This is a genomic window from Streptomyces phaeochromogenes, from assembly GCF_001418655.1.
Lineage (GTDB): Bacteria > Actinomycetota > Actinomycetes > Streptomycetales > Streptomycetaceae > Streptomyces > Streptomyces phaeochromogenes.
Window position 1 is genome coordinate 1 of sequence record NZ_LIQZ01000010.1, and the last position, 91,907, is coordinate 91,907.

Annotated in this window: 77 protein-coding genes; 50 read left to right on the forward strand and 27 right to left on the reverse strand. The window is 71.1% G+C overall.

Translation table 11 applies throughout. From position 1 onward, the window contains the following. Positions 1 to 127 precede the first annotated feature (127 nt). Positions 128 to 904, forward strand: a complete 777-nt coding sequence (locus AOK17_RS01240) for an AraC family transcriptional regulator (RefSeq protein WP_055610360.1) — start codon at positions 128 to 130, stop codon at positions 902 to 904. 53 nt (positions 905 to 957) lie between these two features. Here the strand turns inward: AOK17_RS01240 and AOK17_RS01245 are convergent, their stop codons facing one another. Beyond that, a complete protein-coding gene (locus tag AOK17_RS01245) occupies positions 958 to 2,127 on the reverse strand; it encodes a methyltransferase (protein ID WP_206190644.1) in 1,170 nt (389 codons plus the stop codon). A gap of 75 nt (positions 2,128 to 2,202) precedes the next feature. On the opposite strand from AOK17_RS01245, the gene AOK17_RS01250 reads away from it, so the two are divergent. Together AOK17_RS01250 and AOK17_RS01255 are read left to right on the forward strand one after the other, a co-directional pair. Further along, positions 2,203 to 2,853 carry an alpha-ketoglutarate-dependent dioxygenase AlkB family protein gene (locus AOK17_RS01250; protein ID WP_055610362.1) on the forward strand — a complete coding sequence of 217 codons (651 nt, stop codon included), beginning with the start codon at positions 2,203 to 2,205 and terminating at the stop codon, positions 2,851 to 2,853. 84 nt (positions 2,854 to 2,937) lie between these two features. Continuing rightward, positions 2,938 to 4,179 (forward strand): ROK family protein, encoded by a 1,242-nt coding sequence (locus AOK17_RS01255; RefSeq protein WP_055610363.1) that lies wholly within the window; start codon positions 2,938 to 2,940, stop codon positions 4,177 to 4,179. A gap of 24 nt (positions 4,180 to 4,203) precedes the next feature. Here the strand turns inward: AOK17_RS01255 and AOK17_RS01260 are convergent, their stop codons facing one another. Together AOK17_RS01260 and AOK17_RS01265 are read right to left on the reverse strand one after the other, a co-directional pair. Next, on the reverse strand, positions 4,204 to 4,788 hold the full coding sequence (locus AOK17_RS01260) for a DUF4865 family protein (RefSeq protein WP_055610364.1): 585 nt from the start codon (positions 4,786 to 4,788) through the stop codon (positions 4,204 to 4,206). Positions 4,789 to 4,859: 71 nt separating this feature from the next. Next, complete coding sequence (locus AOK17_RS01265) at positions 4,860 to 5,438, reverse strand: TetR/AcrR family transcriptional regulator (protein ID WP_245696970.1); 579 nt, start codon at positions 5,436 to 5,438, stop codon at positions 4,860 to 4,862. 235 nt (positions 5,439 to 5,673) lie between these two features. Here AOK17_RS01265 and AOK17_RS01270 point away from each other — a divergent pair, with 235 nt between their 5' ends. Genes AOK17_RS01270 through AOK17_RS01280 form a run of 3 tightly spaced genes read left to right on the forward strand, consistent with a single transcriptional unit; the run spans position 5,674 to position 9,384 of the window. Continuing rightward, a complete protein-coding gene (locus AOK17_RS01270; RefSeq protein WP_055610366.1) occupies positions 5,674 to 6,009 on the forward strand; it encodes an SHOCT domain-containing protein in 336 nt (111 codons plus the stop codon). After that, a complete protein-coding gene (locus tag AOK17_RS01275; protein ID WP_055610367.1) occupies positions 6,006 to 6,785 on the forward strand; it encodes an ABC transporter ATP-binding protein in 780 nt (259 codons plus the stop codon). Before AOK17_RS01270 ends, AOK17_RS01275 begins: the two co-directional genes overlap by 4 nt. A 37-nt stretch (positions 6,786 to 6,822) precedes the next feature. Then, positions 6,823 to 9,384: an ABC transporter permease gene (locus tag AOK17_RS01280; RefSeq protein ID WP_055610368.1), complete on the forward strand. Its 2,562-nt coding sequence runs from the start codon at positions 6,823 to 6,825 to the stop codon at positions 9,382 to 9,384. A gap of 137 nt (positions 9,385 to 9,521) precedes the next feature. Here the strand turns inward: AOK17_RS01280 and AOK17_RS01285 are convergent, their stop codons facing one another. After that, entirely contained in the window at positions 9,522 to 10,055 is a 534-nt protein-coding gene (locus AOK17_RS01285) for an ATP-binding protein (RefSeq protein ID WP_079052725.1), read from the reverse strand. Between the two features lie 227 nt (positions 10,056 to 10,282). Then, positions 10,283 to 10,606 (reverse strand): hypothetical protein, encoded by a 324-nt coding sequence (locus AOK17_RS01290; RefSeq protein ID WP_055610419.1) that lies wholly within the window; start codon positions 10,604 to 10,606, stop codon positions 10,283 to 10,285. 398 nt (positions 10,607 to 11,004) lie between these two features. On the opposite strand from AOK17_RS01290, the gene cds1 reads away from it, so the two are divergent. After that, positions 11,005 to 12,102 (forward strand): L-cysteine desulfhydrase Cds1, encoded by a 1,098-nt coding sequence (gene cds1, locus AOK17_RS01295; RefSeq protein ID WP_107102268.1) that lies wholly within the window; start codon positions 11,005 to 11,007, stop codon positions 12,100 to 12,102. A gap of 100 nt (positions 12,103 to 12,202) precedes the next feature. On the opposite strand, the gene AOK17_RS01300 is transcribed toward cds1, so the two are convergent. Together AOK17_RS01300 and AOK17_RS01305 are read right to left on the reverse strand one after the other, a co-directional pair. Continuing rightward, on the reverse strand, positions 12,203 to 12,685 hold the full coding sequence (locus tag AOK17_RS01300) for an SRPBCC family protein (protein ID WP_055610370.1): 483 nt from the start codon (positions 12,683 to 12,685) through the stop codon (positions 12,203 to 12,205). A 216-nt stretch (positions 12,686 to 12,901) separates the two neighbouring features. Further along, positions 12,902 to 13,738, reverse strand: a complete 837-nt coding sequence (locus AOK17_RS01305) for a DeoR/GlpR family DNA-binding transcription regulator (protein WP_055610371.1) — start codon at positions 13,736 to 13,738, stop codon at positions 12,902 to 12,904. Positions 13,739 to 14,029: 291 nt separating this feature from the next. Between AOK17_RS01305 and AOK17_RS01310 the strand changes: the two genes are divergently transcribed. Further along, positions 14,030 to 16,432, forward strand: coding sequence for a hypothetical protein (locus AOK17_RS01310; protein WP_425424583.1), 2,403 nt, complete (start codon positions 14,030 to 14,032; stop codon positions 16,430 to 16,432). A 53-nt stretch (positions 16,433 to 16,485) separates the two neighbouring features. Here the strand turns inward: AOK17_RS01310 and AOK17_RS01315 are convergent, their stop codons facing one another. From AOK17_RS01315 to AOK17_RS01330, 4 genes are all read right to left on the reverse strand, one after another. Beyond that, positions 16,486 to 18,921: a right-handed parallel beta-helix repeat-containing protein gene (locus AOK17_RS01315; protein ID WP_055610372.1), complete on the reverse strand. Its 2,436-nt coding sequence runs from the start codon at positions 18,919 to 18,921 to the stop codon at positions 16,486 to 16,488. A gap of 177 nt (positions 18,922 to 19,098) precedes the next feature. After that, positions 19,099 to 19,704: an Rv1733c family protein gene (locus tag AOK17_RS01320; RefSeq protein ID WP_055610373.1), complete on the reverse strand. Its 606-nt coding sequence runs from the start codon at positions 19,702 to 19,704 to the stop codon at positions 19,099 to 19,101. A 174-nt stretch (positions 19,705 to 19,878) separates the two neighbouring features. Then, a complete protein-coding gene (locus AOK17_RS01325) occupies positions 19,879 to 20,703 on the reverse strand; it encodes an MOSC domain-containing protein (protein ID WP_055610374.1) in 825 nt (274 codons plus the stop codon). A gap of 45 nt (positions 20,704 to 20,748) precedes the next feature. Then, on the reverse strand, positions 20,749 to 21,183 hold the full coding sequence (locus AOK17_RS01330) for a DUF6643 family protein (protein WP_055610375.1): 435 nt from the start codon (positions 21,181 to 21,183) through the stop codon (positions 20,749 to 20,751). Positions 21,184 to 21,477: 294 nt separating this feature from the next. On the opposite strand from AOK17_RS01330, the gene AOK17_RS01335 reads away from it, so the two are divergent. Next, the gene (locus AOK17_RS01335) at positions 21,478 to 22,785 is read left to right on the forward strand and encodes a TerD family protein (protein WP_245696971.1); all 1,308 of its coding nucleotides are present in this window, start codon (positions 21,478 to 21,480) and stop codon (positions 22,783 to 22,785) included. A gap of 33 nt (positions 22,786 to 22,818) precedes the next feature. On the opposite strand, the gene AOK17_RS01340 is transcribed toward AOK17_RS01335, so the two are convergent. Then, entirely contained in the window at positions 22,819 to 23,994 is a 1,176-nt protein-coding gene (locus AOK17_RS01340; RefSeq protein WP_206190645.1) for a glycosyltransferase, read from the reverse strand. A 58-nt stretch (positions 23,995 to 24,052) separates the two neighbouring features. On the opposite strand from AOK17_RS01340, the gene AOK17_RS01345 reads away from it, so the two are divergent. Together AOK17_RS01345 and AOK17_RS01350 are read left to right on the forward strand one after the other, a co-directional pair. Continuing rightward, positions 24,053 to 24,838, forward strand: coding sequence for a glutamate racemase (locus AOK17_RS01345; protein WP_245696972.1), 786 nt, complete (start codon positions 24,053 to 24,055; stop codon positions 24,836 to 24,838). A 96-nt stretch (positions 24,839 to 24,934) separates the two neighbouring features. After that, the gene (locus AOK17_RS01350; protein WP_055610377.1) at positions 24,935 to 25,492 is read left to right on the forward strand and encodes a hypothetical protein; all 558 of its coding nucleotides are present in this window, start codon (positions 24,935 to 24,937) and stop codon (positions 25,490 to 25,492) included. Positions 25,493 to 25,579: 87 nt separating this feature from the next. Here AOK17_RS01350 and AOK17_RS01355 read toward each other — a convergent pair whose 3' ends face one another. Further along, complete coding sequence (locus AOK17_RS01355) at positions 25,580 to 26,653, reverse strand: O-antigen ligase family protein (protein ID WP_079052726.1); 1,074 nt, start codon at positions 26,651 to 26,653, stop codon at positions 25,580 to 25,582. Between the two features lie 223 nt (positions 26,654 to 26,876). Between AOK17_RS01355 and lnt the strand changes: the two genes are divergently transcribed. From lnt to AOK17_RS01375, 4 genes are all read left to right on the forward strand, one after another. Beyond that, the gene (lnt, locus tag AOK17_RS01360) at positions 26,877 to 28,490 is read left to right on the forward strand and encodes an apolipoprotein N-acyltransferase (RefSeq protein ID WP_055610379.1); all 1,614 of its coding nucleotides are present in this window, start codon (positions 26,877 to 26,879) and stop codon (positions 28,488 to 28,490) included. Positions 28,491 to 28,567: 77 nt separating this feature from the next. After that, entirely contained in the window at positions 28,568 to 29,041 is a 474-nt protein-coding gene (locus AOK17_RS01365) for an NUDIX hydrolase (RefSeq protein WP_055610380.1), read from the forward strand. 60 nt (positions 29,042 to 29,101) lie between these two features. After that, complete coding sequence (locus AOK17_RS01370) at positions 29,102 to 29,902, forward strand: 3-hydroxybutyrate dehydrogenase (RefSeq protein ID WP_055610381.1); 801 nt, start codon at positions 29,102 to 29,104, stop codon at positions 29,900 to 29,902. 58 nt (positions 29,903 to 29,960) lie between these two features. Further along, a complete protein-coding gene (locus tag AOK17_RS01375) occupies positions 29,961 to 31,886 on the forward strand; it encodes a helix-turn-helix domain-containing protein (protein WP_055610424.1) in 1,926 nt (641 codons plus the stop codon). 64 nt (positions 31,887 to 31,950) lie between these two features. Here AOK17_RS01375 and AOK17_RS01380 read toward each other — a convergent pair whose 3' ends face one another. Beyond that, complete coding sequence (locus AOK17_RS01380; RefSeq protein WP_055610382.1) at positions 31,951 to 33,348, reverse strand: MFS transporter; 1,398 nt, start codon at positions 33,346 to 33,348, stop codon at positions 31,951 to 31,953. Positions 33,349 to 33,981: 633 nt separating this feature from the next. Between AOK17_RS01380 and AOK17_RS01385 the strand changes: the two genes are divergently transcribed. Then, the gene (locus tag AOK17_RS01385) at positions 33,982 to 34,899 is read left to right on the forward strand and encodes an NADP-dependent oxidoreductase (RefSeq protein ID WP_055610383.1); all 918 of its coding nucleotides are present in this window, start codon (positions 33,982 to 33,984) and stop codon (positions 34,897 to 34,899) included. Between the two features lie 43 nt (positions 34,900 to 34,942). Here AOK17_RS01385 and AOK17_RS53875 read toward each other — a convergent pair whose 3' ends face one another. Next, positions 34,943 to 35,347, reverse strand: coding sequence for a WD40 repeat domain-containing protein (locus AOK17_RS53875; RefSeq protein WP_107102266.1), 405 nt, complete (start codon positions 35,345 to 35,347; stop codon positions 34,943 to 34,945). Positions 35,348 to 35,802: 455 nt separating this feature from the next. Between AOK17_RS53875 and AOK17_RS01390 the strand changes: the two genes are divergently transcribed. From AOK17_RS01390 to AOK17_RS01410, 5 genes are all read left to right on the forward strand, one after another. Next, positions 35,803 to 36,306, forward strand: coding sequence for a hypothetical protein (locus tag AOK17_RS01390; RefSeq protein WP_157881261.1), 504 nt, complete (start codon positions 35,803 to 35,805; stop codon positions 36,304 to 36,306). 182 nt (positions 36,307 to 36,488) lie between these two features. Further along, positions 36,489 to 37,916 (forward strand): aromatic ring-hydroxylating oxygenase subunit alpha, encoded by a 1,428-nt coding sequence (locus AOK17_RS01395; RefSeq protein WP_245696973.1) that lies wholly within the window; start codon positions 36,489 to 36,491, stop codon positions 37,914 to 37,916. Further along, positions 37,903 to 39,486: a glutamine synthetase family protein gene (locus tag AOK17_RS01400; protein ID WP_245696974.1), complete on the forward strand. Its 1,584-nt coding sequence runs from the start codon at positions 37,903 to 37,905 to the stop codon at positions 39,484 to 39,486. Before AOK17_RS01395 ends, AOK17_RS01400 begins: the two co-directional genes overlap by 14 nt. Before the next feature lie 46 nt (positions 39,487 to 39,532). After that, positions 39,533 to 40,984, forward strand: a complete 1,452-nt coding sequence (locus tag AOK17_RS01405) for an aldehyde dehydrogenase family protein (protein ID WP_055610386.1) — start codon at positions 39,533 to 39,535, stop codon at positions 40,982 to 40,984. After that, complete coding sequence (locus AOK17_RS01410) at positions 40,981 to 43,641, forward strand: FAD-dependent oxidoreductase (protein ID WP_055610387.1); 2,661 nt, start codon at positions 40,981 to 40,983, stop codon at positions 43,639 to 43,641. The genes AOK17_RS01405 and AOK17_RS01410 overlap by 4 nt, the downstream gene beginning before the upstream one ends. Before the next feature lie 44 nt (positions 43,642 to 43,685). On the opposite strand, the gene AOK17_RS01415 is transcribed toward AOK17_RS01410, so the two are convergent. After that, positions 43,686 to 44,453, reverse strand: a complete 768-nt coding sequence (locus tag AOK17_RS01415; protein WP_055610388.1) for a GntR family transcriptional regulator — start codon at positions 44,451 to 44,453, stop codon at positions 43,686 to 43,688. Positions 44,454 to 44,610: 157 nt separating this feature from the next. Here AOK17_RS01415 and AOK17_RS01420 point away from each other — a divergent pair, with 157 nt between their 5' ends. From AOK17_RS01420 to AOK17_RS01480, 13 genes are all read left to right on the forward strand, one after another. After that, complete coding sequence (locus AOK17_RS01420) at positions 44,611 to 46,554, forward strand: primary-amine oxidase (RefSeq protein ID WP_055610426.1); 1,944 nt, start codon at positions 44,611 to 44,613, stop codon at positions 46,552 to 46,554. 183 nt (positions 46,555 to 46,737) lie between these two features. Next, positions 46,738 to 48,405 (forward strand): ABC transporter substrate-binding protein, encoded by a 1,668-nt coding sequence (locus AOK17_RS01425; RefSeq protein ID WP_055610389.1) that lies wholly within the window; start codon positions 46,738 to 46,740, stop codon positions 48,403 to 48,405. Further along, complete coding sequence (locus tag AOK17_RS01430; protein ID WP_245696975.1) at positions 48,398 to 49,369, forward strand: ABC transporter permease; 972 nt, start codon at positions 48,398 to 48,400, stop codon at positions 49,367 to 49,369. Before AOK17_RS01425 ends, AOK17_RS01430 begins: the two co-directional genes overlap by 8 nt. A gap of 71 nt (positions 49,370 to 49,440) precedes the next feature. Further along, complete coding sequence (locus tag AOK17_RS01435; protein ID WP_055610390.1) at positions 49,441 to 50,451, forward strand: ABC transporter permease; 1,011 nt, start codon at positions 49,441 to 49,443, stop codon at positions 50,449 to 50,451. A gap of 5 nt (positions 50,452 to 50,456) precedes the next feature. Further along, positions 50,457 to 51,158 (forward strand): alpha/beta hydrolase, encoded by a 702-nt coding sequence (locus tag AOK17_RS01440; protein WP_055610391.1) that lies wholly within the window; start codon positions 50,457 to 50,459, stop codon positions 51,156 to 51,158. Further along, complete coding sequence (locus tag AOK17_RS01445) at positions 51,155 to 52,315, forward strand: ABC transporter ATP-binding protein (protein WP_245696976.1); 1,161 nt, start codon at positions 51,155 to 51,157, stop codon at positions 52,313 to 52,315. Before AOK17_RS01440 ends, AOK17_RS01445 begins: the two co-directional genes overlap by 4 nt. Then, positions 52,312 to 53,364 (forward strand): ABC transporter ATP-binding protein, encoded by a 1,053-nt coding sequence (locus AOK17_RS01450; RefSeq protein ID WP_079052729.1) that lies wholly within the window; start codon positions 52,312 to 52,314, stop codon positions 53,362 to 53,364. Before AOK17_RS01445 ends, AOK17_RS01450 begins: the two co-directional genes overlap by 4 nt. 6 nt (positions 53,365 to 53,370) lie before the next feature. Continuing rightward, positions 53,371 to 54,135 (forward strand): amidohydrolase family protein, encoded by a 765-nt coding sequence (locus AOK17_RS01455; protein ID WP_055610392.1) that lies wholly within the window; start codon positions 53,371 to 53,373, stop codon positions 54,133 to 54,135. Then, the gene (locus AOK17_RS01460) at positions 54,132 to 54,614 is read left to right on the forward strand and encodes a cytidine/deoxycytidylate deaminase family protein (RefSeq protein ID WP_055610393.1); all 483 of its coding nucleotides are present in this window, start codon (positions 54,132 to 54,134) and stop codon (positions 54,612 to 54,614) included. The genes AOK17_RS01455 and AOK17_RS01460 overlap by 4 nt, the downstream gene beginning before the upstream one ends. A 67-nt stretch (positions 54,615 to 54,681) precedes the next feature. Then, the gene (locus AOK17_RS01465) at positions 54,682 to 55,533 is read left to right on the forward strand and encodes a creatininase family protein (protein ID WP_055610394.1); all 852 of its coding nucleotides are present in this window, start codon (positions 54,682 to 54,684) and stop codon (positions 55,531 to 55,533) included. Beyond that, positions 55,530 to 56,162 carry a cyclase family protein gene (locus AOK17_RS01470; protein WP_245696977.1) on the forward strand — a complete coding sequence of 211 codons (633 nt, stop codon included), beginning with the start codon at positions 55,530 to 55,532 and terminating at the stop codon, positions 56,160 to 56,162. Before AOK17_RS01465 ends, AOK17_RS01470 begins: the two co-directional genes overlap by 4 nt. A gap of 2 nt (positions 56,163 to 56,164) precedes the next feature. Then, positions 56,165 to 57,673, forward strand: a complete 1,509-nt coding sequence (locus tag AOK17_RS01475; protein WP_055610395.1) for a gamma-glutamyltransferase — start codon at positions 56,165 to 56,167, stop codon at positions 57,671 to 57,673. Positions 57,674 to 57,968: 295 nt separating this feature from the next. Further along, positions 57,969 to 58,406 carry a hypothetical protein gene (locus tag AOK17_RS01480; protein WP_157881262.1) on the forward strand — a complete coding sequence of 146 codons (438 nt, stop codon included), beginning with the start codon at positions 57,969 to 57,971 and terminating at the stop codon, positions 58,404 to 58,406. 7 nt (positions 58,407 to 58,413) lie between these two features. Here the strand turns inward: AOK17_RS01480 and AOK17_RS01485 are convergent, their stop codons facing one another. From AOK17_RS01485 to AOK17_RS01520, 8 genes are all read right to left on the reverse strand, one after another. Beyond that, positions 58,414 to 58,854: a hypothetical protein gene (locus tag AOK17_RS01485; protein ID WP_157881263.1), complete on the reverse strand. Its 441-nt coding sequence runs from the start codon at positions 58,852 to 58,854 to the stop codon at positions 58,414 to 58,416. Between the two features lie 23 nt (positions 58,855 to 58,877). Next, on the reverse strand, positions 58,878 to 59,753 hold the full coding sequence (locus AOK17_RS01490; RefSeq protein WP_055610398.1) for a hypothetical protein: 876 nt from the start codon (positions 59,751 to 59,753) through the stop codon (positions 58,878 to 58,880). A 17-nt stretch (positions 59,754 to 59,770) separates the two neighbouring features. Continuing rightward, the gene (locus AOK17_RS01495; protein WP_055610399.1) at positions 59,771 to 60,913 is read right to left on the reverse strand and encodes a hypothetical protein; all 1,143 of its coding nucleotides are present in this window, start codon (positions 60,911 to 60,913) and stop codon (positions 59,771 to 59,773) included. After that, complete coding sequence (locus tag AOK17_RS01500; RefSeq protein WP_055610400.1) at positions 60,913 to 63,231, reverse strand: hypothetical protein; 2,319 nt, start codon at positions 63,229 to 63,231, stop codon at positions 60,913 to 60,915. The genes AOK17_RS01495 and AOK17_RS01500 overlap by 1 nt, the downstream gene beginning before the upstream one ends. Before the next feature lie 149 nt (positions 63,232 to 63,380). Beyond that, a complete protein-coding gene (locus AOK17_RS01505) occupies positions 63,381 to 64,016 on the reverse strand; it encodes a class F sortase (protein WP_055610401.1) in 636 nt (211 codons plus the stop codon). A 174-nt stretch (positions 64,017 to 64,190) separates the two neighbouring features. Next, positions 64,191 to 64,556 carry a hypothetical protein gene (locus tag AOK17_RS01510; protein ID WP_055610402.1) on the reverse strand — a complete coding sequence of 122 codons (366 nt, stop codon included), beginning with the start codon at positions 64,554 to 64,556 and terminating at the stop codon, positions 64,191 to 64,193. Between the two features lie 123 nt (positions 64,557 to 64,679). Further along, positions 64,680 to 66,758: a sensor histidine kinase gene (locus AOK17_RS01515; RefSeq protein ID WP_245696978.1), complete on the reverse strand. Its 2,079-nt coding sequence runs from the start codon at positions 66,756 to 66,758 to the stop codon at positions 64,680 to 64,682. Beyond that, positions 66,745 to 67,494 carry a response regulator transcription factor gene (locus AOK17_RS01520; RefSeq protein WP_055610403.1) on the reverse strand — a complete coding sequence of 250 codons (750 nt, stop codon included), beginning with the start codon at positions 67,492 to 67,494 and terminating at the stop codon, positions 66,745 to 66,747. Before AOK17_RS01520 ends, AOK17_RS01515 begins: the two co-directional genes overlap by 14 nt. 526 nt (positions 67,495 to 68,020) lie before the next feature. On the opposite strand from AOK17_RS01520, the gene AOK17_RS01525 reads away from it, so the two are divergent. The 4 genes from AOK17_RS01525 (at position 68,021) to AOK17_RS01540 (ending at position 73,589) form a co-directional block, all read left to right on the forward strand. After that, the gene (locus AOK17_RS01525; RefSeq protein ID WP_055610430.1) at positions 68,021 to 70,735 is read left to right on the forward strand and encodes a winged helix-turn-helix domain-containing protein; all 2,715 of its coding nucleotides are present in this window, start codon (positions 68,021 to 68,023) and stop codon (positions 70,733 to 70,735) included. Between the two features lie 258 nt (positions 70,736 to 70,993). Next, the gene (locus tag AOK17_RS01530) at positions 70,994 to 72,640 is read left to right on the forward strand and encodes an MFS transporter (RefSeq protein ID WP_055610431.1); all 1,647 of its coding nucleotides are present in this window, start codon (positions 70,994 to 70,996) and stop codon (positions 72,638 to 72,640) included. Positions 72,641 to 72,689: 49 nt separating this feature from the next. Then, positions 72,690 to 73,208: a hypothetical protein gene (locus tag AOK17_RS01535; RefSeq protein ID WP_055610404.1), complete on the forward strand. Its 519-nt coding sequence runs from the start codon at positions 72,690 to 72,692 to the stop codon at positions 73,206 to 73,208. 183 nt (positions 73,209 to 73,391) lie between these two features. Further along, positions 73,392 to 73,589, forward strand: a complete 198-nt coding sequence (locus AOK17_RS01540) for a hypothetical protein (protein ID WP_055610405.1) — start codon at positions 73,392 to 73,394, stop codon at positions 73,587 to 73,589. A 122-nt stretch (positions 73,590 to 73,711) separates the two neighbouring features. Here AOK17_RS01540 and AOK17_RS01545 read toward each other — a convergent pair whose 3' ends face one another. Beyond that, on the reverse strand, positions 73,712 to 75,121 hold the full coding sequence (locus AOK17_RS01545) for a DUF2252 domain-containing protein (RefSeq protein ID WP_055610406.1): 1,410 nt from the start codon (positions 75,119 to 75,121) through the stop codon (positions 73,712 to 73,714). A gap of 51 nt (positions 75,122 to 75,172) precedes the next feature. After that, positions 75,173 to 75,670, reverse strand: a complete 498-nt coding sequence (locus AOK17_RS01550; protein ID WP_055610407.1) for an ion channel — start codon at positions 75,668 to 75,670, stop codon at positions 75,173 to 75,175. A 311-nt stretch (positions 75,671 to 75,981) separates the two neighbouring features. Here AOK17_RS01550 and AOK17_RS01555 point away from each other — a divergent pair, with 311 nt between their 5' ends. The 5 genes from AOK17_RS01555 (at position 75,982) to AOK17_RS01575 (ending at position 80,481) form a co-directional block, all read left to right on the forward strand. Then, a complete protein-coding gene (locus AOK17_RS01555; RefSeq protein ID WP_055610408.1) occupies positions 75,982 to 76,686 on the forward strand; it encodes an HdeD family acid-resistance protein in 705 nt (234 codons plus the stop codon). Between the two features lie 88 nt (positions 76,687 to 76,774). Continuing rightward, on the forward strand, positions 76,775 to 78,127 hold the full coding sequence (locus tag AOK17_RS01560; protein WP_055610409.1) for a hypothetical protein: 1,353 nt from the start codon (positions 76,775 to 76,777) through the stop codon (positions 78,125 to 78,127). Between the two features lie 105 nt (positions 78,128 to 78,232). Further along, positions 78,233 to 78,697: an SHOCT domain-containing protein gene (locus AOK17_RS01565; protein WP_055610410.1), complete on the forward strand. Its 465-nt coding sequence runs from the start codon at positions 78,233 to 78,235 to the stop codon at positions 78,695 to 78,697. 52 nt (positions 78,698 to 78,749) lie between these two features. After that, a complete protein-coding gene (locus tag AOK17_RS01570) occupies positions 78,750 to 79,184 on the forward strand; it encodes a DUF7144 family membrane protein (protein WP_055610411.1) in 435 nt (144 codons plus the stop codon). A gap of 94 nt (positions 79,185 to 79,278) precedes the next feature. Beyond that, positions 79,279 to 80,481, forward strand: coding sequence for a hypothetical protein (locus AOK17_RS01575; RefSeq protein ID WP_107102267.1), 1,203 nt, complete (start codon positions 79,279 to 79,281; stop codon positions 80,479 to 80,481). Positions 80,482 to 80,578: 97 nt separating this feature from the next. Here the strand turns inward: AOK17_RS01575 and AOK17_RS01580 are convergent, their stop codons facing one another. Beyond that, positions 80,579 to 80,998, reverse strand: a complete 420-nt coding sequence (locus tag AOK17_RS01580; protein ID WP_055610412.1) for a RidA family protein — start codon at positions 80,996 to 80,998, stop codon at positions 80,579 to 80,581. 180 nt (positions 80,999 to 81,178) lie between these two features. Here AOK17_RS01580 and AOK17_RS01585 point away from each other — a divergent pair, with 180 nt between their 5' ends. The 7 genes from AOK17_RS01585 to AOK17_RS01615 all read left to right on the forward strand — a co-directional run. Beyond that, a complete protein-coding gene (locus tag AOK17_RS01585; protein ID WP_055610413.1) occupies positions 81,179 to 81,661 on the forward strand; it encodes a cupin domain-containing protein in 483 nt (160 codons plus the stop codon). After that, entirely contained in the window at positions 81,658 to 82,572 is a 915-nt protein-coding gene (locus AOK17_RS01590; RefSeq protein ID WP_055610414.1) for an acyl-CoA thioesterase, read from the forward strand. Before AOK17_RS01585 ends, AOK17_RS01590 begins: the two co-directional genes overlap by 4 nt. 41 nt (positions 82,573 to 82,613) lie before the next feature. Then, a complete protein-coding gene (locus AOK17_RS01595; protein WP_055610415.1) occupies positions 82,614 to 84,320 on the forward strand; it encodes an AMP-binding protein in 1,707 nt (568 codons plus the stop codon). 11 nt (positions 84,321 to 84,331) lie between these two features. Continuing rightward, positions 84,332 to 86,713: a bifunctional salicylyl-CoA 5-hydroxylase/oxidoreductase gene (locus AOK17_RS01600; protein ID WP_055610416.1), complete on the forward strand. Its 2,382-nt coding sequence runs from the start codon at positions 84,332 to 84,334 to the stop codon at positions 86,711 to 86,713. 285 nt (positions 86,714 to 86,998) lie between these two features. Then, complete coding sequence (locus AOK17_RS01605) at positions 86,999 to 88,489, forward strand: hypothetical protein (RefSeq protein WP_055610417.1); 1,491 nt, start codon at positions 86,999 to 87,001, stop codon at positions 88,487 to 88,489. 121 nt (positions 88,490 to 88,610) lie between these two features. Further along, the gene (locus AOK17_RS01610) at positions 88,611 to 90,830 is read left to right on the forward strand and encodes an NADP-dependent isocitrate dehydrogenase (protein WP_055610418.1); all 2,220 of its coding nucleotides are present in this window, start codon (positions 88,611 to 88,613) and stop codon (positions 90,828 to 90,830) included. 164 nt (positions 90,831 to 90,994) lie between these two features. After that, positions 90,995 to 91,907 (forward strand): purine-cytosine permease family protein (locus AOK17_RS01615; protein ID WP_206190647.1); only part of this gene is annotated, 913 nt, incomplete at its 3' end.

Below are 91,907 nucleotides of genomic sequence, written 5' to 3' on the forward strand. Positions count from 1 at the left end.
GACCGAAGGAGGGAGGGGAGGCGGGAGAGGCGGCGGGGGATGCTCGGGATTCGTCATGGTCCGAACGTACGGAGCGGGGCCCGTCCGGCGCGTTGGCCCGTTTCACCACCGCTGGTAGTTTTTCACCATGCGGGAGACGGAGATCCACCTCGGGGAGCCGCCCGTCGTCGCCAACGCGGGCGTCGGCGTGCACGGCGTCGCGAGCCGTACGGACGTCTTCCGACTGCCGGAGCTGTGGCAACTGCACCTGTACCAGTACGAGGCCGAGCTGACCGTCGACGGAACGGCGCACGTCATCCGCCCCGGCCGAGTCAGCCTCGTACCGCCCGGCACGACGGTCCGCTACCGCTATCGGGGCCGCTCGGAGCACCTGTACGCGCATCTGCGCATCGCCCCCGCGGGGTCGCCGCGCACCGTGCCCGTGATGCAGGACGCCGGACCCGAACTCCCCATGCTGACCGGCTTGTTGCTCCAGGCGGTCGCCTCCGCACCGGGTGAGCCGGAGCGCACCCGGGCCGAGATCTGGACCGCTCTGTGGCGCATCGCCCATCTCGCCCCGGCGGCCGAACGGCCCGGACCGCACCCCGCCGTCACCGCCGCGATCGCCTATGTCGAGGCGAACCTCGCCGCCCCGCTCACCGTGCCCGCCGTGGCCCACGCCGTCGGCGTCTCGCACAACCACCTGACCCGGCTCTTCCGCGCCACCACGGGCGGCACCGTCGTCGCGTACATCCGGCGCCGCAGGCTCGACCGCGCCCACCACCTGCTACGGGCCTCGACCCTGTCGATCCCGGCGGTCGCCGCGTCGGTCGGCATCCCCGACCTGCAGGCCTTCAACAAGGCGTGCCGACGCGAACTGGGAGCGTCCCCGCGAGCCCTGCGCGGCGAGACGAGCGCCGCCTGAGCGCGAACGCCATCGGGCACCTGCGAACGCCGTCGGGCGCCTGCGAACTCCCCTCAGGACTCCGCGGACTCCTTGACGGCCTTCAGAACCACGAACTTCGCGTCGCTCGCGACCAGTTGGCTGTTGCCGAAGAGACGCCGCAGCTTCACGTGGTAGCCGAGATGACGGTTGCCGACCACCCACAGCTCGCCACCGGGCCGCAGCGCCCGGCGCGCCCCGGTGAACATCCGCCAGGCGGTGGCGTCGGACGTCGCCTGGTGCGAGTGGAAGGGCGGATTGTTCAGCACGAGGTCGACGCTCGCGTCCGGAATGCCCTCCAGCCCGTCGCCGACGCGGAACTCCGCCTTGCCGTACTCCACCGTGTCGTCGGTGTTCGCCCAGTACGTCGCCTCCGCCGAGGTCACCGCCTGGTACGACTCGTCCAGGAACAGCGTCTCGGCCCGGGGCCGCGCCAGCGCCATCGCCGTACCGACGACTCCGTTGCCGCAGCCCAGGTCCACGACGCGCTCGGCCCCGCCCTCGTACGGCAGGTGCTGGAGGAAGAACCTGGTGCCGATGTCGAGGCGCTCGGCGCAGAAGACGCCCGCGTGGTTGACGACCGTACGGCCGGAGGCGGGACCGATTCTCTCTGGCAGCGTGTAGCTGTGCGGCCACGGGTTGGCCGGTCTGGTGATCCCCGGATTCGGCGTGCAGAAGATCAGCCGGGCCTTCTTCTCGGCCAGCGAGGTCCGGGTGGGGCCGATGATCCGCTCGAACAGCTTCAGCGTCGAGGTGTGGATCTCCTTCACCATGCCCGTGCCGATGACGACCGTCCCCTCGTGCACGGCCGGCGCCAGGCGCAGCAGCTGGTCCTCCAGGAGCGCGAGGCTCTTCGGCACCCGCACCAGCAGCACGTCGACGCGCTCGACGGGCGGGTCCTGGGTGGTGAGAAGACGTACGGAATCCTGGTCCGCGCCGTTGCGCGCCAGATTCGCGCGGGTCGCCTCCCGGGTGAGGAACGAGTCGGTGATCTGCACCGGCCGGTGGGCCCGGAGAGCCGTCGTGAGGGCGCCCCACCGGTCGCCGACCACGACCACCGTGCCGTCGAGTGCCTGGTCGCTGTCCGCGAGATGCTTCAGCAGATACTCGTCGGAGGCGTCCCACGCACGGAGCTGGTCACGGGAGTCCTCGGGGAAGCGGGCCAGCTGCAGCTCGGCCGAGGGGGTCGTCATACGGTCGGTCATTGGGTCCAGGCTATCCGAGGCGCAGCTCAGGGGGTTTCCGGTGTCCATCCGGGGCCGTGCGCGAGTATGGGAGCCATGGACGCCGAGCTGTTCCCCCGGGCCCGTACGGAGATCGCGCCGGGCGCCGTACACCTGCCGGACTGGCTGACCGCCGATCGTCAGAGCGAACTTCTCGACGCCTGCCGCGCCTGGGCACGCCCGCCCGCGGGGCTGCGCACGGTCCGCACACCGGGCGGCGGCACGATGACGTCCCGCCAGGTCTGCCTGGGCCGGCACTGGTACCCGTACGGGTATGCGCGCACGGTCGTCGACGGGGACGGGGCGCCGGTGAAGGAGTTCCCCGAGTGGCTGGGGGAGCTGGGCCGCCGCGCGGTCGTCGACACGCTCGGCCCGGAAGCGGCCACGGAAGCGGCGTACGACATCGCCCTGATCAACTTCTACGACGCCGACGCCCGCATGGGCATGCACCGCGACAGCGACGAGAAGTCCGACGCCCCGGTGGTGTCGCTGAGCCTTGGCGACGCCTGCCTCTTCCGGTTCGGCAACACCGAGTCGCGCAATCGCCCGTACACGGATGTGGAACTGCGCAGCGGCGACCTGTTCGTGTTCGGCGGGGACGCCCGGCTCGCGTACCACGGGGTGCCGCGCGTGCAGGCGGGCACGGCACCACCGGAGTTGGGCCTGACCGGGCGCCTGAACGTCACGCTGCGGGTGAGCGGCCTCTAAGCCGGCGGGTTCATCCGGCTCGTCCGGTTCGTTCGGGTCGTTGCCCTGGCCACGGAACGACCGGATCATGGGAGACTCGCCCTCATGAGCGGCAATGCGGCCCCCAGCGCGGCGGGAGAAGGAAGCACCAGGACACGCCTGGACCGAGGAAGGGGTGCGCTCGGGCCCGCCCTGGAACTCGTGCACACCGGACGCGCGCCCACGCGGGCCGTACTCACCGCCGAGCTCGGTGTCACACGAGCGACGGCAGGCGCGGTCGCCGCGGAACTCGAAGCGCTCGGACTGATCCACGTCGACGCGCGCCCCGGTGCGGCAGCCGGCTCGCAGGGCCGCCCCTCGCACCGTCTCGAACTCGCCGAGGACGGGCCCGTCGCCCTCGCCGCCCAGGTGCACGCCGACGGCTTCCGTGCCGCCCTGGTCGGCCTCGGAGGCCGTCTCGTCGCGACCGCCCCCGGCTGCGAGACCGTCGATGCCGACCCGGCCAAGGTGCTCGGCTCGGTCGTCGAGGCGGGCGCCGAGCTGCTCCGGGAGACGGGACGCCGCTGCGTGGGCGCGGGCCTCGCCGTACCGTCGGCCGTCGCCGAACCCGAGGGCACCGCCCTCAACCCCCTCCACCTGGCCTGGCCCGCGGGCGCACCCGTACGGGAGATCTTCGCGGAGCGCGTCCGCGCGGCCGGGATCACCGGACCGGCGTTCGCGGCCAACGACGTCAACCTCGCCGCACTCGCCGAGCACCGGCACGGCGCGGGCCGCGGCTCCCGCGACCTGCTGTGCGTGGCGACCGGACACCGCGGAGTCGGCGGCGCGCTCGTCCTCGACGGGCGCCTGCACATGGGCAGTTCGGGGCTGGCGCTGGAAGTCGGACACCTCACCGTCAATCCTGAGGGGCGCCCCTGCCACTGCGGCAGCCGCGGCTGCCTGGACGTCGAGGCGGACCCCCTGGCGTTCCTGACGGCGGCGGGCCGTGACCCCGGCCCCGAGGTGTCGCTGCTCCAGCAGTCCAACGACCTGATCCGCAATCAGTACGCCGACCCGACCGTACGCACGGCCGTCCAGGCCCTGATCGACCGGCTGGGCCTGGGTCTCGCGGGCCTGGTCAACATCCTCAACCCGGACCGCATCATCCTCGGCGGACTGCACCGCACCCTCCTCGACGCGGACCCCGAGCGGCTGCGCGCCGTGGTGGCCGACCGGAGCCTGTGGGGCCAGAGCGGCGGCGTCCCGATCCTCGCCTGCACACTGGACCACAACAGCCTGGTGGGAGCGGCCGAGTTGGCCTGGCAGCCGGTCCTCGACGACCCGATCGCGGCGCTGGCCCAGATCTGAGAGAACGCACTTGCAGCGCCCCCCTCACCACTGGCGCCCCCGCCGGAGGCGGTCACGCTCCGGCGCCGAGAGATGCAGGACCCGGTACACCTCACCGGCCACCTTGGGCGAGTCATGCGCCCAGAGGGAGAAATGCACGACCTCCCAGTGACGCGGATCGACGGCGACAGCGGCACCAACCACCCCGTCCAGTGAGGCCAGCCGCCCGGTCACCCGCATTGCCTCCTCCGTCACCTCGGCGAGCGGTACGCCCTCCGGCATGCTCACGCGCCGACGTACCGCGACCTCGGGTGTGGCACCGGCGGCGCCCCCGTCCTCGTACGCGAGACCCGTCCAGTGCTGCACTTCAGGGCGCCCGAAATCGTTCACGAGCCCCTGGAATCCGGGCCCCCAGAGGAAGGAGTTCATGCCTTCGGGCGTGTGCCACAGGTAGAACGGCGCGTACTGGTTGACCTGTGAGCCGTCCACTCCGCGTTCGCGCAGCAAGTAGGCCTTGAGGCCGAGTCCGTCCCATTCGTCGAGGAGATGTCCGACGCGGGCCACCCGGCCGCGGATGATGTCCATGTCGTAGTCGGCGGGCAGGGTTATCTCGTACTGCATGGCGTGCATCGATGCCTCCAACGGCTGACGGTCCACGGCTGACGGCTGACGGGTTTGCGGTTCTACGGCTGTGACCGGCTCTAAGCGTCCGTACGCGCGGGGGAGTTGACGGCGAGCAGCGACAGCAGTCCGCGAACTCCCGTGTCGAAGGCGGCGGTCGAGCCGGACGCGCGGGCCAGGACGTACCCGCCCTGGACCGTGGCGACGATGGTCGCGGCGATCTCCTCGCCGTCCAGCGAGGGCGCGAACTCGCCCCGCTCCTGCCCCTCCTCGACGAGCCCCGCGAGCCGCTCGCGCAGCCAGTCCAGCGTCTCGTCGACGGGCGCGCGCAGCTCCTCGCTCGCGACGACGTTTGGGTCCATGGTCAGCCGCCCGATCGGGCAGCCGCGCAGCACATCGCGCTCGCGACGCAGATACGCCTCGACACGCTCGTACGGAGAACCCGGGCCGCCGAGTACTCCCTCGGCGGTAGCGCGCATCTCCTCCGCCGTGCGCCGGATCGCGGCGAGCGCCAGATCGGGCTTGCCCGCGAAGTGGTGGTACATGCTGCCCTGACCCGCCCCGGCCTGCTGCTGGATCGCCTTCGGGCTCGTCCCCACGTACCCCCGCTCCCACAACAGCTCGCGCGTGGCCTCGATCAACCGCTCCGGAGTGCTCATGAAATCACTGTACATACTAGTAGGTACAGAATCGAGGGAGCAAAGCGGATTAAATCGAGGGAGCAATGCAGCAAGGCAGTAAGGGAGCAGGGGAGTGGTCGAGGGAGCAGCGGAGCCCCCCGTTCCTACTCCCGCGGAGGTACGCGTACTGCCGCTGGCCGTACGACGACCCGGACCCCCTCCCGGCGCGAGTCTCGAAGCATCACCGGAACACCCACCGAGGAGATGACTTCAGATGCAGACCCTGGCGCACTGGGACGGCGGGCCCGGCCCGTGGATCCTTCTCTTCCCGCTGATCTGGGCGGCCGTCGTGATCGGCGTCGTGACCGTCCTGCGCCGTACCGTGTGGCGCGGTCGTCGTGGCCCGTGGCGCGGCATGGACCGCACCGCGGCGGACGTCCGCCCGACCGGCGACTCGCCGATCGCGATGCTCGGCCGGCGCTTCGCCTCCGGCGAGATCGACGAGGACGAGTACTGGCGTCGGCTCTCCGTCCTCGACGAGCAGTTCGGACGCACCGACTTCGGTCGTACGGGTCCGGGTACGGGTATGGGCAAGGGCGGTGCGGCATGAGCACCGCGACCGCCACGAAGGCCACGCGGACCGCGGCACGTGTCGCCGACGCCGTGAAGGTGTACGGCAGCGGCGACACCGCCGTCCGGGCCCTGGACGGGGTGAGCGTCACCTTTCGGGCCGGACGCTTCACCGCGATCATGGGGCCCTCGGGCTCCGGCAAGTCCACCCTGATGCACTGCGCGGCCGGCCTGGACACCCTCACCTCGGGCGCCGCGTTCATCGGCGACACCGAGCTGAGCAGCCTGGACGACCGCCGGCTCACACTGCTGCGCCGCGACCGCATCGGCTTCGTCTTCCAGGCCTTCAACCTGGTCCCGACGCTGACCGTCGCGGAGAACATCACGCTGCCCATGGACCTCGCGGGCGGCTGGGGCGACGCCTCGGCGCAGGAGTGGATCGACGCGCTCGTCGACGTCGTCGGACTGCGCGACCGGCTGCACCACCGGCCCTCCGAACTCTCCGGCGGCCAGCAGCAACGCGTCGCCGTGGCAAGGGCGTTCGCCGGACAGCCGGACGTCGTGTTCGCCGACGAGCCGACCGGCAACCTCGACTCGCGCTCCGGCGAGGAGGTCCTGAACCTCCTGGGCCGGGCCGTACGCCAGATGGACCGCACGGTCGTCATGGTCACCCACGACCCGGTAGCCGCCGCACACGCCGACGAAGTCGTCTTCCTCGCCGACGGGCGGCTCGTCGACCGGATGGAAGCCCCCACGGCCGACAAGGTGCTGGACCGCATGAAGGCCTTCGACAGCAAGGGAGCGCCGCCGTCATGAACGCCTTCGACAGCAACGGGAAGGGAGCGCAGTCGTCATGAACGCCTCCGTGCGCATCAGCGTCTCGTCCCTGCGCGCCCACAAGCGCCGCTTCGCCGGCACGTTCCTGGCGGTGCTCCTCGGCGTCGCCTTCCTGGCCGGCACCCTCGTCATGGGCGACACCCTGCGCGCCAGCTTCGACACGATGTTCGGCAACGCCACGAGCGGCACCGACGCCGTCGTCCGCAGCGCCGGCACCATCACCACGCCGGGCGAGAGCCAGGGCGTGCGGCAGCCCGTCGACACCGGCCTGGTGTCGGCCGTCGAAAAGGCCCCGGGTGTCGCGGCTGCCGAGCCCGACATCCAGGGCGCAGGACAGCTCGTCGGCGCCAACGGCAAGCCCATCGGCGGCCAGGGCCCGCCCACCCTCGCGGGCAACTGGATCGACGACCCGAAGCTCAACTCGTACCAACTGGCCGAAGGCCGCGCCCCGTCGAAGTCCGGCGAGGTCGTCGTCAACCGGGGCGCCGCCGAGAAGGGCGACCTGAGGATCGGCGACACGACGACCCTGCGGACCCCCGACCCGGTCAAGGTCACGATCGTCGGCCTCGCGACCTTCGGCGGCGAGGACGGCATGGCCCAGGTGACCTACACCGGCATGACCCGGTCCGACGCCGAGAAGTACCTGACCGCGAAGCCCGGTGAGGCCGCGAGCATCCTGGTGCGGGCCGGGCCCGGCACCGGTCAGCAGGAACTCGTCGACGCCCTGACTCCCGTACTGCCCAAGGGGGTTGAGGCGATCACCGGCCAGGAGCTGGCCGAGGAGAACACGGACATGATCTCCGGGCAGTTCCTGTCGCTCTTCACCACCTTCCTGCTGGTGTTCTCCGGTGTGGCGCTGCTGGTCGCGACCTTCTCCATCCACAACACCTTCGCGATCGTCGTCGCCCAACGCACCCGTGAGAACGCCCTGTTGCGCGCTCTGGGTGCCTCACGCCGGCAGGTCACCGCGTCGACCCTGGTCGAGGCGAGCGTCGTCGCCGTGGTCGCGTCCGCCGCCGGTCTCGCGGGCGGCATCGGCATCGCCGCCGGACTCCAGGCACTGTTCCCGGCCATCGGATTCCCGTTCCCCGAGGGCGACTTGGTGATCAGCGGGCTGTCCATGATCCTGCCGCTCGCGGTCGGCATCCTGGTCTGCCTCGGCTCCGCGCTGCTGCCCGCCGTACGCGCCGGACGCACCGCACCACTGGCCGCCCTGCGGGAGACGGCCGTCGACCAGTCCGGCGCGTCCCGCACCCGTGCCGTCGTGGGCACCGGTCTCGCCGCGCTGGCGGTCGCCGTCACACTGACCGGCGTCATCGTCAGCCCGTCCCTGTGGCTCGCCGGAAGCGGCGCGATCCTGGCGCTCGCCGCCTTCGTGGTCCTCGGCCCGGTCGCCTCGACCACCGCCGTACGCGTCCTCGGCAGCCCGCTCGACAAGCTGCGCGGAGTCACCGGCGGCCTGGCCAGGCGCAACGCCCTGCGGAGCCCCAAGCGGACCGCCGCCACCGCGAGCGCGCTGATGATCGGCGTCGCCGTCGTCTCGCTGTTCACCGTCTTCGGCGCCTCGCTGAAGGCGACCATGGACCAGACGGTGTCCCGGTCCTTCGCGGGCGACGTCGCGGTGAGCACCCCGTCGTTCGGCGCGGGCGGAAGCGGACTGAGCCCGCGGCTCGCCACCGCGATCTCCGAGCGGCCCGAGATCGACACGGCCGTGGGACTCGGCCGCGGTGTCGCCGAAGTCGACGGCGAGGGGCGGGCGTTGACCGTCACCGACCCGGTCGCGCTGGAGCGCACCTTCGACCTCGGCAACGTACAGGGATCGATGCGCGACCTGGGCGACGACGGCATCGCCATCACCGGGAGCGAGGCCGACAAGCTGGGCCTCAAGACCGGTGACACCGCCCAACTGGCCTTCACCGACGGCAAGAAGCAGACCTTCACGGTCCGTGCGGTCTACGGCCGGTCCGAGCTCGCCGGCGACTACGTCATCACCCGCGACGCCTGGGCCCCGCACCGCACCCAGGACTCCGACACGCTCGTGGCCGTCACCTTCAAGGACGGCGTGAGCGCGGCCGACGGCAAGGCGGCGGTCGAGAAGGTCGCGACGGCGTACGGCAATCCGGAGGTGCAGACCCGCGACGAGTACGCGCAGTCCTCGGCCGGCGGCATCGACATGATGCTCACCCTGGTCTACGCGCTCCTCGCGCTCGCGGTGCTCATCGCACTGCTCGGCATCGCCAACACGCTGACCCTCGCGGTCCACGAACGCACCCGCGAACTCGGTCTGTTGAGGGCCGTCGGGCAGACCAGGGCGCAACTGCGCGCCATGGTCCGCTGGGAGTCGGTGCTGGTCGCCGCGTTCGGCACGGTGGGCGGACTCGCACTCGGCGGATTCCTCGGCTGGGTGCTCGTCAAGGCATCCGACGGAGCGTCCGACAGCGCCTTCGCCTTCGCGATGCCGCCGTTCCAGCTCACCGTGGTGGCCCTCGTGGGGGTCGCGGCCGGAGCCCTCGCGGGCGTGCGCCCGGCCCGGCGGGCGGCGCGCCTGGACGTACTGCGCGCCATCGCCACCGAGTAGACGGCTGGGCGTGCCTCCGCCACCGAGCGGACGGACGCGTACGCCCTCGCCACTGAGTGGAACGGACAGCGGGCCTTCGCCACCGAGCGGCGGACCTTCGCCACCGATCGGCGCAGGAGGCCCCGGTCACCGCCCGGTCAGCCGGCAACGGCCGACCGGGCGGGAGCGTGTCCGGTCCTGAGCGTGCCGGCGGCGTGCTCCACCTCCGCGAAACTGCGCGCGGGCGACTCGGCGGCTGCGCCGTACGGCGGACAGGCCGGCAGACCCGCCATGGCGGAGGCGGCCGGAAGGGTGAACCACACGACCTTGCCCGACTCGCCGTCCGGCCGCACACCCCAGCTCTCGCTGAACGCGGCGACCATCGCCAGACCGCGTCCGCAGGTCGCGGAGCAGTCGGCGTCCCGCACCTCGGGAAGGCGTGGATCGTTGTCGTGCACCGAGACCGTGAGCCGGTCGAGCAGCAGCTCGATCTCCACGGTGCACAGCTTGTCGGGCACGGCGTGCCGGTGGACGTTGGTCAGGAGCTCCGTGACGCCGAGCGCGGCCCGGTCTATCAAGGGATCCAGATGCCAGTAGCGCAATTGTGCAGATACGATTCTGCGGACCTGGCCGATCCGCGACGGCAGGGCTTGGAGCTCCACCGTGCAATGCCTGCTTGGCTGGCTGATCACGGCTGCGACTCCCCGAATTGAGGTCCGGAAGAAGACGGAGTGCGGATCCAGCGGGCGGCCTGAGTGCAAACGACCGCCCGCGGTTGGTGCCCGGCGGGCTGGTTCGCAGCGTTATCGCCGGTAAACCCAGAGTGACGTGAGAACAGCGTGACGCAGGAGGTGCGGTCTCGCAACTCGCGGTGTCCGTGGCGATGTCCCTGGCAACCGGACCGGCAACGGGAGGGCTTTCAGCGCCCGCGTCCCGCCGCCTTGCGCACGGCCTCGATGAACCGGCTGGCAGCCGGTGGGCCCGGTTCCCCCGGAGCCGGGTCGTGATCCCCCAGCGTCAGCAGATAGCGCGTGCCGTTGACATCCGCCAAGGCCCGGTCGTCATGGGCGAACCAGGGCTTCGACGCCCGGACCGCCTGCACCGGTGCGCTGTCGATCTCGCTGCCGTAACTGGTCAGCAACTCCAGCCTGCCGTCGCTGATCCGGACCTGTCCGGCCCGGGTGAGCGAACGCAGCCTCTTTCCGATCCGCACGCCCGTGGCCGTGAACTCCGGCTCCGCCATGTGCCCCGCCCCCTTGTGCGCTTCGGCCCGTGTGCTTCGGTCCTGCCACACCTGCTTCGGTCTGGCCACGCCGACACCCGGGTGGATCCCGCTCCAGTGTGCGTCCCCGCCCGGACCGGCGTCCTATGCGGTGCAGTCTGCCCGCCTTCGGTGTCGAGCACCAGTGCGCATGACGACGTCACGGGTGCTCTCCGGCGCACTCGCGCGAATGCGCCCCCCTACCGCCCGAAGCGGGCCGCACCAGGGGTTCCTTTGAGGTGCTCAAAGGTGTGTTTATGCAGGTGAGAAGCGTGCGGAAGGTGCATATGATCGAGGTGTCCGGCCGCGTGAACCGGCGTCGGCACAACCGAAGGAGCCCCGCCGTGACCACCCCACAGCAGGCCCGCACCCATGAGCCGATGGCCACGCTCGATGTCGATCACAGCGACGCGGAGTACCGGCACTGGCTCAAAGAAGCCGTACGGAAGGTCCAGGCCGACTCGAACAGATCGGCCGACACCCACCTCCTGCGCTTCCCGCTGCCCGAGAAGTGGGGCATCGACCTCTATCTCAAGGACGAGTCCACCCACCCCACCGGCAGCCTCAAGCACCGCCTGGCCCGCTCGCTGTTCCTGTACGGCCTGTGCAACGGCTGGATCCGCCGCGACCGCCCCGTCATCGAGGCGTCCAGCGGCTCCACCGCCGTCTCCGAGGCGTACTTCGCGAAGCTGATCGGGGTGCCCTTCATCGCCGTCATGCCCCGCACGACCAGCCCCGAGAAGTGCCGTCTGATCGAATTCCACGGCGGACAGTGCCACTTCGTGGACGACCCGCGGACGATGTACGCGGAGTCGGCGGCCCTCGCGGCCGAGACCGGCGGGCACTACATGGACCAGTTCACCTACGCGGAGCGGGCCACGGACTGGCGCGGCAACAACAACATCGCCGAATCGATCTACCGCCAGCTGGAGTTGGAGCGCTACCCCGAACCGGCCTGGATCGTCGCCACGGCAGGCACAGGCGGTACGTCGGCGACCATCGCCCGGTACGTGCACTACATGCAGCACAACACCCGTATCTGTGTGGCCGATCCGGAGAACTCCTGTTTCTTCGAGGGCTGGACCACGGGCGACGCGAACGTCACCACCGACTGCGGGTCGCGCATCGAGGGCATCGGCCGGCCGCGCATGGAACCGAGCTTCGTGCCGGGGGCCATCGACCGCATGATGAAGGTGCCGGACGCGGCGAGCGTGGCCGCCGTGCGGGCACTGGAAGCGGCCATCGGGCGCAAGGCGGGGGGCTCGACCGGTACGGGATTGTGGAGTGCGCTGAAGATCGTGGCGGAGATGGTGGCCGCGGGGCGGACCGGGAGCGTCGTCACGCTGTTGTGCGACCCGGGGGATCGGTATCTGGACAAGTACTACTCGGACGAGTGGGTGGCTGGTCAGGGGCTGGACGTCGAGCCGTACGCCGCGGCGATCTCGTCGCTGTTGGCGACGGGGGTCTGGCCGGACTGAGGAGTTCGCCGCGCGTGCAACCGCGTCCGCGAGTGCGTCGTGGCCGGTCGCGCCCACGCGGCGGAGCCGCACGATGTAGCCGCCCTGTGCCCCTTCAGGTTCAGGGCGCGTGCGTGGAGCTCAGTTTCCGGTCCAGCTTCGTCACCGCGTCCCGGAACGCCCGGCCCAGGTCCGCGCGGCCCAGCTTTATCGCGAAGCGGAACGGTGCCGTTCCGTCTGCGGCCCAGGTCCACTGGACTCTTGTGCCCGTGCCGTCCGGGGTGAGGCGCCACTCTTCTACGAGGGCGCGGGTGCCAGGAGCGTTCGTCACGTCGACGCGGTACGTGTAGACCTCGGAGGGCTCGGCCGCAAGGATCGTCTCCTCGAAGCGTGTTCCGCCCTTCAGCCGGACCTGCCGCCCGGTCCCGTCCTCGGTCGGGCGGGCCGCTCTCACCGCCGAGAACCACTCGGACCAGCCGGTCACGTCCTCGGCGAGCGCGCGATAGACGGTCTCGGGAGGCGAGGCGATCACTCTCGCGAAGACCAGGCGCAGGGGAGCGGTCTCGACGAAGTCGAGTCCCACCGGACGAAGTCGGTGTGCCATGTACGGACCCCCTCGCGGGAACAACTCGCGGGAACATACGGGGAACGAATCCGAACGCAGCCCCACAACACGGCGGTTGACGAGGCATCGTCACCATAGCTGGCGGCCCGTCAGCTGTCTGTACCGCCCACCGATGCCCCGCCGCCGTCAGACGTCCGCCGCTGTCAGGCGTTCGCCGCCGTCAGACGCCCCCCAGCCGTCAGGCGTCCGTCTCCGTCAGGCGTCCGTCTCGTTCTCGTCCTCGGGCTCGCCCGCCACCACCAGGCGCCGCAGATGCTCGGAGATCTCCGCGCGCGCCCCGGCGGGCAGTCCGTCGTCCGTGACCAGCGTGTCGATCTGTTCCAGCGCGGCGAACGAACTCAGGCCCACCGTGCCCCACTTGGTGTGGTCCGCGACCACGACGACACGCCGCGCCGACTGGACGAGCCGCCGGTTGGTCTCGGCCTCCGCCAGGTTCGGCGTGGACAGGCCGGCCTCCACCGATATGCCGTGCACACCCAGGAACAGCACGTCGAAGTGGAGCGCCGCGATCGCCTGGTCCGCGACGGGCCCCACCAGCGAGTCCGACGGCGTGCGCACGCCACCGGTCAGTACGACCGTCGCCGCTCCCTGCCGCTGTCCCGAGGTGCGCTGCGCCGCGTGGAAGACATCGGCCACCCGCACCGAGTTGGTCACGACCGTCAGATCCGGCACGTCGAGCAGCTGATGGGCGAGCGCGTAGGTCGTCGTGCCGCCCGACAGGGCGATCGCCGTGCCCGGTGCGACCATCGCCGCGGCGGCCCGCGCGATGTCCTCCTTGGCGGACAGCTCCAGACCCGATTTGGCCTCGAAGCCCGGCTCGTGCGTGCTCGCCTCGACCACCGGGACCGCTCCGCCGTGCACCTTCTCCACCACGCCCTGACGGGCGAGCGCGTCGAGATCGCGGCGGACCGTCATGTCCGACACGCCGAGTTTCCTGGTGAGTTCGTTGACGCGGACCCCGCCGCGCCGCCGGACCTCGTCGAGGATCAGAGCGCGCCGCTGCTCCGCGAGGAGGTTCTGATTCTCACTCACGTCCGCTCCGGTTCCCTTCGCCTCGACACGTCCGGCAGGTCCCCGAACCCCCTCCGACAAGGACATTCACCCTCACCTCCGGTCCATGGGATGCCCCATCCTCGCATGGGTCACCGCAGGTCGCGCCACTGCCTGTGGCGACGCGCACACGTCACGCTGCCATCTTCCGTGCGTCACTGTCACACGGATCGGGGAGATTCCGTGACGAGTGGTGCGCAACTGTCCCGGAGGCGGGACCCTTGTACCTGAACATGACACGTGCCGTACGGGCATCACGGGGGAAGCAGAACAGTGGAGCGTTCACAGAGGCATGCCTCGCCGCATGAGGCGAACGAAATTCCCGACTCCGAGCGGCGGCCCGCGACGGCCGGCACCGCTCTCGAACTCCTGGTCCACGGCGTCGGCGGTACGACGCCCCAGGAGATGCTCAACGATCCGCGCACCGTCCGGATCACCGGCGACGACACGGCCGCGGTCTTCCGCCGCGCCGACGACGTCGAAGCGGAGAAGGAGGCGGCGAAGCGGCTCGACCAGGCCCCGGGCAAACCGGTCCCCGAGGCGTACGTCTGGTGCAACCTCACGTCCGGCAACGGCTCCCGCGCCCTGTGGCTGCTGCTCCTGCCGTTCATGGTGGTCAACCTCGCCCACTGGATGCGCCCCACGGTCAGGGACAACCGGAAGCGCACGGTACGGCTCTACGGCCTGCTGGTCCGACTCGCCGGCCTGACCCTCACCGTGCTGCTGGTCGCCGCCGCCTGCGAGGTCGCCCTCGACCTGGCCGCCTGGCAGTGCGCGGGCACCGGCGGGTGCGCCCAGGAGCACTCCTGGCTGGGCTTCCTCTCCCCGGCCGGCCCCGACGCCGGCTGGTGGAGCCTGCCGGGCCGCCGACTCGCCCTCGCCGCCCTCGTGCCCGCCGCTCTCACCGTCCTCCTCTGGTATCTCTCGCACCGCACCTGGAGCGCGTACGAGTCCCAGCCGCCGATCGAGTACGGGTCCGAGTCCGACGACGAGACCGGCCGGGCCGGACTCGGCCGCCCGGGCTTCTGGTACGGACGCCGACTGGTCGCCCGGCTCCGCGCGGCGCACACCGCCGCGGGCCTGCTGACGATCGTCGCGGCGGTCGGCACCTCCGCCGCCCGCTACGACCGCGAGCCCGGCGGACCGCCCGTCCTGGAGGCGCTCGGCCGGATCGTGGAGGCGTCGCTCGTGGTGGGCGGGGTCGTCGTGGTGTGGGTGGTCTGCCGCCGTGGCCGCAGCGAGCACCGGCTCGACCGGCACCTCGACGCCGCCCTGGTGCGCTGGCTGCCCATCGGCTCGCTCGTCCTGCTCGCCCTCACCCTTGTGTACGCCGGCTGGTCGCGCCCCCAGTGGGTGTCGGGCGGCCAACTGCCCGGTGGCGCCGCGATCTTCGGCGGCATCGCACTCGTCCAGTGCCTGCTCGTGATCGTGCTCGGCGTGGTGGCCCACCTCCTGTACCGCGCCCACCCGGACCCCCGTACCGCGATGCGCGGTCTGGCCGGGCCCGCCGTCGCGATGCTGGCCTGCGCCCTGGGCGGCGTCATGTCCGGCGGGGTGGCCCAGCGAGTCGCCGACTGGCTGGACGGCACCGGAGGAACGATCGAGGGCCCGCCCGTCCTGCTGACCTGGCAGGCCTCCGTCATCCCGTCGCTGCTCATCGTCCTGCTCGCCCTCGTCGGCTGGCTGGCCAGGCGCACCGTACAACTGCGCCGCATCGAGACGGCCGCGGTGGATCAGGACTACGAGGACGAGCCCGCCGACACCGGGCGCACCCACCGCATCGCCCGTATGCGCGCCATGGCCGCTCTCACCGACCGGGCGCCCCGGATCATCGGCATCACCTCCATCGTGACCCTGCTCCTGGGCGCGCTGGCCCTGGTGGGCGCGATGACCACCGACGAGACGCCCGGCGAGGCCGCGCACGGTACGTACGCCGTCGTGGAGGGAGCTGCGGAGGCCGCGCAGGCGCTCGGTTCCTGGCTGATCGGCGTCGGCTTCATACTGTTCGTCACCTGGGGACGCCGCGCCTACAAGGACCCCTCTGCCCGACGCACGATCGGCATCCTGTGGGACGTCGGTACGTTCTGGCCGCGCGCGGCACACCCCTTCGCGCCCCCTTGCTACGCCGAGCGCGCCGTGCCGGACCTGACCTGGCGCATGGCGACCTGGACCAGTGCCACCGAGGGCCGGCGGCTCGTCCTCTCCGGTCACTCCCAGGGCAGCGTCCTCGCGGCGGCCGCGGCCTGGCAGCTCAAGCCTTCGGTGCGCAAGCGGGTCGCGCTGCTGACCTACGGCTCGCCACTGGAGCGGCTCTACGGGCGCTGGTTCCCGGCCCACTTCGGGCCCGACGCGCTCAGCGGGCTGCACCGCGAGGTCGACTGCTGGCGCAACCTGCACCGGGCCACCGACCCCATAGGCGGACCCATGCGCCTGCCCGGCGACTGCGGCCCCCAGGTCGACCGGGAGGCCCTGAAGGACCCTCTCGCGTACGGCCGCACCAAGGACCACCCGCTCCCCGCGCCGATCCTCGGCCACTCCGACTACCAGGCGGACCCCGCTTTCGCCGAGGAGCGGGAGAAGCTGCTCGCACGGCTCAGGCCGGAGGTGCCGGGGCCACGGGAGGACAGCGGACCCGAGGAGTCCCAGGAGCCCCGGCTGGAGCCGACGCCCATGTGAGGCTCGACGCCGAGGCGCGCATCGCCCGTGCGAGCCGGGCGATGCGCAGGGCCTCAGGGCAGCTCCGGCAGGTCCTCCGCGTACAGGAGGGTGAGGTCGTCCTTGCTCGGCTCGGGGAGCTGGGCGACCCGCCCCGCGTGCCGCTCCACCATCGCCTCGAAGGTCTGCCGCGCCGTGCGGCCGTTGCCGAACGCGGGCCCCTTCGGGATCGCCGTGAAGTACTTGATCAGCGCCTCGCCCGCACCCGGCGCGATCCGGTACTCGTGCTCCTCGGCCTGCTGCTCCACGATCCGCAGCAACTCCTCGGGGTCGTAGTCGCCGAAGGTGATGGTCCGTGAGAACCGGGACGCCACACCGGGGTTGACGGTCAGGAAGCGCTCCATCTCGGCCGTGTAGCCCGCGACGATCACCACCACCGCCTCCCGGTGGTCCTCCATCAGCTTCACGAGCGTGTCGATGGCCTCGCGGCCGAAGTCGCGCCCCGAGTCCTCCGGCGAGAGCGCGTACGCCTCGTCGATGAACAGCACTCCGCCGCGGGCCCGGTCGAAGGCCTCCTGCGTACGGATGGCCGTGGAGCCGATGTGCTCGCCGACCAGGTCCACCCGGGACACCTCGACGAGATGCCCCTTCTCCAGGACCCCGAGCGAGGCGAGGATCTCGCCGTACAGTCGGCCGACCGTCGTCTTGCCGGTGCCGGGAGAGCCCGTGAAGACCAGATGGCGTCGCGCCGAGGCCGCCTTGAGACCCGCCTGCTGGCGACGGCGGCCCACCTCGATCATGTCGGTGAGGGCCCGCACCTCGCGCTTGACGCTCTCCAGGCCCACCAGCGCGTCCAGTTCACCGAGCACGGCCGTCGACGAGCGCGCGGGCTGCTCGGGTTCCTGGGGAGCGACGAGCGGCTCCGGCTCGGTGACGCGCTGTCCCGGGATCGCTCCCAGCAGGCCGGGGGACTGGCTCGTGGTCTGTACGGCGGTCTCCGGCACCGGGGGCCGCACACTCGCGCTCTCGTCGCTCGTGCAGTCCTCGACCACGGGGCCCGTGCCGGACGCCTGGTCGCCGCCCGCGTCCGCGAACTCGTAACCACCGCGCGCACACCGCTCCGTACGGCACTTCTTCAGCGTCGTACGGCAACCGTCGAGCACATGGAAGCCGTATCCCTCGCTGCCCGTGACCCGGCAGCCGTTGAAGGTGCCGCGCCCGCCCGCCGACACGTAGAAGCCGGCCTCCGCGGGCGAGGTGACCGTGCACCGCTCGATGGTGGGGTCGGCGCCCTTGGTGACGATCACGCCCGTCTGAGTGCCGTCCACGGTGCAGCCGTTCAGCGTGCCGCCGCTGCCGTGGTCACGGAACCAGGCGCCCGTCGCCGCGTCCCGGATCCGGCAGTCGTCGAGCTGCGCGGTCGCGCCGTCGCTCACCGACACGGCGGTGTTGCGGACCTGAGAGATGTCGCTGTCGACGACGTCCGCGCGCGAGCCGCGGTCCAGGACGAACAGGGCGTCCGGCACGTCGTGCACCCGGCACGAGTCGAGTACGACCGTCGCGCCGTCGCTGACCCACACCGCGGGGTAGTCGCCCGTACTGTCGTGGATCTCGCACTGGTTGGCGTCCACGCGCGTGCCCGGGTCCCAGACCGACAGGCCGTTGCGCCCGAACTGCCGCACGGTGGAACGGGTCATGGTGAGGACCGAGCGGGACCGCAGGTCGACCGCGTTCTCCGGGATGTCGTGGATGCGGCAGTCGGCGAGGGTGAGGACGGCATCCGTGTCGAGCGTGATGCCGTCCGCGGTCGTACGGTGCACATCGCAGTCGGTCAGATGTGCCGTGGCCCGCGCGGTGACCTGTACTCCGCTGCCCCTGACCTCGTACACCTCGCAGCCGATGGCCTCCAGTGCGGACTGCTCGCCGGTCGCCGACAGGCCCGCGCCAGAGGTGTGGTGGATCCGGCACCGCTCCAGACGCGGATGGGCGCCGCCGCGCACGGAGACGCCCGACTGGCCGGCCGCGACGACCTCGCACTCCTCGAACACCCCGCCCCCGCCGTCCAGTACGGCGATACCGACACCCGCGGGGTTGTCGACGGTGCAGCGCCGCACCGTCGGACGAGCGCCGCCGCGCACCTCGATACCGGCCGCGGACCTGGTGACGATCCGGATGTCCATCAGCTCCGGTGTGCCCTCCTCGACGAGCAGGGCGGGCGCGGCCGAGTCCTGGCCCTCCACGAGCAGGTCCTGGACCACGGCGGAGGCGCGCACGGTGAGCGGTACCCCGTCGACGGGAGCGATGCGCACGGAACCGGGGGAGCCCTCGGGGCCGCGCAGCGTCACCGCCCGCTGGACGACGAGGTTCTCCCGGTAGGTTCCGGCGGCGACGGTGAGGACATCACCGTCGGCCGCGGCCTCCAGGGCGGCGGCGAGCGATGCGTACTCACCCGTGCGGCGCCGCCACCTCGACGTACCGGTGTGCGTCACCTGGACCGTGCCCTGTGCCATGGCGCTGCTGTGCCCCCACCTCGTCGTACGCGGGTCCTGAGAGGCTCTTCCCGACACCCGGCCGCGTCAACTCCGCGCACGGGGAACGAGAACAGCCTCTCACGACGGTGCCGAACATCTCGGCCGGTCCACCGTAGCGTGCGCGGAGCCGGCCGGTTGACCGGAGCTGCGAGGCCGTCAGCTGCCCGTGCCCGTCCTGCCCCAGTCCGGGCCTGCCTGCGACCATGCCTGGTCCAGACGGTCGTACCTGCGCCGCACCATGCGCCACACCACCAGCCGCCGGGAACCCTCGACGAGCCCCGCGCAGGCGACGGCCGTGCCGAACCCGGCCAGGACCGCATGCGTCGCCGCCGTCGCGGTGTCCAGCGGACGGCTGACTATTCGGCCGTGCAGGTCCGTCCAGACAGTGAAGTGGTCGCCGCGCCGCGGGGAGTTCAGGGCGGCCATGACCGTGTCCCGCCGCGCGGTGCCGTCGGGGGCCTTCCAGTCGGCGATGACACGGGTGTGCGAGTCACGCCCCGAGGACGTCTCCGGATCGGGGTCGAGCGGCGTGCGGTCCGCCTTCTTGACGACGGTCGCCACCACCGGATGGCGGTCCAGGCGCTGCTCGCGCACGGACTGCTGCAGGGCGTCCTCGGCGAGCCCGCCGATCAGGACACCGGCCAGGGGTGCCGCGACGAGGATCAGCAGCAGCGCCCCCAGCGCAAGCCACGCCTCGGCGAGATCCGTCGTACGCCGCAGCGGGTTGTGCCGCCAGCGCCAGAGTCCCCTGATGGCCCGCAACGTTCCGACCCCCTTCCGCGTCGGTGATAACCCCCACCGGAGTCGTTCACGCGCGGTGCCGGCGAAGAGAGAGCGAAGTCACCCCTCGCGCCCGGCCTCTCATGAACTTCTCACACAGGCTCAACGGGCATGCCGGGCGTCGGTGTTCCCACGGCGAGGGCCTATTCGAGTTGCCTATTCGAGGAGCCTGACCGGATCGCCCACGCGGACCGAGCCGGGGGACTCCGGCACGAGATTCTGCCCGAAGACGAGCTTGTCGCCGAATCGGCGGTGGCGGGCGAGGGTGCGCAGCGGCTCCCTGCCGCGCTCGGCGGTGCTCTGGTCGGTGGTGGTCACGACACAGCGCCCGCACATCTTCGCGACCCGGAAGGTGACCTCTCCGACGGCGATCCGGGACCAGTCGTCCTCGGCCCAGGGAGCGGTCCCCTCGATCACGACGTTCGGCCGGAAGCGGTTCATGGGCAGCGGGCCCTCTCCGGGCCGGTCACCCCGCGCGATCAGCGCGTTGAGGGCGTCGAGCGAGCCGAGCGTGGTGAGCAGCAGGGGATAGCCGTCGGCGAAACTGACCGTCTCGCCGGGCCGGGCGAACTCCGGGTCGATGGGCCTGCGCACGGCAGGGTCGTCGAGGTGTACGAGACGCACGCCGATGCCGAGATAGTCGCTGAACCAGGAGTGCGCCGAGGCGTCGGCGGCGACCCCCTCCACCTTGTCGTTCCAGATCTCCACCGTCGTCGTGCCGGTCGGCTCGGGCACGCGGACGGCGAGTGGCTCGCGGCCGGGCGCGGACAGCAAAATGCCGCCGTCGGGCCCTTGCTCGACGGCGGACAACGCCATGCGCGGCTGTGGACGTTGGGTGACGACCTTGTCGTTCTTGTCGATCAGCACCCAGCGCCGGTCACCCGCCAGACCCCACGGCTCCACGACGGCCTCGCGCAGGGCGTGACCCCCGGCCGCCTTCAGCGGATAGACGTGAATCGAGTGCAGCACCGGCTTCGACATGAGGTCATCGTGCCAGCGGACACGGACGACCTCGGCCGATTTTCCTCAGTAACCGCGGTACTGCTGATTGTTGTAGGGCTCCTGGTACGGGGCCGGGGCGGGACGCGGCGCGGCGGGACGCATCGCCTCGTAGCCCGTACCGCCCGCCATCGGACGCTGCGGCTGGGGAGCCTGCGGGCCCGGGTAGCCGCGCGGCGCACCGGCCTGCTGAGGGATGTACGGCGCGGCCTGTTGCAGCGGCGAGGGCTGTTGGGCCTGCGGGTAGGCGTACGACGGAGCCTGCTGGGAGGGCGCGGCAGGCAGTGCGGGCAGTGCTGACGGCAGCGCGGGCAGGTGACTGCCCGTGTCATAGGCCGCGGGGACCCGGATCGGGGCGATCTGCGGGGTTCCCCGCTCGGCCACGAGAGAGTCGTAGATCGGAGTGTCCGGGAAGGAGGCGGAGTAGTAACCGCCGCCATAGGTGGAGCGGGGGGAGGTCATGGCACATAAGTTAAGCCCACGATGTGCTGGTTGGGGAGACCGATAAGAGGGTTGTTTTCCGTGTCGGCCGTGACGTGGGATCGTCAATGCGAGCGAACTTGGCGAAAAGGGGCGGCGGCCGGTACTCAGTTCATGTAAAAGCCGAGTTCCAGGCGGGTTACTCGTGGGTTGGCCGTTGATCTCCCGCACCGGGTGATGGGCGTTCGCCGCTCGGGGGATTAGGTTGGCGCAGAACGGCTGAACGAGCCGGTTGAACTGAACCTGACGAGGCGCGGTCGTGCGCGGAGACACCCGATGGGGGCGGACATGTCAATGCCTAAGGGATCGAACGTTCCGGTGCCGACGACGGGACTGCGAGTCGAGCTGGGATGGCAGGCGGGCCCGGGCGTGCCGGACGCCGATGCCTCGGCTCTGCTACTGGCTTCCGGGAAGGTCCGCTCCGACGGGGACTTCGTCTTCTACAACCAGGCGAACCACTCCTCCGGCGCGGTGCGGCACGAGGGCAAGCAGAATGCCGGCGGCCAGGTGAACGACACGTTGTTCGTCGACCTCGCGCGCGTGGAGCCCGCGATCGAGACGGTGGTACTCGCCGCGTCCTCCGACGGCGGCACGTTCGGGCAGGTGCCCGGGCTCTACATCCGGGTCGTCGACGCACAGCAGGGCACGGAGATCGCGCGGTTCGACAGCGAGGGCGCGAGTGTCGAGACGGCCTTCGTGCTCGGGGAGTTCTACCGCCGCCAGGGCGCCTGGAAGTTCCGTGCGGTGGGGCAGGGCTACAGCAGCGGTCTCGCTGGACTGGCCACCGACTTCGGGATCTCGGTGGACGAACCGCAGCAGGCGGCGCCGGCTCCCGTGGCCCCGCCCGCTCCCGTGGCGCCGCCGGTCACCGTCCCGCCGGTCACGGCCGCGCCGGTGACACCGCCGCCCGCCCCACCCGCACCGCCCGCTCCTCCCACGGCCCCGGTACGCCTGACCAAGGTCACGCTCACCAAGGAGGCCCCGTCCGTCTCGCTGACCAAGCAGGGCGGCACCTCCGGTGTGATGCGAGTGAACCTCAACTGGCAGGTGCGCAAGCAGTTCTCGGGGTGGCAGGCCAAGCTGGGCCGGGCCGTCGCCATGCACGCGGACCTCGACCTCGACCTGTGCGCCCTGTACGAGCTCTCCGACGGCAGCAAGGGTGTCGTCCAGGCCCTGGGCAACGCCTTCGGGGCACTGCATCAGCCGCCGTTCATCCATCTCGACGGCGACGACCGCACCGGGGCCTCGACGAGCGGCGAGAACCTCAGCATCAACCTCGACCACACACGCAACTTCCGCCGCATTCTCATCTTCGTGACCATCTACGAAGGGGCACGTTCCTTCGCGGACCTGGACGCGACGGTCACCCTGCAGCCGCTGCACGGGGCGCCCGTCGACTTCTCGCTCGGCGAGTGCACCGTCCCCTCGACGGTGTGCGCGCTCGCCCTCATCACCAACACCGGCAGCGACCTCGTCGTCCAGCGCGAGGCCCGCTTCCTCGTCCCCGATCGCGGAGTGAGCCCGCAGCGCACCGTCGACTACGCGTACGGGTGGGGCATGAACTGGACGCCCGGCAGGAAGTGACCGGCGGGAGCCGTCCGGGCCGGGCATGACAGTTCAGGGCTGCTCGGGCGCCGCGTCGGGGCGGGCGTAGGTGCGGCCCTTCCAGGCCGCACCGCGCCCCCTGTAGTGCTGCACCGCGGAATCCACCGTCATGAGGAGGTACAGGAGCGCGGTGACCGGGAGCGACGGGGCGATCCAGAGCGGCTGGCGGTAGTACCGGAGCATCGGCAGGTACGTCATGGTCATCAGCAGCCACGCCAGCCCGCCCGCCACCGCCGCAGCGGAGTTGCCGGCCGCGAGGCCCACGCACAGCGCCACGGGCGGCACCAGGTAGACGACGGCGAGACCGGCCACCGTCCCGGCCAGCACCAGCGGGTTGTGCCGCAGCTGGGCGTACGCGCTGCGGGAGACCATCCGCCACAGATCGTGCAGCCGCGGGTAGGGGCGCACGCTGTCGACGTGTTCCGCGAGCCCCAGCCAGATGTGCCCTCCGGAGCCCTTCACCGCCCGCGCCACCGCGACGTCGTCGATCACCGCGTGCCGGACGGCGTCCGGGATCCTCGCCCGCTCGGCGGCCTCGGTACGCAGCAGGACACAGCCGCCCGCCGCGGCCGCGGTCCGCGACCCCTTCACGGCGATCCACCGGAACGGATACAGCTGGGCGAAGAAGTACACGAACGCGGGCACCACGAGCCGCTCCCAGACGCTCTCCACCCGCAGCCGGGCCATCTGGGACACGAGATCGAAGCCCCCGCCACGGGCCGCGGCCACCAACTCCCGCAGGCTGTCCGGCGCGTGCGCGATGTCGGCGTCCGTCAGCAGCAGATACTCGGGTGCACGCGCGCGTGCCAGACCGATGCCGTGGCGCACCGCCCAGAGCTTGCCGGTCCAGCCCGCGGGCGGCTCCCCGGGCGAGCCGACGGTGAGTGGCAGCCCGCCGTGCCGCCGAGCCAGTTCACGGGCCAGCTCCCCGGTGCCGTCCGAACTGCCGTCGTCCACGAGGAAGATCTCGGCCCGTCCCGGATAGTCCTGCGCGAGGAGCGAGGGCAGGCTGTCCGGCAGCACGGCGGCCTCGTCCCGCGCCGGTACGACGACACACACGGACGGCCAGTCGTCCGGCTCCCGGCGCGGCGGCAGCCGCATGTCCGTACGCCAGAAGAAGCCCTGGCCCAGGAGCAGCCACAGCCAGGCGGCGAGTGATCCGACGGCGGTCCACACAAGGGCGCTCACCCGTCGCAGTCTGCCCCACCCCGGAGGCCCGTCGAGGCGGATCGTCTATGGTGACCGGGTGAAGATCGCGCTCATGGACTCCGGAATCGGACTGCTCGCGGCGGCCACCGCGGTACGTCGTCTGCGGCCCGACGCGGAGCTCGTTCTCTCCTCGGACCCGGGCAGCATGCCGTGGGGACCCCGCACACCCGAGGACGTGACCGCCCGCGCCCTCGCCGTCGCCGAGGCGGCTGCCGCGCACCGGCCCGACGCCCTGATCGTCGCCTGCAACACCGCCTCCGTGCGCGCCCTGCCCGCGCTGCGCGCCCGCCTTGAGCCGGGGGTGCCCGTCATCGGCACGGTCCCCGCGATCAAGCCGGCCGCCGCGGGCGGCGGACCCGTCGCGATCTGGGCGACGCCCGCCACCACCGGCAGCCCCTACCAGCGCGGCCTCATCCGGGAGTTCGCCGACGGGGTGTCCGTCACCGAAGTGCCCTGCCCCGGCCTTGCCGACGCGGTGGAGCACGCGGACCAGTCCGGCATCGACGCCGCGATCGCCGCTGCCGCGGCACGTACCCCCGACGATGTAAGGGCCGTCGTCCTGGGCTGCACCCATTACGAACTGGTCGCCGAACGGATCCGCGCGGCGGTGCAACGGCCGGGTGCCGCCCCGCTCGTCCTGCACGGCTCCGCAGGCGCGGTGGCCGCCCAGGCCTTGCGCCGGATCGGTGAGCACCCGGCCCCCGAGGCGCCTGCACACGGCAGCCTCACCGTGTTGCTCGGCGGACGCGAGGGGACGCTGACCGAGACCGCGTTGACGTACGAAGAGGGCCGTCTGCTGCAGGCCATGAGCCCCGCCCGCTGAGCCTCCGGCCACGAAGCGGAAACCTCGCGTCCACCCGGAGCAGTAACAGCCCGCAACCTGGTGCCCGCATCGCGGAACCTGAGTACGCTCTCTGGCATGAGGGACCACCCCCACGGCGAACCGGGCGCTGCCGACGCCCCGCACCCCGAGGTATGGCACGGCCGCGCTTCCAATCGTGTGCAGTGGCTGCTCGCGAGCGGTGGTGCCGCTTGTCTGGCGCTCGGTATCGAGCTGGCCGTCGACTCGACCTGGACGTCCGGCGTAGCCCCTCTCGTCATGTCCGTGGTCGGCTGCATCGCCGCGGGACTCCTGGTGCTCTTCGGCACCCTCGCGTTCGTGCATGTCGCCGTGAAGGTCGACAAGGACTGCCTTGAGGTGCGCTGCGGCCACATGGGTCTCCCGCGTCGCCGCATCCCGCTGTCGCACATCATCGGCGCCGACTTCGCGCCCCGGGTGACGCCCCGGCAGTGGGGCGGCTGGGGCTACCGCTGGCGGCCCGAACAGGGGACCGCCGTGGTGGTCCGGCGCGGCGAGGGCCTGGTGCTCCGGCTCGGCGACGGCCATACGTTCACGATCACGGTGGACAACGCGGAGGCGGCCGTACGGGACATCCGCCGTCGGCTGAAGGCGGCAGCCTCGGGCACGACCCGCTGACCGCGGAACAGATCCCGCCCTGCTGACTGCGAGAAGGGTTCGGCGTCCCGCGGCGTCCCGCGCAAGAGGTTCGGCTTCCCGCGGCTCTCACGGGGACAGCGGGTCCTTCCGGGCGCGTCCACCGGGCTCCATCGCGTTCCGCGGCGCCTCTTCGAGCATGGGACGTGCCGTGGCGAGGCCCGCGAGCAGGCCCGCGCCCGCCGTCACCGAGGTGAAGCTCAGCGCGTTGCCGACCGCGGCGATCGCGGCCAGAGCCGTCAGGGCCGCACCCGCGGTGAGCACGACCGGTGTCGGGCGCGGCGACCGCCACAGGGCGTACAGGACCCAGCAGAACACCGCGGCCAGCAGCGCCACGCCGACCACGCCCTGTTCGGCCGCCTGCTGGAAGGGTGCCGAGTGGGGTTTGCCGTCGGGCAGCAGCGACTGCGTGACGGTCGGGCTCAGTTCGGAGAACCGGCCGGGTCCCACGCCCAGCCCCGGCTCCCGGCCGGCCATGTCGAGCGCGTCCTGCCACAGCAGTACGCGGTGCTGGGTGAGCTGCCCTTCGAGCGACGTGGTGAGTCCGTCCGGCAGTACGTTCTCGGCCACCGCCCAGGTCGCCCCGGTCACCAGGACCGCGGCCAGGGCGAGACCGCCGAGCCCCAGGCCGCGGTGTTGCATACGGTCGGCGGCCAGGGAGCACAGCAGCACCGCCAGACAGGCCGCGAAGCCCGACGTCGACCCCAGGACGGCCGCGGTCGCCGCGATGCCGGCGGCCAGCAGACGGAGCACGAGCCGCAGTCCCGGCGGACGGGCTGCCCAGGCCGCGCAGCACGCGGACCCCGCGGAGACGGCCAGCAGCGCGGCGGTGGCGCCGGTCTGCCCGAGCGGCGAGATCACCTGCGTTCCCTGAGTGGTGTGCGGGGAGGCCACCGCCAGACCGAGTCCGGCGAGCGCGCCCGCACAGGGTGCGGCGACCGGCAGGAGCTCTCCGCAGATCCGACCCGAGGCGTAACCGGCGGCGACGGCGAGCACCGCGAGGAGCACGCCTTCGGGGCGCCCGCCATGAGCTGCCGCCGTGATCAGGGACCAGGCCGCGCAGGCCCCCAGCACGACCACGCCCGTCGCGTCCGACGCGCTGCGTCTCTCGTGCGCCGACGCCGGACCGGCCGCCGACGCCATTCCTGTGGACCCCACCCCGTCGCCCCCGGCCTGTGAAGGGCCCCGACCGCCCGGCCGGCCTGCCACGGCCCGTACGTCAGAGGCTCCGGCACACCGTAACGGGTGATGCGCCGGTTTGTGGACGAGTTGCGCAGAAACGATGCAGCAGGTGGGAGGGGAGTGCCCGGGCAGGTGATCAGGGCCGCGCTGTCGGCGCCGTGACCACCCGCCGTACACTCCGGGGGTGACCGTCACAGCAACCTCCGTAGACGAGCCGGAACAGCTCGAACCGCAGGCCCGGCCCGTTTCGCGGGTGATCCGGCTGATGCGGCGGCTCGCTCCGGCCGCCACCGCGGCACTCTCCGGAGTGCTGCTCTACGTCAGCTTCCCGCCGCGCACGCTGTGGTGGCTGGCCCTGCCGGCCTTCGCGGTCTTCGGCTGGTTGCTGCGGGGCCGCACCTGGAAGGCGGGCCTCGGTCTCGGCTACCTCTTCGGCCTCGGCTTCCTGCTGCCCCTGCTCGTGTGGACCGGCGTGGAGGTCGGGCCCGGGCCGTGGATCGCGCTGGTCGTCATCGAGGCGGTGTATGTGGCGCTCGTCGGCGCCGGTATCGCGGCCGTGTCGAAGCTGCCGGGCTGGCCCCTGTGGGCCGCCGCCCTGTGGATCGCGGGCGAGGCGGCACGCGCGCGTGCCCCGTTCGGCGGCTTCCCCTGGGGAAAGATCGCCTTCGGCCAGGCGGACGGCGTCTTCCTGCCGCTCGCCGCGCTGGGCGGCACCCCGGTGCTCGGATTCGCGGTCGTCCTGTGCGGCTTCGGCCTGTACGAGATCGTCCGCCTGGCCGTCGAGACGCGGCGCACCCGTGCCGTACGACGCGGAGCCGCCGCGGTGGCCCTCCTCAGCTTCCTCCTCCCCGTGCTCGGCGCCTTCGCCGCGCGGCCCCTGGTCAGCGACAAGGCCGAGAACGGCACCGCGACCGTCGCCGTCATCCAGGGCAACGTGCCGCGCGCGGGCCTCGACTTCAACTCCCAGCGGCGCGCGGTCCTCGACTACCACGCCCGGGAGACCGAGCGCCTCGCCGCGCGGATCAAGGCGGGCAAGGCGGCCCAGCCCGACTTCGTGCTGTGGCCGGAGAACTCCTCCGACATCGACCCGTTCCGCAACCCCGACGCCTACGCCGTGATCGACAAGGCGGCCAAGGCGATCGGCGCGCCCATCTCGGTCGGCGGCGTCGTCGAGAAGAACGGCAAGCTCTACAACGAGCAGATCCTCTGGGACCCGCAGAAGGGGCCCGGCGCCACGTACGACAAGCGGCAGGTCCAGCCGTTCGGTGAGTACCTCCCGATGCGGTCGCTCATCGGAGCCATCAACGACAACTGGACCTCCATGGTCCGCCAGGACTTCAGCCGCGGCACCGAGCCGGGAGTCTTCACCATGGCGGGCACCCAGGTCGGCCTCGCGACCTGCTACGAAGCCGCCTTCGACTGGGCTGTCCGCGACACCGTCACCCACGGCGCACAGATGATCTCCGTGCCGAGCAACAACGCCACGTTCGACCGCAGCGAGATGACCTACCAGCAGCTCGCGATGTCCCGGATCCGCGCCGTCGAGCACAGCCGCACCGTCACCGTCCCGGTGACCAGCGGCGTCAGCGCCGTGATCATGCCGGACGGGAAGATCACCCAGCGGACCGGCATGTTCGTGGCGGACTCCCTGGTCCAGAAGGTGCCGCTGCGCTCTTCCGAGACGCCCGCCACGCGGGTCGGAATCGCGCCGGAAATGTTCTTGGTGCTGATCGCCGTGGGCGGCCTCGGCTGGGCCGTGACGGCCGCGGTACGCGGACGGCGCGCCGGAGACGCGTAGCCGTACGCCGGCAGTGTGCTGCTCGTACGCGTCCGGAATGCGCCGAGCCGGCGAAACCGGGCCGTTAGGGTCGGCCCATGGCTACTCCTGACTTCATTCGTACGATCCGGGCCACCGCCGGCCAACAACTCCTCTGGCTCCCCGGAGTCACCGCCGTCGTCTTCGACGACGCGGGCAGAGTGCTGCTGGGGCGCCGGGCCGACACCGGCAAGTGGGCCGTCATCGCCGGAATGTCGGACCCGGGGGAGCAGCCCGCGGCCTGCGCCGTGCGGGAGGTGTACGAGGAGACGGGCGTCCGGTGTGTCGCCGAGCGCGTCGTGCTCGTACAGGCCCTGACGCCGACCACGTACCCGAACGGCGACATCTGCCAGTTCATGGACATCACCATCCGGTGCCGGGCCGTCGGCGGTGAGGCCCGTGTCAACGACGACGAATCGCTGGAGGTCGGCTGGTTCGACGTGGACGCGCTGCCGGAGCTGACCGAGCACGGACTGTTCCGGATCAAGCAGGCGTTGTCCGACGAGCCCACGTGGTTCGAACCCATGCCCTGAGCGCGAAGTGTGGGTTGCGGCCACATCGGTCGGGGCGTGGCCGCTGCCTAGGGTCGGGGCATGACCGCGCCCAGCGCCCTCGCAGGCCCCCACGCCCCGTCCCTCGGCCTCGGCGGCCGTACCGCCCTCGTCACCGGCGCCGCGGGCGGCATCGGCCGCGCCTGCGCACTGCGGCTCGCCGCGGCCGGGGCCAAGGTACGGGCGGTCGACCGGGACGCCGGGGGACTGGACACCCTCACCGAACAGGCCAACGGCCTCGCGGGCACGGTCGAAGCGCACGTCCTCGACCTCATCGACCTGGACGCCGCGGAGTCCGCCGCGGCCGGCACCGACATCCTCGTCAACAACGCCGGGCTCCAACTGGTGCGCCCCATCGAGGAGTTCCCGCCCGACACCTTCCACACCGTGCTGACCGTGATGCTGGAGGCCCCGTTCCGGCTGATCCGCGGGGCACTGCCGCACATGTACGGGCAGGGGTGGGGCCGGATCGTCAATGTGTCGTCCGTACATGGTCTCCGCGCCTCCGCCTTCAAGTCGGCGTATGTGGCGGCGAAACACGGTCTGGAGGGCCTCTCCAAGACCGCGGCCCTGGAAGGCGCTCCCCACGGAGTCACCTCGAACTGTGTGAACCCCGCCTATGTGCGCACTCCACTGGTGGAGAAGCAGCTCGCCGACCAGGCCGCCGCCCACGGCATCCCCCGGGAGCGGGTGCTCGGCGAGATCCTGCTTCAGGACAGCGCGGTCAAGCGCCTTATCGAACCGGACGAGGTCGCCGAGGCCGTGGCATACCTGTGCGGCCCTGCCGCGTCCTTCGTCACCGGGACCTCACTGGTCCTCGACGGCGGCTGGACCGCGCACTGAGCACGAGTTGTCCACAGGGCTGGTCAGGCTGTCGGTGCGACGGGTAATCCTGGTGGACATGTCTCGCGATCAATTGCAGTCCGCCGAGCGCTCCGAGGCGAGCGCCGAAGCGCCGTTCCTGGAGCTGCTGGCCCGGGGCGCGTCCGCCGACGCCTACGAGCAGCCGGTGCTGCTCGCCCGCGCGGACGGGCTGCCGCCCGACCGGATCTCCGCCCTGGAGCGCGCCAAGCTCCTCGCCCTGCGCGTGCGCTCGGAGATGGAGGGGCGCCGCAGACGCGAGGCCGAACTGTCCGCGCTCTTCGAGACGGCCCACGACCTGGCGGGACTGCGCGACCTCGACGCCGTGCTCCAGGCGATCGTGCAGCGCGCCCGCTCCCTGCTGGGCACGGACATCGCGTATCTGAGCCTGAACGACCCGGCGGAGGGCGACACGTACATGCGGGTCACCGAGGGGTCGGTCGCGGCGCGCTTCCAGCAGCTGCGGCTCGGCATGGGGGAGGGCCTCGGCGGACTCGTCGCCCAGACGGCCCGCCCCTATGTCACCGACGACTACTTCCAGGACGACCGCTTCCAGCACACCCCGACCATCGACGCGGGCGTACGGGACGAGGGCCTGGTGGCGATCCTCGGCGTGCCCCTCATGCTCGGGCCGCACGTCATCGGCGTCCTCTTCGCCGCCGACCGCCGGGCGCGGGTCTTCGAGCGGGAACAGATCGCCCTGCTCGGCTCGTTCGCCGCTCTGGCCGCCGCCGCCATCGACACCGCGAACCTGCTCACCGAGACCCGCGAGGCACTGGCCGACCTGGAGCGGGCCAACGAGATCATCCGCGACCGCAGCGGGGTCATCGAGCGGGCCTCCGGCGTCCACGACCGGCTGGCCGAGCTGGTCCTGCGGGGCGGTGGGGTCCACGACGTGTCCGCCGCGGTCTCCGAGATCCTCGACGGCAGTGTGCAGTTCACGGACGCCGGCACCGCGCCCGGTGACGCCCTGGAGGTGTCGCGGGCCGAGGGACACGCGGTCCGGCACGGGGACGACTGGGTCGCGGCCGTTACCGCCGGCGGCGAGCTGCTCGGCGCGCTGGTGCTGCGCGGCCATCCGGGGCTCGACCCCGTCGACCAGCGCACTCTGGAGCGGGCGGCCATGGTCACCTCGCTCCTGCTGCTGGCCCGGCGCTCGGCCTCCGAGGCCGAACAACGCGTCCGCGGCGAGCTGCTGGACGATCTGCTCGACGCGCGGGACCGCGATCCCCGGCTGCTGCGCGAGCGCGCCGCCCGGCTGGACGCCGACCTGGACGCCACCCACGTGGTGCTGGCCTCCCGCCTGGACGCCACGGCAGCCGACGCGGACCACGAGGCCGCCGCCCGCCGCAGACTGTGGTCCGCCGCGTCCCACCTCGCCGCCACCCGGCACGGACTGGCCGCCGCACGCGACGGCGGCACTGTCCTGCTGCTGCCCCTGAGCCCCGGCGACACCGCGACGGAGCTGGCCCGTCGCACGGCCATGGAGCTGGGCACCGCCGTGCACGAGGCGGTCACCGTCGGCGCCTCGGCACCGGTCCAGGACCTCGCCGCCCGCCCGGACACCGTGGCCGAGGCGTACACCGAAGGGCAGCGATGCCTCGAAGCGCTGCGGCTGCTCGGCCGTGCCGGGGACGGCGCCGCCGCTGAGGACTTCGGGTTCCTGGGGCTGCTGCTCGCCGGGAGCAGGGACATCTCCGGCTTCGTGGAGCGCACCATCGGCCAGGTCGTCACGTACGACGAGAAGCGCGGCACCGACCTCCTGCACACCCTCGACGCGTACTTCGCCTGCGGCATGAGCCCCGCACGCACCAAGGGCGAGCTGCACGTCCACGTCAACACGGTCGCGCAGCGCCTGGAACGGGTGGGCCGCCTGCTCGGCCCCGACTGGCAGAGCCCTGCCCGGACGCTGGAGATCCAACTCGCCCTGCGGCTGCACCGGTTGACGTCCACCGGACAGCACTGACTTCCGTACGCGCGGGTGACCCCCGTACGCGCGGGCGCACGGGGGTCGGTCCGGGGCCACCGGCTCAGACGGTATGGGCGTCCTCGGCGCGGGCGGACGCCTTCGCGTCGGCTGCCTCGGCACCGTCGGTTCCCTCCACGTCCGCGAGGTCGCGGTGCCGGGTCTCCTTCGCCACGCCCACCGCGATCAGTGTCAGCACGACCGCCCCGATCACGTACAGGGCGATGGGTGTGGAGCTGTCGTAGTCCGCGAGGAGCGCGGTCGCGATGAGCGGTGCGGGCGCGCCCGCGGCGACCGACGCGAACTGCGCGCCGATCGAAGCGCCGGAGTAGCGCATGCGGGTCGCGAACATCTCCGAGAAGAAGGCGGCCTGCGGCGCGTACATGGCTCCGTGCAGGACCAGGCCCACGGTCACGGCGAGGATCAGGTTCCCGAAGGTCCCGGTGTCGATGAGCGAGAAGAACGGGAACATCCACAGACCGATACCGGCCGCGCCCAGCAGATACACCGGCCGACGGCCCACGCGGTCGGACAGGGCGCCCCACAGCGGGATGACGGCGAAGTGGACGGCGGACGCGATGAGCACCGCGTTCAGCGCGGTCTGCTTGGACAGACCGGCCGAGGTGGTGGCGTACACGAGGATGAAGGCGGTGATCACGTAGTAGCTGATGTTCTCCGCCATGCGCGCGCCCATGGCGATCAGGACGTCCCGCCAGTGGTGGCGAAGCACGGACACCAGCGGCAGCTTCTCGGCGGCACCGCCCTGGGTCGCCTTGCGTGCCTCGGCCTGGGCGAGGGCCGCCTTGAAGACGGGTGATTCATCGACAGACAGACGAATCCACAAACCGACGATCACCAGCACACCCGACAGCAGGAACGGAATGCGCCAGCCCCAGGAGGTGAAGGCGGCGTCCGACAGCACGGCGGTCAGCAGCGACAGCACGCCCGTCGCCAGCAACTGCCCGGCGGGCGCCCCGGTCTGCGGCCACGAGGCCCAGAACCCCCGCCGCCGCGCGTCCCCGTGCTCCGACACGAGCAGCACCGCGCCGCCCCACTCCCCGCCCAGCGCGAAGCCCTGCACCAGGCGCAGCACGGTCAGCAGCACCGGCGCCGCCGTGCCGACGGTCGCGTGCGTGGGCAGCAGCCCGATCGCGAAGGTCGCCCCGCCCATCAGCAGCAGACTCAGGACCAGCAGCTTCTTGCGCCCGAGCCGGTCGCCGTAGTGCCCGAAGACAAGCGCCCCGAGCGGCCTCGCGGCGAAGCCCACCGCGTACGTCAGGAACGACAGCAGCGTGCCGACGAGCGGGTCGGAGTCCGGGAAGAAGACCTTGTTGAAGACGAGCGCGGCGGCGGATCCGTACAGGAAGAAGTCGTACCACTCGATGGTGGTGCCGATGAGGCTCGCGGCGACGATGCGCTTGAGGCTGGCGGTGGGTGGGGGAGCGGTTGCGGGGGAGGACATCGGCACCACTTCCAAGTGGTCGGCGGGGACGTTTTCGTGTCGCCACACCGTAGGAAGGCGCAGGTCAGCGGCACATGTGGTGGGACACCATAGTTCTGGGTGTGGGCATGAGTGTGGCCACCATGGGGACTCTGCCAGGGGCTACGTCTGGGCCACGAAGTGGGATGTCCAAGTTGTACTGTTCGGGCGCACCTCGCCGTATGCAGAGCGCTTCTCCGAAGTGGACGGCTGCCCCGGATTTGGGCTTAGCAACGGGTCTGCCATGGGGCGACGGTGGCGTCAGCTGGTACCAGCAGGTTCATCGCCTGCTGGTGGTACATGCGAGGCATCTGGTCTGACCTGCGGAAACAGGCCTGTTGGTGCCTTCGGGCAGCGACTTGGCCTGGAAATGGCCCGGAGTGTGGCCGTGTACCTGCACCCCAGGGCGCGGAAAGTGCTCTTTCGCCTAAACGGCCCGCTGTCCCAACTGAAGTTGCCTCCGCTTGAGCGGAGGTGAAGCGACGAGGGTGGCGGCAGTGTTGGGAAGACAACCCCGTCCCTGAGCCGTTGAATGCGATGGCACGGTCGGTGTGTGACATCCGGCGTGTGGCCCGTCCAAGGCTTGTCCGAACGAGGGAATGCGGTGATCACGCGATGAAGGCGGTGCGGTTCCACGAGTACGGCGGGATTGATGTGCTGAGGGTGGAGGAGGTGGAGCGGCCGACGCCCGGCCCCGGACAGGTGCTGGTCGAGGTCCGCGCGGCCGGGATCCAGCCGGGCGAGGTGATGATCCGCGAGGGCGCGCGTCACGGACGCTGGCCGGCTACGTTCCCCTCCGGGCAGGGCAGTGATCTGGCCGGTGTCGTGGTGGAGGTCGGCCCGCAGGTGCGCGGCTTCGCGGTGGGCGATGAGGTATTGGGGTTCACCCACGATAGGGCGAGCCATGCGGAGTTCGTCGCGGTCGACGACGTGGACGTGGTTTCGCGTCCGCCGGGGCTGTCCTGGGATGTGGCGGGTTCGTTGTACGTGGCCGGCACAACTGCATACGCCTGCGTGTTCGCGGTGGATCCCGGGCCGGCGGACACAGTCGTGGTGTCCGGTGCGGCGGGCGGCGTCGGGTCTTTCGCCGTGCAGCTCGCGCGCCGGCGCGGAGCCACGGTGATCGGGCTGGCGAGCGAGGGGAACCATGCCTGGTTGAAGCAGCGCGGTGTCGTCCCGGTCGCGTACGGGGAGGGCGTGGCCGAACGGATCCGGGAGGCTTCCGGTGGGAACGTCGACGCGTTCATCGATACGTTCGGCGACGGCTACGTGGAGCTGGCAGTGGAGTTGGGTGTGCGGCCCGAGCGGATCAACACCATCCGCGATTGGCAGGCCGCGGCCAGGGTTGGGGCGCAAACCTACGGAGAAGGCGCGGCGGCATGCGCGGTAGTGCTCGGCGAGCTGGCCCGGCTTGCCACACGCGGTGAGCTGGAGGTGTCGATCGCCCGCACCTACCCGCTGGAGCGGGTGCGAGACGCGTTCCGTGAGCTGGAACGGGGACACACCCACGGCAAGATCGTGCTCCGCCCGTAGCTCGGGTCGGCCGAGGCGACTATCGGCCTGGTATCCCGGAACATCAACGCAGTGTCACCGCTGGCGGCCAGACGGCTCCCCGTCGAGAGGCCGCCGGCGGCGAATCACAACTGGCCACAAACAGTCGTCCGTTGCTGATCTGTCCGGAGAGTCGCGCTCGCGCTCCCACGCTACGCGAGTGGCCGGCCGGCAGTCCTGGCTGTGCCCAGAGCCGCGTGGTGCAGTCGTCGCTGGATGTGGGGAGCAGATGTCCGTCGGGGTGGAACGCTGCGTGGGTGATGCCGTCTGCATGGCCGGTGAGCGGCTCGACGACCGACTGGCCGGTTAGGTAGAGCGGCAGCGCGTTGGAGATGCCCAAGGGGGGGCTGGCTGCATCGGCGACTTCCGCGATGTGAATACGGTCTGTGCCCGTTGGCCGAGCCTGGCTGGAGCGTCGCAGGGTGCGCACGGGATCGCCGGGTGGGTCTCTACCGGCACGCGGAGATTCCGGTGCCGACTCGAACGCGCGAGATCAGCGAAAACCCCAGGTCCTAGCTTTGTTCGGCACCATAGTTCTGCGTGAAGAAGTGCGTGCGAGCACCATGAGGACACCGCAGCCTCACCGCGCCGGCTCCTGACGATCCGTCCCGTTGTCGGCGAGAGCCGTTACTGGCGGGAAACAGAAGCCGGTTGGGCACGAAACATGTATCGCTCAGGTTTGTCCGTATCTGCGAGGGCGTCGTCCTGCGCGTGACATCGGGAGGGCCGTGAGCGTGGCACCCCATTCATCGGCTCTCCTGCCCGGCACCGGACGTCCGCGTGGGCGCCGCGCTCCAGCTCGCGTCCGTCGATCGCCATCCGGCAGGGCTCCCGTGCGGGTGGACCGGTCCGCCCGGTGTCTGCCCCGTGCATGAGGTGCTGTGGGTGACGGGGCTGGTGGGAGGAGTGCTGTGCCTCACCAGTCATCTCCCGTCTCCCGTGCGGCAGTGGCTGCCGCAGGCCGTCGCGCCGGCGGCCATGCTGGCGATGGCTCCTGGAGCGGGAGGCCGGGCGCCATTGGTGGCCGGGACCGCCGCGCTCGTCGTTGCCTGTCTGTGGCAGCTGCGAGCGGGGTGTGCGTGCCGCAGGTCCGTCGAGTCGGTGAACCTGGCCGCGATGGCACTGCTGACGGCGGCTGCGGCGGTCGTAGAACAAAGCCACCACGGCAGGGACGGTTCCGTCGGCCTCGCGTCGGCCCAAGTCGCGTTGTGGCAGGTGTTGTTCTCCGTCGCGTGCTGGAGCGTGGCCCGGGCTGGTGTGGCGCTCGTCCGGCAGGCGTGGCCACCCCGGACCGCCGCACATTCTCCGGGCAGGCGTGCGCTCCTGCTCGGAGAGGTGGGCGGCGGGCTCATGGTCACCGCCATGGCCGTCATGCTCGGCCTGCCCTGACGGCCCTGACGGTGCGGGAAGTGCGTCCGCCCTGAAGTCACGGGCGCCGAGGCGGAGTTGAGGGAGGAGGGCCCCGGTCGGGGAAGCCCGCACTGCGGCCCCGAGGGATTCGGCCCTGTTGCTTTGGATCTCGATGTGTAAGGATTGGATCCACAGATTGGATCCAAGTAACACTGAATCGGATGCATGAGGTAGCGATGCTGAGACGCGAGGACAACGAGCGCGCTACGCGCACCGGCCCGGGCACCCCCCTCGGACAACTCATGCGCGCCTACTGGCAGCCCGTCGCCCTCGTCTCGGAGATGTCCGACGAACGACCGGTCAAGGCGATCCGGATCATGAGCGAGGACCTGGTCCTCTTCCGGCGGGACGACGACTCCGCACCCGGCCTCCCCGTACCGGACGCCGACAGGATGGAACGCCCTCAGGGCTCAGCCGAGGCCGGGCCCGGGTCCGGCGCGTGGGGCCTGGTCGGCCGGTACTGCGCGCACCGGGGCGTCGACCTCTCCTACGGACGCCGGGAGAACGGCGGACTGCGATGCCTCTACCACGGGTGGCTGTACGGCCCGGACGGCCGCTGCCTGGAGCAGCCCGCGGAACCCGAGCACAGCAACTTCGCCGCCAAGGTGCGTATCCCGAGCTACCCCTGCGTGGAGCGCAACGGCATCGTCTTCGCCTACCTCGGCACCGGCGACCCGCCGCCCTTCCCGGCGTACGACTGCTTCCGCGCTCCCGAGGAGTACACCTTCGCCTTCAAGGGCTGGTGGGAGTGCAACTGGCTGCAGGGCGTGGAAGGCGGGATCGATCCGAGCCACGTCTCCTTCCTGCACCGCTTCGTCGGCGAGGACCCGCGCGAGGTGTACGGGCAGCAGTTCAGCGAGGAGGTGGAGGGCACCGGGAAGAAGCTCTCCGAACTGGTCGGCGACAACTTCCGGCCGGACATCGAGGTGGAGAGCGCCGAGCACGGCCTGCGGGTCTTCGCGCTGCGTGAACTCACCGAGGACGTCAGGCACGTACGGATCACCAACCTGGTGTTCCCCAACGCCTTCGTGGTGCCCTTCGGCAACGGCAAGGTCTTCTGTCAGTGGCACGTCCCGATCGACGACGAGAACCACTACTGGTTCATGATCCTCTACGACTTCGAAGAGGTCACCGACAAGGACACGTTGCTGGCGCAGCGCCTCGCGGAGGTCTCGCTCCCCGACTACAGGCCGCTGCGCAACCGCTCGAACGACTGGGGCTTCGATCCCAAGGAGCAGCGGGAACTCACGTACACCGGCATGGGGTTGGACATCAACGTCCATGACCAGTGGGCGGTGGAGAGCATGGGGCCCGTGCAGGACCGGACCGTCGAGCGGCTCGGTGTCTCGGACCGTGCCGTGACCGCCAACCGCAGACTCCTGCTCAAGGCGATCACCTCGTTCGAGAGCGGAAATCCGGTGCCCGGGCTGCCGCTCGACGCGCGGGAGGCCGAGGAGCTGACCGGGCCCCTGGCCATCGACACCATCACGCCCACGGACGGCTGGGAAGAGGCCTGGCGGCAACGGGAGTCGGAGCGACGCGCGCGATCGCCGTGGGCCGGGCGGGAGGTGACCGGTGCGCAGCGCTGACGAGCGGCCCCGGGCGCAGGGCGGCGACGGACCCGGCGCCCGCCCGCTGGCCTCCGCCGGAGCCGGCGGGTTCGTCGAGCGGCACGGGCTGTGGGACGAGCGGCAGCACGTGGCCGCCGGGCAAGTCCGCCGGGTGATCGACGAACTCGGCCTGGACAAGGTGCGGTTCTCCTTCGCCGACCAGCACGGGGTGCTGCGAGGCAAGACCCTGACCCGGGAGGCGGTGCCCGGCGCACTGCGCTCGGGAGTCACCGCGCCGTCCTCCCTCCTGTTGAAGGACACCTCCGGCCGGACCGTCTTCCCCGTCTTCTCGGGCGGCGGTGGCTTGGCCGACGGGCGCTTCGCCGGGGCCGGCGACATCGTTCTGGTGCCGGACATGACGACGTTCCGGGTACTGCCGTGGGCCGAGCGGACCGGCTGGATCCTGTGCGACCTCTACCACCCCGACGGCACCCCCGCGGCGTTCTGCTCGCGCGGTCTGCTGCGCGGCAGACTGGCCGCGCTGGCGGACGCGGGGTACGACCTCACGGTCGGTGTGGAGCTGGAGTTCCATGTGTACCGTCCCGCCGCGGACGGGTCCGTACCGGTGGCCCCGGGTCGGCCGGGCGCACCCGGCCCGGCACCGGAGGTGGAGCCGCTGAGCAGCGGCTCGCAACTGCTGCACGAGGAGGGCCTGGACCGGCTCGACGACCTGGTGGATCTGCTGTACCGCGGGCTCACCGGGCTCGATCTGCCGTTGCGTTCCGTGGAGTTGGAGTTCGGGCCCAGCCAGCTGGAGCTGACCCTGGACGCGCGGGACGCGGCGCAGGCCGCGGACGACGCGCTGCTGGCTCGTTCGGCGGTGCGGCAGATCTGCCGCAGGAACGGTTACCACGCGACGTTCATGTCGCGTCCCGCCACGGTGGAGACCGCGTCGAGCGGATGGCACCTGCACCAGTCGCTGCGCTCCCGGGCGAACGGAGAGGCCGCCTTCGACCCGACGCCCGATCCGGCGCCCGGCTCGGTGCCAACCGGCTCGGCGCCCGGCTCGGTGTCCGACTCCGCGCCGGGGGAGCCGCTGTCCCCGGTGGGCCGGCACTACCTCGCCGGGCTGCTGGAACACGCGCCCGCCGCCACCGTCTTCACCACGCCGACCGTCAACGGCTACAAGCGGTACCTGCCGATGTCCCTGGCTCCCGACCGGGTGGTGTGGGGCATCGACAACAAGGGCGCCATGGTGCGCGTCGTCGGCGCCCAGGGTGAAGGCGGCGCCCGACTGGAGAACAGATCCGGCGAACCGGCGGCGAACCCGTACCTCTACATCGCCTCGCAGGTGGTCAGCGGGATGGACGGGATGGCCCGGCGGCTCGACCCCGGCCCGCCGACCACCGACCCGTACGACGCCGGAGCCCGCGGTCTGCCCGGCTCGCTCGACCAGGCGCTGAACGCGCTCGACGCGGACCCGGTCTTCGCCAAGGCGCTCGGCCAGGACGTCGTCTCCTGGTTCACCACGATCAAACGCGCGGAGTTCGCGCGCTATCTGGCGCACGTCTCGGACTGGGAGCAACGCGAGTACTTCGACCTCGTCTGACCGCACCCCGGCCCCCACGGCCGGCCCACACCTCACGGAAGACGCCATGACCACGTTCAAGGCCCAACCCGCGCCGCTGGAACCCTTCCTCGTCGACGGCCGGTGGATCGCCCCCGGCGACCGCCGGACGTTCCCCGTCGTCGATCCCGCCTCGGAAACCGTCCTGAGCCGCGTCGCACAGGCCACGCCCCAGGATGTCGACGACGCCGTGGCCGCCGCCGCCCGGGCGCACGAGGACGGCCGTTGGCACGGTCTGCCGGTCGCTGAGCGGAGCCGGGTGCTGCACCGGATCGCCGAACTGATCGAGGAGCACGCCGAGGAACTGGCGGTGCTGGAGACCCGCGACAACGGCAAACCCGTCGAACGCTCGCGCGCCGACACCGCGATGAGCGCCAGGACGTTCCGTCACTTCGCGGGCGCCCCCGCCCGGCTGACCGGCACGGTCGTGCCCCTGGACCCGGGACACCACGTCTACACGGTGCCCGAGCCCGTCGGGGTGGCCGCGCTGATCCTGCCGTGGAACTTCCCCATCATGACCGGCTGCTTCAAGCTGGCCCCCGCTCTCGCCGCGGGCTGCACCGTCGTGGTCAAGCCCGCCGAACAGACCCCGCTGACCATGCTCCGCGTCGCCGCCCTGTGCGAAGAGGCGGGCCTGCCGGCAGGAGTGCTCAACGTACTCACCGGCGACGGCGAGGTGGGCGCCGCGCTCACCGCGCACCCGGGGGTGGCCAAGGTGTCCTTCACCGGCTCCACCGAGGTCGGCCGGCTGGTGATGGGCTCCGCCGCTCCCACGGTCAAGCGCCTCACCCTGGAACTCGGAGGCAAGAGCCCCAACATCGTCTTCGCCGACGCCGACCTGGACGCCGCCGTCGTCACCGCCATGCGGGCCGCCTTCGGCCACTCCGGGCAGATGTGCACGGCCGGCAGCAGGCTGCTGGTCCAGCGCTCCGTCCTGGCGGAGATGGAGGAGCGCCTGGCCGACGCGGTGCGCAAGGTCCCCGTCGGCAACGGCATGGACGGCGGGATCACCGTCGGTCCGCTGGTCTCGGAGGAACAGCGCACCCAGGTCCTGTCGTACGTCGAGGCCGGTGTCGCCGAGGGCGCGAAACTGGTGACCGGCGGCCAAGTACCGGACCGGCCGGGCTACTTCGTCGAACCCGCGCTGTTCACGGACGTCACCAACAGCATGCGGATCGCCCGCGAGGAGATCTTCGGCCCCGTGCTGGGAGTGATCCCCTTCGAGGACGACGACGAAGCCGTCGCCATCGGCAACGACACCTCCTACGGGCTCGCCGCCGGAGTCTGGACCAGGGACCTCTCCCGCGCCCACCGCATGGCCGCGCGGCTGCGCGCCGGAACGGTGTGGATCAACACCTACAACATCTTCGACCCGGCGCTGCCCTTCGGCGGATTCGGCGACTCGGGCCTGGGCCGGGACCTGGGCGACGACGCCCTGTACTCCTACTGCGAGCGAAAGGCGGTGGTCGTCGCCCTATGAGTACAGACACCGCGGTTCCCAACCCGCCGCCGATGCCTCCGAGTCCGACACTCGACGTCGCGGCACTCCGTGCCGCCACGCCCGGCATGCGCCACGCCCACCACATGAACGCCGCCGGGGCGGCACTGCCCAGCGCGGCGACGCTGGCCGCCGTCACCGACCACCTGCACCTGGAGTCGCTGCTCGGAGGCTACGAGGCGGCCGAGGCACTGGCCGACCGCACGGAGCGGGTGTATCACTCGGCGGCCCGGCTGATCGGTGCCGAGCCGCAGGACATCGCCCTGGTGGACAGCGCCTCCACCGCCTGGCAGCGGGCGCTGGGAGCCCTGCGGCTCAAGGCGGGCGACCGGGTCCTGGCATCCTCATCGACCTACGTCAGCTCCGCCCTGCACCTGCTGGAGATGCGGGACTCGCACGGCATCGTGCTGGAGGTACTGCCGGCCGACGCGAGCGGGCAGATCGACCTCGGCGCACTGGAGACGGCCCTGCGCGAGCCGGCGGCGCTCGTGACCATCGCCCATGTCCCCACGTCCTCCGGGCTGGTGGAGCCGGTGGCCGCAGTGGGCGCGCTGGCCGCCCGCGCGGGGGTGCCGCTGCTGCTGGACGCGACGCAGTCGCTCGGCCAACTCCCGGTCGACGTCCAGGAGATGCGCTGCGGCATCGTCGTCGCCACCGGCCGCAAGTTCCTGCGCGGGCCGCGCGGCACGGGGCTGCTGTACGTAGACCCGGACCTGCGGGCGAGAACCAGGCCCGCCGCCCCGGACGTACGCGGAGCCCAGTGGTCGTCGGCCTACCAGTACGAGGTGGTGCCGGGGGCGCGACGCTACGAGACATGGGAGTCCTCCCACGCCCTGCGGCTTGGCCTGGGCACGGCCCTGGACGAGGCGCTCGACCTCGGTGTCGCGCTGATCCGCGACCATGTGACGGAGTCGGCCGAGCGGCTGCGGGCCGGGCTGTCGGGCGTACCGGGGATCCGGCTGACCGATCCGACGGCGGCGGCCTCGGGCATCGTGACGTTCCTGCGCGAGGACGAGGACCCTCGCCAGACCGTACGGGACCTGCGCGCGACCGGATTCAGACTGACGACCGTGCCCGCCTCGCACGGCCAGTGGGACCTGGGCCGGCGCGGTCTGGAACGGGTCGCCCGGGCCTCGCTGCACGTCTACAACAGCGCGGACGACGTGGACGCGCTCGTCGCCGCACTGACGGCACGCGAACGGCGCCGCCGCGGAGCGGGGGAGGCTACCTCCGAGACCGTGTCGCGTACGGCATCCGGGTTGCCGTCAGGAGTGACTCCGGGATCCCCGACGCCGACGTTCGCCAGTCCCGATCCCGGGTCCCCGACGCCAAGGTCGGCCGGTCCCGAGCCCGGATCCGCGACACCTACGTCCGCCGATCCCGTGCCCGGATCGGCGACGCCCACGTCCACCGGCCCCGAGCCCGCATTCGCGACGGGTACAGCCACTGTTCCCGAGCCCGCTTCCCCCGGCCCGCGGACCGCCGCCTCCTCCCGGCCGACCGGATCCGCCGGCGACCGGGCCGACGTGATCGTCGTCGGAGCCGGTATCCACGGCTCGTCCGCTGCCTGGCAGTTGGCGGCCCGCGGGGCGAGCGTGATCCACCTCGACCGGTTCCCCGCGGGCCACACCGAGGGCTCCTCGCACGGCAGAACGCGGATGATCCGGCGGGCCTATCCCGCCGAGATCTGGGACGGACTCGTCGACACCGCCTACAACGCCTGGCAGGAACTCGAACTCGCCTCCGGGCAGCGGCTGGTGACGACCACCGGAGGCCTGTACGCCAGGGCGGCCGGAGCCCCCGGCACACTGCGCGGCCCCGGCTGCGAGAACGTGGACCACGCCCGTGCCGCGGAACTCTTCCCCGGGCTGCGCCTGTGCGAGGGCTTCTCCGCGGTCCACGATCCGGCCGCCGGTGTCATCGACGCCCAGGCCTCGCTCACCGCGCTCGCGGCGCTCGGTCGCGCACGCGGCGTGGACCGGCGGGACGGCTGTGCCGTGCTCCGCCGGCGCCGCGACGGCGACGGCGTACGCGTCGACACGGACCAAGGCGTCCTGCACGCCGACCGGTTGGTCGTGTGCGCGGGCCCCTGGACCGGCGAACTGCTGCCCGCCTTCGCACAGCCGCTGAGCGTGGTGCGGATCGTGAACCTGCACCTCGGCTCCTCGCGACGGCATCTGCTGGAGCCCCCGCTGCTGGGCGCGTTCTCCGTCGACGTACCGGACGTCGGCCTGCTGTACGGCATCCCGGCCTTCGGCGGAGCAGGCGTCAAGATCGGCCTGGACCACGGGCCGCCGGAGGACCCGTCGGTGCCGGCCGGGCCGGTCACCGAGGCCGAGCGGGACCGGCTCCTGGGCCTGGCCTCGCGGTTCCTTCCGGCGGCCGACGGGCCGGTGGAGGAGACGATCACCTGCCGCTACACGATGGCGCCGAAGAACCGGTTCGCCGTCGGCCGACTCCCGGGTGAGGAGCGGGTGTTGATGGCGGCGGCCTGTTCCGGCCACGGCTTCAAGTTCGGGCCCGCACTGGGCATCGCGCTCGCAGATCTGGCGGAGGGCAAGGAACGACCGGACCTGGACTTCCTGTCCCCGGCCGCGATGGGCATCACCGACCGGCCCGGACCGGGAGCCGGAGCATGACCCCCGGCACCCGCGCCCGCATTCCCGCCCGCACCGACAGCCGGTCAGCCGCGGAAGACGGTGGCCGACCGCTGTTCGTACCAGCGGGCCAACTGCTCGCCCGCGCTGATCACATGGGCCTTCATCTCACTGCGTGCCCGCTCCGCGTCCTCCGCGGCGAGAGCCTCGACGATCCGCTCGTGTTCGCGGATGTTGTCCTCGCGATGGCGGGGGTTGTCCTGCAGGACGAGGGCGGAGACGTTGCGCGGGAACGCCTCGTTGACGTCCTTGATGGCGCGGGCGAGCCGCCTGTTGCCGGCGACGGTGTGGATCAGGGTGTGGAAGCAGTCGTTGGCGGTGGTGGAGGGCGAGGCGCTCGGGGAGGTGGCGGGCGAGGAACCCTCGCCGGGCGCCGGACCGCCGCTGGCGTCGCGTACCCCTCGGCTGACCGCGCGTACCGTCTCGTTGGCCTCGCGCAGTTCCCGCAGTACGTCGGGGGTGACCGCGTGGACCGCCCGGACGCAGGCGAGCCCTTCGAGCTCGGCGCGGATCTCGTAGGCCTCGCGGACCTCCCAGGGAGCGGGGACGCGGACCACGGCGCCGCGGTTGGGCAGCACCTCGATGAGGCCGCCCGCCTGGAGCTGCCGCAGCGCCTCCCGGACGGGGGTGCGGCTCACGCCGAGCATCTCCGCGAGCTCGACCTGGCGCAGTTGCGCCCCGATCGGGATCTCGCCGGAGAGGATCCGCGCGCGGATCGCGGCCGCCGTGTCGTCGACGAGCGCCTTGCCCTTTCCTGCGGGCGAATCCGCGTCGGGAAGCGGGGCGGTGTCCATGAGGTCTCCGTCTGGTCGGCAAAGGCGAAGGCAAAGGAAAAAGCAGAGGCGAGGGCCGGGACGGACGTCCTGACAGACCCCAACAGCTTTATGTATCCATTCTAACGGTCGCAGGATCCAAGGCTCGCGGCCCGTGCACATGAGCGGAGCGCACATCATGCACAACCCGCCCGGAAGCGTCAGCACCCGTGTCCATGCCCGGCGCGAGCGCACCCATCCTCTCGACCCGCTGTCTCCCGCGGAGATCGACGCGGCCGTCGCTGTAGCGCGCGCCGACGGCCGGCTGGGGGAGCGGACCAGGTTCTGGGGCGCGGTACTGGACGAACACTTCGCCCGCGAGGTCGTGGCGGGCCGGCAGGCAGCAGGGGAGGTGCGGGTGGGCCTGGTGGCGATGGACCACGACCTGCCCGGCGCCTGGGAGATCGACGTGCAGCTCGGCGCCGAGCCGCGCTGCCTGGAGTGGCGGCCGGTCGACATACGGCGGCCGGGCATCACCTCGACGGAGGCACGCGCGGCGGCCCAGGCATGCCGGGCGAATCCGCTGTTCCGCGAGGCACTGGCCCGGCGAGGCATCCACGACGTGTCGCTGACGGTCATCGACGCCGAGTCCATCGGCGGCTTCGTACCGGAGAAGTACAAGGACCGCAGGATCACCTGGGGTTCGGTCTGGCACCGGGTCCAGGAGGACGACAACGCCTATGTGCGCCCCGTGCAGGGCGTCATCCCCCTCATCGACATGGCGACGATGGAGGTGTTGGAGGTCGAGGACCATGGTGTCGTCCCGGTCTCCGAGGAGCCGGGACCGCTGTCGGCCGGCGGGTTCGGCCCGGACCGTGAAGGGCTCAAGCCGCTGGAGGTGGTGCAGCCCGAGGGGCCCAGCTTCACCGTCGACGGGCACCAAGTCAGCTGGCAGGGCTGGGAGTTCCGGGTCGGCTTCACCCACCGCGAGGGCCTGGTCCTGTACGACCTCGGCTTCCTGGGGCGCTCGGTGCTCAAGCGCGCCGCCTGCAACGAGATGTACGTCCCCTACCTCGACCCGAGCTCCACGCAGTTCCGCAAGAACTTCTTCGACTGGGGCGAGTACGGTGCCGGCCCCCTGACCAACTCGCTCGCGCTCGGCTGCGACTGCCTTGGCGTCATCCACTACTTCGACGCGGCCCACCTCGGGGGCGACGGCGCCGCCCAGGAGATCGACCAGGCGATCTGCATGCACGAGGAGGACGACGGCATCCTCTGGAAGCACAACGACCTGCGCCGCGGGGTGAGCGAGGTGCGCCGCTCCCGGCGGCTGATCATCTCCAGCTTCCAGACGGTCGCCAACTACGACTACGGCTTCTACTGGTCCCTCTACCAGGACGGCAGGATCGAGCTGGAGATCAAGCTCACCGGCATGCTGTCCGCCTCCGGTATCGAGGAGGGGGAGGAGGTGCGGCACGGCCGGGTGGTCTCGCGCAACGTCCAGACGCCCACGCACCAGCACTACTTCGGCCTGCGCCTGGACGCGGCGGTCGACGGCCCGTTCAACCGCCTGGTGGAGGAGAACGCCCAGGCGGAGGACGACCCGCGCCACGATCCGTACGGCAACGCGGTGCGCATGGTGCGTACGCCCCTGCTGTCGGAGTCGCAGGCCGCCCGCCGGACGAACCCGGCGACGTCCCGGCACTGGCGGGTGGAGAGTGCGCAGAAGCAGAACCGCTACGGGGACCCGACCGCGTACCGGCTGCTGCTGCCCAACACCACCCGGCCCTTCGCGCGGCCCGATTCGGTGATGGCCCGCAGGGCGCCCTTCGTCCACCAGCATCTGTGGGCGACGGTCTCCGACCCGGCCGAGAGTTACGTCGGAGGGCAGTACCCGAACCAGGCGGAGCCCGGCGAGGACGGCGTGCAGGTCTGGCAGCGCAAGGACCGTTCGCTGGACGGGGCCGAGCTGGTGCTGTGGCCGGTCGTGGGCAGCCATCACTTCCCCCGGCCCGAGCAGTGGCCGGTCATGCCGGTCGACCGGGTGCGACTGGTCTTCGAGCCCGACGGCTTCTTCGACCGCAACCCGGCCATGGACATCCCCGACCCGTCGGCCGGCGCGGACCACTGCTGCGGAACCTGATGAACCGTCATAAACCTTACGTGTCAGGTGATCACGGTAGATAGCACACAAGATCCCGGTTTCATGTGCTCGTAACACCCGGGACATGGCTCGGACTCGTGAGCCGGACACGATGATTTTGGATCCAATCAAGATGAGATTAGATCCATTCCTTCAGAGGAACGGTGCCCCAAGGAGGCCCTCATGCCGGATCAGTCGCAGGGAACACCCGCACTCCGCCCGGCCGAACCGCAGGTTTCCCGCCGGACCGTGCTGCGCGGCGCCAGCCTCCTCGGCGTCGGAGCGGGCTTCGGACTGACCCCGCTGCTCGCCGCCTGCGGTGTGGCCGACGACGGGTCCGAGAAGTCCGGTGGCGGATCCGGCAAGGGCGGCACCCTCACCCTCGCGATCGACTCCACCAGCGCGGTCAACGACCCCGCCTTCTACACGACGCTGGGGGACTGGATGGCGGTGGACTGCATCTGCCGCGGCCTGACCTTCATCTCCTTCGAGTCCAACGAACCCACGCCGGACCTCGCCAAGAGCTGGAAGATCTCCGACGACCAGCTCACGTACACCTTCACCCTCCGCGACGGCGTGAAGTTCCACGACGGTACGACGCTGTCCTCCGCCGATGTCCTGGCCACCCTGAACCGGCAGTTCGACCCGGAGAACAAGACCTTGCCGAAGGGCGCGTCCAGACCGCTCGCCTCCCTCGGCAACAACGTCGCCTCGCTGACCGCCGAGGACGACCTCACGGTCAAGCTGGTGCTCAAGGCGCCCGACCGGACCGTCCTGGCCCAGCTCTCCGACATCGGCGGCCGTGTCATCTCCAAGGCCGCCCTCGACAAGTACGGGTCCGGCATAGGCAAGCACCTCGTCGGCACCGGCCCGTTCAAGTTCGCCTCCGCCACCTCCGGGCAGTCCATCACCCTGGAAGCCTTCGACGACTTCCGGCTCGGCCGGCCACCGATCGACCGCCTGGTCCTGCGCCAGGTGCAGGACCCGTCGGCGATCGTCAGCTCGCTGCTCAGCGGGGACGTGTCCGCCACCCAGTTCACTCCCTACTCGGCCGTCGAACAGCTGAAGTCCGACCCCTCGGTGACCGTCCACGACACCAAGGAGGGCTTCGACGCGATCCTGATGATCGACGCCCGGCGCGTACCCGAGCTGAAGGTGCGCAAGGCCATCAACCTGGCCATCGACCGCAAGGCGATCGTCCAGCAGGCGTTCTTCGGCGTCGGCAGCGAGCCCGACGGCTACGCGATCCCGCCCGCCCAGAACGGCTACGACACCGGCCTCGCCGACCTGAGCACGAAGAACCTCGCACAGGCGAAGAAGCTCCTGAAGGAAGCCGGGGCGGAAGGCCGCGAGCTGGGGTTGATGGCGGCCAGCGACTCCTGGCACCCCAAGGCCGCGCAGATCGTCAAGCAGAACCTGGAGGACGCCGGCTTCAAGGTCAAGACCACCTCCGTCGACCCCGCCTCGTACTTCAGCCGGCTCAGCGACGGCAAGGACGACTACCACGACCTGATGATCTGGGAACGCAACTCCTACGTCCCCGACCCCAACAACATGGTCGGCTCCATGGCCAACCCCGCCGGTCTCTACGGCAGCACCATCACCGGCCTGGACACGCTGGACGGCGTCGACACCATGGCCGAGGACCTGCTGGAGGCCAAGAACCTGCCGGTCGGCAAGAAGCGCACCGCCGCCTACTCCAGGATCCAGCGGCGCTGGGCGGAGGAGTACATGGTGATCGCCATGCTGGCCTGCTCCACCAACCTGGTGGTCAGCGGAGCCGATGTGAAGGGCATCAACACCGCCGCACTCGGCAACCACCGCTGTTTCATGGAGAAAGCCAGTGTCTGACCGGACGGGTTCCGATCCCGGCCTCGGCACGACCGATGCGCTCGCCGCCGCCCCCGTTTCCGGCGGCGCGATCCGAAGCGCCCGCCGGGGACGGGACCGTGACGGGCGGGACCGTGAGCACCGGGGCCCGGTGGCGAAGCTGCGGCGGCTCGGCATCGGCACGTCCTGGCCCGCGAAGGTGTCCTGGGTGTTCCTGGTCGCGATCGTCCTCGTCGCCCTGGCCGGGCCCCTGCTGATCTCGGCCGACCCGGTCCGGCAGACCTCCTCGGCGATGCTGCCCTTCGGCTCGCCCGGCCATCTCCTCGGCACCGACGACCTCGGACGGGACGAACTGGCCCGGCTGGTGCACGGGGCACGGCCGCTCCTGTTCGTGGCGTTCGCCTCGACCGCCCTGGCCGCCGTGATCGGCACCGGCGTCGGCCTCCTCGCCGGCTACGCGGGCGGCATCGTGGAACAGGTGCTGATGCGCGCCGTCGACCTGGCCCTGGCCTTCCCGTCCATCCTCCTGGTCATCCTGCTGGTCGCCGCGGCCGGACCGGGCACCACCAGCCTCGTCGTCGGAGTCGGCGTGTCCCTCGCCCCCGGTCTGGCACGGCTGGCCCGGGCGCTCGCGGCCAGGGAGACGGCCCGGGACTACATCGTCGCCGCGCGCCTGGGAGGCACCCGCACACCGCGCGTCCTGGTGCAGGAGATCCTGCCCAACATCGCCGGGCCGATGGTGGCCCAGGTCGTCATGACCCTGTCGGTCGCGGCCGGCTTCGCCGCCGGCCTGTCCTACCTCGGCCTCGGTATCCAGCCGCCCACCCCCGACTGGGGCTACATGGTCCAGGCCGGACAGGAGTTCCTCTACTCGGCGCCCCGCCTGGTGGTGCTGCCTGCGACCCTGACGCTGCTGTTCGTCGTGGCCTGCAACTTCGTGGGCGACGACCTCCGGGACGCGCTCGACCCGAAGGGCACCGTATGAGCGCCCTCCCATTGCCGCGTATACGGCGCCCGCACCGCCCCCGGTCGGAACGGGTCGACGCCCTGTGGGCCATGTTCCGCAGGCTCCTCGGCATCCCGGTCGTCCTGTTCGCCCTGGCCACCCTGGTGTTCATCGCGATGCGCCTGCTGCCCGGCTCGCCCACCGCCTCCCTGGCGGGCGGCGGAACGAACCTCACAGCCGAGGAGATAGCGCAGAACGAGGCCCGGGCCAGCAAGGCGCTCGGCCTCGACCAGCCGCTGCTCACCCAGTACGGCACCTACCTCGACAACCTGGTGCATCTGCGCTTCGGCGAGTCGTTCTTCGGGTCCAACAGCGTCCTGAGCCTGCTGGGCGACGCCCTTCCGGGCACCATCGAACTGACCCTGGCGGCAATGACCGTGGCCGTCCTCCTGGGCGTGGTCACCGGGGTGATCGCCGCGCTGCGCAAGGGCACCTGGATCGACACCACGACCCGGACCGTGGCGACCGTCAGCTTCTCCCTGCCCTGGTTCGCGCTCGGAGTGATCGCCATCGTCGTCTTCGGCGTCTGGCTGCGCTGGCTGCCGGTGCTGGGACGGCTGCCGAGCTCGCTCGACTACCACCCCACGACCAATTTCGTCCTCCTCGACGCGATCCTGCAGAACCGCTTCGAACTGGTCGGCCCCTGGATCCAGCACCTGATCCTGCCCGCCACCACCCTGGCGCTGTCCATGGCCGGTTACATCACCCGTATCGTGCGCGCCTCCGTTCTGGACGTCCTCGGCGACGACTTCGTCAGGACCGCCCGGATGAAGGGGCTCACGGAGTCCGCGGTGATCCGCCGCCATGTCCTGCGCAACTCCTGGCTGCCGATCGTCACGGTCCTCGGCCTGCAGTTCGGGTCCCTGCTGGGCGGCTCCGTGATCACCGAGACCGTCTTCTCCTACGGCGGCGTCGGCCGGCTGCTGGTGCAGGGCGTCCTCCAGCGCGACTACCCCGTCGTGCAAGGAGCCGCGCTCGCCATCGCCCTGCTGTTCGTCCTCGTCAACTACGCCGTGGACATGCTCTACATGATCCTCGATCCACGCATACGGAAAGGCTGAGCCGCATGGACATCGTGCTGGTCCACGGAGCGGGCGGACGGCCCACCACATGGTCGGAGGTCCAGCCCCTGCTCGCCGCCCGGGGACACCGGACGGTCGCCGTCACCAACCCCCTGACCTCTCTCGACGAGGACGTGGCCCACACCGGCGCCGCCGTCGAGGAGTTCATTCAGGAGACGGACGGACCGCTGCTCCTCGTCGGGCACTCCTACGGGGGCGCGGTCATCACCAACGTCGGCCGGCACCCCGCCGTCCGCGGCCTGGTCTACATCGCGGCCTTCGGCCCCGACGAGGGCGAGACCGTCAACGGCATCGTCGAACGCTACGAGCCCGCGGAGATCTCCGCGTACATGCGGCGCGGCCCGAACGGGGAGTGGAAGTCGGAGGCGAGCGAGGAGTTCTGGGCCGAGATCGGCCCCGACCTGTCGCCCGCGCAACGGGCCGTCGTCGAGGCCGAGGGACGCAAGGCGGAGAACCTCATCTTCACCCAGCCGACCGGAAAGCCGGCCTGGGGCACCCTGCCCTCCTGGTATCTGGTCGCCGACGACGACCGCACCCTGCGCCCGGACGCGCAGCGCGACATGGCCGCCCGTATGGGGGCCGTCACCGAGCACGTCCCCGGCAGCCACTACACGACGCTCGTGCACCCGCGACGGGTGGCCGACCTGATCCACACCGCCGCCACGGCAGTGAGCGGCACGTCGTGAGCGGGTCGACGGCCGCCGCGCTCGGACAGGGGAGCCCCGCCGCGGAGCCGCCCGTGGTCTTGGACGTCCGCGGGCTGCGGGTCGGGTTCGACGTCCCCTCGGGCCGGCTCCCGGCCGTCGCGGGCGTGGACCTGACCCTGCGCCAGGGCGAGATCCTCGCGCTGGTCGGCGAGTCCGGCTCGGGCAAGTCCGCGCTGTCCATGAGCCTGGTCGGCCTCAACCGGGGCCCGCGCACGCACATCAGCGGCGAGGTGGCCTTCGGCGGCCGCAACCTCGCCGAGGCGTCCGAGCGTGAACTGCGTTCGGTACGGGGCAAGGACATCGCCGTCGTCTTCCAGGACGCCCTGGCCGCACTCAACCCGCTGCACCGGGTCGGCGCCCAGGTCACCGAGATGATGCGTGCCCACAGCCGGATGCCGTACGCGACGGCCATGGACCGGGCCGTGGACCTGCTCGGCGAGGTCGGCATCGCCAACCCCCGTGCCAACGCCCGCGCCCTGCCCCACCAGTTGTCGGGCGGCATGCGCCAGCGCGTGATGATCGCCATGGGCCTGGCCAACGACCCCGCCGTCCTGATCGCCGACGAACCCACCACGGCACTTGACGTGACCATCCAGGCACAGGTCCTCTCCGTGCTCCAGCAGGCCGCCGCCGACCACGGCACCGCCGTCCTCCTGATCACCCACGACCTGGGAGTCGTCGCCGAGGTCGCCGACCGCGTCGCCGTGATGTACACCGGCCGCATCGTCGAGCAGGGCTTGCGCGACGAGGTGCTGTTCAACCCCCAACACCCCTACACCATCGGCCTGTTGGGCTCGGTGCCGCCGATCGACGGACCGGTCGCCGACCGGCTGCCCGCCATCCCCGGCAGCCCGCTGACCGGTGTGGACCGCCCCAGCGGATGCGCGTTCGCCGCCCGCTGCGCCTTTGCGCACGACGCGTGCGCACAGCAGCCCGAACTGCGCCACCGCCACGGCGAACCCGGCCACCTCGACGCCTGCGTCCTGACCGGATCCGTACGCCAGACGGCGCGAGATGCCGACTCGGACCGGGACTTGGGTCCGGACCCGGACCCGCTGCCGGTGCGGACGGAAGGGTATCCGGCACGCGACGAGGCGGAACGGCATCCGGTACGCAACGAGAAGGGGCACTCATGACCTCGCCACCGGCCGCATCCGCATCTGCCACCGCGGCCTCCGGCCCGACACCGCCAACACCTCCGGCGCCGCGCGGGACGCCGCTCATCCGGGCCGAGAAGCTGCGTGTCGAGTACCGCGGACGCTCGGGCGGCGGCAGGGTCCGCGCGCTGCGCGATGTCGACCTGGAGATCCTCGAAGGCGAGACGCTGGGCCTGGTCGGTGAGTCGGGATGCGGGAAGTCCACCCTGGGCCGGGCCCTGCTGCGGGTGATCGAGCCGGCGTCCGGCACCATCGACTTCCTGGGCCTGAACATCACCCGGCTCAGGGGCACCCGGCTGCGGCGCACCCGCGCCGACCTGCAGATGGTGTTCCAGGACCCGTTCGGCTCGCTCAACCCCCGGCGCAGGATCGCCGACATCGTCGCCGAACCGCTCCGGCGGGCGCGCGGCGCGAGCCGGGCCGAAGCCGGGCCGGTCGTGGCGGAGCTGCTGGACCAGGTGGGCCTCGGCGCCGAGGCGGGCCGGCGCAAGCCGCACGAGTTCTCCGGAGGCCAGCGCCAGCGCATCGGCATCGCCCGGGCACTGGCATCCTCGCCGAAATTCGTCGTGGCGGACGAGGCGGTCTCCGCACTGGACGTCTCCATCCAGGCGCAGATACTGAACCTGCTCTCCGACATGGTCCGCGAGCGCGGCCTGACCATGCTGTTCATCTCCCACGACCTGGGCGTCGTACGGCACATCGCCGACCGCGTGGCCGTCATGTACCTGGGCCAGATCATCGAGGTCGCGTCCCGGGACGACTTCTTCTCCGGCCCCGCCCACCCCTACTCCGAAGCGCTGCTGTCCTCGGTTCCGTCCCTGCGCCCCGGTGGGCGGCGCGAACGGCGGGTCCTGGAGGGCGAACTGCCCGATCCCGCGAACCCGCCGGAGGGCTGTCTGTTCCGGACCCGCTGCCCCTTCGCCGAGGACCAGTGCCGTACCCGCATGCCGGAACTGCGGACCATCGCACCCGGCCGCACGGTGCGCTGCCACCTGCCCCTGGTGCCCGGCTCCACCGAGAAAGGCTGATCCCGCGTGATCATCGACGCGTACAACACCACCCAGGACGTCCGGGGACGCTCGGACTACCTCACCGGCGTCCGCAAGGGTCAGGCGCCGCCGCCGTACACCCCGTTCGAACCCCGGCGCATCCTGGACCGGATGGACGCCGCCGACGTCGACATGGCCATGGTCTGCTCGCTCGCCCAGCGCATCGAGAACGACTTCATCAGCTCCCTGGTCGCCGCCCACCCCGACCGCTTCTTCGGTTTCGGGCAGGTCCTCCCGCAGGCGGACGACGCCATCGAGGAGATCGACCGCATGGCCGACGCCGGCCTGGTGGGCCTCAAGCTCCACCCGAGCCTGCACGGCTACCACGTCGCCGACCACGGCCTGCTGGACCCGCTGTTCGAAGCATGCGCGCGGCGCGGACTGATGGTCCTGATCAACGCACTGGACGACTCCTTCTGCGCCCCGCTGGCCATCGAGGAGATCGCCCGCGACCACCCCCGAGTCCCCACGGTCATCGCCCACATGGGCGCGGTGTGGAACGTTCCCGAAGCGATCATCGTCGCCGAGCGGCAGCCCCACGTGTACCTGGAGACCTCGGCGACGCTGATGAGCGACGTGAAGCGCGCCTACGCCCGACTGGGGCCGGAGAAGATCCTCATGGGCAGCGAGTGGCCCGGCTCCGACTTCGACCTGGAGCGCATGAAGATCGCGAAGGCGATACCGGACGAGAAGGACCGTGCGCTCGTCGAGGGCGGCAACATGGCCCGTCTGCTCGGGATCACCGAATGAGTGCCGCGCCTTCCGGCACGGCGCCCACCACCGCCATCGCGCGCGTCGCCGTCCCCGCGTCCATGAGCGACGACGACGCCGAACTGCTCACCATGGCACAGGAGTTGCTGGCCCGCGTCTGGCGCGACGGCCGGCACGAGGTCGCGTCCGCGGTACGTACGGCCGACGGCGCCGTGCACACCGGGGTCCACCTGGAAGGCTCCTGCCGGCGCAGCTCCATCTGCGCCGAGGGCGTCGCCCTGGGAGCGGCCCGCGGGGCGTACCCCGGCGAACGGCCGCTGGAGGTCACCTCGGTCGTCTCCGTCCAGATCAAGCCCGCCGGACGGTTCCGGGTGATCGCGCCGTGCGGGGTGTGCCGGGAACTGATCAGCGACTACAGCCCGGACGCGACGGTCTGGATCACCACGGTCGAGGAGAACGAGGTTGTCCCGGTCCGGGCCCTCGACCTGCTGCCGGACAAGAGCCGGCGCGCATGGTGAACCCCGGCCGCGAACCCGGCAGTCCGGACGAAGCAAGCACTGTGACCTCAGCAGAGAAGGAAGCACCATGACACCAGCCGTCCCCGGGCTCCCCGGACAGCCGCCCGTCCCCACCGGCCTGGACGTTCCCGCACTCGCCGCCGAACTGGGCGGATCCGGGGTCCCGGTGCGATGGGAGGAACTGACCTGGCAGCAGGCGGAGACCACCGCGACCGCACAGAACGCCGTGATCATCCCCGTCGGCGCCACCGAACAGCACGGTCCCCACCTGCCGTTGGCCGTCGACACCCTCATCTGCCGTGCCGTCGCCCTCGGCGTCTCCGCCCTCACCGGCGTACCGGTGGTGCCACCGCTGAGCTTCGGCGTCTCCGCCTCCCACGGCGACTTCGGCGGCACGGTGGCGCTGCGCCCGGAAACGCTGATCGCCGTGGTGGAGGACGTCATCGACTCCCTGTACGCCTCCGGAGTACGGCAGTTCATCCTGCTCAACGGGCACATCTGGAACAACGGCGCGCTCGACGTGTCCGCGGAGAAGCTCCGGGTGCGCCACCGCGACGCCCGCGTACGGGCCCTGGGCTACGTGACGATGTACCCCGGCCCCGAGGTCGACGGGCATGTCCAGTACGGCCGGGCCCTGATGCACGCCAACTTCTTCGAGACCTCGGTCATGCTCCACCTCCACCCCGAGCTCGTACGGATGGACAAGGCCACCTCGCACATCGACGTGGACTCCTTCTGGGACTACCGGATGGACCAGGTCAGCGAGACCGGCGTCTGGGGTCGTGACGTCGCCGACGCCGACGCCAAGCACGGCGAGAAGGAGTTCGACCGCTGCCTGCTCACGACCGCCCGAGCCGTGTCGGCCGCCGTACGCGAACCCTGGCCCGACCCGACCCACCGTCCTGGAGCGACCGCGTGAAGATCTACGACATCACCCTGCCCATCCACCCCGAGATGCTGCACTGGGGACGCAAGCCCGAGGTGGAGATCGTCGAGTCCCTCTCCAACGGCGACGCCTCCAACGTCACGCGCTGGCGGCTCGGCGCCCACACCGGCACGCACGTCGACGCGCCCGCCCACTTCCGCGACGGCGCCACCCCCATCGACGAGGTGTCCCTGTACTCGCTGGTCGGGCCCGCCCTGGTCATCGACCTCACCCATGTCGAGGGCGACGTGGAACCGCACCACCTGGAAGAAGGTGGGGCGGCCGGACACACCCGCGTCCTGCTCAAGACCTCCAACTCCGCGGGCCCCCTCAAGGAGACCGAGCGCGCCCCGCAGTGGGTGGGCCTCTCCCCGAAGGCGGCCGACTGGCTGATCGAGCACGAGGTCGAACTCGTCGGCATCGACTACCTCACCATCGAGAGCCACCACCGCACCGACACCTGGGACGTCCACCACTCCCTGCTGGGCGCCGGCGTGCTCATCCTGGAGAACGCGGACCTCGACCAAGTCCCCGCCGGGACGTACGACTTGACCTGCCTGCCCACCAAACTGGTCGGCGCCGACGGCTCCTTCGCCCGTGCCATTCTCACCACCCGGGACTGACCGTGGCCACGATCGCCATCGCCGCACCCCATCCCGCGGCCATCGAGGCAGCGCGCCAGGTGACCGCCGACGGCGGCGGCCTGATCGACGCCGCACTCGCCGCCGCTGCCGCCCTCACGGTGGCCTATCCGCACCAGTGCTCCATCGGCGGAGACCTCGTCGCCCTGGTCCGTGACGGCGCGCACGGCACTGTCCGCGCGGTGCTCTCGGCAGGAGCCGCGGCGGCGGCCACCGACCCGGCGCCGCTGCGGGCGGCGGGGGACCGGATGCCGCCCGGCGGCCCGCACACGGTGACGGTCCCGGGAGTGGTCGCCGGGTGGGCGGAACTCGCCCGTCTCGGGGCGCGGTTGCCGCTCGCCCGCAGCCTCGCCCCGGCCATCGCCCTGGCCGATGCCGGAGTCCCGGTGAGCGAGGGCCTGGCACGGGCGATCCACCACCGCCTCGACGTCGTACGGGCCGACCCGGGGCTGTCTGCGCTGCTGCTGGACAAGGCAGGAGAACCACTGTCCGTCGGAACCACCCTCCTCCAGCCTGCACTCGCCGCGACCTTGGAGGAACTCTCCGACGACTGGCGCCACTTCTACACCGGGCCGACCTCCCGGCGCCTGGTCGCGGGTCTGCGGGAACGCGGCAGCCTGCTCGACGCGGCGGACTTCGCCGGCCACCGGGCGGAGAACACCGCCCCGTTGAGCACGACGACCGGGAACGGCGTGACTTGGTGGGCGGCCCCGCCACCCAGTCAGGGAGCGTCACTGCTGGCCGTACTCGGACGTGGGAGCGACCGCCTTGTCGCCGCCCGGCAGGCGGAGTTGAGCCGGGACGCGCTCCTCGGCGATCCCCGGTCGGGTGGCGTGGACCTCGACGGCCTGCTGCTGCGCGCGGGGCGGGACATCACCGCACTGCCCTCCGGCCCCAGACCCGCCGGGGACACGGTGGCCGTCACCGCCGTCGACGACGAGGGCAACGCGGTGGCTCTGATCCAGAGCGTGTTCCAGAGCTTTGGATCAGGTATCGCCGACCCGGCCACAGGAGTAGTGCTCCACAGTCGTGGCTCGGCGTTCAGCCTGGACCCGGCGCACCCCGGGGCGCTGCGGCCCGGGGCGCGGCCCCCGCACACCCTGTGCCCGGCACTTGCCACCGCCCCGGGGCGAGTGGTGGCGCTCGGCTGTCAGGGAGGCAGGGCCCAGGCCTGGATCCTGTCGCAGGTCGCCGAGGAACTTCTCGACGCCCCGGACCCGAAAGCCCTGCTCGCCCGCCCCCGCTGGGTCATCGGCTCCCGCGACCTGAACCGTCCGCACCCCACCCTCCTCCTCGAACCCGGAACCCCTGACGCGGACCACCTGACCACCGTCGCGGACCGTCTGGGCCTTGAGGTCGCCCGGACGGCAGGACCGCACGACGAGGCCGGCCATGTACAGACGGCACGCCTGCGCGCGGGCAAGACCGACGCGGCGAGCGACCCGAGGGCGGACGGGACCGCGGCGATCCTTGTTAGCCGGGTACGCCGATGAGCTGTCGCAGTTCCGCACTGGCACTGGCACTGGCACTGGCACTGGCACGGACACGAGCGACGGGCGCAAGTCGCCGGACCCGAGCGCCACTTGGCGCTCGCGCTGCAGCACGGCGTCCCTGTTTCCGTCAGCTGTTGTGAACGCCTGGTGTGCTCGGTCCGGTGGCCCCAGAATTGGACGGGTGGATGCAGGGGTGGCGGCAATCCTGGGCTCGTCGGTCGGCGTCGCGGGGACAACGGTCGCGGCGGTTGTGGCAGCTTGGTCGACTCGTTGGCAGGTGAGGTCACAGGCCTACTTGGAGCACCATCGATGGCGCCGGGAGGTTCGCCAGGCCGCGTACAGCGCGTTGATCACCGAGGCGGTGGCGGCCGAGGAAGGCCTGCGGAGCGCTTGGACCGTGCTGAGCGAGGCGGGTCCCGGGCACCTCGAAGAGGCGATGGAGCGCATGAGGGCTGCCGAGAACCTGGTGAGCGCCGCCCGCCGTGCCGCCTCCACTGTGGCGGTGGAGGGGTCCACGGCGGTCGTCGAGGCCGCGGACGCTCTGATGACGGCCCTCGGTGTTGCCCTGGCCGATCTCTTCTCCTGGCACGCCGACAGCGCGCGCGGAGCCGGGACCGGAGCATGGAGAGACAGACACGCCGCGCATGTGCTCGAAGCCAGAGCACGGTTGAAGGATTTCACCGGCTCCGCGCGAGCGGCCCTGGATGATGAGCCCTATCGTTCTGCACGCTGACCTGCTGTTAGGGATTCTCGTCGCGCACTGCCTTCTTGAGGGCTGGAATTATCGGGCGGATCGTGCTCCAGCAACCGGTCTCGTCCCTGAAAGTCAGCCCCTTGTCCTCCACCATTGGCCGGGCGCCGTACGCCTCGTACACCGTCTCGCCATCCAAGGAAACGGCGAAGTCGAGGTCCTCCACACCCCGGAAGTCGTAGCGGGCCGTTTCCAATTTGAGTATTCGGGCCCATCCGACGGTCAGCCGGGCGGAAAGGAGGGCTCGGACGGGCGGCCCGGTCCGTGCTTCGTCCGTGACGAATTCACAGTGGAAGGCCATCAGGGAATCCGGCTCCAGCCACTCCTTTTGCCAGGAGGCCGTGGAAAAGAACGTCAGACGCCGTCTCGGTGCGCGGAGTTCGACCGAGACCTGCACCTGGGGTCCTTCCGGGCTGTGGAAGCGTTTCATGCCCTGAACCAGAAACGGTTTGGTCAGGTCCAGTTGCCGGCGATCAGCGCCAGGCCCACCAGCAGCAGGATCAGGGCGGTCAGCACTGTGGGAACCACCGCTGCCCGCCACCGTGCTTTTGGGGCACTGGTGACGACCTCCGAAGTAAGCCCGGGAAGGGCCTCGGCCGGCATCGCGGAGTCACCGACCATGCCGCCCTCGATGAGTACGGCCAGTGGCCCCGACTTCTCGGGCAGTGTGGTGATGTCTTCGGCGGACGAGACCAGGTTGAGCAGGTGTGCCTGTCCGTCCTCCCCGGACAGCAGCGAGGACAGCCGGGCGAGGAAGGCCGCGTCGGCGCCCGGTGCCGTCCGTCCGGCGATCCAGCGCTCCGCGAGCAGAACGGGAGAAGGGCCGCCGGTGTCCTGCGCGGACGGGACGGGGCTCAGGGATGCCAGCGCCGTGGCGAGCCGGGTGGTGAGCTCCGCTCGCTCGGCGGTGAGCTCCGAGTTGCGGGCGGCCAGCAGCCGGTCCACCTCGGCGCTGGAACACAGGCTGTCCAGGAGCTCGGACAGCACCCCGCGGCCCTCGGGGTGACGGGTGATGTCGTCCAGCCAACGTGACGCGAGCGCCAGCACCGTGGCCCGGTCCTGCCCGGTCCCCGTCGTTCCGGACGGACAGGGAGAGCCGTCGAGGACCAGGGTGTAATAGACAAGCGTGCCCACGGAGTCGGTCCGGGCGGAGGGCACCCCGCTGATCAGCACTCGCCAGCGGTCCTTCGACGTCACGGCGAGCAGACAGGGCCGTTCCGTGGCGGTGAGCTCCGAGTACGTGTCCCACCAGCGGCTTCCCGGTGCGGCGCCGAGGAAGGCGTAGTCCAGTTTGCGCGGCGCACCCCGGGTTCGAAGATAGACGTGCACTGTAGTCCCTTCGGCGGTCAGCTCAGGTGGTGCAGACGGGGCCCGCTCTCGCGCCCGGCCAGGGCGGTGAGCACGTCGAAGAGCGACTGAGTGGTCTGCTGCGACATGGCGAACAGCCTCTCGTCGGAGGCTGCGGCGTGCCTGCGACGGTCGCGTTCGCCGTTGAAGTTCAGCCACAGATCGCGGAAGAAGCCCTCCCTCAACTCCGCGTAGCTTCGGGAATGCAGGGCGGCCGTCTGCCTTGAGGCCGTCGCCCGCTCGCTCTGCGCCCGTGCCGTGTCGATGAGTTGCCGGCACAGCAGGGTGAGCAGGTCGTCCAGTCCCTTCCGGACGATCCGGCCCGGTGGGCGGACCCGGTACTTGGGCATGAGCATCTTGCCGCCGGGAGATCCCTGGGCACGGATCCAGCGGGCCGAGACGAGCTCCACACAGCCGAAGGTGTCGATCGGGAGGTAGCGGACCGCCGCGTGCGGGGCCGCGTCCCGGACCGTCTTGAGTACGTCGCTGAACTGGTCGACCACCTTGTCCCGCAGCGCACCCGCGTGATCCTGGAGACTGCCGCTGTCCGACAGATACGTCTCGCACTTGACCGGACAGAACACGATCATCGCGGGCTCACCGGACAGCTCCCGCCGGTTCTTCGCCCACCTGAGTACGGCCTGGTTGATCTGGAACACGGAGAGATGCGAGGCGAGCAGATGCGCGTTTTCGTCACCGGAGTCCATGAGCAGCACCGAGTCGATCGGGACGATGAGCACGGAGCTGTCGGCGAGGAACGCTTCGCACTCGTTCCACTTCTGCTCGTCCTCGGTGCCTTCGCCGGCTCCTTCCAGCCACGCCCCCGGGTAGTCGAGCATGTCGAACCGGATCTGAAGGTCCTGTCCCCGCGCTTCGAGCAGCAGGCGGAACCAGGAAGGATCGCTGGTACTGGGCACGACTCCCGGCTCGAACATCCGGGCCTTCAGCGCCCCGGAGACCAGGTTGTAGGTGGCGCCCAGCCGGTTCTTGGTGGGCCGGTCCGCGGTGAGCAGGTGTACCGAGGAGTCCTGGGCCAACTGCTGCTGGCCCTCGGTGAGCAGGCTCGCGATCAGCGTGCTCTTGCCCACGCGGCTGGGGGCCAGCAGGCCGATCTTGTACTCGAAGACAGAACGCTCGTCCATCACCGCTGCCCCTCCTCAAGTGCCTTGGAGATGTCCTGCGTGACGCGGAGCACGCGTGCGAAGCGGCTGTTGGCCTCGTCGATTCCCTTGAACTCCGCGGGCCACAGGTCGTTGCGGTACGAACGGACGAACCGCCGGAACTCCATGACCGAGGTGCCGGACCGGATCAGGGTGTCCTCGAACTGCTCCACCAGCGCGTGGATGACAACCGCGGGCACCGCGGCTTCCTGGGACAGTGACCTCTGGATCCGGAACGCCGCCTGCTCGGCAAGGCTGTTGAACAGCTCGTGGAGGTGCTCGGCGCCCTCCGCGGTCAGGGGGACCGCCACCTGCTGCATCTGCTCGCCCGTGTCGGGATGCGTGACCTGGAGGTTCAGCGGGGCGAGGTCGGGGCGTACCCGGGGGTAGAGCAGGGTGCGGTACTCCAGCCGTACGTCCAGCAGACTGTTGACCGCGGAGGCAAGGCCCGGGCACGGCTGGGAGGAAGAGGCGAACAGTTCGGCCAACTCGGCGAGGACGTCACGTCCGGACCGGGCGGAGGGTGTGGCGGTGGCCGTGGCGGTGGCGTCGTCGGAGCCGGAGGCACTGTCCTCCTGCCCGCTGTCGTCGTCTTGGAAGAGCGCTCCGCACTCGGCCGCGAGGAGCGCGGCCGTGCGGTCCCAGGCGGCGGTGAGACGTGCTGTGAAGAAGTCGTCCAGCGCCGCGAACCGGCGGCTGATCTCGACCCGGATCCTGCTGAACTCGGGCCCTGCGAACGCTGCCGCGTGGCCTTCGGTGATCATGCAGGTCAGCGCCTCCTCCTTCCAGGTGTCCGCGCCCTTGCCGAAGCCGTCCTGGATCCAGCCGAGTACGTCCTCGTACGCCTTCTCGACGGCCTCGCCGAAGCCCTGATCCAGCACCGAGCCGTGCGCCTCCGCGGCCAGTTCGCCGACCAGCACACGCAACCGCCTGGCGATGGTGCTGCGCAACTGCGCGGCCTTGGCCTCGTTGACTTCCTCCGGAACCCCGGCCCGCCGGGCCACCTGGTCGAGTGCCCGACGCAGATCGGTGAGTTGCAGGCGCGTACGGTCCCGTACGGACGAGGCCTGGCTGCGGGTGCCGGCGAGCACCTCGGCGTCCATGACGGGCAGGCCCTCGGCCATCCGCTTCAGCAGGGGGCCGAGCACCTCCCGGCCGACCCGCTCCGGGTCGCGTACGTCGGTCTCGAAGACGGTGAAGAAGCGGTCCGGTTCGCCCCCGTTGACATTGCGCAACAGGTCGCCGCGGAGGTTCTCCGCGAGGTGGGGCTTGTCCGGATCGGTGTTGTGCACCAGGTAGGCGAACTCCCCGGTGCTGCGCACGAATCCCCGGACCTCGTCGAGGAGGCCGAGTCCGGCGGTGTCCGTCTCGTCGAAGAACGAGGAGGTGTCGGACGAACGCTTGACCACCAGCACCGCGTCGACCTCGTTGCGCAGACCCGCCACATGCCGCCGCTCGGCGTCCGCGACCACCTCCCCGAGCCCCGGCAGGTCCACGATGCCGATCCTGGCCACATGCTCATGAGGGAAGGCGCACTCGATGCGGGCCTCGCGCACAGCCGCATAGGCGCGCCCCACCCGCTCGCCCGCCTTGGAGATCTCCTCGTGCGTCGGATACGCGACGAACGGCCGCACCTCCTCCAGCGGCACTGTCTTGACGCCGCCGGTCAGCAACGGCTCGTACGACATCAGGGCACTCTGGAGTTCACGCAGCCGCGTCAGCAGCACCCTGTGCCGGGTGTCGGGGAGGGCTTCCGGGTAGACCCAGTCGCGGAATTCGGCGACCGTACGCGGTGCGGGGGAGAGGTCGAGCGCCGCGTGCAGCGGGGAGATCACCGCCGTGAGGAAGCTTTCCGGGCTGTGCATCTCCAACTCGGCCCGCCGTACCGTGGGCGAGTGGAAGATCCGGCTGCGGACCGCGGTGACGGGGATGCCGTGACCGGTGGGAATCTGGTTGTCGTCGAGGCCCGAGACCGACTGCAGCAGAGTGCTCTTGCCCATGCGCGCGGCGCCGCTCACACCGATGTTGACCGTCGTCCGGGTGAAGCGGGAGGCGATCACTCTGAACGAGTCCGCCGCTTGCCCGACGGCCAGCTGGATCTCGGTCAGCTGAGGAAGTGTCAGGGACGTCATCAATTCGGCGTCCATGGTCGTGTGCACCCGCAGATCGGCGAGCGCGTCGTCCAATTCGGCGAGGTGTTCGCCGAGCGTGTGCCAGCGCTCGCTTTCGCTCTGCACTTCGGGTAACTGCCGCAGCCGGGCTTGCAGCAGCGCGTCGATAGCCGTCGAAATGTTCGACATTTGTCCCCCAGTCGCACAGTGGCACCATTCATCCCGCCGAGGCCGAGATAGGTGCGTCACTCCCCATCTGGCAGGCACCGTACCGGTGTGGCCGTGCCCTTGCCCGGCGTTCTGTGATTACCGCACGAACTGGAACAACTACTTTCGGTTCAGGTCGACGTGGCATAGACGATGAGGTTGTTCACCGGGTGGCCATCGGCGTCGAAGTCGCCGTCGCAGGTGACCAGTCGCAGGGCGCGGTCCTTCGTCGGGCCGTAGACCTTCTCGGTGGGGAACGAGTTCTTGCTGACGCTCTCGGTGTCCGTGACCGTGAAGTGCGCCGATTCGCCGCGGTCGTTGGTGACGGTGATGTCCGCGCCCTTGGTGATCTTCTTGAGATCGTGGAAGACGGCCTTGCCGAAGCGGGTGTCGTTGTGGCCGATGATCACGGCGGGACCGACCTCACCGGGCACGGAGCCGCCGATGTACCAGCCGGCGGTCATGCCCTTCTCGGCCGGGGGGACCTCCACGGTCCCGTCCTTGTTGCGACCGAGCTCCATCAGGGAACTGGTGATCCCGATCGAGGGGATGGCCACTTCGGTAGGGACGGCCGACTCTGTGGCCTCCGGAGCGCCGGGCGAGGCCGTACCGGCGGCAGCAGGGGTGTTCGGAGAGGCCGGGGCAGGCTTGTCGGCGTCCGACGCACAGCCGGTGAGCACGGCGAGGACCACGGGTACGACGAGGGTGAGCCGGGCAAGGGCCGGCAGGGTGCCGAAGCGCCGTACCGGACGGGGTGCAGGTGACACGACGGACTCCAAAACAGAACCAAGAGCAGAAACAGAGGACCTGACGCAGAGGACCTGAACGAATGGACCTGAAACAAAAGGACCTGAACGACTTACGGGACCGGGCGCATACGCGGTGGCGCCGCCCGGAGACGGGCGGCGCCACTGTTGTGCCCGGTGGGGCTGTGCCTGGCGTCAGCCGTTGTGGCGTCCCGCGGCGCGGCGGCGCAGGACGATGGTGCCGGCGCCCGCGAGCAGCAGAGCGCCGGTGGCCGAACCGACGAGGGTCGTGGTGCCGGTGCCGGAGTTGCCGGCCGGGGCCTCGCCCGCGGCGACGCCGCCCTTCGGAAGGTCCTTGCCGGCCTTGGCCTTCCTGGCTTCGAGCTCCTTCGCCTTCTTGGCGTCCTCGGCCTTCTTTTCGGCCGCGGTCTTGTCTTCTCCCGTGGCCGCGCTCGGCGTGGGGGTCGGGTCGTCGGCGACGGCCGCGCCGACCGGGACGAGCATCGCGCCGGTCGCGACGGCGGTCAGAACGGCGAGACGCAGGGTGAGATGGCGGGACATGTATCGCTCCAGTTCCAGCCCGGCCTTGGTGGTACCTGGTTGGCGAGCCGCACCAGGTTCCGGGCATGGCCCAACACTTGCGCCCACTTGTGAAGAAGCTGTCAGAAGCTCATGGTCATCGCATCAGGGCTGACCAGGGGTCTCCCCGGGCCCCGGCTCGGTGGAGGCTGCCCCGTCCCGCGTGACCGGCAGCCACAGGGTGAAGACCGAGCCCTGACCCTCCGTACTCACCACGCTCGCCGTGCCGCCGTGGGCCTCGGCGAGCTTGAGGACGATCGCCAGACCGAGGCCGCTGCCGCCGGTGCTCCGGTTGCGGGACTTCTCCGCCCGCCAGAATCGGTCGAACACATGGGGGACGTCGTCCGCGGGGATGCCGCTGCCGGTGTCGGACACCTCCACCGCCACCTCGTCCCCGGAACCGGTGACGTACGAGCGCAGGGTCACCAGGCCACCGGACGGTGTGTGGCGTACGGCGTTGGAGACCAGGTTGCTCATGGCCTGCCGCAGCCGTACGGGGTCGGCGTCGAGCAGCGGCGGCCGAGGGGCGTCGGGCGGCGTCGCGGAGACCGCAAGGGTGACACCCGCGGTCTCGGCCAGCCCCTGGTGTGCCGCGGCGACCTGGCCGAGCAGGTCGTCCACGCGTACCGGCTCCACATGCAGGCGCAGCGCGCCCACGTCGGCCGCCCCCAGGTCCTGGAGATCGTTGACGATGTGCTGAAGCTGTACCGCCTCCTCGTGCAGGGAGGAGACGAACGCCGGGTCCGGTTCGGCGAGACCGTCCTGTGCCGCCTCCAGCCAGCCACGGATATTGCTCAGCGGGGTACGCAGTTCATGGGCGACGTCGCTGACCATCACCTTGCGCTGCTCCTCCAGCCGCGCCCGGTGTGCGGCCATGTCGTTGAAGGCCGCCGCCAGCCGTCCGATCTCGTTGTCCGAGCCGACCGGTACGGGCGCCGAGTCCATGCCGTCCCGCATCCGCTGGGCGGCGCCGGTGAGCGCGTGCAACGGGCGTACGAGCCGGGCTCCGGCGATCACCGAGGCGCCGACGGTGAGGGCGAGGACCAGGGCCGTGACCCCGGCGATGCGTGCGGTGTTGGCCGGTGAGAGATCGAAACCGGGCACGCCGGCGGCGGCGTCGGTGCTGTCGATGAACAGCAGCGCGGGCGCGGCGACGTACGACGTGAGCTGTTCGCGGCGGGCGCTGCCGACGCAGGCGGCTATGGCCCGGTCGTGCTTGCTGCTGTGGGCCGGGGGCAGGCGACCGTCGTCGGTCCCCCGTTCCTTGGTCGCTCGCGCCAGCGCAGCCTTCTCCTCGACCGCCTTCTGCTCCGCGGCCCGCTGCTGGGCGTCCGCCTCGTCCTTGGTGAGGCCGGTCGTGGGAAGCTCGGCCGATATGCCGGTGTCCGTGCCTCCCGTCCCGAATCCGCGGTCCCAGGACAGGTCCAGGTTGAGTTTCACGCCGGTGCGGCCCTGCCGCTTCAGACAGGCGTCCGTCAGTTGGTTGAGTGCGCGCAGGGCCTTCTTCTCGGTCGGCGTGGGACCGGAGGCGTAGGACGTCAGGCACTTCGTTTCCATGGAGCGGTCGGTCTCACTGCTCACGAACTGGACGCGGGACCGCCCGCTCGGGCTCTCGACGATGTCCGCGGCGATGCCCGCCGTACCGAGGCACTCCGCGCTGTCGGCGCTGGCCTTCCGCAGGAGCGTACGTTCCTGCGCGGGCAGCAGGAACGGCCCCACCGCGCGTGGATCGACGCGGTCCGCGCCCGCGGAGGCGGTGTCGGGCACCAGCACGGTGTCGACGGACAGCGGGTCGACGACAGCCGAGGCCTGCGGTGGCAGCGGGGCGGCGGACGAGCCCTCGGAGGTGCCGTTCGCGTCGTCGGCGGAGTCGAAGAGCGGGCGTTTGTCCTGGGTGGTCAGCACGATCCGGCGCTGGGACTTCCCGGCCAGTTTGCGCACGGTGGCGTCGACGCCCTCCCAGCCCGGGTGGGTCGCCGCGTACCCCAGCAGGGTGTTGTAGATCTCGGCGTCCGCGCTGAGGTTCTGGCCCTGCTCCTGGCGGATCGCGCCGGAGGTCGTCTGCACGGCGAGCCAGGCGGTGGCGGCCACCGAGCACGAGGCCACCAGCGCCGACACGGTCAGCAGCCGCCCCAGCAGGCTTTTGCGGAGGGGCAGCCGCGCCCGCTCGTCACGACGACGCACGGTGCACGCTCTTCGCGTTGGTCCTCGCGGGATCCGTCAGCTTGTAGCCGACGCCGAAGACGGTGAGCAGCCGGTCCGGCCGCCGGGGGGCGCGCTCGATCTTCTTGCGCAGGTTCATGACGTGTACGTCGACGGTGCGCCCGCTGATGTACTTGTCGAAGCCGTGCAGTTCCTCCAGGAGCCGCTGCCGGGTGAAGACCCGGTCGGGCTCCGCCGCCATCGCGGCCAGGATGCGGAACTCGCCCGGCGTGCACACGACCGGCGAACCGCCGACCGACACCTCGTGCCGGTCCGGATCGACTCTGAGCGAGCCCACCGACAGCGCCTTGTCCCCGGCGGCGCCGGGCGTGGGGTCAGCGGCGGCGGGGGCCGGCCCCTCGGAGCTCCGGTTGCGGCGCAGGAGCGTACGCACCCTGGCCACCAGCTCACGCGGGCTGAACGGCTTGGTCACGTAGTCGTCGGCACCGAGGTCGAGGCCGAGCAGCAGATCGTCCTCGGTGCTGCGGGCCGTCAGCATCATCACCAGCACCTCGCGGCCCTCGGCGCGCAGGATCCGTACCACGTCGAGGCCGTCGGCCCGGGGCATCATCACATCGAGGACGAGCAGGTCGGGCTCCCGGTGCCGAACCTGCTCAAGAGCCGTACGGCCGTCCTCCACCACCGTGACCGTGTGTCCCTCGTGCTCCAGATAACGGCGCACCAGTTCGGCCTGCTTCGTGTCGTCTTCAGCGACCATGATGTTTGCGCACACGCCGGAGAGCGTAACGAGCGTGGAGCCGGGGACGGTGGTAAGTGGCCTTTTCGGGCGGGGAGTTCAGGCCACCGTCGTGAGGTCAGACGCGTCGGCGCGGTCGCGGCGAGGCTCCGCCGGCCGACCGTCGGCACGTTCTCCCCGCGCCGCTTCCCGTACGCCCACATGCTCGCCTGGGCGGGACGGCCCGGCCCGGACGCGTACGCCGTCGACGAGATGTCTGCCTAGACCAATCACGTCGGCCAGGTCGCCGAGGAGACCGGTCCGGCGGGGGAGCGAGCCGCGGGCCCTCACGTCCGTGGGCTGACCACGGCCGTCCTGCCGACAGAGGACCGGGCCGCGCACCCCGGACGGGTACGGACCTCGTACGAACCCACAGGACTCGGCGGCGGACGCTGTCGCCGCCCCCGGAGAAGCCGCCGGCGTCTGTTTGGCGCGCACATGCGGAGAAACCGCGGGATGCTGAGGGGGAGCGCTGCCCATGACCTGACGAGCAGTGGTGGTGAGCGCCATGGCTGGGCTTGAGGAGAACGGTCCGGAACCGACCACGTCGTGTGCCGATCCCCGAGGAGACCCGTTCCTGCACACGCGGTTCGCGATACCGGCACGTCCCGCGACCTTCCTGCGGCGGGAGCGGCTGGTCAGGCACCTCGACCAGGCTCTGCGGACGCCGTTGACCGTGGTCAGCGGGGCCGCGGGCGCGGGCAAGACCCTGCTGGCCGCCGACTGGGCCGCACGCGAGGACCGGTCCGTCGCCTGGCTCACCAATGACGCCGCGGCCCAGGGCTGCGGCATGTTCTGGGCGTACTTCCTCCAGGCCCTGAGCGCCTCCGGCGTGTCCCCGCCCGCCGAGGTCGGTTCCCCGGCCGACGCGAGCCGCGTGGACCAGACGCTGCTGACGCGACTCGCCGCGGGCCTGAGCGACCGCGACCGGCCGGTGATCGTGGTGCTCGACGAGTACGACCGTGTGACGGCGCCGGAGATCGCGGAGCAGCTGGAGTTCGTCCTGCACCACGCGGGACGGGGCATGCGCCTGATCCTCGTCACCCGCACCGAGCCCCTGCTGCCGCTGCACCGCTACCGGGCGGTCGGCGACATGACCGAGATCAGGGCCGCGGAGCTGGCCTTCACCCCCGAGGAGGCGACCGCGCTGCTGGAGCTGCACGGGCTGCGCGTTCCGGTGTCCGCCGCGCGGTCGCTCGTGGAGCGCACCCGGGGATGGGCCGCCGGACTGCGGCTGTGTGCCCTGGCCGCGCAGGAGAGCCCGGATCCGGAGACGTATCTCAAGGAGTTCGAGGTCGACCGCACCACGGTGGCCGACTTCCTGCTGGCGGAGGTGCTCAAGCGGCAGACCCCCGAGGCGCAGGACCTCCTGCTGCGGGTCAGCGTCCTCGACCGCTTCGGCCCCGAGCTGGCGAACGCGCTGACCGGGCGAACCGACGCCGAGTCCGTCCTGGCCGGGCTGCACCGCGAGAACGCGTTCGTCGAGTACCTCGGGCACGACCGGTACCGGCTCCACCCACTGTTCGGTGAGATCCTCCACGCCCATCTGCGGATGCGCTCTCCCGGTCTGGAGCCCGACCTCCACCGACGGGCCGCGACCTGGCTGAGGGACTCCGGATCCCTCGCGGAGACGCTCGGCCACGGTGCCGCCGCGGGCGACTGGGAGTTCACCGCCGGTGCCCTCGTCGACGACCTCGCCATCGGCCAGCTCTTCACCGGTCTCCGCTCGGACCATCTGGCCGAGCTGTTCTCGGGGATGGGTCCCGAGGCCACGAGCCCCGCCACGGATCTCGTCCGGGCGGCCCGTGAGCTGGCCCGGAGCAACCTCGACCATGGCCTGGCCCACCTGCGGCACGCCGAGCGGAGCCTGGCGGAGGAGGACCGGACACCGGCCGGGGAGAGCCCTCCCGGACTCGCGGCGGCCCGGCTGAGCCATGCCCTGCTGGAAGCCCTGGCAGGCCGGCTGACCGGTTCCCCCGCAAGGGCGGAGACGGCAGCGGAGACGGCCGCGGAACTTCAGCAGGAGGTGCCCGCCCAGCTCCTGGACGCGCATCCCGAACTCGCCGCCCTCCTGTCCACCCATCTCGGCTCGACGCGGCTGTGGGCCGGGAGCTACGAGGACGCACGTGCCGCCCTGAGTACGGCCGTCGCCTGCTCCGAGGGAGCCTCGACGGCGCTTCCGCGCGAGGAGTCCCTCGGCCATCTGGCCCTGATCTACTATCTGAACGGCTGGCCCGGCAAGGCGGAGCGCAAGGCCCTGGCGGCGGTCAGCGAGACCGAGCGGTTCAGTCTGAGGGAGGAGTCCGGTTCCGGCATCGAGCTGCTCGTCCTGGCCGCCGTGGCCGTCGACCGCAACGAACTCGACCGGGCCCAGGCTTTCCTCGACGCGGCGGCCGACTCCCATCACGCGATGCGGGACCCCGTGATGCGGGCGGGGCGCGCCCTCGCCACCGCGCGGCTGCTTCTGGCCCGCGGCGAGACGCACGCCGCGCTCGAAGCGGCGGAACCGGCCGTCTCCGCCGACGTGGCTTCACCCTGGTCGGAGGCGCACAAGGCGCTGGCCGCCTCAGCCGTGCATCTGGCGGAGGGCCGGCCGGAGACCGCCGCCGAGCTGCTGCAAGGGGTGCCCGGCGACCAGCCGACGTGTGTCGTGGGAGCGGCACGGGCCCAGCTCGCCGCGGGCCGGCCCACCGAGGCGCTCGGCCTGCTCGACCGAGTGCGCCCCGAGGGCGGTACCGGTGCCGAGCGCCGTACGGGTCCCGCGGTGACCGTCCGGGCCTCGCTGGTGCGGGCCGAGGCCGCGGACCGCGCGGGGGACTCCGCCACCGCGCGCAGACTCGTCGCCCACGCCCTCCACGAGGCCCGGCGCGAACGGCTGCGGCGCCCCTTCCTCGAAGCCGGACCGTGGATCCGGCCCCTGCTGGGCATGGCGCCGCTGCGCGGGCTGGCCGAGGGCTGGCTCACCCCCGGACCGCCGCCGTGCGCCGCGCCGCGGGCCCACCCTGGAGACCAGCCGCCGCCACCGGTCGTGGAGGAGCTGAGCGGGCGCGAGCACGACGTACTGGAACGGCTCGCCCAGATGATGTCGACGGAGGAGATCGCCGCCGATCTGTACGTATCGGTGAACACGGTCAAGACCCACCTCAAGAGCGTCTACCGGAAGCTGTCGGTGAACCGGCGCCACGACGCGGTGCACCGCGCACGCGAGCTGCGGCTGCTGTGAGCACGCGGCTGCGTCTTCGCGGCCTGCCGGGCCGGGGACCCTTGCCCGGCCGAGGACCCCTGCTCAACCGAGGACCCCTGCGCAACCGGGGATCCCTGCCCGACCGGGGGCTTTCGCGGGGTGTCCGGCTCGCCCGTGCGGGGTGAGGCGCGGGGCGGGTTCTTCGGGTGCGATGGGGGTGGCGGCAGGGCATCGATCGGTCGGCCGCCGCCCGGTGGACTCCGCCGGGCCCCGGGGCGACTCGGCGAGGTGGGCACCTTGAGGCACTGGCGGGCGCTGATGGTCCTGGGCACGGCCCAGTTCCTGATGGTCCTGGACACCTCCGTCATGAACGTGTCCATCAGTCAGCTGGTGGAGGACTTCGACACCGAGGTCACCGCGATCCAGGCCGTCATCACGCTGTACGCGCTGGTCATGGCCGCTTTCATGATCATTGGCGGCCGGCTCGGAGACATCTTCGGACGCCGTCGCCTGTTCCTGTTCGGGCTCGTCGTCTACGCCACGGGCTCGGCCCTGACCGCCGCGGCCCCGACCCTGTGGGTGCTCGCGCTGGGCTGGTCGGTCATCGAAGGACTCGGCGCCGCGCTGGTGCTGCCCGCCATGGCGGCCCTGGTGGCCGAGGCCTACCGAGGCCGGGACCGGGCCGTCGCGTACGGCGTCATCGGCGGACTCGCCGGAGCCGGCATCGCGGTCGGCCCGCTGCTGGGCGGCTGGGTGACGACGTACCTCACCTGGCGGCTGGTGTTCGCCGGTGAGGTCGTGGTCGTCCTGATCGTGCTCTGCTTCCACCGGGCGATCACGGAAGAGCCCAGGACCGGTCCGAGCCCCCGCCTGGACGGGGTCGGCGCCGCACTCTCGGCGACCGGGCTCGCGCTCGGCGTCCTCGGCGTGCTGCAGAGCGGCTCCTGGGGATGGGTGCAGCCCCGCAACCCGCCCTTCACCATCTTCGGCTTCGCGCCGACGCTGTTCGTCGTCGCCGCGGGGATCGCCGTGCTGGCCTGCTTCCATCACTGGGAGAAACGGCGGGAGGCGAGCGGCGCCGAGCCCCTCGTACATCTGCCCCTGCTGCGCAAGCCCGCGCTGCGATCCGGCCTGATGACACTGGTGAGCCAGAACCTCATCCTGCTGGGGCTGTTCTTCACCATCCCGCTGTATCTGCAGGTGGTGCAGGGGTTCAACGCCTTCCAGACAGGTCTGCGGCTACTCCCGGTGTCCGTCACCATGCTCGCCGCGTCCATGATCGCCGCCCGGCTGGGGCGGAGGGCAGGACCGCGCCGGGTGGTCCGGCTGGCCCTGCTGACCCTCACCGGCGCCATCGTGTGGCTGCTGGCCACCATCGATCCCGTCATCGACGACGCGCAGTTCGCCGGAGCCATGGCCGTGCTCGGCGTGGGCATGGGCCTGCTCGCCTCGCAGCTGGGCAACGTCGTCCAGTCCAGCGTGGGCGAGGAGGAACGCAGCGAGGCCGGCGGACTGCAGTTCACCGCCCAGAACCTGGGTTCCGCCCTGGGCACCGCGCTCATCGGATCGCTGCTCATCGGCGCCCTGGCCCACGCCTTCACCAAGCAGGTCGACGAGAACCCGCAGCTGTCGCAGCAGGCCCGACAGCAGACCGGAGTCGCCCTCGAAGCCGGGATCACGTTCGTGCCCACCGACCAGGTGCGCTCGGCGGCCGAACGTGCCGGGTTCCCGCCCTCCGAGGTCGACGCCGTCACCGACTCATACGCCTCGGCGCAGCTCGACGGCCTGAAGGCGGCGATCCTCGCCACCGGCGGAATCACCCTCGCCAGCTTCCTGGTCACGCCCCATCTGCCGACCCGAGGAGCCGGCCGTCCGAAGCAACCCGACACCGGCGCGCCCACCGGGGCGATCGGCTCGACCCGCTCGACCGGCGCGGCCGACTGACCGATCGGCTCCGGCCGGCTCCGGCCGGCTGACTTCGAGGGAGGCCGCGATGTCCGAGGCCGAGCACACCGCGGCCCGATCGCACAGCGCCGAGCGCGGGGCCCACGCCGACTACACCGGTGGCGTCTACGGATCCATGCTCGCCGCCTCCGTGATCGTCGGGGCCGGGTCCCTGGGCGAGTTCCCGCGCCTGGAACTGGTGCTGCTGCTCCTGCTCACCGGCGTGGCGTTCTGGATAGCGCATGTGCACGCCCACCTGTTCGGGGCGCGCTTGGCGGAACTGAGCCTGGACCGCGCGATCGTGCTGCGGGTGTGCCGTGACGAGTGGCCGATCGTCAAGGCCGCCGTCCCTCCTGCCGTCGCCCTCGCCGTCAGCCCCCTCCTGGGCCTCGACCTGTCGGGCTCCCTGTGGCTGGCCCTCGCGATCGCCGTGGCGGGCCAGGTGGGCTGGTCGGCGGCGGCTGCACGGCGGGCCGGGGCCTCCTGGCGCCTGGTGGCCACCACCGCGACGGTGAACCTGCTGCTCGGGCTGCTGATCATCGCGTTCAAGATCTACCTGACGCATTGACGGCGATGACGCGCTGCCGGTGTCGACGCGGGAAGCCTCGCCCCAGAACCATCGACGCAGGTGAACCGCGTGCCGGGCGGCGTATCACCTCTACGGGGTGAGGCCGGGCGGTCCGCCGAGGCGGAGGATCGCACCGTAGGTCCGCAGTCCGCCTGTCCCAGGCCACCCGCGGGAGAGCAGCTCATGCGCTACGAGATCCGCGTCGACGGACACATGTCGGAGACGCTGACGAGTGCCTTCCCGGAGCTGGATCACGTGATGATGTCCGGACACACAGTCCTGTACGGCTCCGTGATCGACGAGGCCCACCTGTACGGCCTGCTGGCCCGCTGCCGCTCGCTGGGACTACGGGTCCTGGAGATGCGCCAGCTGCCGGAGTGACACGGCTTCCGGCCGCGTACGACGATCGGCGCGGGCCGGCGGCGTACGGCGATCCGCACGAGCGCGAGCGCGCGTACGACGATCCGCACGCGCGCTCGTACAGCGATCCGCCCGAGCAGCGGTCACAGGCTTTCCGCCCGGACCCGGCCGGACGCGACGGCGGCGCCGAGCGCCTCGAAGTCCCGCTCGTTCTGGTCGGCGTAGGCCTGGGCGAACTCGGCGAGCGCGCGGTCGAAGCGGTCGCTTCCGCCCAGGTAGGCGGCGATGGCCACCGGATCGCCCGAGCGGGCGTGGGCCCGCGCCAGACTGGCCCCGCAGAGCTGCGCGAACATCCGCAGCATCCCGGGCTCCATGGTCTCCGGCCGCGCGATGCCCTTCCAGTCCTTGAGCTGGCGTACGTAGAAGTCGCGCTCGCGTCCGTCGAGGCCCACGACATGGGTCCAGCCCAGGAAGATGTCACTGGTCGTCTGGATCAGCCGCTGTCCGGCCACCACCCGGCGGCCCTGGTTGTCGTAGCGGTCGCCGCCCGTGTGGGCGGCGAGGACCGACTCCTGCGCCTCCTTGGCCTGCAGCAGCAGCGGGTCGGAGTCGTCCCTGCCGAGGAGGAGCACGATCCAGCAGCGCGTACCGACACTGCCGACGCCCACCACCTTCCGGGCCATGTCGGCCAGGTGGTAGTGGCGCAGCAGGTGCCGGCGCTCGGAGGACAGGGTCCGCTTGTACCCGTCCAGGACGATCTGGAGCTCCTTCTCCTCGTCGCCCTCGGAGGAGTCCGCCAGCAGGTCCTGGAACGGGGTGATCAGCGGCGGGTCCGGTGTGATCCGCCGGCCCTCGGCCGTGATCCGGGTGAGTTTCGCGAAGGCCTGGAGCTGGGTGCGCGTACGGGCTCGTGTCGTCGCCTCGGCGGTACGGCGCCTGGTCTCCTTGTCCATCGACGAGGCCTGCAGTTCCCGCAGCCGGTCGGCGTCGTCCTGGGCGTACCAGATGTCCAGGGTGCCCATCCCGGCGAATGTCCGCATCCGCTGCCGGTAGGCCCGCACGCAGGCCCGTACCGCGCCGTTCTGTTCCTTGACCGAGAAGCCGTTGGCCCGGCCGGCGATCGCGAAGCTCGCCGCCAGTCGCTTCACGTCCCATTCGAACGGTCCGGCGAGGGTCTCGTCGAAGTCGTTGATGTCGAAGACGAGATGGCGTTCGGGCGAGGCCAGCAGCCGGAAGTTGAGCAGGTGGGCGTCCCCGCAGAGCTGAGCGGTCAGGCCGGTGTTCGGGGCGGGGCCGAGGTCCGTCGCCATGATCGACGCCGCACCCCGGTAGAAGCGGAACGGGGATTCGAGCATGCGGCCGTAGCGGATGGGCACCAACTCGGGCAGCCGGGTGGCCGATTGACGCTCTATCACCCCGATGGGGTCGGGCCGTTCCTTCCCTGCCTCGAACCAGCCGTGGCACGAACGCGAGGCGCGCGTACGCGCGTCCTTTCCGTACGCGGCCCGTTCGGCCGGTGTCAGGGACGCTGTGAATGCGCTCGGTACGGCCATGACTCACACCTCCTGTGCGCTGTTCCTGTGCGCTGTTCCCGTGCCGGGGGCCTACTCCTCCGGCGGTGGCTCCCGGCCCTGCCTCCGCAGACCCGCCCGGACCGCCCCCGCGAGCACCCGGGCGGCGACGCCCACGAGCATCAGTCCGCCGGCCATCTGGAGCATCGTCACCACGCGTCCCGTCTGGGACCGGGCCACGATGTCGCCGAACCCGACGGTGGTGAACGTGGTCAGGGTGAAGTACAGCGCGTCGGTCCTGGTCAGCGGTTCGCTGAAGGTGCCCGGGGAGGAACGCCCCATCAGGTAGTAGACGCAGGCGAACAGCACCAGATACAGCGCCAGCGTGGCGGTCAGTGCCTCGACGGCCTTCAGACGGGGCGAGGGCGAGCGCACGATGGCCCGCACCTCCCACAGGAAGACCAGGACGACCGCCAGCAGGCCGCAGGTGAGCAGCGTCGCGGTACGGGCCGTGCCGCGCCCGTCCAGGGGCAGCAGGTAGTACGCGGTGACGAGACCCGCCGTGAGTCCCACGGCCCGCGCGACGGGCACGGCTGTCTCCCGCCACCCCGGACCCGGTCGTCTCCGGTACGCCGCCCGCCCGGACCGGGCGGACTCCGTCGGGGCGGCCACGGGATCGTTCCGGGCAGCCGCTCGATCATTCATCTCGTGTCTCTCGTCCTGCGCGCCGCAGCCCGGCGCGCGTCCTCCCACGCCCACCTCATCGCTCCGGCGGCCCGCACGGATCACCCGCCGGGGGTGACCCGGTGGCCGACGAGGGGCGGGACGCTGGGCCTGCGATCCCCGTGTGCCGCCTCGTCGGCGGTCCGGGAGCGAGCCTCTCGATCGCGCGAGGAGGAGCCATGACCGTGTCGCGTGATCCCGCAACGGGCACCGGACCGGCACACACCCCCGACGGACCGGCCCATTCGTCCGACGGGCCGGACCGCATGCCCTACGGGGCCGACCCCGTCCCCGCTGCCGACCCCGCGGCGGTCCTGGCGAAACTCGGACGCTCCTGGACCTGGGTCCTGGGCTCCGCGATCGCCACGCTGGTGCCGGGCATCCTGATCCTCGTCTGGCCGGACGGGACCCTGCACGTGGTGGCGGTCCTCCTCGGCCTGTATCTGCTCGTGACCGGGGCGTTCCGGTTCGTCGAGACCTTCGCCCGGGAGGAGCACGGCGAACGGCTGCCCGGCCTGCTCCTCGCCGTGCTGTACGTCCTCGGCGGGGTGCTGTGCCTCAGGAACCCGCTGCAGACCATCGCCGCGCTCTCACTGATCGTCGGGATCGTCTGGGTGGTGTCCGGCATTCTCACCCTCTACACGGCCCTCGCCGCCCGGGACCTGCCCCACCGGGGCTTCGTCCTCGGCATCGCGGTGATCGGCATCGTCGCGGGGATCGTGGTGCTGGCCCTGCCCTCCGAGTCCGCCCGGGCGCTGACCCGCCTGCTCGGACTGTGGCTCGTCCTGCTCGGCGTGGCCGAGGTGGCCCTCGCCCTCGCCTGGCGCGCCGCCCTCCGCAGGGCCGGCATCACGGGGTCGCACGACCCCTCCCGGACCGCCTGAGGCGCCGGTCGACCCCGCCCCGGACCGCCTGAGGCCCCGCGCGAAGCGGCCGGGCCTCATGGGCGTCACCCGCGACCAAGGAGGAGCCATGGCCTCGGACAAGGCCTCCGGACCGTCCCCCTCAGGCAAAGGCGAGGAGTCCGGTCACGCCCTGACCGCCGCGGAACGTACGGAGTACGAGCGGCTGCGCCGGGCGACGGGGGTACGCCACCGGCGCCTGCGCCGTGTCGGCGCCTCGGTCCTGCTGGTTCTCACCCTCCTGCTCGCGCCCTTGGCCGTCGTCGCGGCCTGGGTCCAGGACACCGTCTCCGACACCGACCGGTATGTGCAGACCGTCGCGCCGCTGGCTTCCGATCCGGCGGTCCGCAAGACCGTGATCGACCGGCTGACCAACCGCGTGGTGCGCAACGTCGACGTCGAGGCGGTGACGGCCTCGCTCACGAAGGCCCTCGCGGACACCGGGGCGCCACCCCGGGTGGTGGACGCGTCCGAGAACCTCGCCGCGCCGCTGCGCTCCGCGGTGCAGACCGTCGTTCACCGGAACGTCAGCCGTGTGATCACGAGCGACGCCTTCCAGCAGGCCTGGGAAGGTGCCAACCGACGGGCTCACGCGGCGGTGCTGAACATGCTCACCGGAGAGCGGGAAGGCGCCCTGCGCGCGACGGGCGAGGCCGTCGAACTGGACATCGGGTCCGTGGTCGACCAGGTGCGGCAGCGCCTCGTCGACCAGGGCTTCGAGAAGGCCGCCCTCATCCCGGACACCGACCGCACCGTCACGCTCTTCGAGACCGAGCAGCTGGGCAAGGCACAGGACGCCGTGCGGCTGCTGGACATCATGGGTACGTGGGTGCCGGTACTGACCGTCGCCCTCGCCGCCCTCGCCGTGTGGACCGCGCCCGGACACCGGGTGATGCTGCTGGTCACGGCCCTCGGTGTCGGCCTCATGATGGTTGTCCTGCTCGTCGCACTGGCGGTCGTACGACGTGTCTACCTGGACGGGATTCCCCCGGGGGCGCAGTCCACCGACGCCGCCGCGGCGATCTTCGACACCTTCATCCGCTTCCTGCGGGAGAGCACGCGCACGCTCCTCGTCGTCTCCCTGATCACGGCGCTGAGTGCCTATCTGTACGGACCCGGGCGGGCGGCACGCGGCGTGCGTGCCGCGGCCCAGCGGGGCGCCACGGCAGCCGGCCGGGCGCTGAGCCGCGCCGGGCTGCGCACCGGCTCCATGGGAGGCCGACTGGCCGAGCACCGCTCGTGGGCCGCCGGAATCACGATCGGGGCGGGCGCCCTGGCACTCGTGCTCTGGAACCACCCCACGGTCGGTGGGGTGGTGCTTGTCCTCGGCCTGGTCCTGTTCGCCCTGGCCCTGGTGGCGGTGCTCGCCGCCACGGCAGAAACCGCCCCGGCCGACGTGGAACCGGGGCGGGCGAACCCGTGAACCCTGCCTCACCCGCCTCGGGTGAAGCCGCCCGGCCGTGGCCGTGGGCAGGCTGGAGGCGACAGACAACGGTCGGCGGGCGAACGCCCGGGACGGAGGAAAGAGATGAGCGGGTCGACGTACCTCGCGTACGACTATCCCCTGCTGAGCGTCTTCTGGTCCATGCTGGTGTTCTTCCTGTGGATCATGTGGTTCGTTCTGCTCTTCCGGATCGTCGTCGACATCTTCCGTGACGACAGGATGAGCGGTTGGGCCAAGGCCGGCTGGCTGGTGTTCACCATCCTCCTGCCCTTCCTGGGTGTCTTCGTCTACGTGATCGCCCGTGGCAAGAACATGGGCCGCCGGGAAGCCGCGCAGGCACGCGCACAGCAGGAGGCCTTCGCGAGCTACGTCCGGGAGACCGCCAAGGGCGGCGACGCCAGGCCCAGCAGCGTCGACGAACTCGCCAAGCTGTCCGAGATCCGCGGCCGTGGCGACATCACGGACGAGGAGTTCCGCAGGGCGAAGGACCTGGTCCTGAGCGGCCACGGCCCGTCGGAACGAGCGGGCAGCACCGCCGCCGGCAGCTGACGGCACTCGCACTGGTCGGGGGCACCGCACGAGACTGAATCGAGGCAGCACGATGACCGCCACACACACAGGACACCACTCGCAGACGGCCCATCGGCCGTGGGCCGAGGGCTTGACGGTATTCGCAGCCGTCATGCTCATGATCGCAGGCGTACTGGACATCTTCCGGGGCATCATGGGGATCGCCGAGGACGACGTCTTCGTCACGACACGCGACTACGTCTTCGCGTACGACCTCACCGGCTGGGGATGGATCCACCTCATCCTGGGCGCCGTCGCCGTGGTGGTCAGCATGGGACTCTTCCAGGCGTCGTTGTGGGCGCGGGTCGCTGGCGTCACCATCGCCGGATTCATCATCATCGCCAACTTCCTCTCCCTGCCGTACTCTCCGGTCTGGTCGATCGTGATGATCGCCTTCTCGGGGTTCATCATCTGGGCGCTGTGCGTGGTCCGGAAGGACGACTCCGGCGAGTTCGACCGTTCCTGAGTCCGTCAGGGTTCAAAGCGTCATGAGCAGGCTCATATAGGCTGCACGCTCTGTCCGTTGCAGCCCGTACCACCTTCCCCAGGAGAGTCGCTCAGTGACCGTGGAGATCGCTCAGCCCGCACCGGCCGCCCAGTCCGCCGACGAGACACCCGGAGAAGGAACGCCGGCGGACGAGGCCTTCTGGGAGGAGCCCGGAGCGCCGGACGACGGAGGTCCGGCCGGCTCCGCGCACGGCATCGTGGCGCAGGCCACCGCGGCCGACGTGGTGCCAGAGGGCACTTCGACCGACGTGGTGGCACAGAGCGCCGCGAACGACGTGGTGGCGCAGGACGCCCGGGACTTCGGGGCGTACGTCAGGGCCGGCGGCTGGGCGTTCGCTCTGAAGGTCGCCCGCAGCGTGCGGCCCGGCGGGGAGGCCGCGGGGGAGACGGCGAAGATCTCCGCGAAGGAGTTCGCCGAGCTGGCCGGGTGCTCGCCGGAGCGGGTCATGCGCTACTACAAGGCCTGGGACAAGGCGGCCGACGACGGGCTCGTCCCGTACTTCGAGGCGCTGGCCCCGGGCCAGGACGTGGAGCTGCCGGACTCCGACGTGTGGCACTCGTACTACATCTCCCGTTCCAGCGCCGCCTCCGACCGTGGCACCGCGATCGCCGCGGCTGCCGAGGCCGAGGGCATCCGCCCGACCAAGGCCCTGGAGGTCGCGGAGAACCCCACCGCGCTGCGCGCCGCGATCCTCGCCGACCCCTCCACCGCCAAGGCGGCCCGGGCCGCGCTCCTGGACCGGCTCAAGGAAGACCCTTCCCTGCAGACCGAGTTGGCGCGCGACATCGCCCGTACCGACGATCTGAAGAAGGCGGTCGCCACCGAGACGCAGGCGGCCAGCCGGATCGGCTATGTCCGCCAGATCGTCGAGAACGGCCAGGTCAAGACCCCCGCCGGGCAGACGATCGACGCTCCCGCCGAACTCCGTGCCGAGGCCGAGCGCCACCTGTCCCTCATCGACGAGCTCGACGAGGACGAGGACACCGGCGAGTGGGCCACCGATGCCTACGACACGGTGAAGGACCTCGTCGCCCAGACCGTCCAGGCCAACCCCGAGCTCCGTCTCCAGGAGCGCCGGACGAAGTTCTACAGCAGCCTGCAGAAGGCGACGAAGGTCTTCGAGGAGCTGACCTTCGACGACGTGGACGACCTCGACACCATCTACGAGGACGATATGCTCCAGCGCCTGGAGGAACTCCAGCAGGCCGTCGGCATGTGCATCACGGCCCTGCGGAAGGCCGCCCCCGGGAACTGACCGGGCGTCCTGCGATCGACCTGAGGCCTCGGTGGCCACCCCGACGGAGGGGCGGCCACCGAGGCCTCAGTCGTGCGGCTGTCCGACCGGTCCCTGTTCACCGACTCGGTCGAACGAGCCGTTCCTCCGGGATCACGGCCACGCCGAGGATCTCGATCAGCGCCTCGGGCTGCCAGAGGGCGGTGCAGCCGATGCCGGCCATCGCCGGGTACACGGGCCCGGCCAGCTCGCGCCAGACCCTGCCGATCTCCTTGCCGTGCGCCTGGTAATCGGGGATGTCGGTGAGGTAGATCGTCACGCTCACCAGGTCTTCCGGCAGGCCGCCCGCCTCCCGGAGTGTCGTCAGGACGTTGCCGAACGCCTGGCGGAACTGCTCGACGATGCCGCCAGGAACGATCTTCATATCGGCGTCGAGGGCCGTCTGCCCGCCGAGATGCAGTGTGTTCCCCGCCAGGGTTCCGTGGGAGTAGCCACTGGGCGTGGGCAGGGCAGCCGGGTTCACGGGGATGTGCTTCATACGGCCTCCGGTTCGAGGTCGGTCGCGGTCCGATCCGACGATTTGTACAGTGGCATGTATTGACAGTAAATGACGGTCGTGAAAAAAACGAGATAGCGCGAACGGGACTGAAGCCGTTTGAACCGAAGCCGTTCGAACCGAAGTCGTCCGAGCCGTCACGACTGAAACGGAGCCCTCTCCATGGAGCCCGACCTCAGCAAGTACCGCCTCGAGGGCGACAACTCGATGTACCGGCTGCCCAGCGGGCTCGTCGCGCCCGTGGTGACCCGTGCCGGTTCCGAGAGCGGGAACACCGCGGACTCCGGCGGGGCCGTTCGGGTCTCGGGCGTCAGTGCCCAGCACACCCCGGCGCGGCGGCTCTGGTTCGGCAAGGTCAGCAACGAACCCGGCTACCGCTCGGTCACCCACCACCATGGCGAGGCGGAGACGGGCGGCTACGTCCTGTCGGGGCGGGCCCGCATCTACTTCGGCGAGAAGTTCGAGGACTACGTCGACATGGGGGAGGGCGACTGGGTCTTCGTGCCGCCGTTCATGCCGCACATCGAGTGCAACCTCTCGCGCAACAAGCCGCTGACGTGGATGACCACCCGGACGCCGGAGAACATCGTGGTCAATCTGCCCGACATCGCGGACGCCGATCTGCGGGATTGGCTGGACCGATGACGACCGGGACACCGCCCACCTCGGAGATCTTCACCGCGGCCGTCACGCTGACACCGGCCGAGCCCGAGCACTTCGACCTCGCCTTCACCGCCGTCACCCAGCCCTGTCCGTGGCCCAAGGCGTACGGCGGAGACCTGGTCGCCCAGGCCGCAGCCGCGGCCATGCGGTCGGTCACCGACGGCAAGTCCCTGCACTCCATGCACAGTTACTTCCTGCGCCCGGCCGACATCGGGGCGAGCGTGCGCTACGAGGTGGAGGTGCTGCGCGACGGCCGCGGCTACAGCACCAGGCAGGTGCGCGGCTACCAGAACGGCAAGACCCTCTACGTCTGCCTGGCCAACTTCGCCGCGGGGGAGCCCGGCCAGACCTTCGAGGCCGAACTCCCCGAACTCGCCGAGGACTTGCCCGACCCCGAGGAACTGCCCAGCTCGGCGGCGTATCTCGCCGGGCTCGGCGGCGGTTCCATGACCGAGGAGTCGAAGGCCTACTGGTCCGGCGGCCGGGGCTTCGACATGCGGCACGTGCCCGGCCCGGTCTACCTCACCGTCGAGGGCAAGCAGGTCCCCCAACAGGCCGTGTGGCTCAAGCCGTTCGACCCGCTCAGGTCCGTAGAGGGGCTCACCGACGCCCAACGGGACCTGGCCGCGCTGGCGTACGTCTGCGACTACACGATCCTCGAACCCGTGCTGCGCGTACTCGACCTGCCCTGGGCCAAACCCGGGCTCGTCACCGCCAGCCTCGACCACGCCATGTGGTTCCACCGCCCCGAACCCGTCGGCGACTGGCTCCTCTACCTCCAGGAAGCCGGTGCCGCCGAGGCGGGCCGCGGTCTCGGCTCGGGTCGCTTCTTCACCCGCGACCACCGTCACCTGGCCACCGTCGTCCAGGAGGGCATGATCCGCCCCACCTGACCCGCCGCCTCCACCGGTGGGCTCCCGGAAGGACTCCCGCGTTGACTCCTCCGTCGCCTCTCCCGATATCCGCGATCTCCGCGCACCTGGACACCTTCACGCGCGATCACCTGCCTCCCGCGCACCTGTTGCCGACGATCGAGTTCAGCACACCGGAGCTGCGGTACCCGGACCGGCTCAACGCCGCCGCCGAGCTCATCGACATCCCCGTATCGACGTTCGGGGCCGACCGTCCGGCGCTGCGTACACCGGCCGGGGAGGCCTGGTCCTACGGCGAGCTGCGGACCCGGGCCAACCAGGTCGCCCAGGTGCTCACCGAGGACCTGGGGCTGGTCCCCGGACAGCGGGTCCTGCTGCGGTCTCCCAACAACCCCTGGGCCGTGGCGAGTTGGCTCGGCGTACTCAAGGCCGGGGGAGTGGTCGTCACCGTCATGGCCGCGCTGCGCGCCCGCGAGATCGCCCCGATCGTCGAGCGCACGCGCCCGTCCGTCGCGCTGGTGGACCAGCGGTTCGCCGAGGACGTGCACGCCGTCCGGGAGGCGCAGGACGCCCATGCCGACCGGGACGCCGCGGCGCCGACGCTGACGGTCGTGGAGTTCGGCGGCACCGGCCCGGACGACCTCGTGGCGCGGGCCGGGACCAAGTCCGGCGAGTTCACCACCGTGGACACCGCCGCCGACGACGTGGCGCTCCTCGCGCCGACGTCCGGCAGCACCGGCGTCCCGAAGATCACCATGCACTTCCACCGCGACATCCTGTCCATCGACAACACCTTCGGCCGCCATGTGCTGGGCCTGCTCCCCGACGACCTGGTCGCCTGCAGCGCTCCCTTCGCCTTCACCTTCGGCCTCGGCATGCTGGTCGTCTTCCCGCTGCGGGCCGGTGCCTGCGCCCTGCTGACCGAGGCTGCCACTCCGCTTCAACTCGCCCAGTACGTCGATGAGTTGGGCGTCACCGTGCTTGCGACGGCCCCCACGGCGTACCAGGCGATCCTGCGGGAGGGGCAGGAACAGCGGCTCGCCGGGCTGCGGGTCGGGGTGTCGGCCGGCGAACACATACCCAAGGCGGTGTGGGAGCAGCTGAGGGACCGGCTCGGACTCCGGATCGTCGACGGGATCGGCGCCACCGAACTGCTGCACATCTTTCTCTCCGCCGCAGGTGACGACATCAGGCCCGGAGCCACCGGGAAGCCGGTGCCGGGCTACCGCGCCACGATCCTCGGCCCGGACGGCTCGGAGCTCGGACCGGGCGAGCCGGGGCGGCTCGGCGTCATCGGCCCGGTCGGCTGCCGCTACCTCGACGACGAACGCCAGAAGGACTACACCGTGGACGGCTGGAACGTCACCGGTGACGTCTTCCACCGGGACGAGGACGGCTACTTCCACTACCACGCCCGCGGCGACAGCATGATCGTCTCCTCGGGCTACAACATCGGCGGACCCGAGGTCGAGGCCGCCGTGGACACCCACCCCGATGTGCTGGAGTCCGCCGTCGTCGGCAAGCCCGACACCCAACGCGGCTTCGTGGTCTGCGCGTTCGTCGTGCTCCGGGAGGGTGTGCCTGGCGACGCCGCCAAGGCCAGGGAGATCCAGGACCACGTCAAACAGGTCATCGCTCCCTACAAGTACCCGCGTGACGTGCGGTTCTGCGACGCGCTGCCCCGCAACGCCAGCGGGAAGCTGCAGCGGTTCGCGCTCCGCAGGATCGTCGAGGACGAGCAGGCCGCCACGGCCGCCGTCGAGCAGTGAGAGGAACTCCCGTGAAGATCGCGATCGTTGGCGGTGGCCCCGGCGGCCTCTACTTCGCTGCTCTCATGAAACAGCTCGACCCGGCACACGAGATCACCGTCTGGGAACGCAACGCCCCCGACGACACGTTCGGCTTCGGTGTCGTCTTCTCCGACGAGACGCTCGGCGGCATCGAGAACGCCGACCCGGAGTTCGCCGACGCCATGGCACGGCGGTTCGCCCGCTGGACCGACATCGACATCCACTACCGCGGCCGGAGCCACACCATCGGCGGCCAGGGCTTCGCCGCGATGAGCCGCAAGGACCTGCTCCGGCTGCTGCAGGAACGTTGCCGCAAACTCGGTGTCTCCGTGCACTACTCGACGCTCGCCCCTCCGGTGGACGAACTGAGTGCCTCGTACGACCTGGTGGTGGGGGCCGACGGCCTCAACTCCCAGGTCAGGGCGGCCCGCGCGGACGTCTTCCGCCCCTCGCTGGACCGGCGGCACAACAGATACATGTGGCTCGGCACGGACCGGGTCTTCGAGGCCTTCCAGTTCTTCGTCAGGCAGACGGAGTGGGGGACCATGCAGGTCCACGGCTACCCCTACTCCGAGAGCGGCTCCACCTTCATCGTCGAGATGCACGAGGACGTCTGGCGGCGGGCCGGCTTCGACGACACCGAGGAGACCGAGTTCCCGCCGGGCGCCTCCGACGAGCGGGCCGTGGAGCGCGTGCGCGGACTCTTCGCCGAGGAACTCGCCGGCCACCAGGTGTTCGCCAACAACTCGAAGTGGCTCAACTTCACCACCGTGCGCAACGAGCGGTGGCACCACGACAACCTCGTCCTCGTCGGCGACGCCGCGCACACCGCGCACTTCTCGATCGGGTCGGGCACCAAGCTGGCCATGGAGGACTCCCTCGCCCTCGCCGCCTGTCTGCATGAACACCCGGACATCGAGAGGGCGTTGACCGCATACGAGGCGGAGCGGCGCCCGGTCGTCGAGTCCACGCAACGGGCCGCGCAGGCGTCCCTGGAGTGGTTCGAGAACATCGGCATGTACGTCCACCAGGAGCCGACCCAGTTCTGCTTCAACCTGCTCACGCGCTCGCGCCGCATCACCTACGACAACCTGCGCACCCGTGACCAGGAGTTCGCCGACCGCGTCGACGCAGCCTTCGCCACGTCGCAAGGCCTCGACGAGGTCGCGCCGGCGATGTTCCAGCCGTTCAGGCTCGGGGAGCTGGAGCTGAAGAACCGGGTGATCGTCTCCCCGATGGACATGTACTCCGCCGTCGACGGCGTGCCCGGCGACTTCCATCTCGTCCACCTCGGCTCCAAGGCCATGGGCGGGGCCGGGCTGGTGATGACGGAGATGGTCTGCGTCTCGCCCGATGCCCGCATCACCCCCGGCTGCACGGGGCTGTGGACCGAGGAACAGCGTGACTCCTGGGCGCGGATCGTGTCCTTCGTCCACGACCGCAGCACCGCCCGCATCGGCCTGCAGCTCGGCCACTCGGGCCGCAAGGGCTCCACCCGGCTGATGTGGGAGGGCATGGACGATCCGCTGCCGGACGGCAACTGGGAGACCGTGGGTCCGTCGCCACTTCCGTACGGACCCGGGTCGGCCGTCCCGCGCGAGGTCACGCGTGCCGACATGGACCGGATCATCGCCGACTTCGTCGCAGCCGCCCGCCGCGGCGCGGAGGCGGGCTTCGACCTGCTCGAACTGCACTGCGCGCACGGCTACTTGCTGTCCTCCTTCCTCTCGCCGGTCGCCAACCACCGCACCGACGAGTACGGCGGTTCGCTGCAGAACCGGCTGCGGTTTCCCCTGGAGGTCTTCGACGCGGTCCGGGCCGTCTGGCCGGCCGGGCGGCCGATGATCGTGCGCATCTCCGCGACCGACTGGGTGCCGGACGGCAACACCGAGCACGACGCGGTCGGCATCGCCCGCGCCTTCGTCGCCCATGGCGCGGACGCCATCGACGTCTCCTCGGGACAGGTCACCAGGGACGAGGACCCCGCGTACGGCCGCTCGTACCAGACCCCGTTCGCGGACCGGATCCGTCACGAGGTCACCGCCGCGACCGGCACCGCCGTCATCGCGGTCGGGGCGATCGCGTCCTACGACGACGTGAACTCGATCCTCCTGGCTGGCCGCGCCGACCTGTGCGCGCTCGGCCGCACCCACCTCTACGACCCGCAGTGGACGCTGCACGCGGCGGCCGAACAGGACTACCGGGGCACCGCGAGCGAGTGGCCGGTCCAGTACCGGGCCGGCAGCCGCAAGCCCCCCACCTCGCGCACCGACGCCGTACGCCCCCGCCTCTCGCTGCTGCGCGCCGACGATTCCGACCAGAACGTCCACCTGCGCTGGACCCCGCCCCGCGAGCCGGCGACGGTCACCTGAGCCGACGGAGGCCACCCCTCCGAAACCCGAGCAGTGAGACCCATGCAAAGAGCCGTGCGGCGCAGCCGATGAGCGCGCCGCACGGCTCTCGTGCGTCAGGTCCGAGGGCCGTGGTTCGGGCCGGAGCGTTGCTCCGGACAGCGGAACGCCTCCCTCCCGCCGCACTGCGCCCTCGAAGATCACGCGTTAATTTGGCCATGTTTTCACCGGATCACACCTTTCGTCCTGCCTGCCTCGGCGGAGACGGAAGAGGCCCCGCGCCCGCGCGGGGACGAAGGGTGGGCGATGGCCAAGACCTTGAACGACACGCTCGTCCCGGCCGAGCGCCACGGATCGACGCGGACCGCCCGCGTCGACCCACGCACCGCAGGCAGGGCCTGGCCGGCAGCGGTCGCGGTCGCCTTCACGCTGGCCCAACTGGCGCTCGTACGCCCCGGGATGGGCCTCGGCTGGGACGAGACGGTGTACGTCAGTCAGGTCGGCGGCCACACCCCGGCGGCGTTCTTCAGCGCCCCGCGCGCCCGCGGTGTCCCGTTGCTGGTCGCGCCGATCGCCTCGTGGTCGTCGTCCACGGAACTGCTGCGGGTCTATCTGGCCCTGCTGTCCGGGCTCGGCCTCTACCTGGCCCTGCGTGCCTGGCGGGGCCTCTTCCCCGCCCGGGTGCTCGGCGCCGGCGGTGCCCTGTTCGCCACGCTGTGGGTGACCGTGTTCTACGGCCCGCAGGCCATGCCCAACTACTGGGTCGCGATCGGTGCCCTGGCGGGTGTCGGCTACTTCCTGCGCGCCCAGGCCGACCCGAGCGACCGGGCGGCCCTGTGGGGAGTGGGCGCGAGCGCGGCGCTGATGGCGTGGATGCGGCCCACCGACGCCGTCTGGGTCACCCTTCCGTTGTTCGCCGTGCTGGTGTGTCCATCTCGCTGGAGACGGCCGCGGCTGTTGGCGGCGCTGCTCGTAGGGCTGGCGACCGGGGCGGCGCAGTGGGTCGTCGAGGCGTACGTCGGTTTCGGCGGCCTGAGCGAGCGGCTCGCCGACGCCTCCGGAATCCAGGGCGGGCTCGGCTGGAACATCGCCGTCCTGGACCAGCTGCGCACCCTGGGCGGACGCAGCCTGTGCCGCCCGTGCGACGGGTCGATTCCGGCCACCCAGATGATCGTCTGGTGGTTCGTCCTGCCGCTGCTCGCCGCCGTCGGGCTGGTGGTCGCGGTCAGGGCCCGGCGTACGGCGGGCACCCTCCTGCCCCTGGCCTGCGCCACGGCGGCGGGCATCCCGTATCTCTTCATGATCGGATACGCCGCGCCGCGCTTCCTGCTCCCCTACTACGCGCTGCTGGTCATCCCGGTCGCCGACGCGCTCATCCATCTCGTCACGGCGTCGATCCGCAAACGGCGACCGGTGGCCGCGGCCCTGGTGGCGCTCGGTCTCGCCGGGCATCTGGCGGTCCAGTACACGGTGCTGACCCGCACGGTGGACCGCACCACCGCCTCGCACCGCGACTGGGCGCGCACGGCGGCCGAGCTGCACCGTCTCGGCGTACGGCCGCCGTGTCTGCTGACCGGGCACCTCGCCATCCCGATCGCCTTCTACACGGGCTGCCGCTCCGTCCAGACGCAGGGGCACAACGCCAACACCACCGCGGCGGACATCGTCGGGGCCGCCGAGCGGCTGCCGGTCGCCGCCCTCACGACGTCGAAGGGGGAACCGCCCGAATTCGCGCGGACCTGGGAACGGCACCGCGTCGCCGGCCTGCTCCTCCACGTCGCGCCCGCCGCGCGCTGAGCCCGCCGCGGACGGCCTCCGGCCGGACTGTGACGTACTTGTGCGGCCTCCTGTCCGGTCAGGACCGATCAGGAGATATCTTGATGTCGAGCAATGTTGCAGACGTGGAGCGGAGCACCCGGTGACTGACTCGACCATCATCTATACGCACACTGACGAGGCCCCGGCCCTGGCGACCTATTCGTTCTTGCCGGTGGTCCAGGCGTACGCGTCGCAGGCCGGTGTCACTGTGGAAACCCGTGACATCTCGCTGGCCGGACGCATCATCGCCCTCTTCCCCGAGTTCCTGGAGGAGGGCCAGCGCATCCCCGACGCCCTCTCCGAGCTCGGTGACCAGGCCAAGACGCCCGAGGCCAACATCATCAAGCTGCCGAACGTCTCGGCGTCGATCCCGCAGCTGAAGGCCGCGGTCGTCGAGCTGCAGGCGCAGGGCTACGCGCTGCCCGCCTACCCGGACGACCCGAAGACCGACGAGGAGCGCGACATCCGCGCCCGTTACGACAAGGTCAAGGGCAGCGCCGTGAACCCGGTGCTGCGCGAGGGCAACTCCGACCGCCGCGCCCCCGCGTCGGTCAAGAACTACGCCAAGGCCCACCCGCACCGCATGGGTGCCTGGACCTCCGAGTCGAAGACGAACGTCGCGACCATGGGCGTCGACGACTTCCGTTCCACCGAGAAGTCCGCGGTGATCTCCGAGGCCGGTTCCCTGCGCATCGAGCTGGTGGGCGACGACGGCACCACCACGGTCCTGCGCGAGTCCGTACCCGTCCTCGTGGGCGAGGTCGTCGACGCGTCCGTCATGCACGTCGCCGCGCTGCGCGAGTTCCTCACGGCGCAGATCGCCCGCGCCAAGGCCGAGGACGTGCTGTTCTCCGTGCACCTCAAGGCCACGATGATGAAGGTCTCCGACCCGATCGTCTTCGGTCACGTGGTGCGCGCCTTCTTCCCGAAGACGTTCGCGAAGTACGGCGAGACGCTCGCCGCCGCCGGTCTGACCCCGAACGACGGTCTGGGCGGCATCTACAAGGGCCTCGAGTCCCTGCCCGAGGGCGACGAGATCAAGGCGTCCTTCGACGCCGAGCTCGCCGACGGCCCCGCGCTCGCCATGGTCGACTCCGACAAGGGCATCACCAACCTGCACGTCCCGTCGGACGTCATCGTCGACGCCTCGATGCCGGCGATGATCCGCACCTCCGGCCACATGTGGGGCCCGGACGGCGGGGAGGCCGACACCCTCGCGGTCCTCCCGGACAGCAGCTACTCCGGCGTCTACCAGGTCGTCATCGACGACTGCCGCGCCAACGGCGCCTACGACCCGTCGACGATGGGCTCGGTCCCGAACGTCGGTCTGATGGCGCAGAAGGCCGAGGAGTACGGCAGCCACGACAAGACCTTCGAGATCCCGACCACCGGCACGGTCCGCCTCGTCGACCAGGCCGGCAACGTCGTCATCCAGCAGACGGTCTCCGCCGGCGACATCTTCCGCGCCTGCCAGACCAAGGACGACCCGATCAAGGACTGGGTCAAGCTCGCCGTCACCCGCGCCCGCGCGACCGGCGACCCGGCCGTGTTCTGGCTGGACGAGAGCCGCGCCCACGACGCCGTGCTCATCGAGAAGGTCAAGCAGTACCTTCCCGAGCACGACACCGAGGGCCTGGACATCCGGATCCTGGCCCCGGTCGAGGCGACCAAGCTCTCCGTGGAGCGCATCCGCCGCGGCGAGAACACCATCTCGGTCACCGGCAACGTCCTGCGCGACTACCTGACCGACCTGTTCCCGATCCTGGAGCTGGGCACCAGCGCCAAGATGCTCTCGGTCGTCCCGCTGATGAACGGCGGCGGCCTCTTCGAGACGGGCGCCGGCGGCTCCGCGCCGAAGCACGTGCAGCAGCTCGTCAAGGAGAACTACCTGCGCTGGGACAGCCTGGGCGAGTTCCTTGCGCTGGCCTCCAGCTTCGAGCACCTCGCGCAGACCACGGACAACGCGCGTGCCCAGGTCCTCGCGGACACGCTCGACCGCGCGACCGCCACGTTCCTGGAGAACGACAAGTCGCCGAGCCGTCGTCTCGGTGGCATCGACAACCGCGGCAGCCACTTCTACCTCGCCCTCTACTGGGCGCAGGAGCTGGCCAGGCAGACCGACGACGCGGCGCTCGCCAAGGCGTTCGCCCCGCTCGCCGAGACGCTGACCGCTCAGGAGCAGACGATCGTCGACGAGCTGATCGCGGTGCAGGGTTCGCCTGCCGACATCGGCGGCTACTACCAGCCCGACCCGGCCAAGGCGGCGGCCGTGATGCGGCCGTCCGCGACGCTGAACGCGGCGCTGGCCACGCTGGCCTGACCTGAGCCTCAGCGCTCCGCTGGTGGCCCGTTGTCGTCTGCGGGTCCGTCGTGGCTGGTCGCGCCCACGCGGCGGAGCCGCATATCGATACAGCCCCGCGCCCCTTTGGGGCGCGGGGCCTGTAGCCGCTCCGAAACTCCCGACCCCAGACAGGCAGGTCGAAGATGACGGACTCCTCCGGCAGAGGATCAGGCACTCGGCAGCTCCAGGTGGAGGTGCACGGCCTCGATGTGATCGGTGATGCCGAGCGCAAGGGGACGCCCCGGACGCTCTTCTGGCCCTGGTTCGGCGCCAACGTGTCGATCCTCGGCCTGAGTTACGGGTCCTTCGCGCTCGGCTTCGGGATCTCGTTCTGGCAGGCGCTGGCCGCCGGAGTGATCGGGATCGTCTTCTCGTTCCTGCTCTGCGGCTTCGTCGCGGTGGCGGGCAAGCGGGGTTCCGCGCCGACGATGGTGCTCAGCCGGGCGGCCTACGGCGTACGCGGCAACCGGCTGCCCTCGGTCGTGTCCTGGATGCTCACCGTCGGCTGGGAGACCGTGCTCACGGCCCTGGCGACGATGGCCACCGCGACCGTGCTCGACCGGCTCGGCTGGGGCGGCGGCACCGGGACCAAGGTGGTCGCCCTGATCGTCGTCGGGGCACTGGTCGTGGTCGGCGGAGTGATGGGCTTCGACCTGATCATGCGGCTGCAGACGGTGATCACGGTCGTCACCGGCGTGCTGACCGTCGTCTACATCGGGCTCGTCGCCGACCACATCCACTGGTCGGCGGTCAGCGCCGTACCGTCCGGCTCCGCCCAGGAGTTCATCGGCGCGCTGGTCTTCATGATGACCGGCTTCGGCCTCGGCTGGGTCAACGCCGCCGCGGACTACTCGCGCTATCTGCCGCGCGACTCCTCCGGCCGGGGCGTGGTCGGCTGGACCACCTTCGGGGCCTCGGTGGCACCGCTGCTCCTGCTGGTCTTCGGCCTGCTCCTCGCCGGATCGTCCACCACGCTCAACACGGCCATCGCGGCCGACCCGATCGGCGCGCTGACCACGATCCTGCCCACCTGGTTCCTGATCCCCTTCGCCGCCG

Bases quoted from the DNA above. Each gene is read 5' to 3' on its own strand.
- AOK17_RS01405 (WP_055610386.1), top strand. From the start codon at position 39,533: ATGACCACGTTCAAGGCCCAACCCGCGCCGCTGGAACCCTTCCTCGTC.
- AOK17_RS01385 (WP_055610383.1), top strand. From the start codon at position 33,982: ATGAAGGCGGTGCGGTTCCACGAGTACGGCGGGATTGATGTGCTGAGG.
- AOK17_RS01520 (WP_055610403.1), bottom strand. From the start codon at position 67,494: ATGGTCGCTGAAGACGACACGAAGCAGGCCGAACTGGTGCGCCGTTAT.
- AOK17_RS01585 (WP_055610413.1), top strand. From the start codon at position 81,179: ATGGAGCCCGACCTCAGCAAGTACCGCCTCGAGGGCGACAACTCGATG.
- AOK17_RS01335 (WP_245696971.1), top strand. From the start codon at position 21,478: ATGGGGGCGGACATGTCAATGCCTAAGGGATCGAACGTTCCGGTGCCG.
- AOK17_RS01355 (WP_079052726.1), bottom strand. From the start codon at position 26,653: ATGGCGTCGGCGGCCGGTCCGGCGTCGGCGCACGAGAGACGCAGCGCG.
- AOK17_RS01525 (WP_055610430.1), top strand. From the start codon at position 68,021: ATGGCTGGGCTTGAGGAGAACGGTCCGGAACCGACCACGTCGTGTGCC.
- AOK17_RS01275 (WP_055610367.1), top strand. From the start codon at position 6,006: ATGAGCACCGCGACCGCCACGAAGGCCACGCGGACCGCGGCACGTGTC.
- AOK17_RS01330 (WP_055610375.1), bottom strand. From the start codon at position 21,183: ATGACCTCCCCCCGCTCCACCTATGGCGGCGGTTACTACTCCGCCTCC.
- AOK17_RS01250 (WP_055610362.1), top strand. From the start codon at position 2,203: ATGGACGCCGAGCTGTTCCCCCGGGCCCGTACGGAGATCGCGCCGGGC.
- AOK17_RS01460 (WP_055610393.1), top strand. From the start codon at position 54,132: ATGAGTGCCGCGCCTTCCGGCACGGCGCCCACCACCGCCATCGCGCGC.
- AOK17_RS01435 (WP_055610390.1), top strand. From the start codon at position 49,441: ATGTTCCGCAGGCTCCTCGGCATCCCGGTCGTCCTGTTCGCCCTGGCC.
- AOK17_RS01535 (WP_055610404.1), top strand. From the start codon at position 72,690: ATGTCCGAGGCCGAGCACACCGCGGCCCGATCGCACAGCGCCGAGCGC.
- AOK17_RS01395 (WP_245696973.1), top strand. From the start codon at position 36,489: ATGCATGAGGTAGCGATGCTGAGACGCGAGGACAACGAGCGCGCTACG.
- AOK17_RS01450 (WP_079052729.1), top strand. From the start codon at position 52,312: ATGACCTCGCCACCGGCCGCATCCGCATCTGCCACCGCGGCCTCCGGC.
- AOK17_RS01255 (WP_055610363.1), top strand. From the start codon at position 2,938: ATGAGCGGCAATGCGGCCCCCAGCGCGGCGGGAGAAGGAAGCACCAGG.
- AOK17_RS01245 (WP_206190644.1), bottom strand. From the start codon at position 2,127: ATGACCGACCGTATGACGACCCCCTCGGCCGAGCTGCAGCTGGCCCGC.
- AOK17_RS01420 (WP_055610426.1), top strand. From the start codon at position 44,611: ATGCACAACCCGCCCGGAAGCGTCAGCACCCGTGTCCATGCCCGGCGC.
- AOK17_RS01410 (WP_055610387.1), top strand. From the start codon at position 40,981: ATGAGTACAGACACCGCGGTTCCCAACCCGCCGCCGATGCCTCCGAGT.
- AOK17_RS01500 (WP_055610400.1), bottom strand. From the start codon at position 63,231: ATGTCGAACATTTCGACGGCTATCGACGCGCTGCTGCAAGCCCGGCTG.
- AOK17_RS01510 (WP_055610402.1), bottom strand. From the start codon at position 64,556: ATGTCCCGCCATCTCACCCTGCGTCTCGCCGTTCTGACCGCCGTCGCG.
- AOK17_RS01350 (WP_055610377.1), top strand. From the start codon at position 24,935: ATGAGGGACCACCCCCACGGCGAACCGGGCGCTGCCGACGCCCCGCAC.
- AOK17_RS01365 (WP_055610380.1), top strand. From the start codon at position 28,568: ATGGCTACTCCTGACTTCATTCGTACGATCCGGGCCACCGCCGGCCAA.
- cds1 (WP_107102268.1), top strand. From the start codon at position 11,005: ATGGCCACGCTCGATGTCGATCACAGCGACGCGGAGTACCGGCACTGG.
- AOK17_RS01465 (WP_055610394.1), top strand. From the start codon at position 54,682: ATGACACCAGCCGTCCCCGGGCTCCCCGGACAGCCGCCCGTCCCCACC.
- AOK17_RS01280 (WP_055610368.1), top strand. From the start codon at position 6,823: ATGAACGCCTCCGTGCGCATCAGCGTCTCGTCCCTGCGCGCCCACAAG.
- AOK17_RS01415 (WP_055610388.1), bottom strand. From the start codon at position 44,453: ATGGACACCGCCCCGCTTCCCGACGCGGATTCGCCCGCAGGAAAGGGC.
- AOK17_RS01605 (WP_055610417.1), top strand. From the start codon at position 86,999: ATGGCCAAGACCTTGAACGACACGCTCGTCCCGGCCGAGCGCCACGGA.
- AOK17_RS01260 (WP_055610364.1), bottom strand. From the start codon at position 4,788: ATGCACGCCATGCAGTACGAGATAACCCTGCCCGCCGACTACGACATG.
- AOK17_RS01380 (WP_055610382.1), bottom strand. From the start codon at position 33,348: ATGTCCTCCCCCGCAACCGCTCCCCCACCCACCGCCAGCCTCAAGCGC.
- AOK17_RS01580 (WP_055610412.1), bottom strand. From the start codon at position 80,998: ATGAAGCACATCCCCGTGAACCCGGCTGCCCTGCCCACGCCCAGTGGC.
- AOK17_RS01485 (WP_157881263.1), bottom strand. From the start codon at position 58,854: ATGAAACGCTTCCACAGCCCGGAAGGACCCCAGGTGCAGGTCTCGGTC.
- AOK17_RS01560 (WP_055610409.1), top strand. From the start codon at position 76,775: ATGGCCTCGGACAAGGCCTCCGGACCGTCCCCCTCAGGCAAAGGCGAG.
- AOK17_RS01540 (WP_055610405.1), top strand. From the start codon at position 73,392: ATGCGCTACGAGATCCGCGTCGACGGACACATGTCGGAGACGCTGACG.
- AOK17_RS01570 (WP_055610411.1), top strand. From the start codon at position 78,750: ATGACCGCCACACACACAGGACACCACTCGCAGACGGCCCATCGGCCG.
- AOK17_RS01440 (WP_055610391.1), top strand. From the start codon at position 50,457: ATGGACATCGTGCTGGTCCACGGAGCGGGCGGACGGCCCACCACATGG.
- AOK17_RS01495 (WP_055610399.1), bottom strand. From the start codon at position 60,913: ATGGACGAGCGTTCTGTCTTCGAGTACAAGATCGGCCTGCTGGCCCCC.
- AOK17_RS01565 (WP_055610410.1), top strand. From the start codon at position 78,233: ATGAGCGGGTCGACGTACCTCGCGTACGACTATCCCCTGCTGAGCGTC.
- AOK17_RS01270 (WP_055610366.1), top strand. From the start codon at position 5,674: ATGCAGACCCTGGCGCACTGGGACGGCGGGCCCGGCCCGTGGATCCTT.
- AOK17_RS01555 (WP_055610408.1), top strand. From the start codon at position 75,982: ATGACCGTGTCGCGTGATCCCGCAACGGGCACCGGACCGGCACACACC.
- AOK17_RS01240 (WP_055610360.1), top strand. From the start codon at position 128: ATGCGGGAGACGGAGATCCACCTCGGGGAGCCGCCCGTCGTCGCCAAC.
- AOK17_RS01290 (WP_055610419.1), bottom strand. From the start codon at position 10,606: ATGGCGGAGCCGGAGTTCACGGCCACGGGCGTGCGGATCGGAAAGAGG.
- AOK17_RS01370 (WP_055610381.1), top strand. From the start codon at position 29,102: ATGACCGCGCCCAGCGCCCTCGCAGGCCCCCACGCCCCGTCCCTCGGC.
- AOK17_RS01375 (WP_055610424.1), top strand. From the start codon at position 29,961: ATGTCTCGCGATCAATTGCAGTCCGCCGAGCGCTCCGAGGCGAGCGCC.
- AOK17_RS01590 (WP_055610414.1), top strand. From the start codon at position 81,658: ATGACGACCGGGACACCGCCCACCTCGGAGATCTTCACCGCGGCCGTC.
- AOK17_RS01425 (WP_055610389.1), top strand. From the start codon at position 46,738: ATGCCGGATCAGTCGCAGGGAACACCCGCACTCCGCCCGGCCGAACCG.
- AOK17_RS01265 (WP_245696970.1), bottom strand. From the start codon at position 5,438: ATGAGCACTCCGGAGCGGTTGATCGAGGCCACGCGCGAGCTGTTGTGG.
- AOK17_RS01315 (WP_055610372.1), bottom strand. From the start codon at position 18,921: ATGGCACAGGGCACGGTCCAGGTGACGCACACCGGTACGTCGAGGTGG.
- AOK17_RS01325 (WP_055610374.1), bottom strand. From the start codon at position 20,703: ATGTCGAAGCCGGTGCTGCACTCGATTCACGTCTATCCGCTGAAGGCG.
- AOK17_RS01300 (WP_055610370.1), bottom strand. From the start codon at position 12,685: ATGGCACACCGACTTCGTCCGGTGGGACTCGACTTCGTCGAGACCGCT.
- AOK17_RS01545 (WP_055610406.1), bottom strand. From the start codon at position 75,121: ATGGCCGTACCGAGCGCATTCACAGCGTCCCTGACACCGGCCGAACGG.